The 115,343-nt window shown below is 35.3% G+C and carries 94 protein-coding genes and 2 riboswitches (2 of these 96 cut by a window edge); of the genes, 71 read left to right on the top strand and 23 right to left on the bottom strand.

The window, feature by feature from the left end; genetic code table 11:
* Positions 1–650 carry the final stretch of a sodium-translocating pyrophosphatase gene (locus ACFO5O_RS08830; RefSeq protein ID WP_387962923.1) on the top strand. The gene continues 1,855 nt to the left of window position 1, outside the view, so the window shows 650 of its 2,505 coding nt (coding positions 1,856–2,505); its start codon lies beyond the left edge, outside the window; it ends in the stop codon at positions 648–650.
* 73 nt (positions 651–723) lie between these two features.
* Here the strand turns inward: ACFO5O_RS08830 and ACFO5O_RS08825 are convergent, their stop codons facing one another.
* From ACFO5O_RS08825 to ACFO5O_RS08810, 4 genes are read right to left on the bottom strand one after another with little or no spacing between them, the layout of a single operon-like run.
* Positions 724–1,338: a deoxynucleoside kinase gene (locus tag ACFO5O_RS08825; RefSeq protein ID WP_387962921.1), complete on the bottom strand. Its 615-nt coding sequence runs from the start codon at positions 1,336–1,338 to the stop codon at positions 724–726.
* Between the two features lie 3 nt (positions 1,339–1,341).
* On the bottom strand, positions 1,342–2,121 hold the full coding sequence (locus tag ACFO5O_RS08820; protein WP_387962919.1) for a hypothetical protein: 780 nt from the start codon (positions 2,119–2,121) through the stop codon (positions 1,342–1,344).
* Positions 2,122–2,155: 34 nt separating this feature from the next.
* On the bottom strand, positions 2,156–2,842 hold the full coding sequence (locus tag ACFO5O_RS08815; protein ID WP_387962917.1) for a response regulator transcription factor: 687 nt from the start codon (positions 2,840–2,842) through the stop codon (positions 2,156–2,158).
* A complete protein-coding gene (locus ACFO5O_RS08810) occupies positions 2,842–4,371 on the bottom strand; it encodes a sensor histidine kinase (protein WP_387962915.1) in 1,530 nt (509 codons plus the stop codon). The genes ACFO5O_RS08815 and ACFO5O_RS08810 overlap by 1 nt, the downstream gene beginning before the upstream one ends.
* 126 nt (positions 4,372–4,497) lie before the next feature.
* Between ACFO5O_RS08810 and ACFO5O_RS08805 the strand changes: the two genes are divergently transcribed.
* From ACFO5O_RS08805 to ACFO5O_RS08790, 4 genes are all read left to right on the top strand, one after another.
* On the top strand, positions 4,498–5,343 hold the full coding sequence (locus ACFO5O_RS08805) for a GLPGLI family protein (protein WP_387962913.1): 846 nt from the start codon (positions 4,498–4,500) through the stop codon (positions 5,341–5,343).
* Positions 5,344–5,457: 114 nt separating this feature from the next.
* The gene (locus ACFO5O_RS08800) at positions 5,458–6,336 is read left to right on the top strand and encodes a GLPGLI family protein (RefSeq protein WP_387962911.1); all 879 of its coding nucleotides are present in this window, start codon (positions 5,458–5,460) and stop codon (positions 6,334–6,336) included.
* Between the two features lie 40 nt (positions 6,337–6,376).
* Positions 6,377–9,082, top strand: coding sequence for a carboxypeptidase regulatory-like domain-containing protein (locus ACFO5O_RS08795; RefSeq protein ID WP_387962909.1), 2,706 nt, complete (start codon positions 6,377–6,379; stop codon positions 9,080–9,082).
* A 102-nt stretch (positions 9,083–9,184) separates the two neighbouring features.
* A complete protein-coding gene (locus ACFO5O_RS08790) occupies positions 9,185–10,738 on the top strand; it encodes a M20/M25/M40 family metallo-hydrolase (protein WP_387962907.1) in 1,554 nt (517 codons plus the stop codon).
* A gap of 33 nt (positions 10,739–10,771) precedes the next feature.
* On the opposite strand, the gene ACFO5O_RS08785 is transcribed toward ACFO5O_RS08790, so the two are convergent.
* The 5 genes from ACFO5O_RS08785 to ACFO5O_RS08765 form a co-directional block, all read right to left on the bottom strand.
* A complete protein-coding gene (locus ACFO5O_RS08785) occupies positions 10,772–11,965 on the bottom strand; it encodes an MFS transporter (RefSeq protein ID WP_387962905.1) in 1,194 nt (397 codons plus the stop codon).
* A gap of 140 nt (positions 11,966–12,105) precedes the next feature.
* Positions 12,106–13,395, bottom strand: a complete 1,290-nt coding sequence (gene metK, locus ACFO5O_RS08780; protein ID WP_387962903.1) for a methionine adenosyltransferase — start codon at positions 13,393–13,395, stop codon at positions 12,106–12,108.
* Positions 13,396–13,635: 240 nt separating this feature from the next.
* Positions 13,636–14,877, bottom strand: a complete 1,242-nt coding sequence (locus ACFO5O_RS08775) for an ammonium transporter (protein WP_387962902.1) — start codon at positions 14,875–14,877, stop codon at positions 13,636–13,638.
* 10 nt (positions 14,878–14,887) lie between these two features.
* The gene (locus ACFO5O_RS08770) at positions 14,888–15,226 is read right to left on the bottom strand and encodes a P-II family nitrogen regulator (RefSeq protein WP_119029845.1); all 339 of its coding nucleotides are present in this window, start codon (positions 15,224–15,226) and stop codon (positions 14,888–14,890) included.
* Positions 15,227–15,262: 36 nt separating this feature from the next.
* Entirely contained in the window at positions 15,263–16,282 is a 1,020-nt protein-coding gene (locus ACFO5O_RS08765; protein ID WP_387962899.1) for a porin, read from the bottom strand.
* Between the two features lie 446 nt (positions 16,283–16,728).
* Between ACFO5O_RS08765 and gltB the strand changes: the two genes are divergently transcribed.
* The 9 genes from gltB (at position 16,729) to ACFO5O_RS08720 (ending at position 32,008) form a co-directional block, all read left to right on the top strand.
* Positions 16,729–21,228 carry a glutamate synthase large subunit gene (gene gltB / locus ACFO5O_RS08760; RefSeq protein ID WP_387962897.1) on the top strand — a complete coding sequence of 1,500 codons (4,500 nt, stop codon included), beginning with the start codon at positions 16,729–16,731 and terminating at the stop codon, positions 21,226–21,228.
* Between the two features lie 4 nt (positions 21,229–21,232).
* A complete protein-coding gene (locus ACFO5O_RS08755) occupies positions 21,233–22,699 on the top strand; it encodes a glutamate synthase subunit beta (protein ID WP_387962895.1) in 1,467 nt (488 codons plus the stop codon).
* A gap of 361 nt (positions 22,700–23,060) precedes the next feature.
* Entirely contained in the window at positions 23,061–24,740 is a 1,680-nt protein-coding gene (gene ilvD / locus ACFO5O_RS08750) for a dihydroxy-acid dehydratase (RefSeq protein WP_387962893.1), read from the top strand.
* 40 nt (positions 24,741–24,780) lie between these two features.
* On the top strand, positions 24,781–26,517 hold the full coding sequence (gene ilvB, locus ACFO5O_RS08745) for a biosynthetic-type acetolactate synthase large subunit (RefSeq protein WP_387962891.1): 1,737 nt from the start codon (positions 24,781–24,783) through the stop codon (positions 26,515–26,517).
* Positions 26,518–26,519: 2 nt separating this feature from the next.
* Positions 26,520–27,044 carry an acetolactate synthase small subunit gene (ilvN, locus tag ACFO5O_RS08740; RefSeq protein WP_387962890.1) on the top strand — a complete coding sequence of 175 codons (525 nt, stop codon included), beginning with the start codon at positions 26,520–26,522 and terminating at the stop codon, positions 27,042–27,044.
* Positions 27,045–27,058: 14 nt separating this feature from the next.
* Positions 27,059–28,561: a ketol-acid reductoisomerase gene (ilvC, locus tag ACFO5O_RS08735; protein ID WP_387962888.1), complete on the top strand. Its 1,503-nt coding sequence runs from the start codon at positions 27,059–27,061 to the stop codon at positions 28,559–28,561.
* Between the two features lie 4 nt (positions 28,562–28,565).
* Positions 28,566–29,828: a threonine ammonia-lyase IlvA gene (gene ilvA, locus ACFO5O_RS08730; RefSeq protein ID WP_387962886.1), complete on the top strand. Its 1,263-nt coding sequence runs from the start codon at positions 28,566–28,568 to the stop codon at positions 29,826–29,828.
* A gap of 12 nt (positions 29,829–29,840) precedes the next feature.
* Positions 29,841–31,418, top strand: coding sequence for an NADP-dependent glyceraldehyde-3-phosphate dehydrogenase (locus ACFO5O_RS08725; RefSeq protein ID WP_387962884.1), 1,578 nt, complete (start codon positions 29,841–29,843; stop codon positions 31,416–31,418).
* A gap of 77 nt (positions 31,419–31,495) precedes the next feature.
* On the top strand, positions 31,496–32,008 hold the full coding sequence (locus ACFO5O_RS08720; RefSeq protein ID WP_387962882.1) for a plastocyanin/azurin family copper-binding protein: 513 nt from the start codon (positions 31,496–31,498) through the stop codon (positions 32,006–32,008).
* A 1-nt stretch (position 32,009) separates the two neighbouring features.
* Here ACFO5O_RS08720 and ACFO5O_RS08715 read toward each other — a convergent pair whose 3' ends face one another.
* The 3 genes from ACFO5O_RS08715 to ACFO5O_RS08705 are packed head-to-tail and all read right to left on the bottom strand — an operon-like array spanning position 32,010 to position 35,267.
* Positions 32,010–32,924 (bottom strand): hydroxypyruvate isomerase family protein, encoded by a 915-nt coding sequence (locus ACFO5O_RS08715; RefSeq protein WP_387962881.1) that lies wholly within the window; start codon positions 32,922–32,924, stop codon positions 32,010–32,012.
* 6 nt (positions 32,925–32,930) lie between these two features.
* Positions 32,931–33,530, bottom strand: a complete 600-nt coding sequence (locus ACFO5O_RS08710; protein WP_387962879.1) for a gluconate 2-dehydrogenase subunit 3 family protein — start codon at positions 33,528–33,530, stop codon at positions 32,931–32,933.
* A gap of 12 nt (positions 33,531–33,542) precedes the next feature.
* The gene (locus ACFO5O_RS08705) at positions 33,543–35,267 is read right to left on the bottom strand and encodes a GMC oxidoreductase (RefSeq protein WP_387962877.1); all 1,725 of its coding nucleotides are present in this window, start codon (positions 35,265–35,267) and stop codon (positions 33,543–33,545) included.
* A gap of 225 nt (positions 35,268–35,492) precedes the next feature.
* On the opposite strand from ACFO5O_RS08705, the gene ACFO5O_RS08700 reads away from it, so the two are divergent.
* From ACFO5O_RS08700 to ACFO5O_RS08630, 15 genes are all read left to right on the top strand, one after another.
* The gene (locus ACFO5O_RS08700; protein WP_387962875.1) at positions 35,493–36,473 is read left to right on the top strand and encodes a sugar phosphate isomerase/epimerase family protein; all 981 of its coding nucleotides are present in this window, start codon (positions 35,493–35,495) and stop codon (positions 36,471–36,473) included.
* 27 nt (positions 36,474–36,500) lie between these two features.
* Positions 36,501–37,733: a nucleoside permease gene (locus ACFO5O_RS08695; RefSeq protein ID WP_387962873.1), complete on the top strand. Its 1,233-nt coding sequence runs from the start codon at positions 36,501–36,503 to the stop codon at positions 37,731–37,733.
* A 7-nt stretch (positions 37,734–37,740) separates the two neighbouring features.
* Positions 37,741–38,886 carry a Gfo/Idh/MocA family protein gene (locus ACFO5O_RS08690; protein ID WP_387962871.1) on the top strand — a complete coding sequence of 382 codons (1,146 nt, stop codon included), beginning with the start codon at positions 37,741–37,743 and terminating at the stop codon, positions 38,884–38,886.
* Complete coding sequence (locus ACFO5O_RS08685) at positions 38,886–39,938, top strand: sugar phosphate isomerase/epimerase family protein (RefSeq protein WP_387962869.1); 1,053 nt, start codon at positions 38,886–38,888, stop codon at positions 39,936–39,938. The genes ACFO5O_RS08690 and ACFO5O_RS08685 overlap by 1 nt, the downstream gene beginning before the upstream one ends.
* A 17-nt stretch (positions 39,939–39,955) precedes the next feature.
* A complete protein-coding gene (locus tag ACFO5O_RS08680) occupies positions 39,956–40,699 on the top strand; it encodes a 3-keto-disaccharide hydrolase (protein WP_387962867.1) in 744 nt (247 codons plus the stop codon).
* 539 nt (positions 40,700–41,238) lie between these two features.
* Positions 41,239–41,856, top strand: a complete 618-nt coding sequence (locus ACFO5O_RS08675) for a GNAT family N-acetyltransferase (protein WP_387962865.1) — start codon at positions 41,239–41,241, stop codon at positions 41,854–41,856.
* Entirely contained in the window at positions 41,853–43,046 is a 1,194-nt protein-coding gene (locus tag ACFO5O_RS08670) for an argininosuccinate synthase (RefSeq protein WP_387962863.1), read from the top strand. Before ACFO5O_RS08675 ends, ACFO5O_RS08670 begins: the two co-directional genes overlap by 4 nt.
* Positions 43,043–44,020 carry an N-acetyl-gamma-glutamyl-phosphate reductase gene (argC, locus tag ACFO5O_RS08665; protein ID WP_387962861.1) on the top strand — a complete coding sequence of 326 codons (978 nt, stop codon included), beginning with the start codon at positions 43,043–43,045 and terminating at the stop codon, positions 44,018–44,020. Before ACFO5O_RS08670 ends, argC begins: the two co-directional genes overlap by 4 nt.
* A gap of 12 nt (positions 44,021–44,032) precedes the next feature.
* The gene (proC, locus tag ACFO5O_RS08660; RefSeq protein ID WP_387962859.1) at positions 44,033–44,833 is read left to right on the top strand and encodes a pyrroline-5-carboxylate reductase; all 801 of its coding nucleotides are present in this window, start codon (positions 44,033–44,035) and stop codon (positions 44,831–44,833) included.
* Positions 44,830–45,954 (top strand): aspartate aminotransferase family protein, encoded by a 1,125-nt coding sequence (locus ACFO5O_RS08655; RefSeq protein ID WP_387962857.1) that lies wholly within the window; start codon positions 44,830–44,832, stop codon positions 45,952–45,954. Before proC ends, ACFO5O_RS08655 begins: the two co-directional genes overlap by 4 nt.
* Before the next feature lie 4 nt (positions 45,955–45,958).
* Positions 45,959–46,894, top strand: a complete 936-nt coding sequence (locus ACFO5O_RS08650) for an N-acetylornithine carbamoyltransferase (protein WP_387962855.1) — start codon at positions 45,959–45,961, stop codon at positions 46,892–46,894.
* 43 nt (positions 46,895–46,937) lie between these two features.
* Entirely contained in the window at positions 46,938–47,714 is a 777-nt protein-coding gene (gene argB / locus ACFO5O_RS08645) for an acetylglutamate kinase (protein WP_387962853.1), read from the top strand.
* A complete protein-coding gene (locus tag ACFO5O_RS08640) occupies positions 47,711–48,775 on the top strand; it encodes a M20 family metallo-hydrolase (protein ID WP_387962851.1) in 1,065 nt (354 codons plus the stop codon). The genes argB and ACFO5O_RS08640 overlap by 4 nt, the downstream gene beginning before the upstream one ends.
* Positions 48,776–48,809: 34 nt before the next feature.
* Entirely contained in the window at positions 48,810–50,084 is a 1,275-nt protein-coding gene (gene argH / locus ACFO5O_RS08635) for an argininosuccinate lyase (protein WP_387962849.1), read from the top strand.
* A 129-nt stretch (positions 50,085–50,213) separates the two neighbouring features.
* Positions 50,214–51,980: a hypothetical protein gene (locus tag ACFO5O_RS08630; RefSeq protein ID WP_387962847.1), complete on the top strand. Its 1,767-nt coding sequence runs from the start codon at positions 50,214–50,216 to the stop codon at positions 51,978–51,980.
* A 6-nt stretch (positions 51,981–51,986) separates the two neighbouring features.
* Here the strand turns inward: ACFO5O_RS08630 and ppgK are convergent, their stop codons facing one another.
* The 3 genes from ppgK to ACFO5O_RS08615 form a co-directional block, all read right to left on the bottom strand.
* On the bottom strand, positions 51,987–52,724 hold the full coding sequence (gene ppgK / locus ACFO5O_RS08625) for a polyphosphate--glucose phosphotransferase (RefSeq protein WP_387962845.1): 738 nt from the start codon (positions 52,722–52,724) through the stop codon (positions 51,987–51,989).
* Between the two features lie 190 nt (positions 52,725–52,914).
* A complete protein-coding gene (locus tag ACFO5O_RS08620) occupies positions 52,915–54,294 on the bottom strand; it encodes a WD40/YVTN/BNR-like repeat-containing protein (RefSeq protein WP_387962843.1) in 1,380 nt (459 codons plus the stop codon).
* A gap of 317 nt (positions 54,295–54,611) precedes the next feature.
* On the bottom strand, positions 54,612–55,307 hold the full coding sequence (locus ACFO5O_RS08615) for a hypothetical protein (RefSeq protein WP_387962841.1): 696 nt from the start codon (positions 55,305–55,307) through the stop codon (positions 54,612–54,614).
* Positions 55,308–55,549: 242 nt separating this feature from the next.
* On the opposite strand from ACFO5O_RS08615, the gene ACFO5O_RS08610 reads away from it, so the two are divergent.
* Genes ACFO5O_RS08610 through ACFO5O_RS08600 form a run of 3 tightly spaced genes read left to right on the top strand, consistent with a single transcriptional unit; the run spans position 55,550 to position 58,931 of the window.
* Positions 55,550–55,909: a hypothetical protein gene (locus tag ACFO5O_RS08610; RefSeq protein WP_387962839.1), complete on the top strand. Its 360-nt coding sequence runs from the start codon at positions 55,550–55,552 to the stop codon at positions 55,907–55,909.
* Between the two features lie 20 nt (positions 55,910–55,929).
* The gene (locus ACFO5O_RS08605) at positions 55,930–56,682 is read left to right on the top strand and encodes a LytR/AlgR family response regulator transcription factor (protein WP_387962837.1); all 753 of its coding nucleotides are present in this window, start codon (positions 55,930–55,932) and stop codon (positions 56,680–56,682) included.
* The gene (locus ACFO5O_RS08600) at positions 56,679–58,931 is read left to right on the top strand and encodes a tetratricopeptide repeat-containing hybrid sensor histidine kinase/response regulator (RefSeq protein ID WP_387962835.1); all 2,253 of its coding nucleotides are present in this window, start codon (positions 56,679–56,681) and stop codon (positions 58,929–58,931) included. Before ACFO5O_RS08605 ends, ACFO5O_RS08600 begins: the two co-directional genes overlap by 4 nt.
* A gap of 58 nt (positions 58,932–58,989) precedes the next feature.
* Here the strand turns inward: ACFO5O_RS08600 and leuB are convergent, their stop codons facing one another.
* Both leuB and ACFO5O_RS08590 read right to left on the bottom strand, forming a co-directional pair.
* On the bottom strand, positions 58,990–60,108 hold the full coding sequence (gene leuB, locus ACFO5O_RS08595; protein ID WP_387962833.1) for a 3-isopropylmalate dehydrogenase: 1,119 nt from the start codon (positions 60,106–60,108) through the stop codon (positions 58,990–58,992).
* A 74-nt stretch (positions 60,109–60,182) separates the two neighbouring features.
* Positions 60,183–61,358, bottom strand: a complete 1,176-nt coding sequence (locus tag ACFO5O_RS08590) for a 2-isopropylmalate synthase (protein WP_387965099.1) — start codon at positions 61,356–61,358, stop codon at positions 60,183–60,185.
* Between the two features lie 147 nt (positions 61,359–61,505).
* Between ACFO5O_RS08590 and ACFO5O_RS08585 the strand changes: the two genes are divergently transcribed.
* The 16 genes from ACFO5O_RS08585 to ACFO5O_RS08510 all read left to right on the top strand — a co-directional run bounded on the left by ACFO5O_RS08585 (position 61,506) and on the right by ACFO5O_RS08510 (position 82,158).
* The gene (locus ACFO5O_RS08585; protein WP_387965097.1) at positions 61,506–63,050 is read left to right on the top strand and encodes a hypothetical protein; all 1,545 of its coding nucleotides are present in this window, start codon (positions 61,506–61,508) and stop codon (positions 63,048–63,050) included.
* Positions 63,051–63,167: 117 nt separating this feature from the next.
* Positions 63,168–63,290: riboswitch (SAM riboswitch) on the top strand.
* Positions 63,291–63,382: 92 nt separating this feature from the next.
* Positions 63,383–66,778 (top strand): bifunctional aspartate kinase/homoserine dehydrogenase I, encoded by a 3,396-nt coding sequence (gene thrA / locus ACFO5O_RS08580; RefSeq protein ID WP_387962831.1) that lies wholly within the window; start codon positions 63,383–63,385, stop codon positions 66,776–66,778.
* A gap of 65 nt (positions 66,779–66,843) precedes the next feature.
* Positions 66,844–68,013 (top strand): O-succinylhomoserine sulfhydrylase, encoded by a 1,170-nt coding sequence (locus ACFO5O_RS08575; protein ID WP_387962829.1) that lies wholly within the window; start codon positions 66,844–66,846, stop codon positions 68,011–68,013.
* A 25-nt stretch (positions 68,014–68,038) separates the two neighbouring features.
* Positions 68,039–68,446, top strand: coding sequence for an RrF2 family transcriptional regulator (locus tag ACFO5O_RS08570; protein ID WP_387962828.1), 408 nt, complete (start codon positions 68,039–68,041; stop codon positions 68,444–68,446).
* Positions 68,447–68,546: 100 nt separating this feature from the next.
* Positions 68,547–69,173 carry a phosphoadenosine phosphosulfate reductase domain-containing protein gene (locus tag ACFO5O_RS08565; RefSeq protein ID WP_387962826.1) on the top strand — a complete coding sequence of 209 codons (627 nt, stop codon included), beginning with the start codon at positions 68,547–68,549 and terminating at the stop codon, positions 69,171–69,173.
* Between the two features lie 9 nt (positions 69,174–69,182).
* Positions 69,183–71,276: a HEPN domain-containing protein gene (locus tag ACFO5O_RS08560; protein WP_387962824.1), complete on the top strand. Its 2,094-nt coding sequence runs from the start codon at positions 69,183–69,185 to the stop codon at positions 71,274–71,276.
* Positions 71,269–72,060, top strand: a complete 792-nt coding sequence (cobA, locus tag ACFO5O_RS08555) for a uroporphyrinogen-III C-methyltransferase (RefSeq protein ID WP_387962822.1) — start codon at positions 71,269–71,271, stop codon at positions 72,058–72,060. The genes ACFO5O_RS08560 and cobA overlap by 8 nt, the downstream gene beginning before the upstream one ends.
* A 10-nt stretch (positions 72,061–72,070) precedes the next feature.
* Complete coding sequence (locus ACFO5O_RS08550; RefSeq protein WP_387962820.1) at positions 72,071–72,667, top strand: precorrin-2 dehydrogenase/sirohydrochlorin ferrochelatase family protein; 597 nt, start codon at positions 72,071–72,073, stop codon at positions 72,665–72,667.
* Entirely contained in the window at positions 72,660–73,709 is a 1,050-nt protein-coding gene (locus tag ACFO5O_RS08545; RefSeq protein WP_387962818.1) for an NAD(P)/FAD-dependent oxidoreductase, read from the top strand. Before ACFO5O_RS08550 ends, ACFO5O_RS08545 begins: the two co-directional genes overlap by 8 nt.
* 61 nt (positions 73,710–73,770) lie before the next feature.
* Positions 73,771–74,502 carry a serine O-acetyltransferase EpsC gene (gene epsC / locus ACFO5O_RS08540; RefSeq protein WP_387962817.1) on the top strand — a complete coding sequence of 244 codons (732 nt, stop codon included), beginning with the start codon at positions 73,771–73,773 and terminating at the stop codon, positions 74,500–74,502.
* Positions 74,499–75,389: a cysteine synthase CysM gene (cysM, locus tag ACFO5O_RS08535; protein ID WP_387962815.1), complete on the top strand. Its 891-nt coding sequence runs from the start codon at positions 74,499–74,501 to the stop codon at positions 75,387–75,389. The genes epsC and cysM overlap by 4 nt, the downstream gene beginning before the upstream one ends.
* A gap of 57 nt (positions 75,390–75,446) precedes the next feature.
* Positions 75,447–75,564, top strand: a riboswitch (SAM riboswitch).
* 51 nt (positions 75,565–75,615) lie between these two features.
* Positions 75,616–76,617: a homocysteine S-methyltransferase family protein gene (locus tag ACFO5O_RS08530; protein WP_387962814.1), complete on the top strand. Its 1,002-nt coding sequence runs from the start codon at positions 75,616–75,618 to the stop codon at positions 76,615–76,617.
* Positions 76,618–76,644: 27 nt separating this feature from the next.
* Entirely contained in the window at positions 76,645–79,320 is a 2,676-nt protein-coding gene (metH, locus tag ACFO5O_RS08525) for a methionine synthase (RefSeq protein WP_387962812.1), read from the top strand.
* A gap of 4 nt (positions 79,321–79,324) precedes the next feature.
* Entirely contained in the window at positions 79,325–80,278 is a 954-nt protein-coding gene (gene metF, locus ACFO5O_RS08520; RefSeq protein ID WP_387962810.1) for a methylenetetrahydrofolate reductase [NAD(P)H], read from the top strand.
* Between the two features lie 36 nt (positions 80,279–80,314).
* Complete coding sequence (locus ACFO5O_RS08515) at positions 80,315–81,409, top strand: acyloxyacyl hydrolase (RefSeq protein ID WP_387962808.1); 1,095 nt, start codon at positions 80,315–80,317, stop codon at positions 81,407–81,409.
* Positions 81,406–82,158: a head GIN domain-containing protein gene (locus tag ACFO5O_RS08510; RefSeq protein WP_387962806.1), complete on the top strand. Its 753-nt coding sequence runs from the start codon at positions 81,406–81,408 to the stop codon at positions 82,156–82,158. The genes ACFO5O_RS08515 and ACFO5O_RS08510 overlap by 4 nt, the downstream gene beginning before the upstream one ends.
* Here ACFO5O_RS08510 and gldA read toward each other — a convergent pair.
* The gene (gene gldA, locus ACFO5O_RS08505; RefSeq protein WP_387962804.1) at positions 82,155–83,051 is read right to left on the bottom strand and encodes a gliding motility-associated ABC transporter ATP-binding subunit GldA; all 897 of its coding nucleotides are present in this window, start codon (positions 83,049–83,051) and stop codon (positions 82,155–82,157) included. The two genes, ACFO5O_RS08510 and gldA, sit on opposite strands and share 4 nt — an antisense overlap.
* Positions 83,052–83,332: 281 nt before the next feature.
* On the opposite strand from gldA, the gene ACFO5O_RS08500 reads away from it, so the two are divergent.
* The 4 genes from ACFO5O_RS08500 to ACFO5O_RS08485 are packed head-to-tail and all read left to right on the top strand — an operon-like array spanning position 83,333 to position 87,264.
* Entirely contained in the window at positions 83,333–84,160 is an 828-nt protein-coding gene (locus ACFO5O_RS08500) for a prephenate dehydratase (RefSeq protein ID WP_387962802.1), read from the top strand.
* The gene (locus tag ACFO5O_RS08495; protein WP_387962800.1) at positions 84,157–85,302 is read left to right on the top strand and encodes a pyridoxal phosphate-dependent aminotransferase; all 1,146 of its coding nucleotides are present in this window, start codon (positions 84,157–84,159) and stop codon (positions 85,300–85,302) included. Before ACFO5O_RS08500 ends, ACFO5O_RS08495 begins: the two co-directional genes overlap by 4 nt.
* Entirely contained in the window at positions 85,299–86,150 is an 852-nt protein-coding gene (locus ACFO5O_RS08490; RefSeq protein WP_387962798.1) for a prephenate dehydrogenase, read from the top strand. The genes ACFO5O_RS08495 and ACFO5O_RS08490 overlap by 4 nt, the downstream gene beginning before the upstream one ends.
* 31 nt (positions 86,151–86,181) lie before the next feature.
* Positions 86,182–87,264, top strand: coding sequence for a chorismate mutase (locus ACFO5O_RS08485; RefSeq protein WP_387962796.1), 1,083 nt, complete (start codon positions 86,182–86,184; stop codon positions 87,262–87,264).
* A 44-nt stretch (positions 87,265–87,308) separates the two neighbouring features.
* Here the strand turns inward: ACFO5O_RS08485 and ACFO5O_RS08480 are convergent, their stop codons facing one another.
* Positions 87,309–87,977, bottom strand: coding sequence for a hypothetical protein (locus ACFO5O_RS08480; RefSeq protein ID WP_387962794.1), 669 nt, complete (start codon positions 87,975–87,977; stop codon positions 87,309–87,311).
* Positions 87,978–88,068: 91 nt separating this feature from the next.
* Here ACFO5O_RS08480 and rsgA point away from each other — a divergent pair, with 91 nt between their 5' ends.
* The 8 genes from rsgA (at position 88,069) to rlmN (ending at position 97,599) form a co-directional block, all read left to right on the top strand.
* Positions 88,069–89,019, top strand: coding sequence for a ribosome small subunit-dependent GTPase A (gene rsgA, locus ACFO5O_RS08475; RefSeq protein ID WP_387962792.1), 951 nt, complete (start codon positions 88,069–88,071; stop codon positions 89,017–89,019).
* Positions 89,016–89,471 (top strand): D-aminoacyl-tRNA deacylase, encoded by a 456-nt coding sequence (gene dtd / locus ACFO5O_RS08470; RefSeq protein WP_387962790.1) that lies wholly within the window; start codon positions 89,016–89,018, stop codon positions 89,469–89,471. Before rsgA ends, dtd begins: the two co-directional genes overlap by 4 nt.
* 228 nt (positions 89,472–89,699) lie before the next feature.
* Positions 89,700–91,604, top strand: coding sequence for a DUF3857 domain-containing protein (locus ACFO5O_RS08465; protein WP_387962788.1), 1,905 nt, complete (start codon positions 89,700–89,702; stop codon positions 91,602–91,604).
* Between the two features lie 6 nt (positions 91,605–91,610).
* Entirely contained in the window at positions 91,611–93,632 is a 2,022-nt protein-coding gene (locus ACFO5O_RS08460; RefSeq protein WP_387962786.1) for a DUF3857 domain-containing protein, read from the top strand.
* A 2-nt stretch (positions 93,633–93,634) separates the two neighbouring features.
* The gene (locus tag ACFO5O_RS08455; protein WP_387962784.1) at positions 93,635–93,961 is read left to right on the top strand and encodes a nucleotide pyrophosphohydrolase; all 327 of its coding nucleotides are present in this window, start codon (positions 93,635–93,637) and stop codon (positions 93,959–93,961) included.
* A 43-nt stretch (positions 93,962–94,004) separates the two neighbouring features.
* Positions 94,005–95,228, top strand: coding sequence for a 3-phosphoshikimate 1-carboxyvinyltransferase (gene aroA, locus ACFO5O_RS08450; protein WP_387962782.1), 1,224 nt, complete (start codon positions 94,005–94,007; stop codon positions 95,226–95,228).
* A 73-nt stretch (positions 95,229–95,301) separates the two neighbouring features.
* Positions 95,302–96,351 (top strand): tRNA preQ1(34) S-adenosylmethionine ribosyltransferase-isomerase QueA, encoded by a 1,050-nt coding sequence (gene queA / locus ACFO5O_RS08445; protein WP_387962780.1) that lies wholly within the window; start codon positions 95,302–95,304, stop codon positions 96,349–96,351.
* Positions 96,352–96,558: 207 nt separating this feature from the next.
* Entirely contained in the window at positions 96,559–97,599 is a 1,041-nt protein-coding gene (gene rlmN, locus ACFO5O_RS08440) for a dual-specificity RNA methyltransferase RlmN (RefSeq protein ID WP_387962778.1), read from the top strand.
* A 47-nt stretch (positions 97,600–97,646) separates the two neighbouring features.
* Here the strand turns inward: rlmN and ACFO5O_RS08435 are convergent, their stop codons facing one another.
* Together ACFO5O_RS08435 and ACFO5O_RS08430 are read right to left on the bottom strand one after the other, a co-directional pair.
* Positions 97,647–98,885: a T9SS type A sorting domain-containing protein gene (locus tag ACFO5O_RS08435; RefSeq protein ID WP_387962776.1), complete on the bottom strand. Its 1,239-nt coding sequence runs from the start codon at positions 98,883–98,885 to the stop codon at positions 97,647–97,649.
* Between the two features lie 240 nt (positions 98,886–99,125).
* Entirely contained in the window at positions 99,126–99,962 is an 837-nt protein-coding gene (locus tag ACFO5O_RS08430; protein WP_387962775.1) for a hypothetical protein, read from the bottom strand.
* A gap of 105 nt (positions 99,963–100,067) precedes the next feature.
* Here ACFO5O_RS08430 and ACFO5O_RS08425 point away from each other — a divergent pair, with 105 nt between their 5' ends.
* The 7 genes from ACFO5O_RS08425 (at position 100,068) to dnaG (ending at position 108,601) form a co-directional block, all read left to right on the top strand.
* On the top strand, positions 100,068–100,226 hold the full coding sequence (locus ACFO5O_RS08425; RefSeq protein ID WP_387962774.1) for a hypothetical protein: 159 nt from the start codon (positions 100,068–100,070) through the stop codon (positions 100,224–100,226).
* Positions 100,223–102,829, top strand: a complete 2,607-nt coding sequence (locus ACFO5O_RS08420; RefSeq protein ID WP_387962772.1) for an alkaline phosphatase family protein — start codon at positions 100,223–100,225, stop codon at positions 102,827–102,829. The genes ACFO5O_RS08425 and ACFO5O_RS08420 overlap by 4 nt, the downstream gene beginning before the upstream one ends.
* 69 nt (positions 102,830–102,898) lie before the next feature.
* Positions 102,899–103,876, top strand: a complete 978-nt coding sequence (locus ACFO5O_RS08415) for a polyprenyl synthetase family protein (RefSeq protein WP_387962770.1) — start codon at positions 102,899–102,901, stop codon at positions 103,874–103,876.
* Positions 103,877–103,993: 117 nt separating this feature from the next.
* Positions 103,994–104,557, top strand: a complete 564-nt coding sequence (locus ACFO5O_RS08410) for an RNA polymerase sigma factor (RefSeq protein ID WP_387962768.1) — start codon at positions 103,994–103,996, stop codon at positions 104,555–104,557.
* Positions 104,544–105,335: a hypothetical protein gene (locus ACFO5O_RS08405; RefSeq protein WP_387962766.1), complete on the top strand. Its 792-nt coding sequence runs from the start codon at positions 104,544–104,546 to the stop codon at positions 105,333–105,335. Before ACFO5O_RS08410 ends, ACFO5O_RS08405 begins: the two co-directional genes overlap by 14 nt.
* Positions 105,336–105,400: 65 nt before the next feature.
* Positions 105,401–106,480: a hypothetical protein gene (locus ACFO5O_RS08400; protein ID WP_387962765.1), complete on the top strand. Its 1,080-nt coding sequence runs from the start codon at positions 105,401–105,403 to the stop codon at positions 106,478–106,480.
* A gap of 150 nt (positions 106,481–106,630) precedes the next feature.
* Positions 106,631–108,601 carry a DNA primase gene (dnaG, locus tag ACFO5O_RS08395; protein ID WP_387962763.1) on the top strand — a complete coding sequence of 657 codons (1,971 nt, stop codon included), beginning with the start codon at positions 106,631–106,633 and terminating at the stop codon, positions 108,599–108,601.
* Here dnaG and ACFO5O_RS08390 read toward each other — a convergent pair.
* Both ACFO5O_RS08390 and nadE read right to left on the bottom strand, forming a co-directional pair.
* The gene (locus tag ACFO5O_RS08390) at positions 108,598–109,227 is read right to left on the bottom strand and encodes a response regulator (protein ID WP_387962761.1); all 630 of its coding nucleotides are present in this window, start codon (positions 109,225–109,227) and stop codon (positions 108,598–108,600) included. The genes dnaG and ACFO5O_RS08390 overlap by 4 nt on opposite strands.
* A 121-nt stretch (positions 109,228–109,348) precedes the next feature.
* Positions 109,349–110,137 carry an NAD(+) synthase gene (gene nadE, locus ACFO5O_RS08385; protein WP_387962759.1) on the bottom strand — a complete coding sequence of 263 codons (789 nt, stop codon included), beginning with the start codon at positions 110,135–110,137 and terminating at the stop codon, positions 109,349–109,351.
* An 81-nt stretch (positions 110,138–110,218) separates the two neighbouring features.
* Between nadE and gldB the strand changes: the two genes are divergently transcribed.
* The 4 genes from gldB to ACFO5O_RS08365 all read left to right on the top strand — a co-directional run.
* The gene (gldB, locus tag ACFO5O_RS08380; protein ID WP_387962757.1) at positions 110,219–111,181 is read left to right on the top strand and encodes a gliding motility lipoprotein GldB; all 963 of its coding nucleotides are present in this window, start codon (positions 110,219–110,221) and stop codon (positions 111,179–111,181) included.
* A 3-nt stretch (positions 111,182–111,184) separates the two neighbouring features.
* A complete protein-coding gene (gene gldC / locus ACFO5O_RS08375; protein WP_387962755.1) occupies positions 111,185–111,508 on the top strand; it encodes a gliding motility protein GldC in 324 nt (107 codons plus the stop codon).
* 208 nt (positions 111,509–111,716) lie between these two features.
* Entirely contained in the window at positions 111,717–113,564 is a 1,848-nt protein-coding gene (locus ACFO5O_RS08370) for a hypothetical protein (RefSeq protein WP_387962753.1), read from the top strand.
* 381 nt (positions 113,565–113,945) lie between these two features.
* Positions 113,946–115,343, top strand: partial view of a tetratricopeptide repeat-containing sensor histidine kinase gene (locus ACFO5O_RS08365; RefSeq protein ID WP_387962751.1) — the 5' portion only. It continues 561 nt past the right edge of the window; 1,398 of the gene's 1,959 nt are visible here — the first part of the coding sequence; its start codon is at positions 113,946–113,948; the stop codon falls past the right edge of the window.

Below are 115,343 nucleotides of genomic sequence, written 5' to 3'. Positions count from 1 at the left end.
TTGGTGCAGAACCATTAGGTGGATATATGGCTGGTGTTTGTGTGAGTGGTGTGATGTGGGCTATTTTCCAAAATAATGCTGGTGGTGCTTGGGACAACGCCAAGAAATCATTTGAAGCTGGTGTAGAAATTGATGGTAAAATGACTTACAAAGGTTCTGATGCTCATAAGGCAGCAGTAACTGGTGATACTGTTGGTGATCCATTTAAAGATACTTCTGGACCTTCAATGAACATCCTTATTAAACTTACTTGTTTAGTTGGTTTAGTGATTGCACCAATTTTAGGCGGACATAGTACTGAAGAAGGTTTAGCTATTACTGAAGAGGTAAAAGTATGGATTGATGAAGATGGTGTAAAACACGAAATTAAAGAAGGTGGCGAAATGCACTTTTCTGAAGACGGACAAGGTGATCATCTTCAAAAAGAAGTAAAAGTAGAAATGACTAAAAATGAAGATGGTACTGTGAAAGCCGTCGTAACCACTACGACTACCGAAAATGGTGAAGCGGTTACAAAAGAAGATATTTTTGAAGGTACAAAAGAAGAAGTTGATGCTAAATTGAAAGCTTTAAAAGATGCTGAAGTAAAGGTCGAAACCAATTCTAAAGTAATGAAAAAAGTAATTAAGGAAGTTGAAGAGAAAAATTAACAACCCTTGATTTATAAAATAAAAAACCACGCCAAAGCGTGGTTTTTTTATTTAAAATGATTATTTATTTTTCTTAAAATAACCCATGTATTTCCGCATCGATTTTATTAATAATGCTTCCTAGGTCTTCAGGGTTGCTTACAAAATCTAAATGATCTACATCAACAATCAATAACTTGCCTTTATCATAACCGTGGATCCAAGCTTCGTAGCGTTCGTTCAAACGACTTAAATAGTCTATGCTTATGGAGTTTTCATAATCACGTCCGCGTTTGTGAATCTGTGACACTAAATTTGGGATTGAACTGCGTAAATAAATCAGTAAGTCGGGACCTTTAACAAACGATTCCATTAAATCAAAAAGCGATCTATAATTTTCAAAATCACGATTGGTCATTAAGCCCATGGCATGTAAGTTTGGTGCAAATATGTGGGCATCTTCATAAATGGTCCTGTCTTGAATGATATCTTTTCCACTTTGTCTAATCTGCCCAACTTGTCTAAAACGGCTATTTAAAAAGTACACTTGTAAATTAAAGCTCCAACGCTCCATTTGATTGTAAAAATCATCCAAATATGGATTATCTACAACATCCTCCAATTGAGGTTCCCATTTGTAATGTTTGGCTAATAATTTTGTGAGTGTGGTTTTTCCAGCACCAATGTTTCCTGCTACTGCAACATGCATATATTAATTGATTTTTAGTTGGAACTGATGAAGCATTTCATCGTCGTAAATATACAAGGTTTCATTGGTCAATAAAAACCGATTTATTAACAATTCTGGTAAATTAATAGGACTTAAAACTTCACTGTCTTTAGATAAATAATAAAGCTTCTGGTCCGATTTAAGCATAATATTGCCATTGTTTTCACTCATCTCCGTAAAGCCATTATTTTTAAGTTTCGAAATGACACTTCCAAAATAATTATAGGTATAAAGATGATTTTCAGTAAGTAACCAACAATAGTTGTAATTGCTTTTCATATCCAAAACGTTAGATTGAACAGGGACAGCAGTTGCTCTTACTTTGTCAGCCTTATAATCATAAAGTTCAAGCTGTTGGTTGTCTTGATTAAAAATCCAAAGGGTATTATCATATCCAGTAGAAATATGCGACACATTTTTATAAGGCTGTTTGGTATTGAAATCGATTTTAAAGATTTCAGCAAGACGATTATCCAAAATAATGGCCGTATTAAAGTTTTTGTAAAACAGATTTATTTTTAGCGGATTAAAAGCATTTGCAGTGCTAATAGAACCGAGTTGAATATTACTGTAGGTGAGCGTTGAGGTGTTGTCGGTTTTACTAAATATATTTTGTTGAATAGAATAACGTGTCCCAAAATTATCTATTCCAATTAAGGTTTGCTGTTCAATAGGCGTGGTTGATTTCAGAGTAGCCGTAATTTGTTGCTGCCCAAATACTGAAAATGAAATCAAACTTAATATGTAAATGCAGTGTTTCATATAGGGTTTGAAAATTACAAAAATCAAACCACTTTTATACTATGAGTTTATACCCAAATCCTCTAACATTTAAAATTTGAATACTTTCGTCTCGCTGAAGTTTTTTTCGAAGTTTGGATATAAACACATCCATACTGCGAGCATTGAAAAAATCGTCATTTCCCCAAAGTTTATTTAGTATCAGTGAACGATCAAGGACTTGGTTTTTGTTTTTAATCAAATGAAAAAGTAAATGCGCTTCTCGGTGCGTGAGTTGTATTGGAGTGTCTTCATTAAATTGAAGCGTTTGTTTTGGAAAATCAAATGTATAATTACCAAGTTTTAAAATTTCAGAAGCTTTTTGAAGCTTTGTCCGGTTGAGCAAATTGTTTATCCTAACAATTAACTCTTCCATACTAAATGGCTTTTTGAGGTAATCATTTCCACCTACTGTAAAACCTTCAACGACGTCCTGTGTTTGGGATTTTGCGGTCAAGAAAATAATAGGAATGGTGTCATCAATGGCTCTAACTTCTTTAGCCAAAGTAAACCCATCTTTTTTGGGCATCATCACGTCTAATACTAAAATTTCGGGTTGATGAGATTTGTAAACTTCAAATGCTTTTTCTCCATTTTCGCATAACAGTACCTTAAAGTTTCTGGTTTCCAAACTTTCTTTGATGATCATGCCTAATGCTGGTTCATCTTCTGCTAATAATATGGTAGTTAAAGCTATACTCATTAGTGTTTTGGCATGGTTACTTTAAATATCGTTTTAGTATTAGTTAATTCGACATGAATACTGCCGCCATGTTTTTCAATAATTTTTTTAGTGTAGTAAAGGCCAATTCCAAAACCTTTCACATCGTGGGTGTTTCCTTTTGAAATGCGATAAAATTTTTCAAATATTCGTTCTTTATTGGCTTTGGTTATGGTGTTGCCATTATCAGAAATTGAGACCGTAAATGCAAACGAATTTTCCTCAATGCTCACCAGAATTTCATCTCCACCATATTTAATGGCATTGTCTAAAATATTGTTGATGGCGTTTTCAAAATGAAATACATCCACAATGGCTTCAATTATTTCTGACTGGTTATTAAGTTGTATGGTTTTGGAATTGGTATGCATCTTATGTTTGTCAACAAGATGCCCAATGACTTCAACTATATCAATGGATTCTTTATTGAGGTCTAGGCTGTCACTGTCTAAAGTTGCGGTCTCTAGTAACTTTTCAACCATGGTATTGAGTTTAGAGAGTTGACCCGATGATAGGTCTAAATACCGTTTGGTTTTTTCTTTATCGTCTATTGTATTAAAATCTTTAATGCTTTCTAGCGCTACGCCAATAGTCGCTATTGGAGTTTTAAATTCATGTGTGATATTGCTAATAAGATCATTTTTAACTTCAGCTAATTGCTTTTGGCGTTGTATGATCTTTAAAAGATAAAATAATGAGCTAATCACTGCCAAAATCAGTAAAGTTGAAATCAAGATGCCCCCTAAAATCCGTTGTAGGATCATTCGTGTTTCATTGGTAAAGAACAAAGTTAAGGTGCTACCTTTAGGTAAAAAGGTAGATTTTGATGTAGCCTGTAAAAGATTAGTTTTTGAATGTGTTACTTCCGAATTGTTTGCTAATGAATCAGGCCAAACACGATTAAGTTGGTGCGAATTTTTAAATGAAACCCAATAAGAAAATTTAAGCTGCTTTCGTTTAAATTCACTTTTTATAAGCGAATCCAAATTTTTAAGAACTAGTGAATCATTACTAATAGAGATCACTATTTTCGATGTAAGCCGTTGTATTTGTCTTAATTTAATTGAATCGGATGGAGGATGAAGGAATTCAAATTCTTGATGGCTAGAATCAGGCGCTTGCCGTCTTTTATACACGGGTTTTCGCATTAAAGAATCAGCCTTCAAGCCTTTAAAGACAGAAACACCTTGAAGGGTTTCAAATTCAAGGCTGTCGAGATTTTTAAACTTTTTATGACCCTTATCTAATGAGGCAAAAATAGTTTGAAAGGTTTTGCCCTTAATGCTGTCGTTTCCGCCAATACTATCAAATGCAAATCCAATGGTTGTTTGTTCGGCTAATTGGGCATAATAATCATCAACGGCTTTGTCTAGACTTATTTGAACATCATTAATAAGCTGTTGTTTATTGATGAGATAATTCTTATAATTCCAATAGACCTGTATTACTATTGTGCTTAATATTACAACAGCAATAAAGTAAAGCGTTATCTTATATCTGGAATCATTCATAGTTCAAAAGTAAATGTTAAAATTGAATAAGTTTCTATCGCTTAACACACGTTAACACTCATTAACTTTAAATGATTATAAAACCCGCCATATTTGTAATAGAATTAATCAAAAAACCTATAGATTATGAATACAATTATTAAAGTTATTATGTTTTTCTTGGCATTTAGCTTCACTACAACAAATGCTCAAGATTTTCAAGGTGTGGCAACCTATAAGTCCAAAAGAAAAGTAGATATTAAACTTGATAGTACACAGGTGAATTCTGAAATGCATCAACGTATGATGGAAATGATGAAAAAGCAGTTTGAAAAAACGTATAATTTGTCATTTAATAAAGAAGCATCTATTTATAAGGAAGAAGAATCGTTAGCGCCCCCTCGGCCTAGTGGAATGCAATTTGTAATGGTAAATACTAGTGGTTCGGATATTTTATATAAGAACTTGAAGGAGCAACGATTTACTAATCAAAATGATGTGTTTGGTAAAATCTTCCTGATTAAAGATGAACTTAAAACCATTGACTGGAAGCTCGAGTCAGAGTCTAAAAATATTGGAAATTACACCTGCTTTAAAGCAACTACAACCCGCGAACGCCCTAAAGTTGTTGGGGGAATAAGTATTAATGGAGATAAGGATCTTGATGCCGACTCCAATAAGACTCCTGAAATGGAAACCATCACAATTACGGCATGGTATACTCCCCAAATTCCTATTACTACAGGTCCTGGCAATTACCATGGGCTACCTGGTTTAATATTAGAAGTCAACGATGGTTCTGAAACGGTTATTTGTAGTAAAATTGTAATAAATCCTGAAGATCAGATCTCTATAGATGAACCTAAAAAGGGAAAGGTTGTAACCCAAAGTGAATTTGATGAAATCATGGAAAAGAAGATGAAAGAAATGCGAGAACGCCGTAATTCAGAGCGAAGAGATGGTCATGAAGTACAAATTAGAATAGGGGGGTAATTAATTCTAGGGGTTTTCATTTTCAAAATTAAACTTTCTTTGGTTTATGAAGTCTAACCTGGTGTTAATGCACTAGTTTTAACACCAAACTATAGAAAATAAATCATGAGAACAATGTCTATTAAACTTTGTATAGCATTTATATGTTGTATTAGCTTTACATTATCAGCCCAAGATTTTCAAGGGATTGCGTATTATCAATCAAAAACAACCATAGATATGGATGGATTTGGAGGTAGGCAAATGAGCGAGGAACAAAAGCGTCAAATTGCAGAGCGCATGAAAAGCATGTTCGAAAAAACGTATGTGCTAACTTTTAATAGAGCTGAATCTATTTACAGAGAAGAAGAAAAACTTGAAACTCCTGGTGCTGGTGGCGGAATGCGATTTGGTGGCTTTATGAGTAGTTTTACCGGGGGGCCACAGTATAAAAATGTTAAAGAGTCTCAATTATTGCAGGAACAAGAGTTTTTTGGCAAGCAATTTTTGGTAACCGATTCATTACCTGCCCTCAAATGGACAATGGAAAGTGAAACAAAACAAATTGGTCAATATTTGTGCTTTAAGGCAACCGCAATAAAATCGGTGGATGAAATGGATATGACCAGTTTTAGAAGACGCGACAGAGATAATGAAGAGAAAAAAGAAGGGGATGAAAAAGCAGACAGTTCTAAAACCAATAATCCAATTGCCGAAGTTGAAGTCCCTAAACAAATTATAGTAACGGCTTGGTATACGCCTCAAATCCCAGTCAATCAAGGTCCGGGAGAATATTGGGGATTGCCAGGATTAATTTTGGAAGTCAATGCCGATAGAACTACGATTTTATGTTCAAAAATTGTTATAAACCCACAAGAAAAGCAAGAAATAAAAATGCCTTCAAAAGGAAAGAAGGTTACAAGGGATGAGTATAATGCCATTATGAAAGAAAAAATTGAAGAAATGAGAGAGAATTTTGGAGGACGTAATAGAGGTAACTTCAGAAGAAATTAATGCGAATGCATCCCTACTTAAATCAATCAAAAACACATTCATGAAAAAAATTTTATGCATTATGCTGCTATGCGCAGCCGGACAATCTTTTGCTCAAATTAGAGTAGAAGGTGTTGTTAAAGATAGTATAGGAACACCGTTGGAGTTGGCCAATGTTATCGCCATAAACCAAGAAACTAAAGCCTTGGAGTCTTATGCTATCACCAACGATGAAGGTCGATATAAATTAAATTTGGGCAAGAATGCCGAGTATAGTATCCAGGTAAGTTATATAGGGATGCGAACCTTAACCCAAACCATTACTACAAAAGAAGAGCATATAGATCGTGACTTTTCTCTCGAAGTTGATAATTCTTTGGATGAGATTGAACTTACATATGAAATGCCTGTAACTATCAAAGGAGATACTTTAATATATAATGCCGACTCATTTAATAAAGGTACAGAACGAAAACTTGAGGATGTTTTAAAAAACCTTCCTGGGGTGGAAATTAATGATGATGGTCAAATTGAAGTTGAAGGTAAGGTGGTTTCAAAAGTGATGGTCGATGGTAAGGACTTTTTTGATGGTGACACAAAAATGGCTACTAAAAACATCCCTTCCAATGCAGTTGATAAAGTTCAGGTATTAAAAAACTTTGCTGAAGTTGGGCAATTAAGTGGCGTCACCAATAATCAGGATAATATTGCCATAAATATTAAATTAAAAGAAGGTAAAAAGAATTTTTGGTTTGGTAATATTACCGCTGGAGGAGGAAGCTCGGTCGATCAAGGATTGTATTTAGTACAGCCTAAACTGTTTTACTATAGTCCAAAATACAGCGTGAATTTTATAGGCGATTTAAACAATACAGGAGAAGTTGCGTTTACGCGTCGTGATTATTTCAATTTTTCGGGAGGGTTTAGACCGCCCAGTCGTCAAAGTGGAACTAGTATCAATCTAGGGAATAATAATCTTGGATTTTTAGCTATGCAGAATAACCGTGCAAAGGATATTAATACCAAGTTTGGTGCTGCTAATTTTAGCTACTCACCAAAGAAAATATTAGACATAAGCGGTTTCGCCATTTTTTCTAATAGTAAAACAGAATTGCAGGAAAATAACTCAATTACATATACCGATCAAGGTCTAGGGATTCCTGACGAAAATACCCAAAGTAATACCACTCAGCGCAGTGATTTGGGCATGTTGAAATTCAGCACTAAATATAAACCAAACACAAGCAATCAATTAGATTATGACATTTTAGGTCGAATTTCTAAAGAAGAACAAGATCAAAATTATTTTTCTTCGGTCATAGGAAATATAGACCAATTGGAAAATACGAGTCCATATAGCATAAATCAAAATTTCAACTATTATTATACCTTAAACGAAACCAACATTTTTGCACTAGAAGCACAACATTTATTGCAAGATGAAGATCCTTTTTATAACGCTATTTTAGAGGATAAGACCAATTATATGAACACCGCTGATGGATTGGGATTAGATAATAACCAATCCAGTTATAATATTGTACAAGATAAGCGTGTAAAATCTAATCAATTGGATGCCAAATTAGATTATTGGAATGTGCTCAATCAAAAAAGTAATATCAATTTAACTCTTGGAACCATTTTAAGCAGACAGCAATTTGATTCTGAAATTTTTCAGTTTTTAGATGATGATTCAAAGTTTGAACCTACCCCTAATTTTAACGATGGTCTGGATACAAACGATACCGATTATTATTTTAGCGATTTGTATTTAGGCTTTCATTACCGATTTAAAACCGGTATGTTTACTTTCAATCCTGGTGTTTCTGCACATGTATTTAGTACAAAGAATACCCAATTCAATGTCACCTATAAAGATAATTTCTTTAAGATTTTGCCAGATTTTGACATGCGTATGGAATTGAAAAAGAGCGAGAACATTACTTTACGATATAATATGCAAACCCAGTTTACCGACGTTACAAATTTAGCAAGAGGTTTGGTGCTCAATAACTACAATTCATTGTATTTTGGTAATGAAGCATTAGATAATTCCATATCGCATAATATAAATCTATCGTATTTCAGCTTCAATATGTTTAACTATACCAATGTTCATGGTATGATTAGTTATAGAAAGAGTATTGACCAAATTAGAAGTTTGACCAATTTTGAAAGTGTAATTAGAACCAATTCGCCCTTTAATTCGTCTTTTGCTGATGAATCAGTCTCTGCAAATGGTCGTTTTCAGAGAAGGTTTGGAAAAATTCAGGCATCAATTAACGGAAATTTCAACTATTCAAAATTCAATCAATTTATTCAAAATCAGCGTTCAGTAAATGAGAATTATTCACATAGCTACCGTGCCGAGGTTCGTACAAATTTCAAAGACGCACCAAATGTTGAAATTGGTTACCGCTATGCTATTTCAGATAATGACCAGGGAGCAACACGTACGAAGTTTTATACTAAAGCACCCTCAATAGAGTTTGATGCCTACATCTGGAAAAAGTTGACTTTTAGAACCGATTATTCTTATAATAATTTTAGTGATGAAGATGGAACCATCAACGATTTTCAATTTTGGAATGCATCCCTGTCGTATCGAAAAGATCGCGACGCCAAATTTGAATATGAAGTAAAAGCAACCAATTTATTAGACACAAGATCACAAAGTCAGAGTAATAGCAATGCCTTTTCAGTAAGCGCCACAGAATACTTTATTCAGCCTCGGTTTGTCACCTTCAGGTTGCGATATGAATTATAAATAAAAAAGCCTTCTTTCATTGAAGGCTTTTTTATTTTTAACATTTTATATCCTAAAATAGTAGTATTTTGGAAGCCTGAACCATTAACATTATATTTTAAAATGAAGTATTTAAAAAGACTAATGCTCTCTGCTGTTTTGTTATCAACCTTAACGATTCACGCTCAAGATAGTAGGGAAGTAATTGACAATATTATTAAAGAGGCTAATGAAAATTCGCAATTAGAAGTTTTAGCTTACGAGCTTTTAGATGTGATTGGGCCTAGATTGGTAGGTACCCCACAAATGAAAGTTGCTCATGATTGGGCGATTACTAAATATAGCGGTTGGGGTATTCCAGCTAGAAATGAAAAGTGGGGTGAATGGCGCGGCTGGGAGCGCGGCATCACTCATATAGATATGGTCTCACCTAGAGTGGAGAGTTTAAATGGAACCCAGTTAGCTTGGAATCCAAGTACAGGTAGTAAAGGAATAACTGCCGAAGTTATTATCATACCTACACTAAAGGATGAGGCAGATTTTCAAAACTGGTTACCAAAAGTGAAAGGTAAGATTGTAATGATATCAATGATGCAGCCTACGGGCCGTCCAGATTATAACTGGGAAAAATTTGCCACTGAAGCTTCATTTGAAAAAATGAAAAATGACAGAGATTCGATGACTTCAGAATGGAATAAAAATATTGCCCGAACAGGTTACAACAGCAGAAGTATATCAGAAGCTTTAGAAAATGCTGGAGCGGCTGGGATTGTGACGTCCTATTGGTCCAGAGGTTTTGGTGCAAACAAAATATTTAGTTCAAGAACAAAGAAAATACCAACTATAGAATTGGAATTAGAGGATTATGGAATGCTTTATAGATTAGCTCAATATGGGAGTCAGCCTAAAATTAAAGTCGTTGCCGAGTCAAAAGAATTGGGTGTTGTGCCAACCTTTAATACTATTGCAGAAATCAAGGGCACAGAAAAACCAGAAGAGTATGTGATTCTTTCAGCACATTTAGATTCATGGGATGGTGCACAAGGTGCAACAGATAATGGAACTGGTACGATGGTTATGATGGAAGCGATGCGTATTCTCAAAAAAATGTATCCTAATCCAAAACGTACAATTTTGGTAGGTCACTGGGGAAGTGAGGAGCAAGGTTTAAATGGTTCTCGAGCTTTTGTTGAGGATCATCCCGAAATAGTAGCTAATGTTCAAGCCTTGTTTAATCAGGATAATGGTACGGGTCGTGTTAAAGACATTTCTGGAGCTGGCTTTTTACATTCGTATGAATATTTAACCAGATGGTTACACGAAGTACCTAGAGAAATTACGAGTGAGATAGAAACTGAGTTTCCAGGCTCACCAAGTAGTGGCGGTTCAGATAATGCTTCTTTCGTTGCCGCAGGAGCACCAGCCTTTAATTTAAGCTCATTGAGTTGGGATTACGGTACTTATACTTGGCATACCAATAGAGATACTTATGATAAAATTGTATTTGATGATGTTAGAAGCAATGTCATTCTTACAGCTATATTAGCTTACATGGCATCTGAAGATCCTAATACAACCTCAAGAGAGCGAATCATTTTACCGATGAGCAGACGTACTGGAGAGCAACAAACTTGGCCTAGTCAACGTTCACCAACTCGAAAAGGCGGAATAGATTAATAATTAAAACCTCAACCAAGTGTTGAGGTTTTTTTATGATTTCTTTTTAGATAATGCCACTAAACCCAATATTGGTCCTATGGCCAAAAGTAGGTACATGTAATTTGTGTTTGCCAAATTATAAATTGTATTCAAAATTTGAATACTTATTATGGTAATTGTAAAGCCTATGCAGTTAACAATGGTTAAGGCCGTACCTTTAATTTTTGCATCTGCATTTTGAGCCACTAGCGTAGAAAACATTGGGGAATCTGCTATAACAACAATACCCCAAAACAGTAAAAAACTTATAAAACCTGGTATTGAATTTACCTCAAACATGAGTGGAGAAACAAGGCAACATAAACAAGATAATAACAATGCGGTGTAAGCTGTTTTTTTTGCGCCAATGTATTGTGATATATAGCCGCCTACAACACAAGATAATCCACCTATGGCAATAATAAAAAATGATAAAATTGGAATATTCAGCTGGCTTTCAGGATGCAGTACAGTGTAGTATTTTAACATCACTGGAACAAAAGCCCAAAATGCGTACAATTCCCACATATGTCCAAAATATCCAAATGCAGCCGCTCTAAAGCTCGAATTTTTAAACACTTTAGAAAAAGCTGAAACATCAAGTGTCATACTTTGCTTTCGATAAGGGCCGTCGGGAACTAGAAAAATCATCACTAATCCTCCCGTAATGGCCAGAATGCTCGTAACGATAATTACATAATGCCATGAGAAGGTGTATAAATAACCTCTCAATATATGTGGAAACGCAGTACCAAGCACTAAAGCACCAACTAAAAACCCTAATGCTTTTCCAAGACCTTTGTCATAGTAATCTGCAGAAATTTTCATTCCAACAGGATAAATACCCGCTAGGAAAAATCCAGTAAGCACCCGAAAAGACATTAGGCTAATAAAATTATTGAAATCGAATAGCATCGATAAATTGAAAAGCGCTCCCAATACGGCACTTGCAAAGAATACTTTAGAAGGTGAAAATCGATCTGATACTGTCAATATTGCAAAGGTTAACGTGCCAAGGATAAAGCCTAACTGTACAGCCGAAGTTAGATGACCTAAACTAGATTGACTAAGATTAAAATCAGTAATGAGATCAATCATAATTCCGTTGCCAGCAAACCAAAGTGATGTACAACAAAATTGAGAGAATACTATTAAAGGGAGTATCCTCTTTTTAATATTTGATGCAGTTAATTGATCGCTGACCATAGTAAAGTATTAAGTCTTTGGCTTCAAAACGCCAAAACTTTAAACTAATGTCGTGTATTTTGTTTAGACGGTCAAGAACCAATAAAAAAGTCTTGCATTTTTTTAATACAAGACTTTAATTATTCCTATAAATTGTTGGATTATAGATCAAAGGCCAATTTGACCTTATCAACATAATCCAGTTTTTCCCATGTAAACAGTTCTACTTCTTTTTCAACTTTTCCAGAATAAGGGCTTTCAAATACCTTAACTAATGTTCTAGGTGTTTTTCCCATATGTCCATAAGCAGCTGTTTCCAAATAAATTGGATTTCGAAGTTTTAATCGTTCTTCAATAGCGGCTGGACGCATATCAAATAATTTTGAAACCGTTTGGGCAATTTCCCCGTCAGTTAAATTTAAAGGGCAAGTTCCATAAGTGTCAATAAATATTGAAGTAGGCTCAACCACTCCAATAGCATAACTCACTTGAACAAGTACTTCTTCACATAGCCCAGAAGCCACTAAATTTTTAGCGATATGTCTTGCGGCATAAGCAGCGCTTCTATCTACTTTACTAGGGTCTTTTCCTGAAAACGCACCGCCACCATGAGCACCTTTGCCACCATAAGTATCGACAATTATTTTTCTTCCAGTAAGACCTGTATCTCCATGTGGTCCTCCAATAACGAACTTTCCAGTAGGATTAATATGGTATTCGATATCATCATTAAACAAATTTTGAACATAATCGGGTAATTGATTTATTACTCTAGGTATTAAAATTTTAATGATGTCTTCCCTTATTTTTTTAAGCATTTCTGCTTCGGCTGCTTTTTTATCGACTTGTGTATTTGATTTAGGTAATACAAACTCATCATGTTGAGTGGATATCACAATAGTTACAATTCGTTGAGGCGTATTATCATCGCCGTATTCAATAGTTACTTGACTCTTTGCATCGGGACGTAAGTAAGGAATATCTTTGCCTTCACGACGTAATTCAGCTAAAACTTGAAGGATTTTATGTGAAATATCCAATGCCAAAGGCATATAATTTTCGGTTTCATTTGTAGCGTAGCCAAACATCATCCCTTGATCCCCAGCGCCTTGCTCATCTTTATCGCCTCTATCAACCCCTTGATTGATGTCTTGTGATTGTTCATGAATTAAAGAAATCACACCACAAGAGTCACCAGAAAACTGATAGGCCCCTTTGGTGTAGCCAATGTTGTTAATTACTGTTCTTGCAATTTCCTGAACATCTAAATAAGTTTTGCTTTTCACCTCTCCGGCTAGTACAACTTGACCTGTGGTGACCAGTGTTTCACAGGCAACTTTAGATTCGGGATCAAAGGCTAAAAAATGATCGAGTAAGGCATCACTTATTTGGTCTGCAACTTTATCTGGGTGACCTTCAGAAACACTTTCCGAAGTAAATAAATATGGCATATAGGTCTATATTTTTGGTTAAATTACGGAAAATAACTGATACGGAACCTAATACTAAAGTAGTGATGTGAAACTGCTTTAGCATTTTTTAATGAGGTCGCAATCAGACAAATTTTTCCTCTATTTTCAGGCGCAAAAATACATATTAAATTAAAGATAGAAAAGAACTAATTAGGAAATAATAAAGCCTTTGAAAAATGAATTTCAAAGGCTTTAACAAATTTAATAAACCAACTAATATTAATGCTCATTCAATCTAAAGTCTGGATAGGCATCCATTCCGTGTTCATGAGCATCAAGACCTTCTAATTCTTCTTTTTCAGAAACGCGTATTCCAACGGTTTTCTTGAGTGTATAAATGATTATAAACGAAGAGACAATACATATAGCCGCATAAGAAGCAACACCTATAAGCTGACTTATAAACTGATCGAAACCAGCTAAAGCGCCAAACATTCCAACTGCCAAAGTCCCCCATATACCACATACCAAATGAACGGCAATGGCTCCTACAGGATCGTCTAATTTTAATCTGTCAATTAATGATACTGCAAATACGATGATAGCACCTGCAACCAAACCAATAATAATAGCGTCTCCAGGGCTCATTTGATCAGCACCGGCTGTAATACCTACTAATCCTCCAAGAATACCATTTAAAAACATGGTTAAATCTAAATTTTTGAATTTAATGGCTGATACCATTGCGGCAGCAACGCCCCCAGCTGCAGCGGCTAAACAGGTCGTTACTAAAGTTAAAGATGTTAATCCTGGGTCGGCTGATAACACCGATCCGCCATTAAATCCAAACCAGCCTAACCAGAGAATTAATACTCCAGCTGTTGCTAAAGGGATATTGTGTCCTGGGATCGCTTGAATTTTTCCATTTTTAAACTTTCCAATACGTGCACCTAATAAGCAAACGGCTACTACGGCAGCCCATCCACCCACAGAGTGTACTAGGGTTGAACCTGCAAAATCATAAAAAGGAGTTTCTAATTGGTCTAAAAATCCGCCACCCCATTTCCATGAACCAGCTATTGGATAAATAATCCCAACATAAAGAATTGTAAAAATCATGAACGGTCCAATTTTAATACGTTCTGCTACCGCTCCAGATACAATAGTAGCAGCGGTTGCGGCAAACATGCCTTGGAATAAGAAATCGGTCCAGTAGGTGTATCCTCCATCGGCATATTCAGGAGTTAGTCCATTTTCTGGCAGGGAAAGTCCAAATAAGTCAATAAAATAATCTGGTAATAATCCTCCTAGTGAAAACGTTCCTGGGTACATAAGGTTAAAGCCTATTAGGCAATATAATAGTAAACCAACAGTGATTATAAAGATGTTTTTAAATAGTATATTTAGGGTGTTTTTTTGTCTAGTTAACCCAATTTCTAAAAATGCAAATCCTAGGTGCATGAAGAAAACGAGTGCTGTACAGACCATCATCCATACGTTGTTTGTTGTAAGTAATTCCATGTTTTAAGTTTTAGTTTAAAGTTTCTCCTCCTTTTTCTCCTGTTCGTATTCTGTAAGCTTCTTTAATGTCACTTACGAAGATTTTTCCGTCACCAACTTCACCTGTTCCAGCAGATTCAATAATGGTTTTTACGGTTATTTCTTCAAAGCTGTCATTAACAACTATAGATAAAAACCTACGTTGTATATCGCTTGTACTATATGAAACACCTCTGTAAACGTGTCCCTCTTGTTCGTTTCCTAATCCGGTTACATCCCAGTAGGAGAAAAAGTTTACGCCAACTTCATGCAAGGCGCTTTTCACGGTAGAAAATTTTGATTTTCTAATGATCGCTTCAATTTTTTTCATGTTATTAGTATTATTGATTTATTAATTAGTGTATTCTTAAAATGCGTAGATGGCGGCTAGCACAAATGAGCTCAAACTCTTCTTTGGCATGAGGTCGCTATCTATAAAAGCGTCATCAGAAGCGCTATCTAATCTAATTTCTGGTTTTATTGTAAAGTTTTCAATAGAGTAGCTCCCTGTTATTGTTGTTGCAAAAACACTAGAATCTTCAACACCTGTACCTATAGCGCCAAAATCGCTGTCTTCTTTAAAGTATTCTCCTCTTAACCCAATTGTGAAACTCTCTGAAGTCGCATATTGTGGATACAGGGCAACTCCAGCAAAACCAACACCATCATTATCGAAATACGCCGCGTTAATACCTAAATAGAAGCTATCGGAGATATCAAAACCACCAGTGAAATCTATTTCATAAGCACCGTCATCGGTTAAAAAGTTTAAGTATTGACCTTTATAGCCTAGTTGTGCGCCAAAAGCGTATTTGCCTGTTGGATTAAATTCGGTAGCATCGGTTGGATTCATCACCCCTAGCATTAAGCTAAAATCATCTGATAATGCAAAATCTGCTTTTAAACCTGTATGGCTAAATGGGCCATAAGAGAATAAGTAAGATGTACTATAGTTAAAGTTAGCAGTAGGAGAAATGACCTCATAACCAAGAAATGTATTAAAGTTACCAAAGGTTAGTTTTACAGATTCGCTCACATTCCAGTAGGCATATAGTTGATTAATAATATTTCCAGTGGCTGAATACATTGGGGAAGCGAAAATGGCATCTGTTCCTCTAGGTCCAAAAACCAAATCGGCAACAAATCCAACTTTTTTGCCTTCATAGGATGCAATTACATTTGCCATACCTAAAGCAAATCCCGGTAAATTAGCAAATGAAGAGCCTGGTGCAATAGCATTTTCATCATTAGGGGCACTAAAATTCACACGATAATACGCATCAATACTACCGTTTAAAGTAAATTTCTTTGTTTGTTCTTCGGTTTCTTCTTGAGCAAAGGCTACAACAGTTAAAAATAAGAACGCGAAAGTCAATACATTTTTCATAAAGTTTAATTTAATTATTAATGGGTCAAAACTATGTAAAAAAATAAATACCCCATCAAAAAATAGGGGTATTGATTAAATTTTTATGATTAAAACATTTTTACCCCTTCAAAAATTAGGGGTATATAAAAAAAGAAGAAAAAAATGTGAATCTGTGAATAGAAAAATTACAGAAAATATGCATTTGTGCGATTTCACTGCATTTTATTCATCGAAAAATGAGTTCGCGTAAAATTTAATTAATGAATAATTGAATTTCATGAATTTAATTCAATTAAAAACTGTTATTAATTTCGTAATTTAATAGGGGTTTTAGCTTAAAAAACAAATTATACTTGCCTAAAATTATTGAAGTCGTAATAATGCATGGTACATTATTATAATAGAGGTTTACCCTATATATTAGCTAATTGAATGAATTTTTTTTAAGGTTAATTTTATAGATTATGTTAACAAAACAAGGATTGTATTTACCAGAATTTGAACACGATAATTGTGGTGCTGGATTTATATGTAGTTTAACAGGTAAACGTTCTAATGATATTATTCATAAAGCATTAGAAATTTTAGTTAAACTAGAGCATAGAGGAGCAGTTAGTTCTGACGGTAAAACCGGTGATGGAGCAGGGATATTAATTGATATTCCGCATAAGTTTTTTAAAATATTTTGTGAATTTAATTTACCCGAAGCTGGTGAGTATGCGGTAAGTAATGTCTTTTTGCCTAAAAAAATTAATCAACGCGATTATTGTATTACAATTTTAGAGGAGGCTATAAAAGAACAGGGTCTTAAATTATTAGGCTGGAGAGATGTTCCAGTCAATAGTGATGTTTTAGGAGAAATAGCTAAAAGCACAGAGCCATTTATAAAGCAATTATTTATTGGTAAGTCTGATAAAAATCAATCCGATTTTGACTTTAATCTTAAATTGTTTGCAGCGCGAAAAATTGCAGAGCATACTATTTATAATTCAAAATTATCAGAGTCTAAATTCTTTTACATTCCAAGTTTATCTACTAAAATTATTATTTATAAAGGCCTTTTAATGCCAGAGGATATCAATGGCTATTATCTCGATTTATTCAACTCGGCCTTAATTACTCGATTGGCCTTGGTACATCAGCGTTTCTCGACCAATACATTCCCAACTTGGGATTTGGCACAACCGTTCAGATATATATGCCATAATGGTGAAATCAACACCTTACGAGGTAATGTGTCTAGAATGTTCTCTCGTGAAGAGATTATGAAGAGTGAATGGTTTGGTGACGATATTAAACGAATTATTCCAACCGTTTTAAAAGGGAAATCAGATTCAGCCACTTTAGATATGGTTGTGGAGCTTTTATTAATGACAGGACGATCACTGCCGGAAGTCATGATGATGTTGGTGCCAGAAGCTTGGGAAAAGAATGATAATATGTCTGATGCTAAAAAGGCATTCTATGAGTATAATTCGTGTCTTATGGAGCCTTGGGATGGTCCAGCTTCTATTCCATTTACTGATGGTAATTACATTGGTGCAGTATTAGATCGAAATGGTTTACGTCCGTCGAGATATACAGTAACCAAAAAAGGATATGTTGTGATGTCTTCTGAAACAGGTGTCGTTGATATTGCACCAGAAAATGTTGAGTTTCATGGTCGATTAGAACCTGGCAAAATGTTCTTGGTAGATATGAATGAAGGGCGTATTGTAAATGACGAAGAAATAAAAGAAAAAATTGCCGCTAAACATCCATATCGACAATGGCTAAATGAAAATTTGGTTCACTTAAAAGACATTTCAGCAAAAAAAGGACCTATTAATTATAAAGAGGTCGAACTAAATAAAAGAGAAGTTGTTTTTGGATATACACAAGAAGATCTTAATACTATTATAAAACCTATGGCCCAAGGAGGTAAAGAACCAATCGGGTCAATGGGAAGTGATACGCCAATTGCAGTGTTGTCTGAACGACCACAATTAATCTATAATTATTTTAAACAGCTATTTGCGCAAGTCACCAATCCACCCTTGGATGGAATTCGTGAAGAGTTAATAACTGATATTAGTTTAACGCTTGGTTGTGACGTCAATATTTTTGATATCAATGCCGAACACTGTAAGAAGCTTAAAATCCAAAACCCTGTAATTTCTAAACACGATTTAGACAAGATTAGAAATTATGATTCCAATCCTAATTTTAAGGTCGAGTCGATTTCAATGTTATACGAAGTTAAGCGTGGCTTAAACGAACTTGAAATCGCACTAGAAAATTTAGTGACTCAAGCTTCAAAAGCCATAGATGAGGGAGCAAATATTATTATTCTGTCTGATCGTTATGTAGATGAAAATCATGCCCCAATTCCAGCATTATTGGCCTGTTCGTATGTGAATCATGCCTTACATAAGTTAAATAAACGTTCCAGAATTAGCTTAATTATAGAATCAGCCGAACCACGTGAAGTGCACCACTTTGCCTTACTTTTTGGTTATGGTGCTAGTGCGGTGAATCCATATATAGTTAATGAAATTGTTCAAAAGCAAGTTGAAAACAGCGACATTACTGATTTGGATTATTTAACGGCTATAAAAAATTACAACAAAGCCGTTGGTAAAGGAATTTTAAAAGTGATGAATAAAATTGGAATTTCAACATTGAATTCCTATCGAGGATCACAATTGTTTGAATGTATTGGGATTAATACCAAAACCGTCGAAAAATATTTTCCAAACACGCCTACACGAATTCAAGGGATTGGATTATTAGAAATAGAAAAGGAAATTGTTAAGCGACATCAAAAAGCATTTAATTCTGTAAATGAAGAACCAGAAATAGAAATTGGTGGAGATTACCGTTGGAGAAGAGGTCAAGAACAACATATGTTCAACCCTTTAACAGTTGCTAAGCTTCAGGAATCTGTGCGAACAAATAAAGCTTCCACGTTCAAGGAATATTCAGATTTAGTTAACGATCAATCCAAAAATTTAATGACCATAAGAGGCTTGTTTGAGTTTGATCAGTTTGATCCTATTCCTATTGAAGAAGTTGAGCCATGGACCGAAATTGTGAAACGCTTTAAAACTGGAGCCATGTCCTATGGTTCTATTAGTAAGGAGGCCCATGAAAATTTAGCGGTAGCCATGAATCGAATTGGAGGAAAAAGTAACTCCGGTGAAGGTGGTGAAGATCAAGAACGATTTTATAAAAGCGTTGAAGGCGATTGGCGTAATAGTGCTATAAAACAAGTGGCTTCAGGTCGATTTGGAGTGACTTCAAATTATTTGACGAATGCTGAAGAAATTCAAATTAAAATTGCACAAGGAGCAAAACCAGGTGAAGGAGGACAATTGCCAGGACCAAAAGTAAATCCAGCCATTGCCAAAACAAGAAATTCTACGCCATATGTTGGGCTTATTTCTCCACCACCACATCATGATATTTATTCAATTGAAGATTTATCACAGTTAATTTATGATCTAAAATCAGCAAACAGAGAAGCCAGAATCAATGTGAAATTGGTTTCAGAAGTTGGAGTTGGAACCGTAGCTGCGGGAGTAGCCAAAGCAAAGGCAGATGTTGTGCTTATTTCAGGATTTGATGGTGGTACAGGTGCTTCACCTTTAACCTCATTAAAACATGCCGGTTTGCCATGGGAATTAGGTATCGCCGAAGCCCAGCAAACTTTAGTCATGAATGATTTACGAAATCGTATTGTATTAGAGTGTGACGGACAATTAAAAACAGGGCGCGATGTTGCAATCGCTTGCCTATTAGGAGCCGAAGAATTTGGTTTCGCAACCGCACCTTTAGTGGCTTCAGGCTGTATTATGATGCGCGTTTGTCATTTAAATACATGTCCGGTAGGCATTGCTACTCAAAATCCTGAATTGCGTAAAAAGTTTAAAGGCAAACCAGAACACGTTGTAAATTATATGTATTTCGTAGCACAGGAACTTCGTGAGATTATGGCCAAATTAGGATTTAGAACAATCAACGAAATGGTTGGACAGGTTCAAAAATTAAACCGCAATAAAGCTATAGAGCATTACAAGGCTTCGGGAATCGACTTAACACCAATTCTTCATAAGATTGATGTGTCAGCTGATGTAAAGTTATATAATACAACATCCCAAGAACACCATATTGAGTCACATTTGGATTTTCAAATTATAAAACAAGCGCATCAGGCCTTATTCCGAAGACAAAAAACCTATGTAGATTTAAAAATCACCAATATAGATCGTGCGGTAGGGGCCATTGTGAGTAACGAAATTTCTAAAATATATGGGGCACAAGGTCTTCCAGAGGATACTATAAATATCAATTTCACAGGTTCAGCAGGTCAAAGTTTTGGCGCCTTTGCAACGAGCGGGTTAAATATGGTAGTGCATGGTAACACTAACGATTATCTTGGAAAAGGCTTGTCTGGTGGTAAATTAGCCATTAGAGTGCCAGATGAATGTACCATTATTCCAGAAGATAATATCATAACTGGTAACGTGACACTTTACGGAGCAACATCTGGTGAAGCCTATATTAATGGTAAAGCTGGTGAACGTTTTTGTGTTAGAAATTCAGGTGCAAAGGCTGTAGTTGAAGGTATTGGAGATCACGGATGTGAGTACATGACCGGTGGTGTTGCCATTATTTTAGGGCCAGTAGGACGTAATTTTGGAGCAGGGATGAGCGGTGGAATTGCTTATGTGCTTGATGATAAAAATACCTTTACTCAAAATTGTAATGGGGAAGATTTGAACATCGATCCAATTGAATTGGAAGAGGATAAAATTCAGCTAAAAGCATTGATTTTGAATCATTACAACGCTACTCAAAGTCCACTGGCACAACGTATTTTGGAAGATTGGGATAATTATCTTCCAAAATTCAAGAAAATATTGCCTGAAGAATATAGACAGGCACTGATTAGATTGGAAAATGAAAAATTAGAAACAGCATAAGATCATGGGAAAGATAACAGGATTTTTAGAATACGAAAGAGCTGTTGAAGCTTATGACAAGGTTGAAAACAGATTAAAAAATTATAAAGAATTTACAATTCCTTTGCCTGAACAGGACCTGAAAAATCAAGGTGCTCGATGTATGGATTGCGGAATTCCTTTTTGTCATAGTGGGTGTCCATTAGGTAATTTGATACCAGATTTTAATGATAAAGTTTATCTCGGAAAATGGAAGGAAGCTGCAGAAATCTTACATAAAACTAATAATTTCCCAGAGTTTACTGGGCGTTTATGTCCAGCACCATGTGAAGAGGCATGTGTTTTGGGTATTAATGAAGATCCAGTAACAATTGAAAATATTGAAAAAAATATTGTTGAAACCGCTTTTAAGGAGGGTTGGATTACCGCAAAACCACCCAAGTTTAGAACAGGTAAAAAAGTTGCAGTCATTGGCTCTGGACCTTCTGGTTTAGCTGCCGCACAACAGTTAAATTATGCTGGTCATGAGGTTACTGTTTTTGAGCGTGATGCTAAAGTGGGCGGATTATTACGTTACGGTATTCCGGACTTTAAAATGGAAAAACAAATTATCGACAGACGTCTTAAAGTATTGGAAGATGAGGGTATTACGTTTAAAACTAATGCCCATGTAGGGGTTAATGTAGATGCTTTAAAGCTTAAGGAAGAATTTGATGCCATAGTATTATGCGGAGGTGCAACGGTAAGACGTTCTATACCTATACCTGGTGCTGATTTAAATGGTGTACATCAAGCCATGGATTTTCTTAAACTAAACAATCAGCATGTTGATGGACTGATTAAGGCTGATCAGCTAATTTCAGCGAAAGGTAAACATGTCATTGTGATAGGTGGTGGCGATACCGGATCTGATTGTATTGGTACAAGTAACCGCCATGGTGCCAAATCGGTGACAAATTTTGAAATTTTGAGTAAACCTACTGAAGGTCGACCAGCACATCAACCCTGGCCATATTGGCCAATGCGTTTACGTACAAGTTCCTCTCATAAAGAAGGAGTTGAACGGTTTTTTAGTGTGTCAACCAAAGAATTCAAAGGTGATAAAAACGGAAATTTAGTGGGTTTAACCACTGTTGAAGTAGAATGGATTTTTAGGGTAGGTGAACGTCCACAATTGCGTGAATTACCAAATACTGAAAAACACTGGGATTGCGATTTAGCTTTGCTGGCATTAGGATTCATCGGAGCCGAAAAAACCTTGGCAGAACAATTGGGATTGGAAATGGATTTTAGAACTAACATACAGGCCACAGAAAAAAATTATAAAACAAATGTGCCAGGAATATTTGCAGCAGGTGATATGCGACGTGGACAATCTTTAATTGTTTGGGCAATTTCCGAAGGTCGTCAGGCAGCTCATCATGTTGACGCCTTTTTAATGGGAAGCTCAAACTTGCCTTTAAAGGATAGTAATGATTTGCCAAGAATTTAAAAATAATTACTTTAATAATTGGAAATTAAAAACAGAATACTAACATTTGTTGTTACATATGAACAAGACAATTTTAAATATCATTTCTAACGTCATTGTGGTGATTTGCTCACGACGTCGAGGGATGGTGCAATAAATTGAAATTATAAAAATTTAAAGCCTTCCTCAACGGGAAGGCTTTTTTTATTGAAAAAATTAAGGTTTTGAACATCATATTAGTTGGTATCTAAATAATTGATAAAGAGACAATTAAATGTATAAATTTAATGTTGAATTTAGATGTAAAGACCTTAAAATGAAGTGAGTTAAAACACAAACAAGTAATTTAGTTTTTGCAAATGAAATTTGCTCAATAATTATTATGAATAAATTAAACAAGTACAGTAAAACAGTCACCCAAGATCCAACCCAACCAGCTGCTCAAGCCATGCTTCACGCGATTGGATTAACCACTGAAGATTTTGAAAAACCATTAATAGGGATAGCAAGTACAGGTTACGAAGGTAATCCTTGTAATATGCATCTCAACGATTTGGCTAAATTAGTTAAAGAAGGCACTAAAAATGAAGATGTTGTTGGGTTGATTTTTAATACAATTGGAGTTAGTGATGGCATTTCCATGGGAACACCAGGAATGCGTTATTCATTACCGTCAAGAGATATCATTGCCGATTCCATGGAAACCGTGGTACAGGCTATGAGCTATGATGGTTTGGTAACCGTGGTTGGATGTGATAAAAATATGCCCGGCGCTTTGATGGCGATGATCCGATTAAACAGACCGAGCATTTTAGTTTATGGTGGTACCATTGATTCTGGTTGTCACAACGGAAAAAAATTAGATGTGGTTTCGGCTTTTGAGGCCTGGGGCAGTAAAGTCGCGGGCACTATGACCGAAACCGAATTTCAAAATATTGTTGAAAAAGCTTGTCCAGGTGCAGGCGCTTGTGGCGGGATGTACACAGCCAACACAATGGCTTCTGCCATCGAGGCATTAGGTATGGCTCTACCCTACAATTCTTCAAATCCAGCTTTAAGTAACGATAAAAAACAGGAAGCCATCAAAGCAGGTGAAGCCATGCGAGTGTTACTTGAAAAAGACATTAAACCGTCTGATATTATTACACGCAAATCACTCGAGAATGCCATTCGTTTGGTTACCATTCTTGGAGGTTCAACTAATGCGGTATTGCACTTTTTAGCCATTGCAAGAGCCGCGCAAATTGAGTTTACTTTAAAAGACTTTCAAGATATAAGTGATAATACACCATTTTTAGCCGATTTAAAACCTAGCGGTAAATATTTAATGGAAGATGTTCATGCCGTAGGAGGTATTCCTGCGGTGTTAAAATACCTACTCAAAAAAGGATTGCTACATGGCGATTGTCTAACAGTAACAGGTAAAACTTTAGCTGAAAACTTGTTGGATGTACCTGATTTATCTGAAGGTCAAGATGTCATCAAGCCTCTAGAGCAACCTATAAAAATTTCAGGTCATTTACGTATGCTTTATGGTAATTTGGCTTCAGAAGGAAGTGTGGCTAAAATTACAGGAAAGGAAGGATTGAGCTTTGTGGGTAAAGCCAAAGTGTTTGATGGAGAATATGCTGCAAACGACGGTATTCGTGATGGGAAAGTAGAAAAAGGTGATGTGGTTGTTATTCGATATGAAGGCCCTAAAGGTGGTCCTGGAATGCCAGAAATGTTGAAACCAACTGCGGCTATTATTGGTGCAGGATTAGGTAAAGATGTGGCCTTGATAACAGATGGGCGTTTTTCTGGTGGAACACATGGATTTGTAGTGGGTCATATCACCCCAGAAGCGCAAGAAGGAGGTACAATTGCTCTTGTTAAAGACGGTGATATGATTACTATTGATGCAGAAACCAACAGCATTTCTTTAGAAGTCTCTGAAGAAGAATTACAAGAACGTAGAAAACAATGGAAAGCACCTGCGCTTAAATTCGATCGTGGCGTGCTTTATAAATATGCGAGAACAGTTTCATCAGCATCCAAAGGATGTGTAACAGATGAATTTTAGTTGCATTAAATAACAGGGTCTTTTAATTAAAAGATTTTATATGAAAGAAACACAATCTATACAAGTGAATAAAAAATCAACAAAAACGACGCATCGAATTTCAGGTAGCGAGGCAATCATACGTTGTTTGATAGCCGAAGGAGTCGATATTCTTTATGGTTATCCTGGTGGAGCAATTATGCCAGTTTATGACGAGTTATATAAGTATCAAGATAGAATACACCATGTACTTACACGTCATGAACAATGCGCTGCACATGCCGCCCAAGGTTATGCCCGTATTTCTGGAAAAGTAGGTGTGGCCATGGCAACATCTGGCCCAGGGGCCACAAATCTAATTACGGGTATTGCCGATGCTCAGATAGATTCTACACCAATGGTATGTATTACTGGGCAAGTCTTTTCACATTTGCTAGGTAGTGATGCCTTTCAAGAAACTGATATTATTGGAATTTCAACGCCGGTAACTAAATGGAATCATCAAATTACTAAAGCTTCTGAAATTCCTTCAGTGATTGCTAAAGCATTTTATATTGCCAAAAGCGGTCGTCCCGGTCCAGTACTTATTGATATTACCAAAGATGCACAGGTTGAGGAATTTGACTTTGCATATGAAAAATGTACCGCAGTAAGGAGTTATAATCCAGTACCAACAACTAATCCAGACGCTGTATCAAAAGCTGCACAACTTATTAATTCGGCAAAAAAACCAATGATTGTTTGGGGTCAAGGTGTTATTCTAGGTGAAGCCGAAAATGAATTAAAGGCGGTAATTGAAAAATCGGGCGTTCCTGCGGCATGGACTATATTAGGAGCTTCTGCCATTCCTACCTCACATCCTTTAAATATTGGTATGGTTGGTATGCATGGTAATTATGCACCAAACAAACTTACTAATGAGTGCGATGTTCTCATTGCAATTGGTATGCGCTTTGACGATCGTGTTACCGGTAAATTAGACACTTATGCAAAACAGGCAAAAATCATTCATTTTGAGATTGATCCGGCTGAAATTGATAAAAATGTAAAATCTGATGTTGCTGTTTTAGGTGATGCTAAAGAAAGTCTAAAACAACTACTTCCACTTTTGGAAGAAAAAACTTATCCTCAATGGCTTCAAAAGTTTAAGGACTTATATGCTATAGAGTTTGAGAAAGTTATAAAAAATGACATTCATCCAACTAAAGAAGGCCTTACAATGGGTGAAGTCCTAAAAGAAATCAACATCCAAACCAAAGCTGAAGCCGCTATTGTTAGTGATGTGGGTCAACATCAAATGATTGCTTGTCGATATGCCGAATTTAATACAACTAAAAGCAATATTACCTCTGGAGGTTTAGGGACTATGGGCTTTGCGCTTCCGGCGGCAATTGGAGCTAAAATGGCAGCTCCTGACCGCGAAGTTGTTGCCATTATTGGTGATGGTGGGTATCAAATGACCATTCAAGAGTTAGGTACTATATTTCAACAACGTGTTCCGGTAAAAATAGTAGTCTTAAATAACGAATTTTTAGGAATGGTGCGTCAATGGCAACAGCTGTTTTTTGATAAGCGTTATGCGTCAACTGAAATGACTAATCCAGATTTTGTAGCTATTGCAAAAGGTTACTTTATTGAAGCCAAAAAAGTGACTAAACGTGACGAATTAAAAGATGCTGTTGCAGAGATGATTGCCTGTGAAGGACCTTATTTTTTAGAAGTTTGTGTTGAGAAGGAAGACAATGTATTTCCAATGATTCCAGCAGGAGCTTCTGTTTCAGATGTTAGATTAAGTTAATTATGGAAAAGCAATTATTTACCGTATCGATATACACCGAAAACAATATTGGGTTACTCAATCGTATTTCGGCAATTTTTCAGCGAAGACATATTAATATTGAAAGTTTAAACACTTCAGCTTCAGAGATTGAAGGCGTTTCACGTTTTACAATTGTAGTAAGTATGACTGAAGAACAGATCAAAAAAATCATAGGTCAAATTGACAAGCAAATTGAAGTGATAAAAGCTTATTATCATAGAGATGAAGATACTATTTACCAAGAGTCTTGCCTATTCAAGATTAAATCTGATTTATTATTTGAAGAACGTCAAATTCAAAACATTATTAAAGAAAGTAATGCCAGAATTGTAACCGTTAATAAGGAGTTTTTTGTAATCGAAAAATCTGGTAGACGAGAAGAAATAGAATTATTATACAGAGAATTAAGTGTTTTTGGAATCATGCAATTTACCCGTTCGGGACGTATAGCGGTGACCAAGGATGAAATGAAAATATCTAAAATGCTTCAAGCATTTAACCAATAAAAACAACAAACAAAATGGCAAATTATTTTAACACATTATCGTTAAGACAACAATTAGAGCAATTAGGAAAATGTAGGTTCATGGAAGCTTCAGAGTTTGAAGATGGTGTGAATGCATTATTAGGAAAGAAAATTGTAATTGTGGGCTGTGGTGCCCAAGGTTTAAATCAAGGCTTGAACATGCGTGATTCAGGCTTGGATATTTCGTATGCATTGCGTGAAGTAGCCATACAAGAACAACGTGCATCTTATAAAAATGCAACACAAAATAAATTTAATGTTGGAACCTACGAAGAATTGATTCCAACAGCAGATTTGGTGCTCAACTTAACACCAGATAAACAGCATACCAGTGTCGTAAAAGCGGTTATGCCATTGATGAAACAGGGTGCAACATTAAGTTACTCACACGGATTCAACATTGTAGAAGAAGGTACACAAATTCGTAAAGATTTGACTGTAATTATGGTGGCTCCAAAATGCCCAGGAACTGAAGTCCGTGAAGAATATAAGCGTGGTTTTGGAGTGCCAACACTTATTGCCGTGCATCCAGAAAATGATCCAGAAGGAAAAGGATTGGCACAGGCAAAAGCTTATGCTGTTGCCACAGGTGGTCATAGAGCTGGGGTATTGGAATCTTCTTTTATTGCTGAAGTAAAAAGTGATTTAATGGGAGAGCAAACCATTTTGTGTGGATTACTTCAAACAGGAGCTATTTTGTCATTTGATAAAATGGTTGAAAAAGGAATCGATGCTAATTATGCTGCAAAACTAATTCAGTATGGTTGGGAAACAGTTACTGAAGCCTTAAAACACGGTGGCATTACTAATATGATGGATCGTTTATCAAATCCAGCAAAAGTAAAAGCTTATCATTTATCAGAAGAATTAAAAGGTATAATGCGTCCATTGTTTGAAAAGCATATGGATGATATTATTTCTGGTCATTTCTCTAAAACCATGATGGAAGATTGGGCAAATGACGATGTTAATTTATTAAAATGGAGAGCCGCTACTGGTGAGACTGCTTTCGAAAAAACACCCTTAACTTCAGATCAAATTTCTGAACAGGACTATTTTGATCATGGGGTTTTATTGGTAGCATTTGTAAAATCGGGAGTTGAATTGGCGTTTGAAACTATGGTAAGCGCGGGCATCATCGAAGATTCAGCGTATTATGAATCACTTCACGAATTACCTTTGATTGCCAATACCATTGCACGAAAAAAATTATTTGAAATGAACCGCGTTATTTCAGATACTGCAGAATATGGTTGCTATCTTTTTGATCACGCTTGCAAACCTTTGTTGAAAGACTTTATGACAACCGTGGATACCAATATCATCGGTAAATCATATTCAAAATCAAATGCAGTTGATAATTTAGAACTCATCGCTATTAATGACGCTATTAGAAACCACCCAATTGAAGCGGTAGGTAAACGATTGAGAAGCGCGATGAAAGCGATGAAAACCATAAAATCTGAAGTTGAGGTAGCCGATTCGGTATTGGCATAACTAAATGATAAGTACAGGAACATATAGTCCAAAACTACAGGATATAAAAACCGCAGCAAAACGTCTAAATGGCATTGCTGCGGTTACCCCTTTAATGGCAAATGTTCGCTATTCAAATCAATTTGGCTGCAATGTTTTATTTAAACGTGAAGATTTGCAACAAGTCCGTTCTTATAAAATTCGCGGAGCTTACAACAAGATGTCTACGTTAACAGCCGAGCAGATTGAGAATGGAATTGTATGTGCAAGCGCAGGGAATCATGCACAAGGTGTTGCATTATCTTGTAAGTTGCTAAAAATTAAAGGTACTATCGTAATGCCTTCACCAACACCAAAGCAAAAAATTGAGCAGGTTAAAATGTTTGGTGGAGACTTTATTGAGGTGGTTCTATCGGGAGATAGTTATGACGATGCGTATCATACGGCTATTGAAGATTGCGAACGTTTGAACAAAACTTTCATTCATCCTTTTAATGATGAAAAAGTCATCGAAGGCCAAGCCACAATTGCATTGGAAATTTTAAACCAATCCCAAATACCCATAGATTATGTATTTGTACCTGTTGGTGGCGGAGGTTTATCAGCTGGATTGTCAGAAGTGTTTAAAGCATTATCACCCAATACAAAAATCATAGGTGTCGAACCTCAAGGTGCACCATCGATGACAACATCGTTAAAGAATAATAAAAACACTAGTCTTAAACATATCGAGAATTTTGTAGATGGTGCTGCAGTAAAACGTGTAGGAGACTTAAGTTTTGAGATTTGTAAGCAAAATTTGCATGATATGATTTTGGTTCCGGAAGGAAAGATTTGTCAAACCATTTTGGATCTCTACAATAAAGATGCAGTGGTTGTTGAGCCTGCGGGAGCCTTAAGTATTGCTGCTTTAGACCTATATGCACAAGATATAAAAGGCAAAAATGTGGTCTGTATAGTTAGTGGGAGTAATAATGATATTACCAGAACTGCAGAAATTAAGGAACGTGCTCTTTTGTACGCTAACTTAAAACATTATTTCATAATAAAGTTCCCGCAAAGAGCAGGTGCGCTACGGGAATTTGTGGTTGATATTTTAGGTCCAACAGATGATATCACACACTTTGAATATACAAAAAAAACCAATCGTGAAAACGGAGCTGCCGTAGTAGGGTTGGAGCTAAAGTCGGCTGATGACTTACAGCCGTTAATAACAAAAATGAAACTTCATAATTTTTATGGAGATTACTTAAATGATAAACCTGATTTATTTCAGTTTTTAGTTTAAAAATAAAACACAATGGAAATTCCAGAACACTTCAAAATTCAATCATTAATACATCAAAACACCTATTTAGTCTCTGGTGAATTAAAACCTTGGAGAGGAGAAACTTCAGAAGTTTACTCAACAATCTCTTCCACAAAAGACTATAAGCCTACTTTATTGGGCACCATTCCAATTCTTGGTGAAAATGAAGCCTTAGAAGCATTAGATTCTGCCAGCCAAGCCTACAATAAAGGACAAGGCTTATGGCCTACAATGAAAGTGGTAGACCGAATTGCCTGCATGGAAAAATTTGTCACGCAAATGAAAACAAAACGTGATGAAGTTGTAAAATTATTGATGTGGGAAATAGGTAAAAATTTACCAGATTCTGAAAAAGAATTTGACCGAACTGTTGATTACATCTACGATACCATTGAGGCCTACAAGCAATTGGATAGGCACTCGGCTAAATTTGAAAAAAACGATGGCGTCTATGCGCATATTCGACGTGGACCTCTGGGTGTTGTGCTATGTTTGGGGCCATATAATTACCCCCTTAATGAAACATTTACCTTGCTAATTCCTGCACTCATTATGGGGAATACAGTAATTTTTAAACCTGCCAAGTTGGGCGTACTGTTATTGTCACCTTTACTTGAAGCCTTTCAAAATAGTTTTCCAAAAGGGGTTGTAAATATTATATATGGACGTGGACGAACTGTTGCAACACCAATTATGCAATCTGGTCGTGTTGATGTGTTGGCCTTAATAGGAAATAGTAAATCGGCAAATGCACTGCAAAATCAACACCCAAAAAGTAACAGATTACGTTTGGTATTAGGTCTTGAAGCAAAAAATCCTGCGATTGTATTACCAGATGCCGATTTGGATTTGGCTATAGAGGAATGTATCGCCGGAACCTTATCTTTTAACGGACAACGTTGTACCGCATTAAAGGTATTGTATGTTCATGAAGCTATTGTGGATGAATTCAATAAACGTTTTTCTGAAAAAGTAGACGCGCTTAAATTTGGAAACCCTTGGGATAATGGCGCTAAATTAACCCCATTACCAGAGCCAGACAAGCCAGCTTACATTCAGGAGTTGATTGACGATGCTACTCAAAAAGGAGCAAAAGTAGTTAATCAAAAAGGAGGTCAAACACTTGAAAATTATATTTTCCCAGCAGTGCTATACCCAGTAACTAAAGAAATGCGTGTGTTTCAGGAAGAGCAATTTGGCCCAGTGATTCCTGTGGTGTGTTTTACTGATATCGAACAACCATTAGATGATATGGCCGAAAGTAATTATGGGCAACAAGTGAGTTTGTTTGGGAAAGATGTAAAAACTTTAGCACCTTTAATTGATACATTAGTTAATTTGGTATGTAGAGTGAATTTAAATAGTTCATGCCAACGTGGCCCAGATGTATATCCTTTTACTGGAAGAAAGGACTCTGCTGTAGCTACCTTGAGTGTTCATGATGCCTTGCGTTCTTTTTCCATTAGAACCTTTGTTGCCTCAAAAGATAATGCCTATAACAATGCTATTTTAAATAATTTGTTGGATACAAAAGCATCTAATTTTGTGAGTACAGATTATCTACTTTAAAGTTTAGAGGAGTCTAATTATTTCGTTAATTTAGTCGTGTAAATCACACTTCAATATTTAATAAACTATAAATTCAAATGAAAACACTAAAAAACGTATTTACTCTTTTAATGATTTGTTCAATAGCAGTTGGTTGTGGAGGAGAGAAGAAAAAAGAAGAAGATGCATCGAGTAAGGTAAAAATAAAGTCTGCCGAAACTTCAAAATCTGATGATAATGTGGCCAACATTGTTATTACTGCAGATGATTTGATGAAATTTAATACCAACGAAATCAGAGTTAAAGCTGGGCAAAAGGTAAAATTAACCTTGAGACATTTAGGTAAATTAGATAAAAATGTGATGGGTCATAATGTGGTGATTTTAAATTTAGGAGCAGATCTTGGAGCATTTGCAGCTAGTGCCGCCACGCAAAAAGAGAATGATTATATTCCTGTTGGTACACAAGATGTTTTAGTGAATACTAAAATGATTGGTGGTGGAGAAACAACCAGTATTGAGTTTACTGCGCCTGCGGCTGGAGTTTACGATTTTTTATGCAGTTTCCCAGCACACTTCGCACTAATGAACGGAAAGTTTATTGTAGAATAAGTTAAAATTGACTCACAGTTCTATAAGCATTTATCACGGCTAATTCACCTTCTTTTCCAGATTGTGAATTACCGTGTTCCATACCAATGATGCCTTCATAGCCTTTGTTGTGAATAAACTTAAACACGTTAGTGAAGTTAATTTCTCCAGTAGTTGGCTCATTTCTACCAGGATTGTCACCTACCTGAAAATAGGCGATTTCATCCCAGCAAGCTTCGATATTTGGAATTAAATTTCCTTCTTGAATTTGTTGATGATACACATCATATAAAATTTTACAAGAAGAAGAATTTACAGCCTTGCAAATTTGGTAAGCCTGTGGCGATCTGGTCAAGAACATACCAGGATGGTTTCTAAAATTAAGAGGTTCAAGGACCATGGTTAAATTATGAGGCTCTAGTAAAGCACAGGCTTGTTTTAGAGATTTCACCACATTTGCGGTTTGGTAATCTTCATGCAAGCGTAAATCTACATAGCCAGGGACTATGGTCATCCATTTGGCGTTTGTACGTTTTGCAACTCCAATAGCGTTTTCAATATCCTTTAAGAATTCCTTACGGTAATCTAAATCCCCACTTGCCAAATTAGGTTTGTCCCAATAAATTTTATGAGCCACGAAAACGCCCATATCCATGTTTAAATCTGAAAGTAGTTTTCCAATAGCTTCCTGCTCTGCAATTGGTCTATTTCGCATGTCGTTGTCTTCAATAGCTGTAAAGCCTTGATCTGACATGAATTTTATCTGATCTAAAAATGAATCGCCCGCTTGATGTTTAAACATGCCATCATGCGGAGCGAATTTAAGTTTGAAAGATGTTTTTATAGACGTGGCTGTTTGTCCAAAAACTGACGGGATAACCACTGCAGTTGCAGTAGCCGAGAGTAATGTATTCTGAACAAAACGCCGTCTATTCACAATAGTCTATAATGAATAGGATTTGCCTCCTGTAAGTTCTTGGAGATCGCCACAGTAATAGGCGCCAGGAACAGGATCGTAGTTTAAAACATTCTCACCTATTTCTTGTGTCGTTTTATAGGCTTTTATGGTCATCCACTTCATATTATTCAGAAATTCAGACTTTGTCATAGCTTCCGACTCTGGATTGGCTTCACGTTCCTCATCAATTTCACCTTTTATACGCATGTGATTATCTAAAAGGGCCATGTAGTTTTCAGGTTTGACTTTATCAATACTTTCCTCTGGATTTGGTTTGAGTATAGTGATTATTGATGCAAACCCAGACTTCACTTGATTTTGTTGTTCAACTTCTAAAACCTCACTGAAGTATTTGTCAATAAATTCTGGAACATTGATTTCAGTAGCTGCAGGAAGGCTTTCAGATTTAGGTAAAATGGTGTCTACTAAATTAGTTAAAACAACGCCTTCTTCAACGCTTAAAAATACGGGTGTCCAAGTTTTTGCATCACTTGTGCAACTTTGTAATAAACTTATAACCGATGGTGTGGCTACTACAAATCCGGCAGCTAATCCTAGATTTTTTAATGCTTCTCTTCTTTTCATAATGATAGACGTTTAGGCGTTAGATTTTTTTATTTGTTCTGCGGCATGATTTGCAGCTCGTGCCGTAAATGCCATATAAGTTAAGGATGGATTTTGACAACCAGCAGAGGTCATAAAGGCACCATCAGTGACATATACATTTTTACAGGCATGAATTTGGTTATATTCGTTTAAAACAGATGTTTTAGGGTCTCTACCCATTCTGGCTGTACCCATTTCATGAATACCTAGTCCCATCGCTCTCCCCTCAACATTATCGTAACCTTGTACATCTTTAAAGCCTGCAGCTTCAAGCATTTTTACAGCTTGTTCCTTCATGTCTTTTCTCATGGCCAATTCGTTTTCTCCAAAATCGGCATCAAAAGTGACCGTTGGTAAGCCCCATTCGTCAAGTTTTTCATAATCTAAATACATTTTGTTTTTATGATCTGGAAGTGTTTCTCCAAAGGCAAGCAAGTTAACGTTCCATTCCCCTGGCTTTAAAATGGCCTCTTTCAATTCTGGACCATATTTTAATTCGGCCACAAGTTCTGAAGCACTTGATCTATTGGCTCCACCCTGATAGCCATAACCACGTTTAAATTCTTTTACTTCAGTTTTGCCACCTAAATTTCTAAACCTTGGGATATAAACACCATTAGCTCGACGGCCTTTATTGTATTTGTCTTCAAAGCCTTCAGCTTTTGCTCTGGCTCCAACATGGAAATGATGGTCCATTATGTTATGTCCTAATTCACCACTATCATTACCTAAACCATTTGGAAACCGTTCAGATTTAGATTGTAATAATATAGATGCCGATGCAATTGCTGAAGCACAAAGAAAAATAACTTTGGCTTTGAATTCAAAAGTTTCTTTAGTTTCAGCATCAATAACTCTTACCCCTGTTGCTTTTTGGGTAGCATCATCATAAATAACTTCATGAACAATAGAATTAGGTCTTAAGGTCATATTTCCTGTTGCTTCTGCAGTTGGAAGTGTTGATGAGTTACTACTAAAATAGGCGCCAAATGGACAGCCTCGCATACATCGGTCTCTGTATTGGCAAGTACTTCTTCCTAATCCAGGCTTTGTGCCTTCGGTGATATGAGCAGTTCTTCCAATGGTTAAAACTCTTCCGTCATCAAAAGTAGCCGACATTTTTTCCTTTAAATGTTCTTCAACACAATTTAAATTCATGGGCTTCAACAATTTTTGATCTGGAAGTTGTTGTAAACCTAAATTTTCACCACTCACACCAATAAATTCTTCAACCTTGTCATACCATGGTGCAATATCTTTATAACGCACAGGCCAATCTACAGCTATGCCTTCTTTTTTATTCGCTTCAAAGTCAATGTCACTTAATCTGTAACTCTGTCTTCCCCACATTAAAGAACGTCCTCCTACGTGGTAGCCTCGCATCCAATCAAATCGTTTAACTTCGTTATAAGGGTGTTTAATATCGTCCACAAAAAAGTGTTGGTATTCTTCTCTGGTGGTATAACCAGAACGGTTTTGTTTATACTTTCGTTCTTTGGTTTCTCTAGTTGGATCACCCCCATTTGGAAGATCCCAAGGGTCTAGATTTGCTGTTGGATAATCCTCAATATGCTTGATCATTCTTCCGCGCTCAAGCACTAATGTTTTTAGACCATTTTCACAAAGTTCTTTAGCAGCCCAACCACCTGAAATGCCTGTGCCCACAACAATGGCATCATATTGTTCTTGATTAAGCGAATTGTTAGTGTTATTCATTATAAAGTGTTTAGTATTAGTGGAATATTAATATAAATGTAAAAAACAAGGGATTAATTTAATGATTTCACAATTATAAAGATGTTAATTTGACACAAACTTTCAGTTAATAGAACCGAAAACGATTTCGATAAAAATAATCTGCTTTTCTGGTAGAATGCTTATCTTTAAAAGCAAATATGTAATACATTTCAATAAAATTAAGTAATAATTTAAGGAATCACTATGACTTATTCTAACACCATTAAATCAATAGCATTAAAATTCGTATTGAGCATTTTTCTGCTATCATTGTCTTGTAAGGAAAGCACTAAAAAAGAGGTTGCACCAGAAACTGTTGAAGTTGAGGAGGTAGAACCTTTTTTTAAATTATCATTAGCACAATGGTCACTTCATAAATATGTGAACGATCAAAATGGCGATCCGTTTTTGTTTGCAGAAATGGCTAAAGATATGGGTTTTGCAGGTTTAGAATATGTTAACCATTTATATGCCAAAAAAATAGAGGAATTGGGCTTTGACAAAACTATAGATTCACTTAAAGTGATAAGCGAGCTTCATGGAATGAAAAACGTGTTGATTATGGTTGATGGCGAAGGTGACTTGGCCGACCCAGATTTAGAGAAAAGAAATACAGCTGTTGAAAATCATAAAAAATGGGTTGATGCGGCGCAAAAATTAGGGTGTCATTCAATTCGTGTTAATACCTTTGGAACCAATGATCCCAAATTATGGCATACAAGTGTTGTGGATGGTTTAAAAAAATTATCAGAGTATGCTGCTACAAAAAACATTAACGTTTTGTGCGAAAATCACGGCTGGTTGTCGTCTGACGCTCCAAAATTAATGGCTGCTATTGAGGCTGTTAATATGCCTAACTGCGGTACTTTACCTGATTTTGGAAATTGGTGTGTTAAGCGTAAGGACGGAGCGCAATGGGGCGAATGTGAACAGGTTTATGAAGATAAGTATGAAGGAATAGAATTGATGTTACCTGCTGCAAAAGCAGTGAGTGCAAAATCGTATGATTTTGATGAGCAAGGGAATGAAACTTCTTTAGATTATCCTAGAATACTTGAGTTAGTAAAAGATGCTGGTTACACGGGTTTTATTGGTGTAGAGTATGAAGGTTCGAGGTTAGATGAAAAAGAAGGTATTTTAGCAACTAAAGCCCTTTTATTGAAATCAGCAAAAATGACAAACTAATTTTGACAACAACTAACTAAATTATTTATGAAAAAATCAACACAATTTCAGCTGTCCTTCATGATGTTCCTCGAGTTTTTTATTTGGGGTGGATGGTTTGTAACACTAGGCTCATTTTTAGGCAATAATTTAAGTGCCACAGGAGCAGAAACAGCCATGGCATATTCAACACAATCATGGGGTGCAATTATCGCTCCTTTTATAATTGGACTAATAGCTGATCGCTTTTTTAATGCCGAAAAAATACTGGGTATCTTACACCTTGTAGGCGCATTTTTAATGTTTCAAATGTCGCAGTCTACAGAGTTTTCTACTTTTTACCCTTATGTTTTGGGTTATATGATTGCCTATATGCCAACCTTGGCTTTGGTGAATTCGGTGTCGTTTAATCAAATGAATGATCCTGCCAAACAATTTCCTTTAGTGAGAGTTTTTGGAACAATTGGATGGATTTTAGCTGGACTCATCATTAGTTTTGTCTTTAAATGGGATTCCATTGAAAATATTGGTAATGGTATGTTGTCCAATACCTTTATGATGGTGGCTATTGCATCAGCAGTGTTGGGAGTGTTCAGTTTTACCTTGCCTAAAACACCACCAAGTGTAGCTAAAGGAGAGAAAGTGAAAATGTCTGATATATTAGGGCTTGATGCTTTAAAGTTGTTGAAGGACAGAAACTTTTTGGTGTTCTTTTTATCTTCAGTTTTAATATGTATTCCTTTAGCATTTTATTATCAAAACATCAGTCCATTTTTAACTGAATATAAAGTTGAGAATTCTACTGCCTGGGCTTCGTTGGGACAAATCTCCGAAGTAGGATTTATGTTGCTTTTGCCTTTCTTTTTCAAAAAGTATGGCTTTAAAAAAACTATTTTATTTGGAATGTTAGCTTGGGGTATTCGTTACGCTTTGTTTGCTTATGGAAATGCAGGTGATCTATTTTTTATGTTGGTTATTGGTATTGCATTACATGGTATATGCTATGACTTTTTCTTTGTATCGGGACAAATTTACACCGATTCTAAAGCGGGTGAAAAAATAAAAAGTGCGGCACAAGGTCTTATAACTCTAGCAACTTATGGAGTTGGTATGTTAGTAGGTTTTTGGGTTGCAGGTAAAATCGTTGATAAAAATCTATTAGAAGATGGAACACATAGCTGGTTAGACATTTGGACCTTTCCGGCACTTTTCGCTGTAGGTGTTCTTGTTGTTTTTGCGGTATTATTTAAAAATGAAAAAGTAGAATATAAAGAAGCTTAAATTAAAAATGAGCAATAAAATAAGATTAGGAATTTTAGGAGGAGGAGGAGATTCATTAATAGGCGTTTTGCACCGAGTGGCATCTGCCATGTATGATAAATATCAAATTGTTGGAGGTGTTTTCAATCCTGTTTTTGAAGAAAATATTGGCTTTGCCAAAAAAATAGGGTTACCAACCAATAGAATATATAAAGATTTTGACACCTTAATTGCTGAAGAATTAAAACTTCCTGTCAATGAGCGCATGCAGGTGGTTTCTATCTTAACACCAAATTTTCTTCATTTTCCAATGGCTAAAAAACTGCTGGAAAATGGGTTTAATGTAATTTGCGAAAAACCGTTAACCACAACCTATGAAGAAGCCAAGGTGTTAAACGCTACCTTGAAAATGGCTAATACTGTATTCGCAGTAACCTATACCTATACAGGTTACCCTATGGTACGTCAAATGCGTGAGATGATTAAAAATGGCGAATTAGGGAAACTACAAAAGGTCGATGCGCAATATTATCAAGGTTGGATTAACCCAATTATTCATGATAAGGAAAAACGTTCTACAACGTGGCGCCTAAATCCTGAAAAATCAGGAATTAGTTGTTGTGTTGGTGATATTGGTACGCATGCCTTTGATATGTTAGAGTATGTTTCAGGCTTAAAAGTTGAATCCGTTTTGGCTGATCTCAATTACCTATATGAAGACAATAAAATGGATATTGATGGAACAGTGCTTTTGCGTTGTTCCAATAATGTAAAAGGTGTTATTTGTACCAGTCAGATTGCCACTGGTGAAGAAAATAGTTTCATTGTTAAAGTCTATGGCGATAAAGCCGGATTAAAATGGGAGCAAGAAAACCCTAACTACTTATATTTAATGGAAGATGGTAAACCGCTTCGTGTTTTAAAACCTGGACATTCCTATAACAGCGCGTTGTCTTTGGATGGCACTAAATTGCCTCCAGGACATCCTGAAGGTATATTCGATTCTATGGGAAATATCTACAAAGGTGTTGCCAAGGCTATTAACAAAGAACCTTATGATCATGGCGAATATCCTACAATTATCGATGGGGTTAGAGGAATGAATTTTATTGAAAAAGCTGTTGAATCTCACCAAAAAGGAAATGTTTGGGTGGCTATTGAAACTATTGATTAATGAAAACAATAAAAGGACCAGCGATTTTTTTAGCACAGTTCATGGATGACCATGCGCCATTTAATTCATTAGATGGGTTGTGTAAATGGGCTAGTGATTTGGGTTATAAGGGCATTCAAATGCCAACTTTAGATCCGCGATTAATAGATTTAACAAAAGCTGCCGAGAGCCAGACCTATTGTGATGAGTTATTGGGTAAAATAAATTCGTATGGATTAGAATTAACCGAACTTTCTACACATATCCAAGGACAATTGGTTGCAGTACATCCAGCGCATGATATTATGTTTGATGTGTTTGCTCCAGACCATCTTAAAGGGAAACCAAAAGAACGTACAGCATGGGCAATTCAAGAAATGAAAAACGCGGCCATTGCCAGTAGGCGACTAAAAACGAATGCACATGCTACGTTTTCAGGATCGTTACTATGGCCAGCGGTACATCCTTGGCCTCAACAACCCAAAGGATTGGTTGATTTAGGCTTTAAGGAATTGGCCAATAGATGGCTGCCAATATTAAATGCTTTTGATGAACAAGGTGTAGATGTATGCTATGAGGTACATCCAGTTGAAGATATTCATGACGGTGATACTTTTGAGCGATTTCTTGCGGCAACAGGAAACCATAAACGTTGCAATATTTTATACGACCCTTCTCATTTTGTGCTTCAGCAATTAGACTATCTTCAATATATTGACCATTATCATGAATTCATTAAAATGTTTCATGTGAAGGATTCCGAATTTAACCCAACAGGAAAAAAAGGAACTTTTGGAGGTTATAATGATTGGAAAGATCGAGCAGGACGTTACCGCTCACCTGGTGATGGACAAGTTGATTTTAAAACGGTCTTTTCAAAATTAACCGAATATGGCTGTGACGTTTGGGCGGTGTTAGAGTGGGAATGTGTAATTAAAAGTCCAGAACAAGGGGCAAGAGAAGGAGCACCGTTTATTACCAGACATATTATTGAAGCTACTGAAAAAGCTTTTGATAATTTTGCTGGTGGAGAAACTAATGAAAGCCAACTAAAACAAATATTAGGATTGTAAACTTTTAAATAATTAGAATGAAAACCAAACTTTTTTTAGTCATATTAATAATTACTAGTATGGCCTGTAAACAGGATAAAAAACAAACTTCAGAAGACGTTGCTACAGCGCAAGTCGAAATTGAAACACCAGCAGCCTCTGAATGGACTATGCTTTTTGATGGTACTAATTTTGATCATTGGAGAGGCTACTTAACCGATGAAATGTATCCTGAATGGACTATTGAAGATGGAACGATGGCTTTTACCCCAGGAACCGAAGGCGGAAAAAATATCATCACTAAAAACACTTATACCAGTTTTATCCTGTCTTTGGAATGGAAAATATCTGAAGGAGGTAATAGTGGAATTTTCTGGAGCGTGTATGAAGATCCTAAATTTAAAGAGGCGTATCAAACAGGTCCTGAAATTCAAGTGTTAGATAACGAACGTCATCCTGACGCCAAAGCAAATCCTAAATTTCATCAAGCAGGTGCCTTGTATGATATGGTACAGCCAAAATATGATGTGTGTAAACCAGCTGGAGAGTGGAACGAGTGCATTTTAAAAGTAGACCACAGTGCCAATCAGGGAAGTGTGACTTTAAATGGCACCGTAATTGTTGAGTTTCCGCTGCATGGCGAGGCATGGGACAGCATGGTGGCCAATTCTAAGTTTAACGGATGGGAAGGATTTGGTAAGCATCATACTGGCCATATTGGTTTGCAAGATCATGGAGACAAGGTATGGTTTCGAAACATAAAAATAAAAGAACTTAAATAGCTCTTAAAGAGCGTTAAAAATTTATAAAAATGGATCTATGGAAATAGGTCCATTTTTTGTTTTTTGACCTAAATAATGCATAATTATAAATTATCTAGGCTTAAACTAATAATTTGATAATAATTCTAAAAATTGAAAATCAATTCAGCTTTTTTATAAAATTAATTTATAGTTTTACATCATGTACAATCAAAAAAATAAAAATAGAGTCGAAAGACCCGCGGGTTTGTTCTTAAACAATCGACGTAGCTAGTGCTTCTACTTCAAATTCAGCCTATTGATATTACGTAATTTTTATTTTACAACCTTGAACATTTTAACACAAATACCAGTCTTTCAAAATTTAGTTATTATCTTTAATAACAAAGTTTTTGTACGCAGTAATTTCCCCCGTCGCCCGTAAGGGTGTGTTTCTATTTTGGAACTTTAGGTGAGTCCGGTTCTGTATTCAAAACAACAAATTTTTAATAGTTAAATTTTAAATCAATATGATGAAATCGAGAGATTACATGCAAAAATTGATAAACAATTAAGACGAGATGGAAATTGTAATTGCTAATAAATCCCATAGTATTTACGCTGAAATTATTTGCGAAACAATTGCTTCGGCAGCTCAAGTTAGAGGTACTGGTATTGCCAGACGAAAGCCAGAATATATCATCACGAAAATGGAAAACGGTAACGCCGTAATTGCACTCGATGGTGATAAGTTTGCAGGTTTTTGTTACATTGAAGCTTGGAGTCATGGAAAGTTTGTAGCCAACTCCGGCCTAATTGTGCATCCCGATTATCGTGATCAAGGACTCGCAAAAAAGATAAAAGCCAAAATTTTTGAGCATTCACGAACTAAATTCCCAGATGCTAAAGTGTTTAGTATAACCACAGGTCTTGCTGTTATGAAAATGAACAGTGAATTGGGTTATAAGCCTGTTACCTTTTCAGAATTGACTGACGACCAGTCGTTTTGGGATGGCTGTCAAACTTGCAAGAATTTTGACGTTTTAACGCGTACCGATCGTAAAATGTGTTTGTGTACCGGAATGTTGTATGACCCAGCCAAAGCAGAGTCTAAAGAAAAAAAGCAAGTGAAACCAAAAGTGTTTCAACGATTAAAACATATTAAAGAAACCATGTTTTTAAAAAAGGAAAAAAAATGAGTTCATCAAATAAATTAGTAATTGCCTATAGTGGTGGTTTAGATACTTCTTATTGCGCCGTTAGCTTATCAAAAGCAGGTTATGAAGTTCATGCGGTAAGCGTAAACACAGGTGGGTTTACATCAGATGAAATAGAACGTATCGAATCTAATGCCTATAAAATGGGTGTGACTACGTATAAAAATATTGATGCTGTAGCAACATTTTACAATAAGGTTGTGAAATATCTAATTTTTGGAAATGTTTTAAAAAACAATACCTATCCTTTATCAGTTAGTGCAGAGCGTATAATTCAAGCTATTGAAATTATAGAATATGCCAAAAGTATAGATGCAAAATACATTGCACATGGAAGTACAGGTGCTGGTAATGACCAAGTGCGCTTCGATATGATTTTTCAAACATTAGCACCAGAAATTGAAATTATTACACCTATTAGGGACAAAAAATTAGCTAGACAAGAAGAGATAGATTACTTAAAAAGTAATGGCATTGATATGTCTTGGGAAAAAGCAAAGTATTCGGTAAACAAAGGACTTTGGGGTACTAGTGTAGGTGGAGAAGAGACCTTAACTTCTGACAAACCATTACCAGATTCAGCCTATCCATCACAGTTAAAACATAGTGACCCAGAAAAAGTGTCTTTAACATTTTTAAAAGGCGAACTAGTTGCAGTAAATGGAATTGAGAATAACCCAGAAGTCAATATCGAAGTGCTTAATAATTTAGCTTCGGCCTATGCCATTGGGCGAGATATACATGTAGGAGATACCATAGTAGGGATCAAAGGTCGTGTTGGTTTTGAAGCCCCTGGAGCTTTAATCACCTTAAAAGCACATCATTTATTAGAAAAGCATACCATGACCAAATGGCAATTGCAGCACAAGGAGTATTTGTCTAGTTTTTACGGTATGCATTTACACGAAGGACAATATTTAGATCCTGTTATGCGAAACATTGAAGCCTTTTTACAGGATAGCCAAGAAAAGGTTTCAGGTGATGTTACTGTTACTTTAAAACCCTATCATTTTTCGCTTGATGGAATTAAGTCAAAACATGATTTAATGAATGCCAAATTTGGTAGCTATGGCGAAATGAACAAAGGCTGGACTGCCGATGAGGCTAAAGGATTTATTAAAATCATTGGAAACCAGAACAAAATATATCACCAAGTAAATTCAGAATTATGATTAAGGTTGGGATTATTGGAGGTGCTGGATATACAGCTGGAGAACTTATTCGCTTATTATTGAATCACTCACAAGCTGAAATAGACTTCATTTATAGCACTTCAAATGCAGGAAATAAAGTGAGCAAGATTCATCAGGATTTAGTGGGTTCAACAGAATTGAATTTTACAAGTGACATCAATCCAAATGTTGATGTGTTGTTTTTGTGTTTGGGCCATGGAAATTCTAAAGCGTTTTTAGAGAAAACGAACTTATCAGAAAACACAAAAATCATCGATTTAAGTAACGATTTTAGATTGGTTGCAGATAAGGTGTTTAATGGTAAATCCTTTGTTTATGGACTTCCAGAATTACAAAAAGAAGCCATAAAAAAAGCCAGCCATATTGCGAATCCTGGATGTTTTGCAACCGCTATTCAATTAGCCATTTTACCATTGGCAGATGCTAATCTTATTGGAGACGATGTTCATGTTAATGCCGTAACAGGATCCACAGGGGCAGGGACGTCACTCTCTGAGACGACGCACTTTACTTGGCGCGATAATAACTTTTCGCATTACAAGGCCTTCACACATCAACATTTGGGTGAAATCAATCAAACTGCCAAGCAGTTGCAGCCAAATTTTAGTTCAGAAATTATATTTATGCCTAATCGCGGTAATTTTTCAAGAGGAATTTTTGCAACGGTTTATACCAAATACCAAGGTTCAATTGACCAAGCAAAAAAACTCTACAAAGACTATTATAAGGAAGCTGCATTTACCGTAGTTTCGGATGAAGATATTCATTTAAAGCAAGTGGTGAATACCAATAAATGCATACTTCATTTGATGAAACACGGCGATAAATTATTGATTACAAGTGTTATCGATAATTTGTTGAAAGGGGCATCAGGGCAAGCCATTCAAAACATGAATTTGGTTTTTGGTTTTGCAGAAACTGAAGGACTAAATTTAAAAGCAAACTTTTTTTAGAACATACTAACTATGAAAATAGCCATTATAGGTACAGGAAATTTGGGGAAATCAATTGCTAAAGGATTGATTACTACCAACGCTATAACCACTCTATATTTAACCAAACGTAATTTAAATGCCATTGCCGAATTTGACGGTTATAAAAATGTAACCATTACAAGTGATAACGAAGAAGCAGTTAGGCAATCAGACATTATAATTTTTGCAATTCAACCAGCGCATTTTGAAGGCATTTTGAAAATTATAAAGCCACTTCTCAATGACAAACATGTGTTAATTTCAACAGTAACTGGTTTTGTGATTCCAAAAATTGAAGGCATTATTGGTGCTGAACAATTCATTATTCGCGCAATGCCTAATACGGCAATTGCGGTGGGAAAATCAATGACCTGCTTATGCAGTAATGCGCAAGGTAGCAAACGGATTAAAATTGCGGAAGCTATTTTTAACAGATTAGGGCACTCATTGGTAATTCCAGAAAGTCAAATGCAAGCAGCTACCGTAGTTTGTGCTAGCGGGGTTGCCTTTTGGATGCGTTTAATTCGTGCTACAACACAAGCGGCAATTCAGCTAGGATTTGATTCAAAGGAAGCACAAGAATTGGCCATGTACACTTGTGAAGGAGCTGCTAATTTATTGATTACCAATGGCGACCATCCAGAGGAGGAAATAGATCGTGTAACAACACCTATGGGATGTACCATTGAGGGCTTAAACGAAATGGAACATAAAGGCCTAAGCTCTTCTTTGATTCAAGGAATGGTGGCCTCGTTTAACAAGATTAGTAATATTAAAAGGGAACAGATATGAGTTTGTTTAATGTTTACCCTTTGTTTGATATTACACCTGTAAAGGCAAAAGACTTAGCTGTCTATGATAATAATGGTGTTGAATATCTCGACCTCTATGGTGGTCATGCCGTCATTTCAATTGGGCACTCACATCCAAAATATGTGTCGGCAATTACTAATCAAGTGTCTGCCTTAGGATTTTATAGCAATGCCATTCAAAATCCATTGCAAGAATCTTTAGCAGATAAATTGGTTAAGCTTTCGGGCTGTAAGGATTACCAATTGTTTTTGTGTAATTCTGGAGCAGAAGCTAACGAAAATGCTTTAAAATTAGCCTCATTCCATAATGGAAAGAAAAAGATATTGGCATTTAAAAACTCATTTCATGGACGAACTTCGGCTGCAGTTGCCGCTACTGATGATCTTAAAATTGTTGCGCCATTAAATGCACAACAAGATGTAGATTTTGTTGAGTTAGGGGATTTAAGAACTGTTGAAACAATTTTAAAACAAAACCAAACCTGTGCAGTGATTATAGAATGTATTCAAGGGGTTGGAGGTTTAGATCAAAGTAGTACTGAATTTTATCAAGGATTGGACAAGCTTTGCAAGGCCAACAATACTATTTTAATTGCAGATGAAGTACAGTCAGGTTACGGTAGGACAGGAGATTTCTTTGCGTTTCAAAAGCATGGCATACAGCCAGAAATTATTTCCCTAGCTAAAGGCATGGGTAATGGATTTCCAATTGGTGGCATTTTAATTCATCCAGAAATAAAAGCATCGTTTGGTTTATTAGGGACAACCTTTGGAGGGAATCATTTGGCCTGCGCAGCAGGTTTGGCCGTTCTAGATGTCATAGAAGAAGAAAATCTGATGCAAAACGTCAATGATATTTCGGATTATTTTATGGAAAAAGCAAAATCACTTCCACAATTAAAATCTATTAAAGGACGAGGTTTAATGCTGGGGTTGGAATTTAATTTTCCAGTGGCCGAGTTGCGAAAAAAATTGATTCACCATCATAAAATATTCACTGGAAGTGCCAAAAACCCAAATCTCATACGAATTCTTCCACCATTAACTATTCGGAAAAAACATATTGATGTATTTTTTGAAGCATTAAAAAAGGAATTATAGTAAGATGAAAAAATACACAGTTATAGAAGATATATCAAACCTTTCAGAAATCATTAAGGATGCTGTTTTGCTTAAAATGGATCCATTTGAACATTCTGTTTTGGGTAAAAATAAAACCTTGGCAATGTTGTTTTTTAATGCCAGTTTGCGGACGCGTTTAAGTACCGAAAAGGCAGCAAAAAATTTGGGCATGAACGTTATGGTGCTTAATGTCAATGATGCTTGGAATCTGGAGTTTGAAGATGGAACTGTGATGAATGCTAATAGTTCGGAGCATATAAAAGAAGCAGCGCAAGTTATTTCGCAATATGCCGATATTATTGCCGTGAGGGCATTTCCAGGATTAAGCGATAAACAAAAAGATGAGTCTGAACAGGTGCTAAACAGTTTTATTAAATATGCGTCTGTGCCAATAGTTAATATGGAAAGTGCCACAGCGCATCCCTTACAAGCTTTGGCCGATGCCATTACTATTTCTGAGTTAACCGAAAAAGCAAAGCCTAAAGTGGTGTTATCATGGGCGCCACATCCAAGAGCCTTGCCTCAAGCTGTGGCAAATTCATTTGTAGAAATGATGCAGAAGTTAGATGTCGAATTTAGCATCACCCATCCCGAAGGTTACGAATTAAATCCTAACATCACTAAAAACACCCCAATCAATTATAATCAAAAGGAGGCATTAAAAGATGCCGATTTTGTGTATGTTAAAAACTGGAGTAACTATAAGGATTATGGTAAGGTTTTAAATCAAGATCCAAATTGGATGATGACTCAGGATAAATTAGGAACTGCAAAATTCATGCATTGTTTACCTGTAAGACGAAATGTGGTTGTTGAAGACGCCGTTTTGGATGGGGAGAATTCAATTGTCATTGAGCAAGCAAATAACAGAACCTATGCCGCCCAAATTGTATTGAAGAAAATTTTAGATAACCTTTAAACAATGTCATGCTGAGCTTGTCGAAGCATCTCAATGATATAAAATGCAAACTTTAAAAATCATAAAAATTGGAGGTAACATCATAGACAATGATGCTGCATTGCATGCATTTTTGAAAGATTTTGCTTCATTGCAAGGACCTAAAGTTTTGGTGCACGGTGGTGGTAAATTAGCGACAAAACTCGCACAACAAATGAATGTTGAAGTAAAAATGACCGAGGGCAGACGCATAACCGATCAAGACACTTTAGATATTATTACCATGGTCTACGCTGGAAAAATAAATAAAGATGTTGTGGTTAAATTACAAGCCAACGGCTGTAATGCCATTGGTTTTTCTGGAGCAGATGGCAATTCAATTGTTTCAGTAAAACGACCTGTAAAGACCATTGATTATGGTTTTGTAGGGGATGTTGTTCATGTCAATACAGAAACCCTGAATGTTCTTTTAAATGCTAATGTAACACCTGTTTTCTGTGCAATAACGCACGATGAAAATGGGCAATTGCTCAATACAAACGCTGATACTATCGCTTCAGAATTAGCTATAGGATTTTCAAAAACCTTTGAGGTCGAATTATATTATTGTTTTGAAAAGAACGGTGTTTTACAGGATGTTAATGATGATAATTCTGTAATCTCACAAATCAATACAAAAAATTATCAGGATTTAATTGAAAAGAAAATTATTTCAGATGGTATGCTACCAAAACTCAATAATTGCTTTCATGCTATTCAAAAAAATGTAAAAAAGGTTTGTATAGGCAAACCGGAAATGTTGTTTGATACCAATGCTAACTTTACCACTATAACCCTATGATACAGCAATTAACAAAAGATGCCATTCAGCTTTTAAAGAAGTTAATAGAAACTGAATCTTTCTCTTCTGAAGAAGATCAAACCGCATCTCATATTGAGTATTGGTTTAGACGTCATGATATCGTCTATAAACGTACCAATAACAATGTTTGGGCCATTAATAAACATTTTGATGAAACTAAACCTACCCTGTTGCTAAACTCTCATCATGATACCGTTAAACCTAATAATGGTTACACTAAAGATCCATTTAAGGCTATTGTTGAAGATGGTAAATTATATGGTCTGGGTAGCAATGATGCAGGAGGATGTTTAGTCTCCTTAGTTGCAACCTTTACCTATTTTTATAATGAAAGAAATTTAAAATATAATTTAGTAATAGTGGCATCGGCAGAAGAAGAGAGTAGCGGGCCAAATGGATTAAACAGTATGTTAGCGGTCATTCCAAAAGTGGACGTGGCGATTGTAGGTGAGCCAACACTCATGAATTTAGCCGTGGCCGAAAAAGGTCTAGTGGTTTTTGATGCCGTGGTCAAAGGCACACCTAGTCATGCCGCACATCCAAACGACGATAATGCCATTTATAATACCATTTCGGTGTTGCAATGGTTTAAAGATTACAAATTTGAAAAAACCTCACCTGTTTTGGGAGATGTGAAAATGACGGTTACTCAAATTAACGCAGGGAAACAACACAATGCCATTCCGGCAAATGTTGATTTGGTGGTTGATGTTCGTGTGAATGATAAATATACCAATGCCGAAATTGTAGAGATACTTCAAAATGAAGCACCTTGTAGTAGTATTGTTCCGAGAAGTTTAAAATTGAATTCGTCCTCTATTCCGCTAGACCACGAATTGGTAAAAGCTGGTATTTCAATTGGACGCACTACTTATGGGTCGCCTACATTATCTGATCAGGCTGTATTAACCTGTCCTTCATTAAAATTAGGGCCTGGTGATAGCACACGATCACATTCGGCAGATGAATTTATTTATTTAAACGAAATTGAAGAAGGAATTAGAATTTATATTGAACTGTTGAATCGCGTTATCATCTAAACGAATCAGCAACTAAGGGACTAAACTTAAGATTATGAAACTCTGGGATAAAGGGATATCAATAGATAAAAAAATAGAGCAGTTTACAGTAGGTAATGACCGAGAGATCGATATGCACATTGCAATTTATGATGTCATGGCCTCGAGGGCACATGCCAAAATGTTGAAGCATATTGGCATTTTGTCCGAAGAAGAATTATTCCAACTAGAAAAAGGATTGGACGTTTTAGCAAAACAAATTGAGAGAGGAACATTTACAATTGAAGCCCAATTTGAGGATGTGCACTCCAAAATTGAATTTGAATTGACCAAAACCTTGGGTGAAGTCGGTAAAAAGATTCATACAGCCCGCTCCAGAAACGATCAGGTTTTAGTGGCACTACAACTGTTTTATAAAGAGAATTTAAAAGAAATTCGTTCAAAAACTAAAACATTATTTGAAACATTATTGGATTTGGCCGAATCCCATAAAGAAAGCCTGCTTCCTGGTTATACCCATTTACAAGTGGCGATGCCATCGTCATTTGGTCTATGGTTTTCGGCTTATGCCGAGTTGTTAATTGACGATGTATATATGCTTAATGCCGCTTTACAAACGGCAGATCAAAATCCACTGGGTTCTGCTGCAGGGTATGGAAGCTCATTTCCAATTGACAGAGAATTGACAACTAAAGAGCTCGGCTTTTCAACTTTAAAATACAACGTGGTTGCCGCACAGATGAGCCGAGGGAAAAGTGAACGTACAATTTCTGCAGCTTTGGGTAGTTTATGCAATACCATGTCTCGTTTTGCCATGGATATTTGCTTATATATGAGCCAGAATTTTGGGTTTGTTAGTTTTCCTGATGAATTAACTACAGGAAGTAGCATCATGCCACATAAGAAAAATCCGGACGTTTTTGAACTTATACGTGGAAAGTGCAACAAAATTCAAGCCCTGCAAACTGAAATGGTTTTGATTACTAATAATTTGCCAAGCGGTTACCATAGAGACTATCAACTTCTAAAAGAAAATATAATTGCGGCAATTGAGGATGTAAAAGACTTGCTCGACATTTTTAATTATGCCATTAAGCAAGTAGACGTAAAACACATTGATTTAAATGATCCGAAATATCTATACTTGTTTACCGTTGATAACATGAATACTTTGGTTGAGCAGGGAATGAGTTTTAGGGAAGCTTATCAAATTATTGGGAAGCAGGTTCAGGATGGAACTTATAAACCTGACACTTCTAAACAGCACAGTCATGTTGGAAGCATTGGAAATTTATCACTAGACAAAATAAAGAATAAGTTTCCTAAATAATACAAATTCAATAATCAAAAATTGGCATTATTTTGACCTCAAATGAGGTATGATAAAAACACTTATAATTTGTAAATAGTTTCACATAAATAAGTATCTTAGATTCATTGAATCAACCATTTAAAACTCTTGGATTTTAATAATTTTGTTAAAGAACTCAAACGCCGTAACGTTATCAAAGCGGCCTTGGCATACATAGTTTTTTCTTGGGTATTCATTCAGGTATTTTCAATTTTGTTGCCAACCTTTGAAGCTCCAGTATATGTGATGAAGCTTATTGTGGCTGGTTTGATGATTTGTTTCCCAATCTGGCTCATTTTTTCTTGGGTATATGAGATTACGCCCGATGGTATCAAAAAAACCATCAATGTTACCCCAGAAACTTCTATAGCTCCTGAAACCAGTAACCGACTTAACAAAATCATTATTGGTGCCTTGGGCATTGCCATTATTTTATTGGCAATCAATCTATTTAACGATAAAAATGCAACTACTGTAACAGAAAGTGGAACTAACGCAAAAGTAGATAAATCCATAGCGGTATTGGCTTTTGCCGATATGAGCCAAGAGAAAGACCAAGAATATTTTAGTGATGGTATTAGTGAAGAGATCCTAAATCTATTAGCCAAAATACCCGACCTTAAGGTCATCAGTCGTACCTCTTCTTTTTCCTATAAAGGTAAAGAGCAAAACATTCAGAAAATTGGCCAAGAACTCCATGTGGCTCATGTGTTGGAAGGTAGCATCCGTAAATCTGGGAATACCTTTCGCATTACGGTACAGCTCATTAATGTTGCCGATGGTGCCCATATCTGGAGCGAGACCTACGACAGAGAGATGAGCGATATTTTTAAGGTCCAGGACGAGATTGCCGGTAAAGTAACACAACAGTTAAAGGCAACCTTATTGGGAGTTATTGCCTCTACACCTGTAAATCCAGAGGCCTATAATCTCTATTTACAAGCCAAACAGGTAAGGAGACAACAATCAGAAGAATCCGAAAAAAGTGCAGAGATCCTGATTCGCAAATCTATAGCCATAGATAGCAGTTATGCACCTGCCTGGGGGTTATTAAGCAGGATAATTTATAATCAAATCTATAGATTTACTATTCTTCCGATGTCGCAAGAAAATATTGCCACTGGCATGTATGCTGCCAAAAAAACCCTTTTATTGGATTCAAAGTATGCAGAAGGTTATGCTTATCTGGCCCGTTTTGAAAGGACGAATTGGGATTTTAAAGCCTCTGCTGCCAATATGACAAATGCACTGTCTTTAGCTCCTGAAAACCCTGAGGTTATTAATGAAGCAGCAGCTAATGCTGCAGATTTAGGTAAACTAAAAGAAGCCTTGAGATTGCAATTAAAGATGTTGGAGTTAGACCCGCTCAATTATTTCAACTATTTTAATTTAGGATTGCATTATTACTTGCTCAATGACTACAAGAATGCCGAAAAAAGTATACAATCCTTTTTATTGTATTATCCAAGTACATCAACTGCTTATAGCCAATTATCGCTGGTCTTTTTGGGTCAAGGTGAGAACGCCAAGGCCCTTGAAGCACTGGAAAAGGAACCTGATATGTTTTTTAAGTTGTACTCAAAATGCAAGGTGATGTATGCCATAGGTGATCAAAACGAAGCCGATGCACAATTAAAGAAGTTAATAGCAGATTGGGGCGATGTGGCATGGCCCAATATTGCTTCGGTGTTTGCTTTTAGAGGAGAAAGGGACAATGCTTTTAAATGGTTGGATCTTGCTTATGAGAACAGGGATGGCTCTACTTTGGAAATCCTCAATTATCCCGAAATGGTAAACCTTTGGGGCGACCCACGTTGGAATAAATTTATCAATAAACTAGGCCTGCCAAAAGATCACGGGTTTCATATGGATTAGTTGTCATTATGATTGTAGTGCGGCACAAGCGGCGCCAACTATGCCAGCAGTATTTCCCATGTGTGCAGGAATTACAGGAGTTTCAATAGTTATGCGTTTTTTAAATTGATTAAAATCATCTGAAGTTCCACCTCCCAAAATAATCAAATCAGGGCAGACAAGTAATTCAACTAATTCTAAAAAAGTATTAAAGCGTTTTCCCCATTTTTTGAAACTTAAATTATTTCGTTTCATGGCAGAATTGGCAGCCCAATCTTCAATTTTTTTATATTTTTTATATGGAATTTGACCCAATTCGAAATTTGGAATGAGTTCGCCATTGAAAAAGGCACCGCTACCTAAACCTGTTCCAATAGTAATAATAAGTACCAACCCCGATTTACCTTTTCCAATACCATAATTCATTACAGCGTATGCGGCGGCGTCGGCGTCGTTTATTACAGTAACGGGTAAACCACAGGCCTGTGAAAATAGTTCTTTAACATTGACATGTTGCCAATCCTTATGTAAGTTCCCAATGGTTTTGCAAACCCCTTGTTTAATTAATGTAGGGAAACCACAACCCACAGGACCTTGATAGTTAAAATGATCAACGATCTCCTTAAATACTTGAGCCATATCTTCAGGGTTTCGAGATGAGGGTGTTGGAATTCTAAAGCGTTCGGAGACGAGTTTGCCTGTTATCGAGTCCACTAATCCACCTTTCATCCCAGAGCCACCTATATCTATGCCTAATACTTCCATTAAATTAAAATCAACATGTTAAGTTTCAAAAATAACCAAATTGTATGAAATTGTTAGGTTAATAAAATGAATGAGTATTTTTCTCCTGATTTTAGAAACTGAATTATCCCTAAAACTAAAACACCTCAACAAAGTTGTCGAGGTGTTTTTAAGAACTAATTTGGTTGGTTAATTGGTTTTTAATTTATTCTTACTGGAGCTTATAAACTTTTGCCGTATAAAATCCTGCTGCGAAAAACTGATTATTCACAAAGGTCATGGATTGAATATAAATCGTACCAAGATCAGTACCTATACTTCTCCATGTGTCATTTTGATCAAGCTTAAAAATGCCATAATTAGTTGGATTAATGTATATCTCATTTGTGGAAGATACAGAAATAGAAGTGATGTATTTATTATAAGGCAAACTTGTATTATAAACCTGCCATGTTGCTCCTTGATCTGTTGATCGATAAAAATTATTGCCTGTTCCTAAATACCAATTGTTATTGGCAATGGCAAAACTGGTTACAAATTCTGACGAAGGCGTATTTACCGTATCCCACGTACTACCAGAATCTGTTGATTTTATTAAACGTCCGGGGTATTTTGTGTACGCATAAACGTTAGTATTACCATCTAGAAATAAGCCTTCTATTCCTTCCAAATCTTTTACATAAGCCCAGTCTGTACCATTTTCGCTTTTATAAATTCCATTCACAGTAGAATTTTGAATGTTTAGCCAAGCTGAAATATAAAAAACTCCGTTTGCTGTAATTTTAATGTCTCGAATACCACTCAATGCAGGCAGATTTGTGCTAAGCAATGTCCAACTTTGTCCATCATCCAAGGATTTAAAAATATTGCCAGGTTCAATAGCCGTGACATAAAGTGATCCGTCATTGTGCTGGGCCATTGTACCTAGCCATGCTGACTGGCTTATGGCTGTTTGTGACCAAGTTGATCCACCATTGGTTGACCTGTAAATGTCGTTATCATTTACTACTAATAAGCTGCCTGCTTGGGTGCCAAAAATTTGATTAATGGAGGTGTGAGATTCGTTCGCTTTGTAGGCTGTAGTAGCCCATGAACCAGCCAAAGCATCATTTGGATTAAAGCCAAGAGGTAGCTTAATGTGAATATTCACTTTTACCACCTTACCATTTTGGTCAGTTATAATAAATTCCTCAGGATCAAGTCCTCCAGATAAATAGATATAGGTTACATCTATAATGCCACTTTTTTTTCCTGTATTTAAATCGGTACTCGTTGAATTTCCAATTGGTTCACCGTTTCTCGTTCCTGAAGCAAATCCGCCAGGAATACTTACACTTAATCTCAAGGAGAGATCTAAATCTCTTGGTACTTCGATGAAATAATCAATTCCAGTCTGACTTAATAGCGTAGCATTTGACACAATAGTCACAGTAATGCTAGGAGGGTCGTTTGAAGTGTCTGGTGCAGGTGTGTCCTCCGTGTCATTATTGCTGGAACAAGAAGCTAATACTAATACTAGAATAGTTAAATACTTTAACTCTAAATGCGCAATTCTTTTAAAGAATGAAGTTGAAATTCGTATTGTTTTCATGACTTATATATTTATGATTAATAGCCTATTTAAAATTGAATTTTGATAGATTTAACTACAAGATTGGCCATCATAATTAAATACGCAAAGGCTTTTTATCCAATGAAGATTTATTTTTTAATCGGTTGATCTAATGGTTAATAACCATTTAATAAACCAAATGATTGGTGGTTTAAGAATGAGATGAATATGAAATTAGTTCGGTCTATTTACAGTTGTACCTCAATTGAAGGCATAAAAAAAAGCACATATTTAGAATGTGCTTTTTATAGAAATCATTAAAATGAATTTGTGATTATATAACAATCAATTTTGATTTAGTTCACCGTTATATTTAAAAGGTTAGAAGAATCGTCGTTTTCATTATTAACTTTACCTATATAGGTCATGTTTATAGTTTTTTCAGTAACGCCATCTTCTCTACAATAACTGATATCATTTACTGGATCATAGGTGTCGGCATCGTTAAGTCTAAAGTTTCTAGCTTTAATATTAATTACTGATTCAAACGGAGGTTTAATATGGTATTCTGTACCCCAAGGTTGTTCAACAATTTCCACCTGTCCTCTGTACTTCACTGTAAATTTACTTCCGGTTGGTCTAAGACAGGAGTTGTCAAATTCTCCTACATTATCATCTATCCACAGCGCCCAAGGATCTTCAACGTCTAGTGAATATTCTGCAGTTCCATTTGGAAATATTTTTATATGAGATTCCTCAAAAAGAACACCAAATACTATAAATCCTGTATCGTAGAAAAATGGAAAAAAGGAAAACACCCCTTTTTTAACAATATAAATTCCATTGCCATTATTAGAGCTAGTTCTCTCATTGTTGGCTGTTGACCTAGCTTGGTTTAGTCTTGTTTTGAAAGTCTTACTTTCAATGATTTCTTGCGCAGCAAGTTCGATGTCATGGTTTAAATTAATTTCCTCCGTAACAACCGATTCGTCATTACTACATGCAAAACCAATAAAAACGAAAAGCGTCATAATTAAAATTTGTTTTTTCATAATTTTAAAATTTAGATTAATAGATTATTTTCAATTCAATTAATTCTAGGGGAGAGAATTACATCAATACTAATAAAGATTATCATGCTGTGCTAGAAGCATTTATCTAATGTATCCTTATCTTTCTAATGGCTGATCAAACGGTGAAACCACCAATGGCTAAACCGTTAGATTAGTTTTTAGACACATCGTTTGTTTTCATGTATCTTTATAGTAATATTGATACAATTAATTGTTTAGCAATGCCGGCTCACAAAGAATATACATTTATCAATCTTCAAAATGTTGAGGCCATATCGAGAGGAGATCAGCAGCAAGTTTTAAAATATTTAAAACAATTTAATGCTCTAATTCCTGAGCGTTTGTATTATTTAAAAAAGGCTTTGTTAATTCAAGATAGAAAGGAGATTCGGCAAATCTTACATAAAATGAGTCCTCAGCTTCAATTCTTTGGCGTCCCGAATATTACAACCCCAATTCGGCGCATGGAATTTGAGTATGATACGCTACCATTAGTTGAATTAGAGGCCATAGTTGAAGATATTATTGTTAAATTAGAGGGTGCAATAAAGGAAGTTTCTAACCAAATCAATCAATTTTGATGAATTTTAGGCAACAAACTTTGACAATTTCGTGTTTAATAATTGATGATGATTCATTTATTCAGGATTTACTTCGCGATAAAATTGAACATCATTTTCCTGAACTTAAAGTATTAGGAGTTGCCAACTCGGGTGAGAAAGGTATAGAACTCATTCAAAAACACAGTCCCGAATTGGTGTTTTTAGATGTCGAGATGAGTGACATGACCGGTTTTGAAATGCTTTCTAAACTCGAAACCATTAATTTTCAAACAATTTTTATAACCTCATATAACCATTACGCGATAAAAGCTATACGCTTTAATGCCTTGGATTATTTGCTTAAACCATTTGATTTAGGAGAGCTTCAAAATGCGGTTAAACGTTATAAAAAGTTTAGGAATAACGGTAAGCATTCTATTCAACATATGAGTCACGCCCTTAATAATTTTAAGTATAATAATGTTAGTAATCAAGTGTTGACTTTAAAAACACAACAAGGGGTTTTAAGTTTACCATTAAAAGAGATCATTTGCATTAAAGGCGATAGAAATTATAGCATGATTGTTATGTCTAAAGGTAAAACAGAAACCATTTCAAAAACCTTGGGAGATTTGGAGGAGTTGCTAGATGAAAAAGGATTCTTTAGATGCCATAAATCGTTTTTGGTTAATAAAGAACACATTACAAGGCATAATAGTAAAGTTTTACTGTCCAATGAGGCTGTTATACCTGTTTCAAGACGTAAAAAAGTACTGTTTGACGAATGGATGGAATCTCAAAAAGCATTATGAGATGGTTATTTGTCATATGGTGTATTCTTATAGGTTTGGAGACGTATTCACAAGAGGAGACTGTCGTTAAAAGCCCTGGAGTCATTGAAAGGGATTCAATTCTACACAAATTACATACTGATTTAGAGCGTTCACGAAAGCAAGGTGACATAAACGAAGAAATTTTAAGATATGTTGACCTAATCGATTATAGCATAAAGACTTTTGGTTCCAATACAGAAACAAACATCGATGTTCTTAAATTGGAAGGACTGGTCAAAAAAAATGCTCATTTGGAAGCTGCCATCAGGGCAGAACCGTACTTATATAAATTTATGGCTTATTTAAAATATGATCAGCAAAAAATTGACCAAGCCATTAATTATTTATCGAAAAGTATTTCTAAAGCTAAAGAAACCAATCAAGAAAAAATTTATTTACTTTCAAGTATAGAAATGGGTAAAATGCAGGGCTATTTGGACTTCCAAAAGGGCTTGGACATCTTAAATGATTTAGAGGGAGTTGTTTTGGACTTTGACGATCATGAGGTTACAGTTCGACTTTATATGGGCTTTATGGTTATACATCTAATTACGGAGCAATGGGAAAAGGCACTTCATTATAATTTTAAATCGTTATCAGACAGAATATATCCAGCATTCAGCGCGTATAACTACATCATTCGTGCCGAATGTTTCAACCGATTAAATATAAAATTGGATTCTGCTATTTATTATTCAAAAAAGGGGCTGGAAGTGGCAAACTATTATGATATTTTGGTGGAGCAGGTACGGGCCCATTACACCTTAAAAAATACTTATACGCGTTTGGATGATTATAAAAGCGCACTTCATCATTATGAAAAATTATATGAATTTCAGGCCAATGATTACAAAAGAGGTTTTAAAACAGCCAATGAGGTTGGTGAGTTCGTAACAGACTTGATAAAAACAGAGTCTGAATATCAAAATTTACTTTCAGAACAGAAAATTGCAAATCAACGGACGATACTTTGGATAGTTTCATGTGGGCTATTATTGCTTGGTGTTTTGATTATTTATGTGTTCAATCGATTAAAGTTAATTCGCAAACAAAACAAAATCATTGAACGTGAAAAACAGCGTGCCGAGGAATCAGAACGTCATAAGGAGCAATTTTTGGCCAACATGAGCCATGAAATTCGAACCCCGATGCATGCAATTTCAGGCATGCTCAATAACTTGAGACGCCAAACCCATCCACAACACCAGGTTAAATACTTAAATGCCATGAAAGTAAGTGCCGACAATCTCTTGGTTTTACTCAATGATGCTCTCGATATGTCTAAAATTGAATCTGGAAGTTTAGACATCCAAAATGTTGAAATGAATGCCATTGAGATTATTCAGAATGTTGAAAATATTTTTAAGTATAAGGCCGATGAAAAAGGTCTTAAACTGGCTGTCAAAATATCAGATAATTTTCCAATAACAATTATAGGCGATCCAAATCGCTTTAATCAAGTTTTAATAAATTTAGTAAGTAATGCCATTAAGTTTACAGAGAATGGCAGCGTAAACATTAGTTTGTCACAATATGAGGATAAAATGAGAATTGTTGTAGAGGATACGGGAATAGGTATAGCACAAGAAGAAATCGAAATTATTTTTGAATCGTTTAAACAAGGTAACAAGGTTGTTAAAGGGAAAATGGGAGGAACGGGATTAGGGCTTGCCATTTCTAAACAACTTATTGAAATGCAAAATGGAACTATTTGGGTTGAAAGTAAGGTTGGACAAGGAAGCAGATTTTATGTTGAATTACCCTTAACAATTGGCAGTCAAGAGCAGGATGTAAAAACGGCATTTTCTGAATCTAAATTGAAGCAATTAGGTAATGAACTGGAAGGCCTTAAAATACTTATAGCCGAAGATAATGAGTTCAATGTTATGGTAGTAAAAGACGATTTAAACTGGTACATACCCAATGTTGAGCTTACTATTGTGTATGATGGAAACCAAGCAATTGATGCATTTAAAAGCAATAACTATGACCTTGTTTTGATGGATGTACAAATGCCAGAACGAAATGGATATGAAGCAACTAGAGAGATAAGGCGATTGGAGGCCCAAAATCTATCTCAAAAGCCCACACCAATAATAGCAATGACGGCGAGTTTATTAAAGGAGCAGATAGACAAATGCTATGTTGCAGGTATGGATGCTTACATCCCAAAGCCTTATAAACTTGAAGTACTTATTTCTACATTACACAATGTGTTAAAGACATAAAAAAAGCACCCAAGGGGTGCTTTTTATTCCTAAAAACGATTTTGTTTTTCTAATAGTGTTAGATAATGGTTGACTGACCCAAATGAATATTCTTGAAATTAAGATTAGTGTCTTTAGGATTACTAATAAAATCTTCTATAAAATCGCCCACTTTTGTAGTGGTGATATGACTATATTTTGAATTTAAATCTGGGGTTGTAATATGTAATTTCAATGATTTGTCCACACCTTGTTTAATGAGATTAGCTTCTTCAAATAATTGAAAATGTTCAAGTAACATTGCTGCCGATAAAATGGAAGCAATTGGATTGGCAATACCTTTACCAGTAGCTTGTGGGTAAGAACCGTGTATAGGCTCAAAAAGCGCATATTTGTCACCAACAGAAGCCGAGGCCAATAGACCTATCGAACCTCCAATTACACTGGCTTCGTCGCTTATAATATCACCAAACATGTTTTCGGTTAAAATAACATCAAACTGTTTTGGGTTTAATATCATTTGCATGGCGGCATTATCAACAAACAAGAAATCTAAAGACACATCTGGATACTCTAAAGCTATTTCTGTGACTACTTTTCGCCAGAGCCTTGAACTCTCTAGAACATTAGCTTTATCAACTAGAGTTACTTTACCTTTACGGGATTGAGCAGCTTTAAACGCTAAATGTGCAATACGCTCTATTTCAAAACGAGAGTATTCACAAAGATCAGACGAGGTATTTCCATCTTCACTTGTACGTTTTTCTCCAAAATAAATACCACCTGTAAGTTCTCTATAAATACTAATATCAGTACCTTCAATGATACTTTTTTTCAAAGGAGATTTACTCAATAAGGTTTCATAGGCTTTTACAGGTCTGATGTTAGCAAATAAACCAAGTTCTTTCCGCAACTTCAATAAACCTTGCTCTGGACGAACTTTAGCTGATGGGTCATTATCAAACTTTGGGTCACCAATGGCACCAAATAATACAGCGTCGGTATTTTTGCAGAGCTTGAGGGTTTCATCGGGTAATGGGTTTCCACTTTTATCAATAGCAATAGCACCAGCTAGTGCTTCCTTGAATATGAACTTATGATCGAACTCCATAGCAATAGCCTTGAGCACCTTTTTTGCCTGTGCTGTGACTTCTGGACCAATACCATCACCTGGTAATACAGCAATGTTCAATTTCATAGTTATCTTAGTTTTCCTTTTGGGGTTTAATTTTTCTTTATATTTTAAATTCCGTGTAAAACACAATTATCGTTTTAAGCGGAAATAATTTCTTTATAGACTTTACTCGTTTCAATGATGTGATGAATATCGGTATCATCAATTTCTTTTTTCTGATCAGCAAAATTTAAGAAATTGGCGTAAATGTCATCTAATTGTAATTTGGTCAATTCATAGCCTATGTTTTTAGCTCTATAAGCTAATGCGGCACGACCACTTCTTGCCGTTAATACAATAGCCGACTCCGTAACGCCTACATCTTTAGGGTCAATAATCTCATAGGTTTCGCGGTTTTTGATGACTCCATCTTGATGAATACCAGAACTATGAGCAAATGCATTTGCTCCTACAATAGCTTTATTAGGTTGGGTGTAAATGGCCATGCTATCAGAAACTAATTGGCTTATCCCATACAAATATTGGGTGTTGATATTGGTGTCTAAATTTAGATAAGGATGCTGTTTTAAAATCATCACCACTTCTTCAAGGGCTGTGTTTCCAGCACGTTCTCCTATACCATTAATTGTACACTCAATTTGACGAGCACCGTTGATTACGCCTTCTATAGAATTAGCAGTTGCCAAACCTAAATCATTATGACAATGACAAGATAATATCGCTTTTTCAATACCTTTTACATTTTCCATTAGGTATTTCATTTTAGCGCCATACTCACTTGGCAAACAATATCCAGTTGTGTCTGGAATATTAAGTACAGTAGCACCGGCTTTAATGGCTACTTCACAAACGCGAGCTAGATAGTCGTTGTCTGTACGTCCAGCATCTTCTGCATAAAATTCTACATCTTCAACAAAGGATTTAGCATATTTAACAGCGTCATAAGCACGTTGCAAAATGTCTTCTCTATTAGATTTGAACTTAAACTGAATATGTGAATCGGAAGTTCCAATTCCTGTATGAATACGTGGTCGTTTTGCATATTTTAATGCTTCTGCAGCCACTTTAATATCATTTTTTACTGAACGGGTCAATCCACATACCGTGGCGTTTTTTATAATCTTTGAAATTTCTTCAACCGATTTAAAATCACCTGGGCTAGACACAGGAAACCCTGCTTCTATAACATCAACACCTAAATTTTCGAGTTGTTTGGCAATGACTACTTTCTGTTCTGTATTAAGTTTGCAACCTGGTACTTGCTCACCGTCTCTAAGTGTCGTGTCAAAAATTTGTATATTGGAATTGGACATTTCTAAAACTTTTTTTTTCAATTAATTTACTAAGTTATATTTTGGTTTTAGATTAGCGTAACTTTGTTTGGTTCATCTTACGATGTTCAAACAAAAAAAAATCATTTAAACATCTGTTAATCAATATTATAAACGTATTTTTCATTGATAACTAAAGATCAAAAAGACAGTTTATTTTTGCTAGTAAAATCACTAACAAAATCTGAAAAGCGACAATTCAAGCTTTATGTGGGTAGATTAGGGGTTAATGCTGATTCAAAATTTTTGAATTTATTTAATCTTTTGGATAAGTCAAATGTGTACGATGAAACAGCCATTATTAAGAGTGGAATCGTAAAAAAACAACAACTAGCCAATGTCAAGGCACACTTATACAAGCAAATCCTAATCAGCTTAAAACTAAATCCTTCGCATCAAAATATCCGTTCACAAATTAGGGAACAATTGGATTTTGCCTCAATTCTTTACCATAAGGGTTTGTATAAGCAAAGTTTGAAAATTTTAGATAAGGCAAAAGAAACGGCCATTGATCACGAAGAAAAAAATTTGGCCTACGAAATTGTTGAATTAGAAAAGGTTATAGAATCACAATATATAACACGAAGTATAAGTAATCGTGCCGATGAATTATCCATACAGGCAAAGGAGTTGAGTAGACTAAATGTTATTACGAGCAAGCTTTCTAATTTATCGCTTCAGTTGTATGGTATTTTTCTTAAAACGGGTTACGCTAAAAATGAAGAAGAAGCCAATATAATTACTAACTATTTTAATAAACGACTTCCAAATTATACCATTAAAGAACTTGGATTTAGAGAAAAACTGTGGTTGTATAAGGCGCATTTGTGGTACAGTTTTTTAATGCAAGATTTCTTGAATTGCTATAAATATGCCACTAAATGGGTGGATTTATTTTATGAGCATCCTGAAATGATTCAGCTTAATCCAGTGTTTTTTCTCAAGGGAAACAATTATTTGTTAGAGACCTTGTTTCTTCTCAATGATAAAGAAAAGTTTGAGGTTGCCTTAACTAAGATGGATACCATGGTTGCTTCATCGTTATTTCCAAAAGATGAAAATGTTGAATCTTTAGCCTTCCTGTATAAAAGTTTAAATAGTTTAAATCTGCATTTTATAGATGGTAGCTTTAAGGAAGGGCTAAATTTGATTCCAAAAATAGAAAATGAGCTTCAAGATTTTAAAAATAGGATAGATGAGCATCATATTATGACATTTTATTACAAGTTCGCTTGTCTTCATTTTGGCGCTGGAAATAATAGAGAATGTATCGTTTATCTAGATAAAATTATTTCGAATAAAAGTCTATCCATGCGTGAAGATCTCCTGTGTTTTTCAAGAGTATTGAATCTGGTATCACACTACGAAGCTGGTATGGACTATCATTTAGAGTCATTGTTAAAAAGCACTTACAAATTCTTGATAAAAATGAATGACCTTCATGAAGTACAAAAAGAAATGATTGCATTTATCAAAGGTCTTCAGGATATTTATCCTCATGAACTCAAAAACGCTTTTAAAACTCTATTGGAAAAATTAAAGGTATTTGAAGATCACCCCTACGAACGAAGAGCCTTTTTGTATTTAGACATTATTTCATGGTTAGAGAGTAAAATTGAAAATAAACCTGTGGGTGAAATCATCAGAAATAAATATCTATTAAAAAAGGCATGATGAACTTGTTGTTTTCGCAATAATTACTAATTCTGAATAAAAAAGATCAAAAAAATTTGGATTTTAAACTTTTCTAACGCAATATTTGCGCTCACAAAGTTCAATTACTTATTGAAAATGTTATCAAGAAAGGTGGAGGGATTAGACCCGTTGAAGCCTTAGCAACCCTTTATTTATAAAGAAGGTGCTAAATTCTACCCAGTCCAGAATAAAGTTCAGGATCTTATGGATAGATAACACAAGATATTACCTAGAGGTAATTCCAATTTCTTTTTAACATATTTTATTTAAGTACGCTTTTATAGCATTATTGATCTATTGTTTTTAGTTACATGAAAGCACTTAAATTCATATCAATTGATAATTTCACACTAGAAAGTGGTGTTAAATTGCCTTTGCAATTATCCTATCAAACTTTTGGTAAGCCTTTGCACAGTGCTCCCATTGTTTTAGTTAACCATGCACTTACAGGCAATAGTAATGTTGCTGGCGATAATGGTTGGTGGACGGATTTAATTGGTGAAAATAAGGTTATAGACACCAACAGTTATACGGTACTGGCCTTCAATATTCCAGGTAATGGTTACGATGGTTTTGTAATCGAAAATTACAAAGATTTTGTAGCTCGAGATATAGCCAGGATTTTTATAAACGGACTAGAAAAGCTTCAAATCTCTAAACTTTTTGCACTGATTGGTGGCTCTTTAGGTGGTGGAATTGCTTGGGAAATGGCTGTTTTGAAACCTAAATTGGCCGAATACCTAATTCCTGTTGCGACTGATTGGAAGTCGACCGATTGGCTCATTGCCAACTGCCAAATTCAAGAACAGTTTTTGGTCAATTCCAATAATCCAGTTCATGATGCGCGCATGCACGCCATGTTGTGTTACCGCACACCAAAGTCGTTTAAGGAACGCTTTCAACGTAGTAAAAATGATGATCTTGAGATTTTTAATGTTGAAAGTTGGCTACTGCATCACGGTAAGAAATTACAAGAACGCTTTCAGCTTTCGGCGTATAAACTAATGAACCAGTTACTCAAAACCATTGATGTTACCAGAGGAAAAGGTGATAACGTAAATGTGCTGGACATTATTAAATCCAATATTGCCATTGTTGGTGTTGATTCTGATTTGTTTTTCACTGCTGAAGAAAACAGAGAAACACAAAAAAAGCTCGCGGTTTCGCATCCTAATGTGACTTATAGTGAGATTAACTCAGATCATGGTCACGATGCCTTTTTAATTGAATTTGAACAACTTGAAAAAATTATTGAACCCATATTTAGACCAAATTCGGTCAACAAGAGAATGAAAGTATTAAAGTTTGGAGGTAAATCATTAGCCAACGGTGAAGGTCTTGAACGATCAATAACAATTATAAAAAGCAAGGTAGAGGCAGGCGAAAAAATAGCCGTCGTTGTTTCGGCCAGAGGAAATGCCACAGATGATTTGGAAGACCTCTTAAAAAGAGCATCAAAAAAGAAATCATACACAGAGGACTTTGAAGCTTTTAAAGCTTACCAAACTGCGCCATTACCTTCGATAGATTTTAAAGAAGAATTTTTGGCCTTAGAAAATATTTTTCAAGGCGTGCAATTGTTAGGCGATTACAGTGATAAGGTTAAAAATGAAGTTTTGGCTTATGGTGAGCTTTTATCAGTGAAATTAATATCGGCATTATTGCTTCAGAGCGGTGTAAAGGCAAATGCCACTGATGCCAGAACCTTGATAAAAACTGAAGGCGATTTCAACAGTTCGAAGCCTATACAAAATATTTCAAAAGAGAAGGTAAGGGCGCATTTTAAAACCTTTAATGGAGACATTGTAAATATTGTCACCGGTTTTATAGCTTCTAACAGAGATAACGAGACTACAACTTTAGGTCGTAATGGTAGTAATTATTCAGCGGCTTTATTAGCGAATTATTTAGATGCTGAAGAGTTACAAAATTTTACACATGTTAATGGCATATATACTGCTAATCCAGATTTGGTTGCTGATGCTCAAAAAATAAGAGAATTGTCTTTTAGCGAAGCAAATGAACTGGCTAATTTTGGGACGACCATATTACATGCCAAGACCATAATTCCTTTAGTTGAAAAAAATATCAACCTTAGAATTTTAAACACCTTCAATCCTGATGACGAAGGTACACTTATTACCGCTCGACCAAGCAATAAGGAAGTTACCTCGTTGTCGGTATTAGATAATGTGGCACTCTTAAATTTAGAAGGACGTGGCCTTTTGGGTAAAGTTGGTGTTGACGCACGTATTTTTAAAGCTTTGAGCAATCAGGATATAAGTGTGAGCATTATTTCTCAAGGGTCTTCAGAGCGTGGCATTGGGCTGATTATTGATGCCAATAAGGCGACTCGAGCCGTTATAGCCTTAGAACGAGAATTTGAAAACGACTTCTATTCTCAAGATGTCAATAAAATTGATGTGATAGACGACGTCTCTGTTATTTCTATAATAGGAATTGAATTGAGTTCGTTCCATAAGCCATTCAATGCTCTAATTAAAAACCAGATTACTCCACTTTTGTTCAATAATACGGTGACTGGTCGTAATGTGAGTTTAGTGGTTAAGAAGGACCAACTTCATAAAGCTGTGAATGTAATTCATGGTGAAATATTCGGGATTTCTAAAAAGATCAATATTGCCATTTTTGGTCATGGACTTGTGGGTGGAGCGTTAATAAATCAAATTTTGAAATCTAAAGATGAAATTGAACGCCGAAAAGCAATCAATTTAAACATTTTTGCCATAGCCAATTCAAAACAGTTGGTGTTAAATAAAAAAGGAATTTCCAAAAATTGGAAAGAAGACTTGCAGAAGTCATCTCAACCTTATACTATTCAGGATATTATTGATTATGCTAAAGTGCATCATTTGGAAAATTTAATTGCGGTTGATAATACGGCAAGTTCTGAATTTTATCAAAATTATATTCCACTGGTTGAAGAAGGTTTCGATTTAGTGTCTTCAAATAAAATTGCTAACACGATTTCACATTCATTTTATACCATTTTACGCGATAAATTAAAAGACAACAACAAAAATTATTTATACGAAACTACGGTGGGTGCTGGCTTACCTCTCATTGATACCATAAAGCTGCTTCATGAATCTGGTGAAAATATTACACGTATTAGAGGTGTGTTTTCAGGAACTTTAAGTTATCTGTTCAATAACTTTTCTGTTCAAGACAAACCCTTTAGTACAATTGTTCAGGAAACAATAGATAAAGGATTTACAGAGCCTGACCCAAGAGAAGATTTTTCTGGCAATGATGTGGCCAGAAAGTTATTAATCCTCGCAAGAGAACTAGATTTGCATAATGAATTTGAAGATGTACAGGTTGAAAATCTAATTCCTGAAGCCTATCAAAATATTCCAACTGAAGATTTTTTGAAACAGTTACATGTTTTGGATGACAAGTATCAAGCTATAAAAGAAAAACAACAGGAAGATCACGTATTAAGATATGTGGGAGATTTGTCGGGTGACCTTTCAAAAGATAAAGGGAATTTAGAAGTGAAGTTGGTGTCTATTCCTGAAGATAGTACTTTAGGCCATGTTAAAGGTTCTGATGCTATTTTTGAGATTTTTACAGAATCGTATGGTGAACAACCTATTGTGATTCAAGGTGCCGGTGCCGGTGCTGAGGTGACTGCACGAGGCGTTTTTGGAGACATTTTAAGATTGTCAAAACATATCAATTAATGTCAGGCCAACCATGTCACCCTGAGCTTGTCGAAGGGTAGTCGAGAACATTTATAACTTAAATTATGAGTAAAGAAAAACATTTTGAAACCGAAGCCATAAGAGCACAATTAGAACGCACACAGTTTACAGAGCATAGCGTTCCATTATATCTAACCTCTAGTTTTTTATTCGATGACGCTGAAGATATGCGAGCGTCGTTTGCTGAAGAAAAAGAGCGTAACATCTATAGTCGATTTACCAACCCAAATACCTCTGAATTTGTTGATAAAATGTGCAAATTGGAAGGTGCTGAAGCTGGTTATGCATTTGCAACAGGAATGGCGGCTGTGTTTTCAACCTTTGCTGCCTTACTGAATTCTGGTGATCACATTGTGTCTGCGCGAAGTGTCTTTGGTTCAACGCATACCTTGTTCACAAAATATCTTCCTAAATGGAATATAGAAACTAGCTATTTTAAGGTTAATGAAGTTGATTCTATAGAGAGCTTAATTCAACCCAACACCAAAATTTTATACGCAGAAACACCTACAAATCCAGCAGTGGATATACTCGACTTGGAGCGACTAGGCAGCATTGCCAAAAAACACAATCTATTGTTGGTCATTGATAACTGTTTTGCAACACCATATTTACAAAACCCAATTCAATTTGGCGCAGATTTGGTTATCCATTCGGCGACAAAACTTATTGATGGTCAAGGGCGGGTTCTAGGTGGTGTTACTGTTGGAAGCGAGGATTTGATTCGGGAAATCTATTTGTTTTCACGTAATACAGGTCCGGCCTTGTCACCTTTTAATGCTTGGGTGCTTTCAAAAAGTTTGGAAACTTTAGCTGTTCGCGTGGATCGCCATTGTGAAAATGCAATTAAAGTAGCCGAATATTTAGAAAGTCATTCTAAAGTGAATTTGGTGAGATACCCGTTTTTAAAATCACATCCTCAATATGAAATCGCTAAAAAGCAGATGAAACTAGGAGGCAATGTCGTTGCATTTGAAATTAAAGGTGGGGTAGAAGCTGGTCGAAAGTTTTTAGATGCCATCACCATGTGTTCGCTTTCTGCTAACCTTGGCGATACTAGAACTATTGTTACACATCCAGCGTCTACAACGCATAGTAAGTTAAGTGAAGACGACCGGTTGGAAGTTGGTATTACCGATGGTTTAGTAAGAGTTTCAGTAGGATTGGAACATGTTGATGATATTATTGCAGATTTAAATCAGGCATTACAATAAAATCAAAAAATAAGTATCTTTGGGGATGCTTTCGAAAAAAACAAAATACGGCCTAAAGGCTATGACTTATTTGGCAAGACAGGAAAATAATCAGCCTGTTCAAATTGGAGTTATTTCAAAAAGTGAGAACATTTCACAAAAATTCTTGGAGAGTATTTTGTTAACCTTAAGAAAAAACGGGTTTTTAGGCTCGAAAAAAGGTAAAGGCGGAGGTTACTACCTTTTAAAGGATCCAAAAGATATTAAAATGTCGGCGGTGATGCGTATTCTAGAAGGCCCAATTGCTATGGTGCCTTGTGTGAGTTTGAATTTTTACGAAACTTGCGATGATTGCCCCGATGAGAATGCCTGTGCCGTTCATAATTTAATGATTGAGGTGAGAGACAGCACTTTAAATATCTTTAATAATAGGTCTTTAGCCGATTTAATCTAAAATTTAACGTAAAAAGCTATGGTCGTTTCAATAATAATTCTAAATTTGCATTTATATCCTAGTAAACCGATAGGATAATAGGACTAATAATAAAACCATTATGATAAAACAGAATATTGACATTGAATTTTGGAACAAACAACTTCGCGATAAAACACCTGACGAAATCGTGCAATGGGCTTTAAGCATCACCGATAACCGAATTGTAACTACAAGTTTCGGTATCTACTCTGCGGTACTCTTAAGTACAATGTCCAGACATGATAAAAATATCAAAGTGATTTGGTGCGATACTCTATTTAACCAGCCTAGTACCTATGAACATGCTGCCAATTTGATTGGGAAATTCAATTTAAATGTTCATCAATACAAATCTTTAAAAACCAAAGAAGAAATCGATGCCACTATTGGCTTACCTAGTTTGGAAAACGATAACCATTCTCAATTTTCAGAAGTGGTGAAATTAGAACCGTTTAGAAGAGCTTTAAAAGAGCATCAACCCGATTTATGGTTTACTAACATTAGAGTTCGTCAAACCGAATATAGAAACAAGAAAGACATCTTAAGTTTTAGCAAAGATGGTATTTTAAAAGTGAGTCCGTTTTATTATTGGACTGATTATGATTTAGATAATTATTTAGAAGTACACGGTTTACCAAAAAACCAAGACTACTTCGATCCTATAAAAGCATTAAAAAACCGAGAGTGTGGTATACACTTACAATAAAATAAGACCGTGCAAAGTTTTAGAACCGAAATAGAAAATCCGGTAGTTCAAAAGGATATTATTGAATTAGAACGAAAAATTCGTTTATTTAAAGAAGGGCGAATTGATGAAGAACGTTTTAGAAGTCTGCGTTTGGCCAGAGGAGTTTACGGGCAACGTCAGGAAGGCGTTCAAATGATTCGAATTAAATTGCCCTACGGAAAAGTTACCAGAGACCAATTGTTGCGCATTGCAGATGTATCTGATGAGTTTTCAACGGGCCGACTGCATATCACTACACGTCAAGATATTCAAATTCACTACGTGAGTTTGGATCGTACTCCAGAGCTTTGGGCTCAACTGGAAAAGGATGATGTTACACTTCGTGAAGCTTGTGGTAATACGGTGAGAAATGTAACGGCAAGTGAAACTGCCGGTATTGATGTGAACGAGCCATTTGATGTATCACCCTATGCTCATGCCGTGTTTCAATTCTTTTTAAGAAATCCTATTTGTCAGGAAATGGGTCGAAAATTCAAAATTTCATTTTCGGCAACTGATGATGATAGCGCCTTAAGCTATATACATGATTTAGGATTTATTCCAAAAATTGAAAATGGTGAACGTGGTTTTAAAGTAATGCTTGGTGGCGGATTAGGTTCTCAACCAAGACATGCCGATGTGTTATATGAATTTCTTCCAACAGAAAAAATTATTCCTGTTACCGAAAGTGTGCTGCGTATTTTCGACAGACATGGGGAGCGCACTAAAAGATTGAAAGCAAGAATGAAGTTTTTGATTAAGGATATTGGTTTAGATAATTTTATTGCTTTAATCAATGAAGAAAGTAAAGCCTTGTCACATCAAGAAGTTACAATTGATACCGCTCAATTTGATGCCCCAATTAAGGTTTCAGAACGAGCAGTTCCTGAAGTCACTATTGATTCAAACGAATTTGAGGCTTGGAAAACATCTAATGTGATTGCACAAAAGCAAGAGGGCTTATTTGCCATTGGAATAAAAGTAAATTTGGGTGATTTTTCAACTGAAAAAGCACGACAATTGGCGCATTTAATAAAAAATTATGCTGCAGATGAACTACGATTCTCTCTGCGACAAAACATTTTAATTCGTCATGTAAAAGAAGCATCATTACCATTCTTTTATCAGGAATTAAAAACTTTAGGTTTTACGCAGCTGGGTTATAACTCTACAGCAGATATTACGGCTTGCCCTGGAACAGACACTTGTAATTTAGGGATTGCAAGTAGTACAGGACTTGCTACCGAGTTGGAACGTGTTTTATTAGAAGAATATCCGCACTACCAAAATAATACTGAAATAACCATAAAAATTAGTGGTTGTATGAATGCTTGTGGTCAACACAATATGGCACATATTGGATTTCAAGGAATGTCTATTCGAACCAAAGACAAACGAGTGGCACCAGCTGTACAGGTATTACTTGGTGGAGGAGTTCTCGGAAATGGTCAGGGACGTTTTGCTGATAAGGTAATTAAACTTCCGGCTAAACGCGGGCCTCAAGCTTTAAGAACCCTATTAGATGATTTTAAAGTAAATGCCAATGATAATGAGTCTTTTTTAGACTATTACGATAGAAAGGAACAACGCTATTTTTACGACATTTTGGTAAATTTGTCTGACGTTGAAAATTTAACCGATAGTGATTTTATAGATTGGGGAAATTCGTCCAACTATATTCAAGCCGTTGGTGTTGGTGAATGTGCAGGCGTAGTTATAGATTTGGTTCAGACCTTATTATTAGAAGCCAAAGAAAAACTGGATTTAGCAAGTGATGCTTTTGAAGACCAAAAATGGTCTGATGCTATTTATCATACCTATACGGCATTTGTAAACGGAGCCAAAGCTTTGTTATTATCTGAAAACGTGAGCACAAATACGCAGGCCAATATCATAAGCCAATTTGATGAAACTTTTGTTGATGCTGGTAAGATCAGTTTGAATACAAGCTTTCATGATTTGGTATATCAAATCAAACAAAATGAACCTACCGAAGCATTTGCGAGACATTATGCGGATTTATCGGTTAGCTTTTTTGATACAATTGAAACTTTTAGAACCCAAGAATTAGTCAATGTCTAAAGAATATATCATACCAAAGTTAACCGTGGTAGGGGCAGGTCCTGGAGATCCAGAATTGATCACGCTTAAAGCCATAAAAACTATTGAAGCGGCCAATGTAATTTTATATGACGCGCTCATTAATGAAGTGTTATTGGACTATGCGTCTCCAAATGCTGAACTCATTTTTGTAGGAAAGCGAAAAGGATGTTATGCCTATCAACAAGAGCAAATTAATGAGTTAATAGTGTCTAGGGCAAAAAGTCATGGGCATGTGGTACGTTTAAAAGGAGGCGATCCATTTGTTTTTGGTCGCGGTGCGGAAGAAATTGATTATGCCAAACAATTTGGCATTGAGACCTACATGGTTCCTGGTATCTCATCAGCCTTGGCGGTTCCGGCTTATCAAGGTATTCCGTTGACTAAACGAGGAAGTTCAGAAAGTTTTTGGGTCATTACAGGAACAACAAAAGCGCATCAAATCTCGTCTGATATTAATTTGGCAGCCAAATCAACAGCAACCATTGTAATCTTGATGGGAATGGGGAAATTAGATCAGATTATGGAAATTTTTGCTTCAGAAGGAAAACAACAAACTTCGGTAGCAATTATTCAAAATGGAACAACAAAAGAAGAAAAAATAGGATTGGGAACAGTTGAAACTATCTGTGAAATTGTAAAAGCGCAACAGCTCTCAAATCCAGCCATTATTGTTATTGGCGAAGTAGTGAGACAACGCACGAAATTAAATTCAATATGTAATGAAGTGAATGATTATTCGGGCTATTTATCAGAATCACATTAAATGAAAACAAATGCAAGAACGAAATAATCTATATCCAATTTTTTTAAAAGCACAACGTCTTCACATTCTTATTGTTGGAGGTGGAAGCGTCGCTGAAGAAAAGTTACACTTCTTGCTAAAGTCAAGCCCCGATGCTAAAGTGACACTTGTAGCACCAATGTTTAGAGAAAACACGTTGAATTTAGCCAAGCAATTTAATGTTGAAGTGGTTGAAGATTATTATAACAGGACCTATTTAAATGGAAAACATCTTGTAATTGCCACCACTAATCAACCAGATATAAATATTGAAGTGTATAATGATTGTAGAGCCCAAAATATTTTGGTTAATGTAGCTGATAATCCACCATATTGTGATTTTTATATGGGTGGAATTGTGACCAAAGGCAATGTTAAAATAGCGATTTCAACTAATGGTAAATCGCCTACAACCGCTAAACGCTTACGTCAATTTTTTGAAGACGTGATACCAGAACATATTGATGATTTGGTGAAAAATTTAAATGAATACAGAAAAACGATAAAAGGTGATTTTGAAGAGAAAGTGCAAACACTCAATGAATTCACCAAAGGATTAATTAACAAAAAAGAAGCCCACCATGATTAAAACAGATATACTCATCATAGGAGCAGGACCAACAGGATTATTTACGGTATTTGAAGCTGGATTATTAAAATTAAGATGCCATTTAATTGACGCATTGCCACAACCAGGAGGGCAATGTTCTGAAATATACCCTAAAAAACCTATTTATGATATTCCTGGTTTCCCAGAAATATTGGCGGGCGATTTAACTAAAAACCTATTAGAACAAGGCAAACAGTTCAAGCCAGGTTTTACATTGGGCGAACGCGCCGAGACTATTGAGAAGCAAACCGATGGAAGTTTTATTGTAACCACAAATAAAGGCACACAACACCATGCGCCAATTGTGGCAATTGCTGGAGGTCTAGGCTCATTTGAACCAAGAAAGCCATTAATTGAAAATATTGCTTACTACGAAGATCGCGGTGTGGAGTATTTCATTAAGGACCCGGAAGTATATCGCGACAAAAAAGTAGTAATTTCTGGTGGTGGAGACTCTGCATTAGATTGGAGCATCTTTTTGGCAGATGTAGCTTCTGAAGTTACTTTAGTTCACCGACGAAATGAGTTCAGAGGTGCTTTAGATTCTGTTGAAAAAGTTCAGGAATTAAAATTACTCGGAAAAATAAATCTTGTAACACCAGCCGAAGTTACTGCCTTGCATGGCAATAAAAAATTAGATGGTGTAACGATTACTTCAGGAGATGAAAAAATCCTTTTAGAAGCAGATCATTTTATTCCATTATTCGGGTTGTCTCCAAAACTTGGTCCTATTGGTGATTGGGGACTTGAAATCGAAAAAAATGCCATTAAAGTGGATACATTAGATTACCAAACCAATATCCCTGGAGTATTTGCCATTGGTGATGTTAACACCTACGAAGGCAAGCTAAAATTGATTCTTTGTGGTTTTCATGAAGCTACGTTAATGTGTCAATCAGCTTATAAAATCATAAATCCAGGTAAGAAGTATGTGTTGAAATATACAACGGTTAGTGGTATAGATGGGTTCGATGGTACACGAAAAGAAGCACCTAAAGCAGTAGTTCAAGCTATAAATTAACGTTTAATTTTGACTTAAATTAAGATTAAAAATTAATTTTGGGTGATTGAATTATATACTTATGGCCTACAAGCTTCGACTAAAAGATGATATTGCAGATTTTACCAAACGTTTATTTTATGCACTGTTTGATGATGCCGATAAGGAAGCAGAAGAAATAGCTGCACTTGAAAACTTGTTTTTGAAAGTGCTTTCTGAACTTTCTACTAAAAAAGGGGAATTACTCTGGAAATCATTTTCAGAACAATTGCCAACTATCAAACAAAAAATTGAATTGGATGCCTTGGCTACAGAGCAAAACGATCCGGCCTGCAAAAGCCTCGAAGAAATTTATTTAGCCTATCCTGGATTTCATGCCATAGCTATTCACAGATTAAGCCATGAATTATTTAAACTTGGTTTACCTGTAATTGCACGAATGATGAGCGAATGCATTCATGGTAAAACAGGAATCGATATTCATCCAGGAGCTACTATAGGAGATTCTTTTTTTATCGACCACGGTACTGGAATTGTAATCGGGGAAACCTCTATCATAAAAAACAACGTGAAAATATATCAAGGGGTTACTTTAGGAGGACTATCTATTAAAAAAAGCTTGTCTCAAACTAAACGTCATCCAACGATTGAAGATAATGTAACTATTTATGCAAATGCCACAATTCTGGGCGGTGATATAACTATTGGCGCTAATAGCATCATTGGAGCAAATGTTTGGATTACCGAATCTGTTCCAGAAAATTCATTGGTGACCTATCAATCAGAAATTAAAATCAGTACCCGAAATAAATGATTAAAGGCCAATCCATAACCGACCTAATAGGAAACACGCCACTTATTGAGGTGAAGCATATTATTACTAAAAAAGGTGTTCGATTATTCTTAAAATTGGAAGGAAAAAACCCTGGTGGTAGTGTTAAGGATCGTGCTGCATTTAATATGATTTCGGAAGCTCTTAAACGTGGGGATATCAAAAAAGGGGACACTTTGGTAGAAGCCACAAGTGGTAATACGGGAATTGCTCTAGCTTTTATTGCACAGTTATTAGGATTGAAAATGATCTTGATTATGCCTGAAAATTCAACCGAAGAGCGTATCAAAACCATGCGTGCTTATGGAGCTGAATTAATTTTGACTTCTGAAGATGAAGGCATTGAAGGCGCTCGTGATTTAGCCGTTAAGTTAGAAAAGGAAAAAGGCTATTTTATGCTCAACCAATTTGGAAATGATGATAATTGGAAAGCCCATTATAAAGCAACAGGACCAGAGATATGGCGAGATACCAATGGCGAAATTTCCCATTTTGTGTCGGCCATGGGAACTACAGGAACAATTATGGGAGTGTCTACATTTTTAAAAGAACAAAATAAAGCGATAACTATTGTTGGCGCCCAACCTAAAGATGATGCTAAAATTCCAGGAATTCGGAAATGGCCAGAAGAGTACCTTCCTAAAATTTTTGATAGAAATAAAGTAGATCAAATTATTGAGGTTAGTGAAGATGATGCGAGAATAACTGCGAATAGATTGGCAAAAGAAGAAGGTGTATTTGCTGGGATGAGTAGTGGTGGTGCTGTTTCAGTAGCATTAAAAGTGGCAGAGCAAATTGAAAGCGGCGTAATAGTTGCCGTGATATGTGATATCGGCGATCGCTATTTGTCTTCAGATTTGTTTGCCTAAAAATTGGTTATAAATTATTTATACCTTAATTTCGCACCCTAGTTCATACAAATAATGATGTTATCACGAAAGGCAGAGGGAATAGACCCGGTGAAGCCTTGGCAACCCTTTATACAAAGAAGGTGCTAAATTCTACTTTTTACTGATATATTTTCGGTGTTAAGACAGATAACCACAAGTAATTTCCTTTACTTTCCTGATGACATTTTTAATATAAATTAAAGAAATGTCAACAATTATAGACGCTTTACAAAACCGAATTTTAGTTCTCGATGGTGCCATGGGAACCATGTTGCAACGTTATAATTTTTCTGAAGAAGATTATCGTGGTGAACGGTTTAAAACATATCCAACTTCATTAAAAGGCAATAATGATTTGCTGTCTCTTACACAACCAAAGGCAATAGCAGAGGTGCATCGTAAGTATTTTGAGGCAGGAGCAGATATTGTTGAAACTAACACCTTTTCAGGGACAACTATTGGAATGGCCGATTACAACATGGAAGCATTAGTTTATGAACTCAACTATGAATCTGCTAAAATAGCTAAACAAGTGGCCAATGAGTTTACAATTGCAAATCCAGATCAACCCCGATTTGTGGCAGGTAGTATTGGCCCAACTAACCGTACGGCAAGTTTATCTCCTGATGTCAATAGACCAGAATATCGTGCTGTAACCTTTGAAGACTTGAGGGTAGCCTATAAGCAGCAGGTTGAAGCACTTATTGATGGTGGCGTTGATGTGCTCTTGGTTGAAACCATTTTTGACACGCTAAATGCTAAAGCCGCTTTGTTTGCAATTGATCAAGTAAAAGAAGAACGAAACCTAGATGTCCCAATTATGGTATCAGGGACAATAACAGACGCATCTGGCAGAACATTATCGGGTCAAACGGTTGAAGCCTTTTTAACTTCAATTTCTCATATACCATTATTAAGTGTAGGGTTTAATTGCGCGCTTGGTGCAGATCAACTACAACCGTATTTACAACGACTATCGCATGAAACAGAATTTTACACTTCGGCACATCCTAATGCTGGTTTACCCAATGCTTTTGGAGAATATGACCAAACACCTGAACAAATGCAAGTGCTTATTAAAAACTATTTAAAAGATGGATTGGTAAATATTGTAGGCGGTTGTTGCGGAACAACTCCCAAACATATCAAAAAAATTGCCGAGGTCGCTAAAAAGTATAAACCAAGGACTACTGTAATTCCTGTGTAAACCGGAATTTGCCAAGAAACAAATGAGATGACTAAAATAAATAAATATCTTACTTTATCGGGTTTAGAACCTTTAATCGTAACACCAGAAAGTAATTTTATAAATGTAGGAGAACGTACCAACGTAACAGGGTCGCGAAAATTTTTACGATTAATAAAAGAAGACAAATATCATGAAGCTTTAGAAGTAGCGCGTGATCAGGTTGAAGGCGGCGCACAGATTATTGATGTGAATATGGACGAAGGCATGTTGGATGGAAAACAAGCCATGATTACATTCTTAAATCTCATCGCTTCAGAACCCGATATTGCTCGCTTGCCCATCATGATTGACAGTTCAAAATGGGAAATCATTGAAGCCGGGTTACAAGTAGTTCAAGGGAAATCTGTAGTAAATTCCATAAGTTTAAAAGAAGGAGAAGCCGAGTTTATAAGACAAGCAAAACTAGTAAAGCGTTATGGTGCTGCTGTAATAGTGATGGCTTTTGATGAAGTAGGACAAGCCGATACTTTGGATAGACGAATTGAGATATGTAAACGCTCGTATGAAATTTTGGTCAATAAGGTTAAATTTCCTCCTCAAGATATCATTTTTGATCCTAATATATTCCCAGTTGCCACAGGTATGGATGAACATAAACTTAATGCTCTAGATTTTTTCAAGGCCACTAAATGGATACGTGAAAATCTCCCTTATGCCAATGTTTCTGGAGGAGTGAGTAACGTGTCGTTTTCATTTAGAGGAAATACTGTAGTACGAGAAGCTATTAATTCAGCATTTTTATATCATGCCATTCAACATGGTATGAACATGGGAATTGTAAACCCAACCATGTTGGAAGTCTATGATGAAATTCCGAAGGATTTATTGACGCATGTTGAAGATGTATTATTTAACCGACGAGATGACGCTACAGAGCGATTGTTGGACTTTGCAGAGACGGTTAAAGGAGATAAAAAGGAAGATGTTACCAAAGTTTTAGAATGGCGAAGTGATGCACTTCAAGATCGAATTACTCATAGTTTGGTAAAAGGTATAGATGCATTTATAATTGAAGATGTTGAAGAAGCCCGTCAATCGGTTTCTAAACCTATTGAGGTGATCGAAGGCCATTTAATGATTGGTATGAATGTGGTTGGAGACCTCTTTGGAAGCGGAAAAATGTTTTTACCTCAAGTTGTGAAATCAGCACGAGTAATGAAAAAGGCAGTGGCATATCTTCAACCCTTTATAGAAGCCGAAAAGGATGGTAAGCAAGAATTTGCTGGTCGAGTTTTAATGGCAACCGTAAAAGGTGATGTACACGATATTGGTAAAAACATTGTAAGTGTAGTTTTAGGGTGTAATAACTACGAGATTATTGATTTAGGGGTCATGGTCCCACCAGAGAAAATTATAGAAACGGCTAAAAGAGAAAATGTAGATATTATTGGATTAAGTGGTCTTATAACACCGTCATTAGATGAAATGGTCTATGTTTCCAAGGAAATGGAGAAACAAGGCTTTAATGTGCCTTTGCTTATTGGTGGTGCAACAACGTCTAGAGCGCATGCCGCTGTTAAAATTGCACCCAATTATTCAAATACGGTAGTTCATGTTAATGATGCTTCAAGAGCTGTAACGGTCGTGGGAGATTTGCTTAAAAAAGATAGTAGAATTTATAAAGAGCAAATTCGTGAAGAATATGAAAAATTCCGTGAGCAGTTTTTAAAGCGTGGTAAAAAGAAAGACTATTGTAGCCTTGAAGATGCCAGAAAACGTAAATTTAAAATTGATTGGAATTCAACAGAAATTGTGAAGCCTAACCAATTAGGTGTTCAAGTTATTGACGATTTTGACATCAACAAACTGGAAGATTTTATAGACTGGAGTCCATTTTTTAGAAGCTGGGACCTTCATGGTAAGTATCCAGATATTTTAACCGATGCGGTCGTTGGAACACAAGCTTCCGAATTATTCAAAGATGCCAAAGTCTTATTAAAACGGGTGTTTAATGAAAAATTATTGCAAGCGAAAGCTGTTTTTGGACTGTTTCCAGCCAATACGGTTAATGATGACGACATTGAAATTTATGAAGAAAACGGAAAAGTGAAGTCAACGTTTTTAACCCTACGTCAACAATTAGACAAGCGCGAAGGCGTATCTAATTTTGCGTTGGCCGATTTTGTAGCTCCAAAAGATTCAGGAAAGCAAGATTATATGGGATGCTTTTGTGTTACAGCAGGATTTGGAACTGCAGAATTAGCTAAACAATTCGAATCAAATCACGACGATTATAATTCCATTATGATAAAAGCTCTGGCCGATAGATTGGCCGAAGCCTTTGCCGAGTATTTGCATAAAGAAATACGTACAACCCACTGGGGTTATGCCCAAGATGAAAATTTATCTAATGATGAGTTGATAAAAGAAAGCTATAAAGGTATTCGTCCGGCTCCGGGTTATCCTGCTTGTCCTGATCATTTGGAGAAAAAAACCATTTGGAAAGTGTTGCAAGTCAAAGAAACCATAGGGGTAGAATTGACCGAAAGCTTAGCCATGTGGCCAGCCGCAAGCGTTAGCGGATATTATTTTGGAAACAAAGAAGCCAGGTATTTTGGACTTGGTAAAATAACAGAAGATCAATTAAAAGATTATGCTAAACGGCGAGGCATAAGTAATGAAGAAGCCGAAAAATGGTTAAGCCCAAATTTAGCAGATTAAAACTATGAAAGTAACTGAACATATTAAACAGGCCAACGGAAAAACATTATTTTCTTTTGAGATTATTCCTCCTAAAAAAGGGAATAGTATTCAAGAACTCTATAATAATATCGATCCTTTGATGGATTTCAAACCACCTTTTATTGATGTCACTACCTCTAGAGAAGAGTATGTTTACATTGACAGAGATGGACTTTTAGATCGAAAAATCACAAGAATGCGCCCAGGTACCGTTGGTATTTGTGCCGCAATTAAGCACAAGTATAATGTAGATACCGTACCTCATGTACTATGTGGTGGATTCACAAAAGAAGAAACCGAATATTTACTTGTTGATTGTCATTATTTAGGAATAGAAAATGTTATGGCTTTGCGTGGTGATGCCATGAGCCATCAAAAGTATTTTGAACCTGCAAATGGTGGACATACTTATGCCTGCGAACTGGTAAAACAAATACAAAATTTGAACAATGGTAAGTACCTTCATGATGTTATCGAAGCTGATGACAAAGCCGATTTTTGTATTGGAGTTGCAGGCTATCCCGAAAAACATATCGAAGCACCCTCACTAAAATCAGATTTAAAACGATTGAAAGAAAAAGTTGATGCAGGAGCTGATTATGTGGTGACACAAATGTTTTTTGACAATAGACGTTACTTTAAGTTTGTTGAAGTAGCTCAAAAAGAAGGGATTAAGGTTCCAATTATTCCTGGAATAAAACCTATTGCCGTTAAGCGTCACTTACAGTTGTTGCCACAGGTCTTCAAAATTGATTTGCCAGAAGAACTGATTTCTGAAGTTGAAAAATGTAAGGATAATAAAGCCGTTAGACAGGTCGGAATTGAATGGGCTATTCAGCAATCAAAAGAACTTCTTGAGTTTGGCGCACCGGTTTTACATTACTATTCCATGGGCAAAAGCGATAATATAAAAGCAATTGCATCGCAACTGTTTTAATTATTCTGCTAACTTTGGGGTTGTCAATTTATCTAAATGAAGCAGTTTTTAACCTACGTTTTGTGCTTATCGGTTTCTGTCATGTATTCACAAGACCATGAAAATGGAACTTCATTAGATGTGAACTACTTTTATGGGACCATATTAGAGCATAATCCAGATATTGCGCATTTAATTACCGACCATCCTACAGGCTTCATTTTAAGTTATAATAAAAAAACCTATGGGTTAAAGGACTGGGAAAGTCGTTATAATTATCCCGATTGGGGATTTTCGTTTATTCATCAAGATTTGAAAAACTATTATTTGGGAGAAAATTACAGTTTGTATGCCCATTTTAATTTTTACTTTTTAAATCGAAATTTGATGTTCAGGGTTGGTCAAGGTATAGCCTATGCCACCAAGCCATATGACAAGGAAAACAATTATATCAATAATGCTTATGGGTCTGATCTGTTAAGCACAACTTATGTGATGCTAAATTATAAGAAGGAAAATTTGTTTGAAGGATTTGGTATTCAGGCAGGAATTTCTATCATTCATTATTCCAATGCCAATATCAAAGCGCCAAATAATTCAACCAATACCTTTACGTTTAATGTAGGCGCAAATTATGTTTTCGATTATAATAAACAAGAAGAATTTATCGAATCAACTGAAAATAATAAGTTCACAGAAAAGATTAAGTATAATCTCGTTTTCCGGTCTGGCCTAAATGAAAGTGATGTTAATGACACTGGGCAGTATCCATTTTATATCGTATCAGCGTATGCTGATAAACGCATTAACAGAAAAAGTGCTATACAAGTTGGGGCTGATGTGTTTTTTTCAACTTTTTTAAAAGAATTGATTTATTACTATTCAGTGGCATTTCCAGAATTTGATGTCTCTGGTGATGAAGATTGGAAACGCGTTGGGCTTTTTGTAGGTCATGAGTTATTCATTAACAAAATGTCTTTAGTAACACAACTCGGATATTATGTGTATTATCCTTACGATTTTGAAGGACAAGTCTATAATCGTGTTGGTTTAAAGCGCTATTTTGGGGATAAGTATTTTGGAGCCATAACTTTAAAATCGCATGGCGCCAAAGCAGAAGCTGTTGAATTTGGAATAGGAGTACGCTTATGAAAAATGTAATTTACATACTAGTTTTAAGCTTACTCGTAGCCTGTAATGGTGAAAATGTTCCTGATTGTTTTCAAAATGCAGGTGACATTATTCAGCAGGAAATTACCGTTGAGGCATTTGATAAAATTACAGTGTTTGAACGCATCGAACTTATTGTTACCGATGTACCCTCACAACAAGTTACCGTAGAGACAGGGAAATATTTATTAAATGATATTGAGGTAAAAGTTGAAAATGGACGCTTAATTTTAATCAATAATAATGCTTGTAACCTTACCAGAGATTATGGTATTACCAAGGTTTATGTGAGCTCGCCAAATTTAACCGAGATTAGAAACAGTTCAGGTTTAACTATGCGGAGTAATGGAATTTTAAACTATACATCATTACTGTTGGTTTCAGAAGATTTTAATTCGCCAGAAGTCACACATACCGATGGAGATTTTGATGTTCAAGTAAATAGTGATAGATTAAGAATTGTAGTAAATAATTTGTCTAATATATTTATAAGCGGTGCTGTGAATGATTTAACAATTGGGTTTTATTCAGGAAATGTTCGATTTGAAGGCGCTAACTTAATTGCTCAAAATATAAATATTTTTCAGCGAAGCAGTAATGATATGATTATTAATCCCCAACAATCCTTAACGGGTGAAATAAGAAGTACTGGTGATGTAATCTCACTCAATCGTCCACCAATTGTGGATGTTCAGGAGTTTTATACTGGTAAGCTCATATTCCGAGATTAGTCGGTGGTTAATTCCCTAAATAAACTCTCTAAACTTGCATTTTTTTGATTTAATTGAAGAATCTTAAGCTTATTGTCGTGGGCAAAGTCAAACACATGCGAGCGCATGTCTTCAGATGTTGAAAAGGTGATTTCATATACAAAATCATGGGTGTTTACAACAGAAGTAACTTTTGGAAGCGCTTTTAAAAAGGCATCCTCAACACGATAATCAAATTCAACAACAACAGTTTGTTGTTTTTGATCTCTTAAATCTTTAAGTGTTTTGTCGGCAACTATTTCACCCTTATTAATAATGATGACACGATCGCACATGGCTTCTACTTCTTGCATAATGTGGGTAGATAGGAATACTGTTTTTTCCTTTCCAAGACTTTTTATTAATTGTCTAATACCTACTAGCTGATTAGGATCTAGTCCTGTTGTGGGTTCATCTAAAATTAACACTTCGGGGTTGTGCAATAAAGCATTTGCCAAACCAACACGCTGCCTGTAACCTTTAGAAAGTTGTCCAATCTTTTTATGTGCTTCAGGAGTTAAGCCTGTAAGTTCAATCACTTCATTAATTCTAGACTTCGGTACTTTATAAACACCTGCATTGAAATCTAAATATTCCCTTACATACATCTCTAAATACAGAGGGTTATGTTCAGGTAAATACCCAACAATCTGCTGTACTTTTTTTGTTTCGGTAGCTACATCGTATTCACTTACTTTGGCTGAGCCTTCTGAAGATTGAATAAAACTGGTCAATATTTTCATCATGGTAGACTTACCAGCCCCATTGGGCCCTAAAAATCCAACAATTTCACCTTTGTTAATTTTAAAGGAAACCTTGTTAAGTGCCTTTTGTTGCCCGTAGGTTTTTGAGAGATGTTCAACTTCAATAGACATATAGAAAAATATTTGTTCAAAAATAGCAATTATATAATTTACAACAGCTGTTACTGCTTAATCTTTAAAAGTTTAAAAAGAAATGTAAAAAACTAATTTAACAATTTTGATTTGTGAAAATATTAATTACTTTAGCAACTTATAACAACAATGAAAGCAACAAATTTTACATATTACAACTGGTTTTATTTCTTTTTTAGCGGAAGAAACGAGACCCTGTATGTATAATTTATACAAAATAAATTTAACTGGAGTCTCGATGAAAATCGAGATTTTTTTTTATGATAAAGTCAGTAGCCATACAAGGAATTAAAGGGTCATTTCATCATATAGTGTCCCAGCAATATTTTGATACTACCATAATAGTTGATGAATGTTTGACCTTTGATAAGGTCGTAGATAGTTTGCTCAATAAATCGTGCGATGCGGCAATAATGGCCATCGAAAACTCTATTGTAGGATCGATCATACCAAATTATGCCTTAATAGATAATCATCAACTTCATATTATTGGGGAGCATTATTTAGATATACAGCACAATTTATTGGCATTGCCAAACCAGTCCATAAAAGATATTAAGGAAGTGTATTCACACCCAATGGCGTTGTTGCAGTGTAAAGAGTTTTTTAAGAAACATCCGCACATAAAGCTCATTGAAGATAAGGATACTGCCGAAGTAGCACAACGTATTCAACTAAAGCAATTAAGAGGTGTTGCGGCAATTGCCAGTGGTTTAGCTGCCCAATTATTTGAATTAGATATTTTGGCTGAAAGTATTCAAACTATTAAACATAATGAAACACGATTTGTAATCGTAAAAACGGCAAATTCTGAATTATCCCATGACGAAATCAATAAAGCTTCAATTAAATTTGAATTGGAACATAAACGCGGGAGTTTGGCTTCAATTTTAAATGTGATGAGCGATTGTAAATTAAGTTTAACGAAAATACAGTCCTTACCAAAAATTGAAACACCTTGGAAATATTCGTTTTTTGTTGATATCACTTTTGATAATTACAAGCACTTTAATAAAGCGAAAAGCATTATGCAAATTATGGCTGAAGATTTTAAAATTTTAGGAGAATATAAAAACGCCCGACTATGATCACAGGTGCAAATAGATTAAACACAGTTGAAGAGTACTACTTTTCAAGAAAATTAAGAGAAGTTGCTTTATTGAAAGCGGCAGGGAAACCTATCATTAATCTGGGGATAGGAAGCCCTGATTTGGCGCCATCGCAGCGTGTGTTAAGTGCTTTAACTGATGCCTTATTAGATCAAAAAGCACATCAGTATCAGAGTTACCAAGGATTGCCAGAATTAAGAGAAGCAATGGCTAGCTTTTATAAATCCCGTTTTGATGTACCCTTAAGCCCCAAAACTGAAGTGTTGCCACTCATGGGAAGCAAAGAAGGAATTATGCACATCTCTATGGCATTTTTAAATGAAGGTGATGAAGTTTTGATTCCAAATCCTGGGTACCCAACCTACAGTTCTGTAACTAAATTATTGGGATGCACACCAGTTTATTACGATTTAAAAGAAGAAACACATTGGCATCCAGATTTGGTGGCTTTGGAAAGTAAAGACTTAAGTAAGGTAAAGATAATGTGGGTTAATTATCCGCATATGCCAACTGGTGCAACGGCAACAAATAAACTTTTTGAGGATATTATTGCCTTTGCAAAGCGCAATAACATTTTAGTTATTAATGATAATCCTTACAGTTTTGTATTGAACGAGTTTCCAAGGAGTATTTTAAAATATAGAGACGCGAAAGATGTCTGTTTGGAGCTCAATTCGTTAAGTAAAACCTTTAACATGGCGGGTTGGCGCGTGGGTATGGTTATGGGTAAATCGGAATATATTGATGCCATTATCAAAGTGAAAAGCAATATGGATTCTGGTATGTTTTACGGAATTCAAAAAGGTGCAGTAGAAGCTCTAAATTGTTCTGAAATGTGGTATGTGAGTTTAAACAGTGTTTATGAACAACGCCGTGCCCTAATTTGGCAGTTGGCTGATGCATTGAAATGTACTTATGACAAACATGCAACAGGGCTTTTTGTTTGGGCTAAACTTCCTGAAAACACCAAAGCCGAAGAATTCATAGAAAGAGTGCTTAAAGTTAATTCAATATTTATTGCACCAGGAACCATTTTTGGCAGCAACGGTGAAGGTTATATTCGATTTTCATTATGTGCCTCAAGCGAAGAAATAGAAGAAGCAATATCCAGAGTAAAATGAAAAATGTATACGTAATAGGTGTTGGGTTAATTGGCGGAAGCATGGCTTTGGATATAAAATCCATTCATCCAAAACTATCCGTATTTGGGATAGACAGCAATTCAAATCATTTGGATGAAGCATTAGCACTAAAAGTCATTGATGCAAAAGCAACTTATGAAGATTTAAAACAAGCCGATTTTGTAATTTTATCAATACCTGTAGACGCTGCAGTAATCGAATTGCCTAAAGTTTTAGATTTAATTTCAGATACCTGTTTGGTAATTGATGTGGGTTCAACTAAAATGGATATCTGCAAAGTTGTTGAAAGGCATCCAAAACGCAGAAACTTTTTAGCCGCACATCCTATTTCAGGAACCGAGTTTTCGGGTCCTAAAGCAGCCATACATAACTTGTACAAAAACAAGACAAATATTATTTGCGAGGTTGAAAAAACTGCGTTCAAGTTACAGGAAAAAGCCCTTAAACTCTTTGGCGAAATGGGTATGCGTATTCGGTATATGAATCCTGAAGCTCATGACAAGCATATTGCCTATGTTTCTCACTTGTCGCACATTAGTTCGTTTATGTTAGGTAAAACAGTCATTGAAAAAGAAAAGAACGAACGCGACATATTTGATATGGCTGGCAGTGGATTTGAAAGTACAGTGAGGTTAGCCAAAAGCTCTCCTGAAATGTGGACACCAATTTTTAAGCAAAACAAAGCAAATGTTCTAGAAGTTTTAGATGACTACATCGCTAACCTAACTAAATTCAAAGAATATATACATGCCGATGATTTTGAGGCCATTTATAACGAAATGAAAAATACAAATCATATAAAAGATATTTTAAACGGAATAAATTAGTAATAAAACCAACAGGTTTAAAAATTAGATTATGGAAAATAAAAAAGAGTTGAGATCGTGGTTGGATGATTTAAAATTGAGTCACCCTTTAGTAATAGCAGGCCCGTGTAGTGCCGAAACTGAGGCCCAAGTGTTAGACATTGCACATCAGTTAAAGGATACAGATGTAAATTATTATAGAGCAGGAATCTGGAAACCTAGAACACGACCAGGAATGTTTGAAGGTGTCGGTGCTTTAGGCTTAAAATGGCTGCAAAAGGTTAAAGAAGAAACCGGTTTAAAAACCGCTACTGAAGTTGCCAATAAAGCCCATGTAGAATTGGCTTTAGAGCATGATATCGATTTGCTTTGGATAGGAGCTAGATCAACCGTTAGCCCGTTTATTGTACAAGAAATAGCTGATGCTTTAAAAGGAACTGATAAAATAGTTTTGGTGAAAAATCCGGTAAATCCTGACTTGCCATTATGGTTGGGGGCAATTGAACGATTAGCTTCAGCAGACATCAAAAAATTGGGTGTTATCCATAGAGGATTTTCAACCTATGAAAAAACCAAATATCGAAATAATCCAGAATGGCAATTAGCCATTGAATTGCAGACCAAGTTTCCTGATCTACCGTTAATTAACGATCCGTCGCATATAACAGGAAAACGTGATATGATTTTTGATGTATCGCAAACCGCTTTAGACCTTAATTTTGATGGATTGATGATTGAAACCCATAACGACCCAGATAAAGCTTGGAGTGATGCCGCACAGCAGGTAACACCAAAGGCGTTGGTTCAGATTATGAAGGATCTAAAAATCAGAAAAGAAACCGATCCTGAAGCAGAGTATAATACAAGTTTAAATAACTTGAGAGCTCAAATTGATGTGATTGATAACCAAATTATTGAAGTTTTAGGGAAACGTATGAAAGTTGCCGACAGCATTGGGTTACTTAAAAAACAAAAGAATGTTGCCGTTTTACAAAGTAAACGTTGGAATGAGATTTTAGGAAAAATGGTTCTCGAAGGTGAAGAGAAAGGATTAAGCGAAGAGTTTATTCTCAAAATGTTTAAAGCTATTCATCAAGAATCTATCAACCATCAGGAAAAGATTATTAATCAATAAAAAAAGGCTCGCATTTGCGAGCCTTTTTTTTATTCTTTTTTTATTTAATTATCATCATCATTTTTACTGTGCTTTGTATAGGCCAAACGTCTTGAAGCTTTTCGCATCAATGTGTTAATTAAGTTTTCAGAGTCACTTCCTAGACTTCCCCGAACTTGTTTGTTATAATTCCATAGTAAAACACCATCTTCGGCATTATGAACACTCATATTAATGGTTGCACTATTTGTGTTTCCCCAAAACCCAATAAGCAATCCTAAAGCGACAGAAGCACCTTCAGACATTGGCTTATCGGTTTCAAATTCACCTGAAATTACAGCATCAACTTCAAGAAAGTTTGCCAATTCCTTGGGTGTAAAGTCCATAATATTATCGTAATCGATATTCTGTTTCTTCAACATGGCAGTCGTAATTCTTGGATCTTGAATTTCTAAATTTTGAAGATCGCCACGTTTTTTTCGCTTCAGGAACCATGAATACATGGCACTTTGAATACTCTCACCTTCAGAGCGTTCTATACGCTGCAATTGCTCAGTGGTCATATCCTTCATCTGCTTCGGACGGAGTTTGACCTGTGTTTTAAATGGGACAATAGCTATAATTTTATGAGACTCAGCTATTTTGTCAAATTCTGGATTTTCATACAAATTTGTTTGCGCCTGTACAAGGCCAATTACCGATAAAAACAAAACGGATAAAAGAAGTTTTTTCATATAGTGACTATAATTTAAAATTAACAATCGAAGATACTCTTTTTCTTAATACGAAAAGTTGTTAATTTGCAGTCTAACTAATTAGTTATTGATGACAGGACACGTTTATAAATCTACAGGAAGTTGGTATACCGTAAAAACAGATTTAGGGACGTTTTATCAATGCAGAATTAAAGGGAAATTTCGATTAAAAGGGATTAAAAGTACAAATCCAATAGCTGTTGGAGACGTTGTGGATTTTGAACTTGAAACCTATAATGATGAAACTACGGGTCTTATTCACACAATTCATGATCGCAAAAATTATATTGTAAGAAAATCGGTTAACTTATCTAAACAAACCCATGTTATTGCCAGTAATATAGATCAAGTGTTTTTGCTAGTGACTATAAATAATCCACCAACCTTCACCAGCTTTATTGATCGATTTTTAGTGACTTCGGAAGCCTATTCGGTAAAAACAATATTACTTTTTAATAAGCTAGATACTTATGACGAATCGGCTATGGATGAGGTTAAGTACTTGGCTCATGTGTATCGTAAAATAGGTTATGAATGTATTGGAATTTCAGCAGCTACTGGAAAAAATATTGATAAGGTTAAAACGCTCATGAAAGGCAAGGTGAGCATGTTTGCAGGTCATTCTGGTGTTGGTAAATCAACATTGGTTAATGCCATAGAACCTGAATTAGATTTAAAGACAAAGGAAATTTCTGAACAACATATGCAAGGCCAACATACCACTACATTTGCCGAGATGTTTGACTTGAGTTTTGAAGCAAAAATTATTGATACGCCAGGAATTAAAGGATTTGGCATTGTTGATATGGACAAAGAAGAAGTTGGCGATTATTTTCCTGAAATATTTGAGTTAAAAAAGGATTGTAAATTCAATAACTGTCTTCATATCGAAGAGCCTAAATGTGCTGTAAAGGAGGCGCTTGATAAAGATGAGCTGGCCTTTTCAAGATATCGTAGCTACGTACAAATTATACAAGGTGATGATGAAAATTATCGCACAGAAAACTGGGAAAACGAATGAAAGCAGTGATTCAGCGCGTATCAAAAGCAAGTGTAACTATTGATAATAAAATTGTTGCTTCAATTTCTTATGGTCTTTTAGTTTTACTAGGAATTAGTGATGAGGATACCCAAGAAGATATTGAATGGCTTTCTAAAAAAATTGCTAATCTTCGAATTTTTGGAGACGAAAATGGGGTGATGAACAAATCAATTCTCGATAGAGATGGTAACGCTATAGTTGTAAGTCAGTTTACCTTACACGCAAACACAAAAAAAGGAAATCGACCTAGTTATATCAAGGCGGCCAAACCAGAAATTGCTATCCCGTTGTACGAAGCTTTTGTTGAAAAGTTTCAACAGGATTTGGGTAAAGTTGTACAAACGGGAGAATTTGGGGCCGATATGAAGGTAGAGCTTTTAAACGATGGCCCGGTTACTATTATTATTGATACAAAAAATAAAGAATATTAATTTCTGATCAAGGAATACTGCATAATAATATTCAAAGTTGCCTCTCAACTTAAATTTATAAATAATCCTGGTTGATTTTTCTGAATGACTAAATGATGAGCTTAACAAGCTTAAGTAGTTTGTTGTGTTGAGGGTCGTCATCTAGATCGTTACATGTTGAAAAATAAATTTGTTAAAAAACGTTAAGATTATCTTAATATTTTTATTTTTGGAATATAACATTCGCTAATGATCAAACAATTGTTATCCCTCTCTCTGTTTGGCTTATTAAGCCTATGTGGATATTCCCAAAACGAAGACTTTTTAGATTCAACTACAATTCCTTTAGAACTTAAGGCTAATGCTAATGCTGTGATTAGATATAGTGCTGTTGATATCGAAATCAAGGCCTATAATAAGATGGTATACACAGAAAACCGTGTTGTTACCATATTAAATAAAGAAGGTAATGTTGACCATGGAGCAGTTTTTGGTTATGATGACAATATTAGTATTAAAAAACTTGAAGTTAAAGTTTATGACGCTTTTGGAAAAGATATCAAAAAGATTAAAAAGAACGACTTCATGGATGTTAGTGCTGTTGATGGCGGATCTTTGTATTCAGATAGCAGGGTAAAATACTTAAACTACACGCCGATAAATTATCCTTATACCATTCATTTAGAAGCTGAAATAGAATACACCTCCACTGCATTTATCCCAGGGTGGTTGCCCCTTGAAGGGTTTTATGCTAGCACACAATTTTCATATTATAAAATATCTAATCCTTCTGGTATAAATTTAAAGGTAAAAACAACAAATTTTGATAGTTATAATATTGAAAAACATAGTGATTATCACTATTCCTGTAAGAATTTAATTGCGATTAAACCTGAAGCATATAGCCCAGAATTTAGAACCTATGGTCCATCTTTAAAAGCAGCATTGACTGAATTTAATATGGAAGGTGTAAAAGGCGTAAATAATACTTGGGAAGACTTTGGTAAATGGATGCATGATAAACTATTAGTTGGTACTGAAGAAATACCTGAATCAGTAAAAACCGAAATAAAAACGTTAACATTTGATTTGAATACTGATTTAGAAAAGGCAAAGAAGGTTTACAATTATGTACAAGAGAAAACAAGATATATAAGTGTTCAAGTGGGTATAGGTGGCTGGAAACCCATGTTAGCAGCCGACGTTGATAGATTGGGTTATGCCGATTGTAAAGGGCTTTCGAACTACACAAAAGCCTTATTAAAAGAGGTTGGAGTAGAAGCGCATTATGCAGTTATTTATGGGGATAGAAGTATAAAAAATATTGATTCAGATTTTTCGTCAACCCAAGGAGATCATGTAGTGCTATGTATACCTAATGATGAAGAAGACATTTGGTTAGAATGCACAAGTCAAACTAACCCATTTGGATACATCGCAGGCTGGACCGATGATAGAGATGCGATACTAATCACCCCTGAAGGGGGTAAGGTAGTCCACACAAAAATATACAGCGCAGATGTAAATTTAAAGCACACAAATGCCAAAATTAAAATGAATCTAGATGGATCAATAACAGGTGAAGTAGATTTAAAATCGTATGGATATATCTATGGTTTGCGTGAGGGGATTCAAAATATTCCTGCAAGAGATCAGGACATTCATCTGAAAAAATATTGGGGTTATGTTAATAACTTATCCATCGATCAAATGAAGTTTATTAATGATAAGGACAAAATTGAGTTTATTGAGAATGTTAAACTTTCAGCAAAAAATTATGCCACAAAAAGTGGTACACGATTATTGTTCCAGCCCAATGTGTTGAACAGAATTTCAGACATACCTACAAGATATCAGGATCGAACATTAGATTTTGAAATAGAAAGAGGGATTACCGAAAAAGATGAGTTTCTAATAGAATTAGATGCTAATTTAGGTTTAGAAGCCTTGCCTAAGGATGTTCATATTGAAACAAAGTACGGTACATATTCATGCGTGCTCATTCTGAAAGAAAATAATTCAATTCTATATCAACGGACATATATTTTAAACAAAGGCTATTATCCCAAGGAAGAGTATGAGGCCTTTAGGGAGTTTAAATTAAATGTTGCTAAACACGACAAAACCAAAATTGTACTCATCACTAACCCTTAATACCTTATGAAACATTTAATTTTATCTGCATTTATAGTAATATGCTGTTATACATTAGATGCACAGAATTTCAAATTTGGAAAAATATCTGAAGAAGAACTAAAAGAGAAGATCCATCCTCTTGATTCTTCGACAAGTGCAGCTGTATTATACAAAAAGGAAACCGTTAGATTTGACTACATCCAAGGTGATGGATTTGTGCAAAAAAGAGAAGTACATGAACGAATTAAAATTTATAATAAAGATGGCTTTGATTGGGCTACAAGAAAAGTAAGACTTTATAATAGATCGAATGCCAATAGTGAAAATTTACAATCATTAAAAGGTTATACTTATAACTTAATTGATGGTAAAATTGTAGAGGACAAGTTGAAAAAAGACGGAATGTTTGAAGAAGTAGCGAATAAATATTGGAAGTTTGAGTCGTTTACTATGCCAAATATCAAGGAAGGCTGTGTTATTGAATTTGAATATGAGATAGTATCACCATATCTTTCAATAGATGACATTGATTTTCAGTACACCATACCAATTAACCAATTGGAAATTTCGGTTAAAACACCAGAATATTTTATTTATAATAAATTACAAAATCCAAGGGCATTATATGTCCCTCGTTTAGCCGAATCAACAAAAAATAACTTTTTAACCTTTAACGATAAATCAAGAACAAATGCTAATAAAATAGGGCCTACATCAACTTCTTTTTCACAATCCAAAATAGATTATAAAGATAATATCATTTTGAGTAATGAATCCAATATACCTGCGCTAAAAGCTGAACCTTTAGTTGATAATTTGGATAATTATAGATCAAAATTAATTTTGGAGCACACTGCAACAAGATATCCTAATGAGGCGATAAAAACGTATTCTTCGTCATGGGATGATGTTACTAGAACAATTTATGATAGCCCAGAGTTTGGTAGTCAATTAGATAGAACAGGATATTATGACGATGATATTAATGCTTTATTAGCTGGCGTAACTGATAATTTAAAAAAAGCCTATTTGATTTATGAATTTGTAAAATCTAAAGTAAAATGGAATAATTTTATTGGATTTACAAGTGAAAAGGGAGTTAGATCAGCATATAAGGAAGGGGCTGGAAACAGTGCAGATATAAATTTAATGCTAGTTTCAATGTTGCGCTATGCTGGACTTAAAGCTGATCCTGTTTTGGTGAGTACTAAAAATAATGGCATACCTTTATTTCCAACTAGGCAAGGGTTTAATTATGTGATTTGCTTGGTCGAAACTCCAGAGTTCAGTGCATTGCTGGATGCAACAGAACCTTACAGTACCATTAACACGTTACCATTAAGAACATTAAACTGGCAAGGTCGTGTTATTCGTGAAAACGGAAGTTCAGATTGGATTAATTTAACACCAACTGTGAACTCTAGTGAAATGATCGCATTAAATGTGAAAATCAATCCTGATTTAACAATTGAAGGAAATGTTAGAAGCCAAACTACAAATTACTTGGCTATGAGGTTTAGAGATCGATTTGTGAATTTAAATCCAGAGGAATATGTTAAATATTTAGAAAAAGACAAGGGTCAATTAGTGGTTTCAGATTTGCAAATCGAGAATGCTCAACTTGCAGCAGAACCAATTAAAGTAAGCTATAATTATACACTTGGCGACGGAATTGAAGAAATTGGAGATAAACTTTATTTTTCACCGCTACTATTTTTAACAACAAAAGAAAATCCTTTCAAGCAAAATCATCGCAACTACCCAATTGATTTAAATCATCCTATTTCGGATAAGTATATGATCAATATCATGCTGCCAGATGGCTATAAGGTTGAATACTTGCCTAAAAATGAGAAATTCCAATTTAATGGTGAAACAGGGGAGTTTTCTTATTTGGCTAAAGAAAATGGTAAATATTTACAATTATCCATTAATTTTGCGTTAAATACTTCTTTAGTGCTTTCAAGTGATTATGATTTTTTCAAAAATTTTTATAGTTTGTTAGTGGAAAAACAGAGTGAGAAGATAGTACTTACAAAAATTTAATTTTGAATATCAAAAACGCACAACAAATTGTCGATGATTGGATTAATGCACATGGAGTTCGTTACTTCAATGAGCTAACCAATATGGCCCAGTTAACTGAAGAAGTAGGAGAAGTAGCCCGCATTATTGCTAGACGCTACGGTGAACAAAGTGAAAAAGAGAGTGATAAGGACAAAGACCTTGGTGAAGAATTGGCCGATGTCATGTTTGTAGTGCTATGTTTAGCAAATCAAACCGGAATCGATCTTCAAGAAGCTTTTGACAAGCGGATGGATAAAAAAACCAAACGAGATCATGATAGACACCATAACAATGATAAATTAAAATAATTTATAAGTATCTTTAGCGCTTCTTTTTAAGAAGCGTTTTTTTATGACTATTACACTACAAAGATCTTCGATCGACAAGCAATCTACAATAACCATAACAGGCTCTAAAAGTGAATCTAATAGGTTATTATTGTTGCAAGCTTTATATCCGCAACTTTCAATAGCTAATGTTTCAAATTCTGACGACAGTAAAGTCATGAAGCATGCCTTAACAACTTCAAATAATGTTATTGATATTCATCATGCTGGAACGGCTATGCGATTTTTAACAGCATTCTTTGCAATTCAAGAAGGGCGAGAAGTTGTACTTACAGGTTCGCAACGTATGAAAGAACGCCCCATAGAGATTTTAGTGGAAGCTTTAAATCAATTGGGTGCTGATATTAGTTATTTAGAATCCAAAGGATGTCCACCATTGCGAATCAAAGGAAAAACCTTAACAGATTACAAGGTAAAATTGCAAGCTAATGTAAGTAGTCAATATATTTCTGCGCTGTTGTTAATTGCTCCTAAATTGAAAAATGGAATAGAGCTTACTTTAGAAGGTAAGATTACGTCGGTGCCTTATATTAATATGACCTTGGACCTCTTGCATCAAATAGGTGTCCAAACAAGCTTTGTTGGTCAAGTGATTACTGTTCAACCTATGAATGAGATTGTCAATCCTAAAACCTTAACGGTTGAGTCAGATTGGTCTTCAGCATCTTATTTTTATAGCATAGTCGCTTTAAGTGAGATCGGTACAGAAATTACGTTGTCATCATATAAACAAAATTCACTTCAAGGGGATTCAGTTTTGGTCAAAATATATCGGGAATTTGGAGTAGAAACTACGTTCGCAGAAAACAGTATTGCCTTAAAAAAGACTTCTCAAAATAGTAGTCCAAAAGCTTTTGATCTTTCTAATGCTCCAGATATTGCCCAAACAATTGCTGTTACTTGCCTTGGTTTGGGGGTAGAATGTAGTTTATCTGGACTTCATACATTAAAAATAAAGGAAACCGACCGTTTGGTGGCTCTAAAAAACGAAATTGAAAAGTTTGGTGCTAAAATCGAAATTACCGATAACTCACTTCATTTATACCAATCCAAAAACATCAAACCAAATCCAACTATTGCAACTTATAATGACCACCGAATGGCCATGGCATTTGCACCTTTGGCTTTAAAAACAAGCCTGCAAATTGAAGATGCTGGGGTGGTTTCAAAATCTTATCCAGACTTTTGGACCGACTTAAAATCTTTAGGTTTTCAAATAAAGGAATAATAATCCGCTATTTACTTGACAAGCCCTATATGGAGATTGTATATTTGCACCTTTCAAAAAATAAAGATAACACATGAAATTATCCCACTTTAACTTTAAACTTCCAGAAGAACTATTAGCCGACCGTCCATCAGATATTAGAGACGAAGCCCGTTTAATGGTATTGGATAGAAAAAAGAAAACCATAGAGCATAAATTATTTAAAGACCTTATCGATTATTTTGATGAAGGAGACGTGATGATTTTAAATAATACTAAAGTGTTTCCAGCACGTCTTTATGGAAATAAAGAAAAAACTGGAGCACGTATTGAAGTGTTTTTGTTAAGAGAATTAAATGAAGAACAACGTCTTTGGGACGTGTTAGTAGATCCAGCCCGTAAAATCAGAATTGGTAATAAACTTTATTTTGGTGATGACGATACTTTAGTTGCCGAAGTTATAGATAATACAACCTCTAGGGGAAGAACATTACGTTTTTTATATGATGGATCTTATAGAGAATTTCGTCAAAAATTGACTGAACTAGGTGAAACACCTCTCCCAAAATATATAAAAAGGCAGGTTGAGCCAGAAGATGAAGAGCGTTATCAAACCATTTTCGCAAAAAAAGAAGGAGCTGTAGCTGCTCCGACTGCAGGTTTACATTTTTCTAAACATTTATTAAAACGTTTGGAAATAAAAGGTGTTGAACTACCAGAAGTAACTTTGCATGTTGGTTTAGGAACATTTAATCCAGTAGAAGTTGAAGATCTTTCAAAACACAAAATGGATAGTGAAGAAATTGAAATCGATGGCAAAGCAGTGGAGATTATTAACAATGGAATTGCTAATAAAAAACGTGTTTGCGCAGTAGGTACAACTACAATGAGAGCTATTGAGAGTTCGGTGTCTTCAAGTGGTACTCTAAATGAGTTTTCAGGATGGACAAATAAGTTTATTTTTCCACCTTACGAATTTAGTATTGCCAATTGTATGGTGACCAATTTTCACACACCAAAATCAACCTTATTAATGATGGTGTCGGCTTTTGCAGGTCACGATTTTATGAAAAAAGCTTATGAAGAAGCAGTTAAAGAAAAATACCGTTTCTACACCTATGGAGATGCGATGTTAATTCTTTAATTTAAAATAAATCTTGAACTAAAGCCTTGCAAATTTGTAGGGCTTTTTTTTGTGGCATTCCCACGCAAAGCGTGGTCGTGTTTTCCGTTATATCTTTTGTTTGCAACAAAAGGATGCCACTTCAACCACTAATGCACAGGCATCAACCATAAAATCAACATGTAAAAAACTAAAATCGGGAAACCTTTCATTACTTTTGCAGCATCTATGGAAATTAAGAAGAAAGATATACGAGCACTCACCAAAGATCAGTTACGCGATTTTTTTGTGGAAGAAGGTGACAAAGCCTTTCGTGGTAATCAAGTTTATGAATGGCTTTGGAATAAAGGAGCGCATTCATTTGATGACATGACCAATCTTTCCAAACCCACGCGTCAAATGCTTGAAAACAATTTTGTAATCAATCATATTAAGGTGGATCAAATGCAACGTAGTACCGATGGAACTATAAAAAATGCAGTGAGGCTTCATGACGGGTTAATAGTGGAATCAGTATTGATACCTACCGCTTCTAGAACAACGGCATGTGTGTCTTCGCAGGTAGGATGTAGTCTAGATTGTCGATTTTGTGCAACGGCACGTTTAAAACGCATGCGAAACCTTAATCCAGACGAGATTTTCGACCAAGTAGTGGCAATTGATAATGAAAGTCGATTGTATTTTAATAGGCCATTAAGCAATATTGTGTTTATGGGTATGGGTGAACCTTTAATGAACTATAACAATGTGTTAAAAGCTATAGATAAAATTACATCACCAGAAGGTTTGGGAATGTCTCCAAAACGTATTACGGTATCAACTTCGGGAGTCCCAAAAATGATTAAGAAAATGGCCGATGATGAGGTGAAATTTAAATTAGCGGTATCCTTACATTCTGCAATAGACGAAATTAGAACATCCATTATGCCATTTAATGCCACATTTCCTTTAAACGATTTAAGGGAAGCACTGCAGTATTGGTATGCAAAAACAAAAAACAAAATAACTTACGAGTACGTAGTGTGGCAAGGAATTAACGACACAAAAGCAGATGTTGATGCCTTAATTCAATTTTGCAAATTTGCACCAAGCAAAGTAAATTTAATCGAGTATAACCCAATTGATGATGGTGAATTTCAACAGGCGAGTAACCAGGCTATTGATATGTACGTATCCATGTTGGAAAAACATCATATAACTGTTACCGTTAGGCGATCACGTGGCAAAGATATTGATGCCGCATGTGGGCAATTAGCTAATAAAAGTTAGAATAAGTGACGTTATGGAAACTTATTAAACGTATCTAAAGCCTCTGATTATTGTTTTATAAATCGAATGGTTTTGATTTCACCAGCCAATCTAATTTTTGCTATATAAACACCTTTGTCCAATTGCGATAAATTAATATGAGCTTCAGAAGAAGTGAAGTCTCTACTTAAAACCTTCTTGCCCAAAATGTCAAATAATTGAACATTTGAAAACACACTATGTGGTGATTTTAAAATTAGTGACTCACTATTTTTATTATAATAATGCTTAAAGCTTTTCGCAATTTGATCGTCAATCCCAAGAGTTGCTGTTATGGCTATATTGTCAATATTAAGTTCAGCTTGACCACCTGGTACATTATGATGTCTAAATGCGAAATAAATCATGTTTCCTGCCAGTGAAGATAAGTCTAATGTTCTTGTCGGTGTAAAAGCACCATCGCCTTCACCACCCTCAACAAAGGTTTCATTAAATGTCACAGGACTCGCTTCAAGATTCGCAATTACATTACTGGTAGCAGCATAAACCGTATAGTTTTCGGCGGGAGCTAAAGTTTCTTTTCCTCTTGCAATCCAAGTCAAATTAATAATATCAGATGTTGAATAAGAAGTTAGATTTATAGCGCCAGAAATTAGCCAATTATCGGTTTCTAAATCTCCAAAGTCGGCGTCAAAAGAAGGAGACCTAAACATGTTATTGCCATCGCCATAGTCTTTTACAGACCACTTAAACGCATAGTCATTTAAATTCGGTTTGTCATAATTATCGATATTTTCAAAACAAGCATAAAAAAAGTTGGGATTAGTTAAATCTTCAGAATACGGTAAACTATTATTGCAATTCACAGCAGTTTCGGTTAAGTTAAAGTCAAAACCCGTAGTTTCCCAAGCATTATCCCATTGAAAGTAATAAGTCTGACCTAAAATCACTCCAAAAGTGATTTCAGAAAAAGAATTACTTGATATACCAATATCATCAGATGCAGCAATACATATTAGTGACCCACAGGATCCAGAAAATAAATTAAGTCTCGTGTCAACATTACCATTTTGGGCTAAATCAGAAGTAATCGTTACAACACCATTAACTGTTGCAGTAAAAGAGTACCATTCGCTTAATGTAGCATGGTCTCCAGCATCCCAATAACATCCATTTACATAATCAGTTCCGTCTATAGTTCCAACAGTTGTATCGCCGGTTGAAACATTTATAGCAGTAGCACAAGTGTTTTGCGCATAATTGCTGTAGAATGATATTAAAAAGGTGAGTAAAGTAATTTTCTTCATAAGCTTTATATTGAAAATAAAATAAAAAGTATAAATTAATTTAGGGTTATCCAAATCCATGAAAGTATGTTCGTTTAACTTATTGAATTAGACGATATTCTGCGTTATAAAAAAAATTAGGAAATGAAACGGATTGTGATCTCGAATCTAATTTAAAATCGTTAAAACAAATTTTGCCAACTTATTTACATAGGCTGCAAGATTAATTGAACTCAATTACCAAAAAGAAACGCAATTGATTTATTTCAATACCACTTTTTTCCTGATTAGACCACGAGAGCTGGGGTCTGCCAATTCTACTATATAAATACCAGAGGCTAGTGTTGCTGCTTCAATCACATGGTCAGGGGTATTTGTTATGCCTTTTAGCACTTCTTTTCCAGACATATTAAGTGCCTTATAAGTTGTGCGCTCTGGTACATTATATAAATTTATGCTTTTGTTTAAAACCACTATTCTAATAGTGTTTAAAAGGCTATTTTCCATTCCTAATACGCCGGTATCCCCAGCGGCAATAGTAACTCCTGGAGCGGATTCATAAGCATAATCTTTAACGGTAATACTTGATCCATTTGCAGCAACTTGGATTCTAACCCAGCCATAATATGTTGATGAACCAACCTTCATATGGAGACCAACATAGCCGTCTTGACCATCACAGAATTGACTCCTAGAACCTGCACATCCTTCTATGTTTAATTGCCCAAAACCGTAGAACGTGTCATTAGCCGGATTAATAACTTCTCCTTTACTCATGTTTGAAGGATAATAAAAATAGTTGCCTGGATTTAAGCCTACAATTTTAGATATTCTATTACCCCCTGAGTAACTATATCCACCTGGTAGACAAAATGCAGCCTTAGTATATGTAGAAGAATTGTAAGCCAAGAGTATTATGTCACTATAAGAATCGTTATTTACATCCAAATAAAACACATTTCCAGAGGAAACTATTTCATCAGGAATATCTGTATAAATTATTTGATCAGAAGCATTTGTAATACCAGCAATGGCAAGCGATAATGCGCCATAATTAGATAAACGTTTGGGGAGCTTTTGTGAAGTGTTTTTTTTCATATCTTTCTGAAAAATACGCGTTAAACTAGATTAATATAACCGAGTAATTCACATCGCAGATATGGTCTATCTAATATAGTAATTTTCAAGTAATTAATTCAATAAATGTCTAAAAAAGAAAATAAAAATCTTACAACTGAAAACAAACTACCAAGTTTTGAAATCACCGAAAAAGGTTCACTAGGTCTTTTGGCCTATGGCGACATTGGTTTACGTGCTTGGCGGAAGGTAAAACAAGAGTTTTATAACAAGGATTCTAAATGAGCAAAAAAGTACTGTTAATCGGTTGGGATGCCGCCGACTGGAAATTAATTTGGCCGCTCATTAACAAAGGGCATATGCCTGCATTGAAAAAACTAATAAGTAGAGGGGTTTATGGTAATATGGCGACGATGGATCCGCCTTATTCCCCTATGCTATGGTCGTCGGTGGCCACAGGCATGACACCAGATAAGCATGGAGTATTAGGATTTATAGAAGTCATGCCAAACTTGAAAGGCATTCGGCCTGTAACCGTGGAATCAAGGAAGGTAAAAGCCATTTGGAATATACTACATAATCAAGGCTATAAAAGTAATATGGTAGGTTGGTGGCCTAGTTTTCCCGCTGAACCAATAAATGGTACGATTGTTTCAGATAAGTTTCAGAAGGTTAAAATTAATCCTAAAGAAAAAAGCCCTATTATAAATGGAACAATTCATCCAGAGTCTCTTACAAAAGAGATTCATGATTTACGCATGTTTCCACATGAAATTACCGAGGCTCATATTTTGCCTTTTTTACCAAAGGCTGCAGAAATAGATCAGGAAAAAGACAAAGGCTTGCAATCATTTGCCAAGGTTATGGCCGAAAACACTTCGGTTCATGCGGCTTCTACTTATGTGATGCGAGAAAAAGAATGGGATTTTACGGCAATTTATTATGACTTAATTGATCATTTTTGTCATGCCTTTATGAAATTTCATCCTCCAAAGCAGCATGTAATCCCTGAAAAGCAATTTGAGATTTATAAAGATGCTGTAATGGGCGCTTATCGCTTTCAAGATATGATGTTAGAGCGAACTTTAGAGCTAATAGATGAGGACACTACGGTGATTGTTATGTCAGACCACGGATTTGAATCAGGTCACAGACGCATCACAAAAATGCCTAAATATCCGGCAGCACCTGCATTAGAGCATCGACAATTTGGAATGTTTGTCGCTGCGGGGCCAAACATCAAACAAAACGAAAAAGTGTTCGGATTAGGATTAATTGATGTCACACCAACACTATTACACATGTTTGATCTTCCAATAGGTCGGGATATGGATGGCAAACCAGCCTTAGATATTTTTAAGGAAATGCGTACACCAACCTATATTGATAGTTGGGAAACAGTAAGCGGAGATTTTGGTCAACATGAAAATCTCGAAAAGGTCGATCAGCTGTCAGATCAAGATACCATGCAACAGCTTATCGATTTAGGCTATATTGAAAAACCGGAAGAGAAAATCGAAAATGCTATTTTAAAAACAAGATGCGACCTGAAACATAATTTGGCACGGGTCTATTTAGGTAAAAAAGATTATCAAAAAGCAAAAGAACTTCTTGTAGACCTAGTAAAGGATACTTATCCAGTTTATGAGGAAAAAGACATAAATAAGGAGGCCGAAAACAAGCCGAGTCCTCACGATATTAAAGTAGGGGAGTCTATCGTCGACATAATTCCGTATTACATGGATTTACTAAGCATAAGTTTGGCGGAAAAAGAGTTTGATAAGGCTGAAGTATATTTAAATGAATTGCGAACAAGAGACAAAAAGTTTGAAATTAACACCTATTTTTCTGAAGCTAAAATTTTATTAGGAAGAGGCAATGTGAAACAAGCACTAAACCTTTTAATAAAAGCAAAAGACAATAAACCCAATTCTGAAGTTTGGTATCAAATAGGACAAATCTATATGCAAATCCAAAAGTTTGAAGATGCAAAAGAGGCTTTTGAGCAAGCCTTAGGATTTGAAAGCGATAAAGCCAAATTTCATCAGGCACTAGCCGCTTGCTATATGCGTTTAGGAGAATTTGAAGAGGCAGCAGATCATGCTCTCACGGCTATAGAGTTAGTAAAGTATTTTCCCGAAGCACACTATACCTTGGGTGAAGCTTTAGAAAAAATGGGCGATCTTGTTAATGCGAAAAAGGCCTTTGAAACTGCAGCTAGATTAAAACCAAGAACGCATTATCGTGCCGAAAAAGCCATCGAAAATGTCGAAGATAAACTCCTTAATAATCCCACTTTTCAAGATAAAAATCAACACAAATACCGAAAAGACCAAATTGTTATCGTGTCTGGCTTGCCTAGATCGGGTACATCACTTATGATGCAAATGCTTGATAAAGGTGGTGTTGAGGTTTTAGTTGATAATAAAAGAGCGGCTGATGTATCAAATCCAATGGGATATTTGGAGTATGAACCTGTAATGTCAATACATAAAGACAATTCGTGGCTTGAGCTTGCTCAAAATAAATCGGTTAAGGTTGTTGCACCTCTTCTTAAATTTTTAGACCCTAAATACAGGTATAAAGTGATTTTTATGAAACGCGACCTAGGTGAAATAGTTAAATCACAGCAAAAAATGATAGGTAAAGATACAGATACCCTTCCATTGAACTTATTTGAGGCTTTTCAAAAGCAACTAAATCATATAGAAACATGGAAGAATAAAGAACCTGGAGTGGAGCTAATTTATGTTGATTATGTTGATGTTTTAAACAACCCAGGTGTGACATCTCAAAAAATTTCAAATTTTATTGGCTTAAAGTTGGAGGTGCCTGAAATGGCCAAATGTGTTGATAAGTCATTATACCGAAATAAAAGCCAAGTTTAAAATTCGCCAAAATAGCTTTTCAATTACATTTTTAGTACGTTTGTGATGTATATCCTTATATAGTCACTATTGAAAATAGTAGAACAAATAAACCAGCCAATTGCCTATGAAATGGAGCTTTTTGAACAAAAGTTCCTGCTCTCCATGTCTAGTAAGGTAGCCTTACTTAACCGTATAACCCACTACATAGTTAACAGAAAGGGCAAACAAATGCGACCTATGTTTGTGTTTTTAGTTGCGAAAATGATCAATAATGGCGAAGTAAGTGAACGAACATATCGTGGGGCATCCGTCATAGAGTTGATTCATACGGCCACCTTGGTGCATGATGATGTTGTTGATGACAGTAACAGACGTAGAGGTTTTTTTTCAATAAATGCATTATGGAAAAATAAAATTGCCGTTTTAATTGGGGATTATTTATTGTCCAAAGGCTTACTACTTTCAATTGATAATAATGATTTCGATCTGTTAAAAATCATTTCGGTTGCTGTTCGTGAAATGAGCGAAGGCGAGTTACTTCAAATCGAAAAGGCACGCAAACTAGATATTACCGAAGACATCTATTACGATATCATCCGTCAAAAAACAGCCACCTTAATTGCGGCTTGTTGCAGTTTGGGAGCAGCTTCTGTTAAACCAAATTCGCCCGAAGTAGAAACTATGCGAAAATTTGGCGAATTGATTGGTATGGCATTTCAAATTAAGGATGACCTTTTTGATTATGGTGAAATGCAAATTGGCAAGCCTACAGGAATCGACATCAAAGAGCAAAAAATGACTTTGCCACTTATTCATGTGCTTAATATTTGTACGGCAAAAGAGAAGGCCTGGTTAATTAATTCTATCAAAAATCATAATAAGGACAAACAACGCGTAAAAGAGGTCATAGCTTTTGTAAAAACAAATGGAGGTTTAGATTATGCCGTGACCAAAATGAAATCGTTTCAGCAAGAAGCCTTAACACTTCTGGAAGTCTATCCAAAATCAGAATTTAAAGAGGCTCTAGAATTGATGGTAAATTATGTCATCGATAGAAAAAAGTAAGAATGTTTTTGCTTTTTCAATTCCCCAAACTAATAATCTTTGATTTTTTTTAACCTTCAGGCAACCATTTGCACAACTTTTGCGTCTTTATAAATAGAAGACCTAACAAACAGTATTTTGAAAGTTATCCAGCTAAACACAAATCATGTTGAATTAATTCAAAATGCCACGAAAAATAATCGTGATGCGCAGCGTGTGTTGTATGATATGTATGCTCCCAAAATGTTAAGCGTGTGTAGGTATTATGTAAAAGATGTGCATAATGCAGAAGGTGTGATGTTGAATGCATTTTTTAAAGCCTTTACCAATTTGAAGAATTTTAAAAATGAAGGAAGTTTTGAAGGTTGGTTACGAAAAATTATGGTTAGAGAATCCATTTCATTCTTGAGACAACAAAGGCAAATTGAATTTTCAATTGAAGACGTTCAGTCACCTCAAGATTATGAAAACAATATAAAAAGCGAAATTGAAGTTGCACAAATTCAACAACTTATTGATGAATTGCCAGAAGGTTACAAAATGGTATTTGTAATGTACGCGATTGAAGGCTATAAGCATAATGAAATTGCCGAATTGCTAAACATTTCTGAAGGCACTTCAAAATCGCAACTGTTCAAAGCGCGACAGTTGTTACAACAAGAGATTAAAAAATTAAATACAACAAGCTATGGCACCAATTAAATTTGAAGAAAAACTCAAAGAAAAGCTTGAAAAGCGAACAATACAACCATCTGAAGATGCTTGGAATTTATTAGCCAATCGTTTGGATGCTCAAGATCATAAACAGAACAAATCGAAGTTTTGGTGGTTTGGAATTGCAGCTAGTCTAGTAGGTATACTATTGGTAACGAGCTTATTTTTTAAAGGCCAAAAGCAAGAAATCATTGAGCCAGTTTTGGTCGAAACACCAATTAGCGAAGATATTCAAGCTCCAAATGAAAGTAATGTTTTAAATGATAAGGCGATTATTTCTGAAGAACCAACAAAATCAGAAATAGTAAGCAATGATTCTGATAATATTATTGAACAAAAGGAACTCAAAACACTTATATCTTCAAATAATAATGTTGCTAAAAATAAACAGAAACCAGATTTGAAAGGAGAAGCCAATTTGCCTTTAACAGAAGCTTTAGGAGTTCATAACAATTTAAAGGAGTCTTCATTATCTGTTTCTGATTTTGAAAATGCTAAAGTCGATGCTGTTGTTAACGAAATTAACAGGCTAAAGTCTGAAAATAGCACAATCACCGAAGCTGAAATAGATGTCCTTTTAAAACGGGCCGAAAAGGAAATTTTAACGAACAGAATATATAACGAAAAAACCCGTACGGTAGATGCTAATGCACTTCTTCAAGACGTTGAAGCAGATCTGGATCAATCGTTTAGAGCCAAGGTCTTTGAAGCTCTTAAAAGTAATTATGAAACTGTAAAAACAGCAGTAGCCGAACGTAACAATTAAAATCAAATATCACATTAAACCTTTCGAGGTGTAAAAAAGAATCATTAATCATTAAATAAACACTTATGAACACAATTACCAAATTTGTTGTGCTAGGTATGCTATGCCTTCATGCCGGCAACCTAAATGCGCAAGACACAGATCAAAAAACAAACAATTCCATTAAAATTGAGTCACTTCAAGACTTAAAAGAAACCATTAAAAATGAAGAACGGGAACTTCTCAAAAAAGAGGTCGAAGCGATTAATCTACGTTTGGATCAAGGAGAACTTACTGAAGCCGAAGCTGAAAATCTTAAAAAGGAAGCAGCTCAAAAGCGTGCTCTAAATATTGAAAACCGTTTAGCAATTTTAGACAACAAAATAGAGTTACTTAAACGTAATGCTGAAGGATATGACAGAGATGATTCCGATAAAGGCGATTATATTGGCATTAGTATAGGTGGAGAAAACGAAAGTTTCGCAGGTTTTAGGATAAAAAATCAACATAATAAATACCGTAAATATGATAAGCGCTCATCTAGTGAGCTTGTCTTCGCGATTGGTGTCAATAACACGTTGATTGATGGTGAATCTATTGGTGATTCCTATAAAACTTTGGGCTCTGGTTTTGTTGAATTGGGCTGGGCTTGGAAAACTAGAGTTTTTCAAAACTCCAATGCTTTTCGATTAAAATATGGATTCTCATTTCAATGGAATAAATTATCCCCACAGGACGATAAATACTTCGTTCAAAATGGTGATGTTACCACTTTAGAAGATTTTCCGACTGATCTAATCGAATCTGAATTTCGAGTGACTAACTTAGTTGTTCCAATACATTTTGAATTTGGACCTTCGAAAAAAGTAGAAAGAGACAATTATTTCAGGTATTCAACCCATAATAAATTTAAAATAGGTGTTGGTGGGTATGCTGGGTTTAATATTGGAACCCAACAAAAACTACGTTTTAAAGAAGATGGTGATAGAGTCAAACAAAAAATTAGACGCAACTATAACACGTCAGACTTTATTTATGGTTTGAGTGCATATGTAGGAATCGATAATGTGAGTTTATATGCAAAGTATGATTTAAATTCGTTGTTTAAAGATCAAGCTATTGATCAAAATAATATATCATTAGGACTGCGTTTTGATTTAGATTAAACGCTAATAAAAAATAGTTTCAAAAACTTCAACTTATCAGTTGGGGTTTTTTTGTTATTATTCATTTTGAATAGGATTTGATTTATGCTAGCATTAAATTTTTACTTCCAATAGATTATATTAATTTTATACACTTTAAAATCTTCAAATTTGATATCAAAATCTACCATAGAACAAGTATTTGAAACCGCTCGAGTAGAGGAGGTTATTGGTGATTTTGTTCAGCTTAAAAAATCAGGCAGTAATTTTAAGGGTTTAAGCCCATTTAGTGACGAACGAACCCCAAGCTTCATGGTGTCTCCAGTAAAACAAATATGGAAAGATTTTTCGAGTGGTAAAGGTGGAAATGCGGTAACCTTTTTAATGGAGCATGAACACTTTACCTACCCTGAAGCGATTAAATACCTTGCCAAAAAATATAATATCGAAATTGAAGAAACCGAGCAAACTAATGAACAAAAGGAAGAAGCTAACGAGCGTGAAAGCCTTTATTTAGTGAACGAATTTGCCAGTGATTATTTCCAGAAAAATCTCTTTAAAACCGATCAAGGACAGGCCATTGGTTTGAGTTATTTTAAGGAACGCGGCTTTACTAATGAGACCATCAAAAAATTCAATTTAGGATACTCTCTTGAAGAATGGCAGGCTTTCACTGATGAAGCCATAAAAAAAGCCTATCAGCTAGATTATCTTGAAAAAACAGGATTGACCATCGTGAAAGAAGACAGGAAATTTGACCGTTTTAAAGGGCGTGTCATGTTTCCAATTCATAGTATGAGTGGTCGTGTTTTGGGATTTGGTGGGCGTATTTTAGGAAACGACAAGAAAGCTGCTAAATATTTAAATTCTCCTGAAAGTGAGGTGTATCATAAAAGCAAAGTGCTTTACGGTCTTTACCATGCTAAACAAAGTATAGCAAAAGAGGATAATTGTTATTTGGTAGAGGGCTATACCGACGTAATTCAGTTTCATCAAACAGGGATTAAAAATGTTGTAGCCTCATCTGGAACTGCATTAACGCCAGAGCAGATTAGACTTATAAACAGGCTAACAAAAAACATTACTGTACTTTTTGATGGTGATGCAGCAGGGATTAGAGCTTCAATTCGTGGGATAGATTTGATTCTAGAACAAGGAATGAACGTTAAGGTGTGTAGCTTTCCAGAGGGTGAAGATCCTGATAGTTTTGCCAAGCAAAATACGCTTGAAGAATTGACAATTTATCTTGAAGAAAACGCGAAGGACTTTATTCAGTTTAAGGCATCGTTATTAATGTTGGATGCTAAAAATGATCCCATTAAAAAGGCCGAGACCATTAGAGATATTGTGAATAGTATTTCCAAAATTCCTGATCAAATCAAGCGGGAAATTTATATTCAGGAATGTTCTCGCATCATGGATATTAGCGAAAATGTGTTGTTTAGTACTTTGGCGCAAATCAACAAAAAGGAGGTTCAGGATGCCAATACAAAATTTAAAACCGAGCAGAAGGCATTTCAAGTTATAAAAGATGAACAACCAAAACAAAAGGTAAATCTTCAATATGAACTCGAGCGCAAAATCATTGAAATTTTACTGTTGTACGGCAATGAAACCGAAGACTTTGAAGATCTGGTTTTAAAGGAAGATGAAAAAACAGGAGACTTAAAACTAGAACCTGTAATCCATAAAGCTAAGGTGTTTGAAAAAATTTATTTAGATCTTCAAGAAGATGAGATGCAGTTTAGTCACCCTAAATTTAAAGCGTTGTATTATACCATAATAGACACTTTGCATCAAGAACCTGAATTTTCAACAAAAGATTTTGTCAATAAATTGGATATGGAAACGGCAAATGAGGTAACGACAATTTTGATGGAAGATGAACGTTACGCATTACACGATTGGGAACGTAATCATATTATTCCTAAAGAAAAAACCGAGTCTATAGCCCAATTAGTAAATCAAACCATTTTAAGTTTGCGTTGCTTTTTAATTGATAAAAAAGTGGCCGAATATCAACAAGACACTTTGAGGGAGGAATCAAACTCAAAAGGTATTTTAGAAGACGTAAAAGATTATTTAGGGTTGAAAATGCTGCTCTCCAGAAAATTAGGGAAAGTTATCGGAGCCAAAGTTTAATTGAGTTCCATTTGCTTAGCCTGATGCATAAGATCAACGAGATTATTGACATTAAGTTTTTTATACAAGCGTGCTTTATAGGTGCTTACGGTTTTTTCATTAATGTCTAATTCTAAAGCGATTTCTTTGTTTTTCTTTCCAGAAGATAAGAGCTTCAGCACTTCCACTTCTCGTGTAGACAAACGTTTATACATGCGACCACCAGATTTTCGGCTATCACTGTAATTTAATTGTTTGTTCATTTGGTCACTTAAATATGTGCCACCATTTTGAACTTTATAGATGGCTTCTTTTATAGTTTCAACTTCTACAGTTTTTGACAAGTAACCAGATGCGCCAGCTTTTAAGGTACTTAAAGCATAAATAGATTCAGAATGATGGCTAAACATAATAACTTTAAGATGATGATGTTCCTTTTTTATGGCTCGTAGTGCCGTAATGCCATTCAATTCAGGTAAATCTATTTCTGAAATGATAACATCAACAGGATAGCGTCTAACAAATTCAAAAATTTCAATACCACTTTTAAGAGTGCCCACTACAGTAATGTCAGGAACGCCTTCAAAATATAATTTAAGGCCAGTTCTTACAATTGGATGATTATCTACAACGAGTACTTTAATCATGGCTACAGGTCGGTTAAAGGTTAAAACTTAAGTAATAAATTCAATTGGAGGTAAGATCTGACAGTTAAAGTTACTAAAAAAATCGACATCTTTATAAAGAATCTTGTGTTATTAAGTTGAATTATTTTAAATGCTGTGGAATTTCACAAACGGGTATAGGTTTCATTTTGTGCATGTTAGCATTGTTGAACCTGCTGAAAATTTGAAAAACTTCACGTTGTCTACCTTCAAAATGATCAATAGTTTTACCTTCACTCTTCATTTGCATGGCCCATTCTAATTCTGGATAGGAGGCACCTATTTGATCTTCATCACTACGAGCATCACCAAAAAGGCCATCACTTGGAGCAGCCTTCATTATAGATTCTGGAACTTTTAAGAAGTTACCTAGTGCATAAACTTCAGATTTTAATAAATCGGCGATTGGACTTAAGTCTACGCCGCCATCACCATACTTTGTATAAAATCCTACGCCAAAATCTTCAACTTTATTTCCTGTTCCTGCAACTAACAATCCCAGTAAACCAGCATGGTAATATAAGGTGGTCATTCGTAATCGAGCGCGGGTATTGGCCAAAGCCATGTCGACAGTAGTTTGTTTGCCTTCTAACGAAATTTCCGTTTTGAATTCTTCAAAAACTGGGGTGAGGTCTACTCTAATATCTTTTACATTATCAAACCGTTGTTTTAATTGAGTAATATGTTCTTGTGCTCGACTCACATGACTCGCGGCTTGATGAATAGGCATTTCGATACAAAGCACGTCCAAACCGGTTTTGGCACAAAGGGTAGATGTAACGGCTGAATCAATTCCGCCAGAGATTCCTACAACAAATCCATTAACTTTTGCGTTTGTCGCATAATCTTTTAACCAATTAACAATGTATTCAACAACCTGTTCTGTTTGCATTTTTAAAGTTTTAAATAGTTACATTTGCAAACAAAAATAACCCAAACAAGGAAGTAATAAAAATTATAACTATTAAGTTTTATGTATAGGAAGCTTATTCTGTTTTTTACTATTGTTACGATTTTAGGCTGTAAAAAGGACGAGGCCATTGAAAAAGAAATTGCTAAAATTGATGTCAATTTTACTATTGAAAGATTTGATAGAGCCTTTGCAGAAGCACAGCCAGAGGATTTACCAAAACTTAAAAGTACTTTTCCGTTTTTATTCCCAAAGCGAATAAGTGATTCGGTTTGGATAAGTAATCTAAATGACACCTTGCAGCAGCAGCTGTTGACTGAAGTTGATAAGGCCTTTGGAGACTTGAGAACGATTAATAATGAACTAAAACAATTATTTCAGCATCTAAAATACTACGATAAAACATTTAGTATTCCCAGGGTAATAACACTTACCAATTTCGTGGATTATAGAAACAAAACTATTGCCACAGATACCATTGTTTTAATAGCCTTAGATAATTATTTGGGGACTGAGCATGAATTTTATGGTGATATACCCAAGTACTTATCACAAAACATGAAGGAGTCTCAAATTGTATCAGATTTAGCCGCAAACTATGGAGAAAAATATAGTTTTCAATCACAGAGAAAAACTTTATTGGACGAGTTGATTTACTTTGGAAAGTTGCTTTATTTTAAAGATAAAATGGTTCCTTTTATTTCGGATGCTGAAAAAATAGGATATTCTCAAGAACAGTTGGATTGGGCCATTTCTAATGAAAGTTATATATGGCGTTATTTTATTGAAAAAGAACTCTTGTATAATACAGATAGTAGCTTGCCAAGTAGATTCGTTGCGCCAGCACCTTTTACAAAATTTTATCTAGAACTTGATTCTGAATCACCAGGACGATTGGGACAGTATATTGGCTGGCAAATTGTAAGGGCTTACATGAATAATAATGATGTTTCGTTGATGGATATGCTTCAAAAAGATGCAGACGAAATATTTAACAAAGCTAAATTTAAACCAAGAAAGGATTAGTTTATGACTTCAAAAATAGAATTATCAGTAGAATTGGATGACAATAGAATCCCTGAAAAATTAAGTTGGACTGCTGAAGATGGCGGTATCTCTAACGAGGAAGCAAAGGCAATGATGCTCTCCGTTTGGGACAGTAAATCACAAGAAACCTTACGAATTGATCTTTGGACTAAAGATATGCCCATTGACGAAATGAAACAGTTTTTTCATCAAACCTTGGTGGCCATGAGTGATACATTTAACCGTGCTACTCAAGACGAAAAAATGACTGCAACCATGAAGGATTTTTGTGATTATTTTGCTGAAAAATTAGATTTAAAGAAATAGCTTAACAGTTACTTAATCATGAGATAATAAATCACTTAGATTAAGAGCATACTTTTGTAAGGCTATTAATTAAACATTGAGATGAAGCATCAGTTAGACCAAAAATGAGGGAAACTGGTGCTTTTTTTATTAAAATATACGTAATTCATCGTATTGACTTCAATGGGTTGTTGTTTTAGTTTCGTATAGAACAAAAAACCATTCAACCATGAGGAAAATTAAACACATTCTATTGGCATTTAGTTGTTTTCAATTAATCAATGTCATTTATGCTCAAAAAGTAGATTCCCCTAATTATACATATGATGTAGGAGGAAATATTGAAAAAATGATCTTAACAGATTCTGGGGTCCTATTAATAACACATAACAGTGGATTGGCAGGTATTAAACCTGGAGAGGCCGCATTGGTATTCAACTTTGATGATTATGGGAAAGTAAAGGAAGAAGAAATTAATATCATTCCAAATACGCCTTATGTAATGGTAGGGCAAACAGGTTTTGGTGGTATTTCTAGTAAACAAAGTGTGATTGATGTAGTAACAGGTAAGCGGGTGTTTGACACTAAAGCTAATGGTTGGAAAGCAGCAGGACAACCAACCCTTTTGCTTCCAGAAAATAAATTGATAGTTTCAGGTCAACGTACTTCCAAAGAGAAATTTGCACAAGCTGTTGGGATATATGACATGGTAACTGGAAACGAAGAAAAATTGTTTGTCCTTAAAGGATTTGATTATATGGTTGGAAGGCCAGCTATTATTAATGGGGGATTAATTATTCCAGCACGAAAAGGCATGACACGTATTGATTTAGCCACTGGAAATGAAACATGGACTCTAGACCTTAAAGGTGTTTCATTTATTGAAGAAGCTGAAGATGGAACATCAATGTATGCTTTTGTGACTGTTAATAATGGTAAAAATCATGAAATTTATAAAGTAAGCGGTTCAGGTAGTCTAATGTGGCCCGATGGAAACAAAGTGAAAGGTCTGGTTTCCAATTTTGAAATTACTCCAAAAGGAATAGCGGTGGTAAGTGATGTTGCAGATACAGGTCAAAGTAAGTTGTTATCGGCCAAGGCACAAAGTAATATAAGTTTTTTGTCATCTAATAATGGGGAAGATTTATGGGACAAGGCCCCCAAAACAAAAGGATATGTTCAACACTTTTATATAATGGATGATGGAATCTTGTTTGGAATTGCAGAAGGAGGAATCAATAAAATTTCATTTGATGGTACACCACTATTTAAAAAACCTTTAAAAACAGGAGAAAATATACATACCATGGCGTTAACTCCAAAAGGTATGATTTATATTACAGATGAAGATGCTGATATTATTGATTTGACTAGTGGAGAATCTATTTGGAATAAACCTATTAAATATAAGCGTGCTAAAGCTGTTACGAGCACATATGATGCATCACAAAAGCGTTATATGATAAGTACTGGAGAAGATATGTTAGCCATTGACGAAACTACTGGTGACATAAGTAATTTCGCGTCTTATGAGTTTAAAGAAAAGGAAGACCCTACACAATTAGAGATTAGAGGTGGTGGCTTCTTTTTGTCATCAAATCAAAATGTCATGATGTTAGATTTTGAAGGCAACAAAACGTTTCAGGAACATTATGCATCTCCAGGTAAAAGTATGTTCGCAAAAATTGCATTTGGTGTGTTAGCTGTAGCTTCAACAACAATGGCCATGTCTGCTGCTGTTAGAGCAGGTGCTAATAAAAATGCAATAGGCCAATACAATAGTTATGGTGCAGATATGGATAGAAAGTCTAAAATGTTTGCTGAAATTGGAGGGGCTTCATTTAATGAAATGGCAAAACGTTTTAAAGCTACATCAGCTACAAAAGATGCACTTTTTATTTTGACCAAGCTTGATGAAGGTGTTGGATTAGTTAAAGTCAATAAGGATTCTGGTAAAATCGACAAAGAAATTATTTTAAAGGATAAAAAACCTGAATATGAAGTTGATGAATTAGGGGGGTATCTCTATTATAAATCAGGTGGAAGCAACATATATGCTTATGATCTTCAAAATTAATATGTCTTTCATTTAAAATAAAGCGCAATTATTTGCTAATTGCGCTTTTCTTGTTTTAATCTAAAACTATGTTTGTACAATTATAAAAATGATAATTTTATGTATGATCAATTATTTATCATTATAACTTACACGTTTATTTTAGTTTTAATACTATTCTCAATTAAAGTGTTAATGGTCACTAGAAATAGTTCCAAAAAGGCAAATATAAAACTCGATAAGCTTAAATCTGATTTAATGTACCAAGAACATAAATATTTAATTAATAAAAATTATCTTTATTTGGAAAATAACGTAATTAAAACACTAGTTAATAGGTATTTTGAAATAATTAAAATGTTCATTTTTTTACAGCATACCAACCCAGATAAGTAGTAATTCATGGCCTATAAATTATATTTAATAAGCATACTTTTTTTTGTTTGCTCCCTAGCATTTTCACAATCACCTATTTTGGATAGCCTATTTAAGGTCTCAAAAAATCAAAAATCTAAAGAGCTTATTTCTACTTATAATGAAATTTCTTGGGAGTTTAAAAATTCTAACCTTGATAGCTCTTTTTTTTATGCTAGAAAAGCACTCAAAATAGCTCAAAAATTAAAGAATTTAAATGCTATAGCAGCGTCTTATAATAGTCTTGCTAATGCATTTGACGCTGGTGGGGCTATTGATAGTGCTGTATATTATCATAATAAAAGTTTAGAATTAAGACTGCAAACCAATGATTTAATAGGTGCGGCAGATTCCTATAACAATTTAGGTATTGTTCATGATCTAAAAGGCGACTACAATATTGCCTTGGAGCATTATTTTAAAGCCCTAAAAATTTATGAAAACCAAGAAGTTTCCTATGATAAGGTTCCAATGGTTTTAGGAAATATAGGTATCGTTTACAAAAAGCAAAAAGAGTACAAAAAGGTTTTAAGTTACTATTCAAGAGCTCTAAAAATTTATGAAGACCATAATTATACTTTTGGAATTGCGGTCACTAAAGGAAATATTGGTGCATTAAGTTTAAATTTAAATGAATTTCAAAACACTATTAAATATTCTGAAGAAGCTGAAGCACTTTATACCCAATTAGGGTATCTCAGATACGTGCCTTATATGCTTACTAATATCGCTATTGCCAGAGATAGTTTAAAACAGTTTAATCTTGCCCAAGTGCTATATAAAAGAGCTATAACTCTATTTAAACAAGATCAAAATCAATTTGAACTTACCTATGCTAAATTGGGGTTAGGCGATAGTTATTATAAACAGAAAAAATTAAATGATGCTTTAAATGAAATCAATGAGGCCCTTGATATTAGTTTATTAAATGGCTACAAAGAATTTGAAGTAAGAGCCTATAATTCTTTATCCAAAATTGAAGCCAGTAAAGGAAATTTTAAACAAGCATATGTTAACAGTCTAAAATATAGTATTGGCAAAGACAGTTTATTCGAAGAGAGTAAAACAAAAACCATTTTTGAGTTAGAGGCTAAATATCAGTCCGAAAAAAAACAAAAAGAAATTTCCAATCAAAGAGCAGAGATAGCCGAAAGCAATCTAAATTTAAACAAAAAAAAATCTCAAGTAAAAAGTTTACTATTACTGGCCATTGCAATTGCCTTATTGGGCTATCTGCTTCTTAAGCAACAAAAACTTAAAAATAAACAAATTCAAAAGGAAAGTGAACTTAAACAGGCTTTGGTTAAGATTGAAAGTCAAAACAAATTACAAGAACAACGCATAGAAATATCAAGAGATCTGCACGACAATATTGGTGCACAGTTG

The organism is Geojedonia litorea (assembly GCF_042654525.1).
GTDB lineage: Bacteria > Bacteroidota > Bacteroidia > Flavobacteriales > Flavobacteriaceae > Geojedonia > Geojedonia litorea.
The sequence above is the reverse complement of the archived record's forward strand: the minus strand, read 5'-3'. Positions and strand labels throughout refer to the sequence as shown.

Bases quoted from the DNA above. Each gene is read 5' to 3' on its own strand.
- ACFO5O_RS08685 (WP_387962869.1), top strand. From the start codon at position 38,886: ATGAAAACAATAAAAGGACCAGCGATTTTTTTAGCACAGTTCATGGAT.
- queA (WP_387962780.1), top strand. From the start codon at position 95,302: ATGAAATTATCCCACTTTAACTTTAAACTTCCAGAAGAACTATTAGCC.
- ACFO5O_RS08460 (WP_387962786.1), top strand. From the start codon at position 91,611: ATGAAACATTTAATTTTATCTGCATTTATAGTAATATGCTGTTATACA.
- ACFO5O_RS08550 (WP_387962820.1), top strand. From the start codon at position 72,071: ATGCAAGAACGAAATAATCTATATCCAATTTTTTTAAAAGCACAACGT.
- metH (WP_387962812.1), top strand. From the start codon at position 76,645: ATGACTAAAATAAATAAATATCTTACTTTATCGGGTTTAGAACCTTTA.
- ACFO5O_RS08720 (WP_387962882.1), top strand. From the start codon at position 31,496: ATGAAAACACTAAAAAACGTATTTACTCTTTTAATGATTTGTTCAATA.
- gldB (WP_387962757.1), top strand. From the start codon at position 110,219: ATGTATAGGAAGCTTATTCTGTTTTTTACTATTGTTACGATTTTAGGC.
- ACFO5O_RS08530 (WP_387962814.1), top strand. From the start codon at position 75,616: ATGTCAACAATTATAGACGCTTTACAAAACCGAATTTTAGTTCTCGAT.
- cobA (WP_387962822.1), top strand. From the start codon at position 71,269: ATGTCTAAAGAATATATCATACCAAAGTTAACCGTGGTAGGGGCAGGT.
- ACFO5O_RS08600 (WP_387962835.1), top strand. From the start codon at position 56,679: ATGAGATGGTTATTTGTCATATGGTGTATTCTTATAGGTTTGGAGACG.
- dtd (WP_387962790.1), top strand. From the start codon at position 89,016: ATGAAAGCAGTGATTCAGCGCGTATCAAAAGCAAGTGTAACTATTGAT.
- metF (WP_387962810.1), top strand. From the start codon at position 79,325: ATGAAAGTAACTGAACATATTAAACAGGCCAACGGAAAAACATTATTT.
- ilvB (WP_387962891.1), top strand. From the start codon at position 24,781: ATGAAAGAAACACAATCTATACAAGTGAATAAAAAATCAACAAAAACG.
- ACFO5O_RS08670 (WP_387962863.1), top strand. From the start codon at position 41,853: ATGAGTTCATCAAATAAATTAGTAATTGCCTATAGTGGTGGTTTAGAT.
- ACFO5O_RS08615 (WP_387962841.1), bottom strand. From the start codon at position 55,307: ATGAAAAAACAAATTTTAATTATGACGCTTTTCGTTTTTATTGGTTTT.
- ACFO5O_RS08695 (WP_387962873.1), top strand. From the start codon at position 36,501: ATGAAAAAATCAACACAATTTCAGCTGTCCTTCATGATGTTCCTCGAG.
- ACFO5O_RS08400 (WP_387962765.1), top strand. From the start codon at position 105,401: ATGAACACAATTACCAAATTTGTTGTGCTAGGTATGCTATGCCTTCAT.
- ACFO5O_RS08565 (WP_387962826.1), top strand. From the start codon at position 68,547: ATGATAAAACAGAATATTGACATTGAATTTTGGAACAAACAACTTCGC.
- ACFO5O_RS08545 (WP_387962818.1), top strand. From the start codon at position 72,660: ATGATTAAAACAGATATACTCATCATAGGAGCAGGACCAACAGGATTA.
- argB (WP_387962853.1), top strand. From the start codon at position 46,938: ATGCAAACTTTAAAAATCATAAAAATTGGAGGTAACATCATAGACAAT.
- leuB (WP_387962833.1), bottom strand. From the start codon at position 60,108: ATGAAATTGAACATTGCTGTATTACCAGGTGATGGTATTGGTCCAGAA.
- ACFO5O_RS08640 (WP_387962851.1), top strand. From the start codon at position 47,711: ATGATACAGCAATTAACAAAAGATGCCATTCAGCTTTTAAAGAAGTTA.
- ACFO5O_RS08755 (WP_387962895.1), top strand. From the start codon at position 21,233: ATGGGAAAGATAACAGGATTTTTAGAATACGAAAGAGCTGTTGAAGCT.
- proC (WP_387962859.1), top strand. From the start codon at position 44,033: ATGAAAATAGCCATTATAGGTACAGGAAATTTGGGGAAATCAATTGCT.
- cysM (WP_387962815.1), top strand. From the start codon at position 74,499: ATGATTAAAGGCCAATCCATAACCGACCTAATAGGAAACACGCCACTT.
- ACFO5O_RS08570 (WP_387962828.1), top strand. From the start codon at position 68,039: ATGCTTTCGAAAAAAACAAAATACGGCCTAAAGGCTATGACTTATTTG.
- argC (WP_387962861.1), top strand. From the start codon at position 43,043: ATGATTAAGGTTGGGATTATTGGAGGTGCTGGATATACAGCTGGAGAA.
- ilvC (WP_387962888.1), top strand. From the start codon at position 27,059: ATGGCAAATTATTTTAACACATTATCGTTAAGACAACAATTAGAGCAA.
- ACFO5O_RS08485 (WP_387962796.1), top strand. From the start codon at position 86,182: ATGGAAAATAAAAAAGAGTTGAGATCGTGGTTGGATGATTTAAAATTG.
- ACFO5O_RS08795 (WP_387962909.1), top strand. From the start codon at position 6,377: ATGAAAAAAATTTTATGCATTATGCTGCTATGCGCAGCCGGACAATCT.
- ACFO5O_RS08370 (WP_387962753.1), top strand. From the start codon at position 111,717: ATGAGGAAAATTAAACACATTCTATTGGCATTTAGTTGTTTTCAATTA.
- gltB (WP_387962897.1), top strand. From the start codon at position 16,729: ATGTTAACAAAACAAGGATTGTATTTACCAGAATTTGAACACGATAAT.
- ACFO5O_RS08590 (WP_387965099.1), bottom strand. From the start codon at position 61,358: ATGTCCAATTCCAATATACAAATTTTTGACACGACACTTAGAGACGGT.
- ACFO5O_RS08800 (WP_387962911.1), top strand. From the start codon at position 5,458: ATGTCTATTAAACTTTGTATAGCATTTATATGTTGTATTAGCTTTACA.
- ACFO5O_RS08495 (WP_387962800.1), top strand. From the start codon at position 84,157: ATGATCACAGGTGCAAATAGATTAAACACAGTTGAAGAGTACTACTTT.
- ACFO5O_RS08425 (WP_387962774.1), top strand. From the start codon at position 100,068: ATGTCTAAAAAAGAAAATAAAAATCTTACAACTGAAAACAAACTACCA.
- ACFO5O_RS08710 (WP_387962879.1), bottom strand. From the start codon at position 33,530: ATGAAAAGAAGAGAAGCATTAAAAAATCTAGGATTAGCTGCCGGATTT.
- ACFO5O_RS08680 (WP_387962867.1), top strand. From the start codon at position 39,956: ATGAAAACCAAACTTTTTTTAGTCATATTAATAATTACTAGTATGGCC.
- ACFO5O_RS08500 (WP_387962802.1), top strand. From the start codon at position 83,333: ATGATAAAGTCAGTAGCCATACAAGGAATTAAAGGGTCATTTCATCAT.
- ACFO5O_RS08815 (WP_387962917.1), bottom strand. From the start codon at position 2,842: ATGAGTATAGCTTTAACTACCATATTATTAGCAGAAGATGAACCAGCA.
- ACFO5O_RS08510 (WP_387962806.1), top strand. From the start codon at position 81,406: ATGAAAAATGTAATTTACATACTAGTTTTAAGCTTACTCGTAGCCTGT.
- ACFO5O_RS08765 (WP_387962899.1), bottom strand. From the start codon at position 16,282: ATGAAAAATGTATTGACTTTCGCGTTCTTATTTTTAACTGTTGTAGCC.
- ACFO5O_RS08430 (WP_387962775.1), bottom strand. From the start codon at position 99,962: ATGAAAAAAAACACTTCACAAAAGCTCCCCAAACGTTTATCTAATTAT.
- ACFO5O_RS08650 (WP_387962855.1), top strand. From the start codon at position 45,959: ATGAAAAAATACACAGTTATAGAAGATATATCAAACCTTTCAGAAATC.
- ACFO5O_RS08775 (WP_387962902.1), bottom strand. From the start codon at position 14,877: ATGGAATTACTTACAACAAACAACGTATGGATGATGGTCTGTACAGCA.
- ppgK (WP_387962845.1), bottom strand. From the start codon at position 52,724: ATGGAAGTATTAGGCATAGATATAGGTGGCTCTGGGATGAAAGGTGGA.
- metK (WP_387962903.1), bottom strand. From the start codon at position 13,395: ATGCCATATTTATTTACTTCGGAAAGTGTTTCTGAAGGTCACCCAGAT.
- ACFO5O_RS08805 (WP_387962913.1), top strand. From the start codon at position 4,498: ATGAATACAATTATTAAAGTTATTATGTTTTTCTTGGCATTTAGCTTC.
- ACFO5O_RS08675 (WP_387962865.1), top strand. From the start codon at position 41,239: ATGGAAATTGTAATTGCTAATAAATCCCATAGTATTTACGCTGAAATT.
- ilvA (WP_387962886.1), top strand. From the start codon at position 28,566: ATGATAAGTACAGGAACATATAGTCCAAAACTACAGGATATAAAAACC.
- rsgA (WP_387962792.1), top strand. From the start codon at position 88,069: ATGACAGGACACGTTTATAAATCTACAGGAAGTTGGTATACCGTAAAA.
- ACFO5O_RS08700 (WP_387962875.1), top strand. From the start codon at position 35,493: ATGACTTATTCTAACACCATTAAATCAATAGCATTAAAATTCGTATTG.
- ilvD (WP_387962893.1), top strand. From the start codon at position 23,061: ATGAATAAATTAAACAAGTACAGTAAAACAGTCACCCAAGATCCAACC.
- ACFO5O_RS08465 (WP_387962788.1), top strand. From the start codon at position 89,700: ATGATCAAACAATTGTTATCCCTCTCTCTGTTTGGCTTATTAAGCCTA.
- ACFO5O_RS08480 (WP_387962794.1), bottom strand. From the start codon at position 87,977: ATGAAAAAACTTCTTTTATCCGTTTTGTTTTTATCGGTAATTGGCCTT.
- aroA (WP_387962782.1), top strand. From the start codon at position 94,005: ATGACTATTACACTACAAAGATCTTCGATCGACAAGCAATCTACAATA.
- ACFO5O_RS08725 (WP_387962884.1), top strand. From the start codon at position 29,841: ATGGAAATTCCAGAACACTTCAAAATTCAATCATTAATACATCAAAAC.
- ACFO5O_RS08820 (WP_387962919.1), bottom strand. From the start codon at position 2,121: ATGAAACACTGCATTTACATATTAAGTTTGATTTCATTTTCAGTATTT.
- ACFO5O_RS08690 (WP_387962871.1), top strand. From the start codon at position 37,741: ATGAGCAATAAAATAAGATTAGGAATTTTAGGAGGAGGAGGAGATTCA.
- ACFO5O_RS08810 (WP_387962915.1), bottom strand. From the start codon at position 4,371: ATGAATGATTCCAGATATAAGATAACGCTTTACTTTATTGCTGTTGTA.
- gldA (WP_387962804.1), bottom strand. From the start codon at position 83,051: ATGTCTATTGAAGTTGAACATCTCTCAAAAACCTACGGGCAACAAAAG.
- ACFO5O_RS08435 (WP_387962776.1), bottom strand. From the start codon at position 98,885: ATGAAGAAAATTACTTTACTCACCTTTTTAATATCATTCTACAGCAAT.
- ilvN (WP_387962890.1), top strand. From the start codon at position 26,520: ATGGAAAAGCAATTATTTACCGTATCGATATACACCGAAAACAATATT.
- ACFO5O_RS08610 (WP_387962839.1), top strand. From the start codon at position 55,550: ATGCCGGCTCACAAAGAATATACATTTATCAATCTTCAAAATGTTGAG.
- argH (WP_387962849.1), top strand. From the start codon at position 48,810: ATGAAACTCTGGGATAAAGGGATATCAATAGATAAAAAAATAGAGCAG.
- ACFO5O_RS08790 (WP_387962907.1), top strand. From the start codon at position 9,185: ATGAAGTATTTAAAAAGACTAATGCTCTCTGCTGTTTTGTTATCAACC.
- ACFO5O_RS08575 (WP_387962829.1), top strand. From the start codon at position 66,844: ATGAGTAAAGAAAAACATTTTGAAACCGAAGCCATAAGAGCACAATTA.
- ACFO5O_RS08655 (WP_387962857.1), top strand. From the start codon at position 44,830: ATGAGTTTGTTTAATGTTTACCCTTTGTTTGATATTACACCTGTAAAG.
- ACFO5O_RS08825 (WP_387962921.1), bottom strand. From the start codon at position 1,338: ATGCATGTTGCAGTAGCAGGAAACATTGGTGCTGGAAAAACCACACTC.
- ACFO5O_RS08490 (WP_387962798.1), top strand. From the start codon at position 85,299: ATGAAAAATGTATACGTAATAGGTGTTGGGTTAATTGGCGGAAGCATG.
- ACFO5O_RS08770 (WP_119029845.1), bottom strand. From the start codon at position 15,226: ATGAAAAAAATTGAAGCGATCATTAGAAAATCAAAATTTTCTACCGTG.
- ACFO5O_RS08420 (WP_387962772.1), top strand. From the start codon at position 100,223: ATGAGCAAAAAAGTACTGTTAATCGGTTGGGATGCCGCCGACTGGAAA.
- ACFO5O_RS08405 (WP_387962766.1), top strand. From the start codon at position 104,544: ATGGCACCAATTAAATTTGAAGAAAAACTCAAAGAAAAGCTTGAAAAG.
- ACFO5O_RS08620 (WP_387962843.1), bottom strand. From the start codon at position 54,294: ATGAAAACAATACGAATTTCAACTTCATTCTTTAAAAGAATTGCGCAT.
- ACFO5O_RS08390 (WP_387962761.1), bottom strand. From the start codon at position 109,227: ATGATTAAAGTACTCGTTGTAGATAATCATCCAATTGTAAGAACTGGC.
- rlmN (WP_387962778.1), top strand. From the start codon at position 96,559: ATGGAAATTAAGAAGAAAGATATACGAGCACTCACCAAAGATCAGTTA.
- gldC (WP_387962755.1), top strand. From the start codon at position 111,185: ATGACTTCAAAAATAGAATTATCAGTAGAATTGGATGACAATAGAATC.
- thrA (WP_387962831.1), top strand. From the start codon at position 63,383: ATGAAAGCACTTAAATTCATATCAATTGATAATTTCACACTAGAAAGT.
- ACFO5O_RS08515 (WP_387962808.1), top strand. From the start codon at position 80,315: ATGAAGCAGTTTTTAACCTACGTTTTGTGCTTATCGGTTTCTGTCATG.
- ACFO5O_RS08785 (WP_387962905.1), bottom strand. From the start codon at position 11,965: ATGGTCAGCGATCAATTAACTGCATCAAATATTAAAAAGAGGATACTC.
- epsC (WP_387962817.1), top strand. From the start codon at position 73,771: ATGGCCTACAAGCTTCGACTAAAAGATGATATTGCAGATTTTACCAAA.
- nadE (WP_387962759.1), bottom strand. From the start codon at position 110,137: ATGCAAACAGAACAGGTTGTTGAATACATTGTTAATTGGTTAAAAGAT.
- ACFO5O_RS08705 (WP_387962877.1), bottom strand. From the start codon at position 35,267: ATGAATAACACTAACAATTCGCTTAATCAAGAACAATATGATGCCATT.